Source organism: Streptomyces arenae, from assembly GCF_022343545.1.
Taxonomy (GTDB): Bacteria; Actinomycetota; Actinomycetes; order Streptomycetales; family Streptomycetaceae; genus Streptomyces; species Streptomyces humi.
This window is the reverse complement of the sequence record NZ_JAKQYH010000072.1, coordinates 114,654-229,996: the sequence shown is the minus strand read 5'-3', so window position 1 is coordinate 229,996 and position 115,343 is coordinate 114,654. Positions and strand designations below refer to the sequence as shown.

General features: G+C 72.4%; 93 protein-coding genes, 1 tRNA gene, 3 pseudogenes and 1 riboswitch (2 of these 98 cut by a window edge). Of the genes and pseudogenes, 57 read left to right on the top strand and 40 right to left on the bottom strand.

Going from position 1 to position 115,343, the window contains the following annotated elements; all coding sequences use genetic code 11:
* Nucleotides 1–1,068, top strand: partial view of a maleylacetate reductase gene (locus tag MB828_RS35200; protein ID WP_301651724.1) — the 3' portion only. Its footprint begins 51 nt before the window's first position; 1,068 of the gene's 1,119 nt are visible here — the last part of the coding sequence; its start codon lies off the left edge, out of view; its stop codon occupies nt 1,066–1,068.
* 22 nt (nt 1,069–1,090) lie between these two features.
* Here the strand turns inward: MB828_RS35200 and MB828_RS35195 are convergent, their stop codons facing one another.
* Nucleotides 1,091–1,669, bottom strand: a complete 579-nt coding sequence (locus MB828_RS35195) for a TetR/AcrR family transcriptional regulator (RefSeq protein WP_301651723.1) — start codon at nt 1,667–1,669, stop codon at nt 1,091–1,093.
* 205 nt (nt 1,670–1,874) lie between these two features.
* Between MB828_RS35195 and MB828_RS35190 the strand changes: the two genes are divergently transcribed.
* Nucleotides 1,875–3,302, top strand: a complete 1,428-nt coding sequence (locus MB828_RS35190; RefSeq protein ID WP_301651722.1) for an MFS transporter — start codon at nt 1,875–1,877, stop codon at nt 3,300–3,302.
* Between the two features lie 45 nt (nt 3,303–3,347).
* Nucleotides 3,348–3,421 (top strand) — tRNA-Pro (locus MB828_RS35185).
* Nucleotides 3,422–3,450: 29 nt separating this feature from the next.
* On the opposite strand, the gene MB828_RS35180 is transcribed toward MB828_RS35185, so the two are convergent.
* Both MB828_RS35180 and MB828_RS35175 read right to left on the bottom strand, forming a co-directional pair.
* The gene (locus MB828_RS35180; protein WP_301651721.1) at nt 3,451–4,506 is read right to left on the bottom strand and encodes a VOC family protein; all 1,056 of its coding nucleotides are present in this window, start codon (nt 4,504–4,506) and stop codon (nt 3,451–3,453) included.
* Nucleotides 4,503–4,922 (bottom strand): annotated as a pseudogene (locus tag MB828_RS35175) (alpha/beta fold hydrolase); the annotation flags it as partial. The pseudogene MB828_RS35175 and the gene MB828_RS35180, both read right to left, overlap by 4 nt.
* 288 nt (nt 4,923–5,210) lie before the next feature.
* On the opposite strand from MB828_RS35175, the gene MB828_RS35170 reads away from it, so the two are divergent.
* Nucleotides 5,211–5,711 carry a hypothetical protein gene (locus MB828_RS35170; protein WP_301651720.1) on the top strand — a complete coding sequence of 167 codons (501 nt, stop codon included), beginning with the start codon at nt 5,211–5,213 and terminating at the stop codon, nt 5,709–5,711.
* A 68-nt stretch (nt 5,712–5,779) separates the two neighbouring features.
* On the opposite strand, the gene MB828_RS35165 is transcribed toward MB828_RS35170, so the two are convergent.
* Complete coding sequence (locus MB828_RS35165) at nt 5,780–6,589, bottom strand: hypothetical protein (RefSeq protein WP_301651719.1); 810 nt, start codon at nt 6,587–6,589, stop codon at nt 5,780–5,782.
* Between the two features lie 271 nt (nt 6,590–6,860).
* Between MB828_RS35165 and MB828_RS35160 the strand changes: the two genes are divergently transcribed.
* The 11 genes from MB828_RS35160 (at nt 6,861) to MB828_RS35115 (ending at nt 17,310) form a co-directional block, all read left to right on the top strand.
* Nucleotides 6,861–7,007: a hypothetical protein gene (locus tag MB828_RS35160; RefSeq protein ID WP_165941422.1), complete on the top strand. Its 147-nt coding sequence runs from the start codon at nt 6,861–6,863 to the stop codon at nt 7,005–7,007.
* 189 nt (nt 7,008–7,196) lie between these two features.
* Nucleotides 7,197–8,060, top strand: coding sequence for a glutathione S-transferase C-terminal domain-containing protein (locus MB828_RS35155; protein WP_301651718.1), 864 nt, complete (start codon nt 7,197–7,199; stop codon nt 8,058–8,060).
* 77 nt (nt 8,061–8,137) lie between these two features.
* Nucleotides 8,138–8,249: riboswitch (SAM riboswitch) on the top strand.
* A gap of 384 nt (nt 8,250–8,633) precedes the next feature.
* Nucleotides 8,634–9,614, top strand: a complete 981-nt coding sequence (locus MB828_RS35150) for an amino acid ABC transporter permease (protein ID WP_301651717.1) — start codon at nt 8,634–8,636, stop codon at nt 9,612–9,614.
* Complete coding sequence (locus MB828_RS35145; RefSeq protein WP_133022485.1) at nt 9,611–10,399, top strand: amino acid ABC transporter ATP-binding protein; 789 nt, start codon at nt 9,611–9,613, stop codon at nt 10,397–10,399. The genes MB828_RS35150 and MB828_RS35145 overlap by 4 nt, the downstream gene beginning before the upstream one ends.
* Before the next feature lie 82 nt (nt 10,400–10,481).
* Entirely contained in the window at nt 10,482–11,507 is a 1,026-nt protein-coding gene (locus MB828_RS35140; protein WP_133022486.1) for an ABC transporter substrate-binding protein, read from the top strand.
* A 49-nt stretch (nt 11,508–11,556) separates the two neighbouring features.
* Nucleotides 11,557–12,303 (top strand): GNAT family N-acetyltransferase, encoded by a 747-nt coding sequence (locus MB828_RS35135; RefSeq protein WP_301651716.1) that lies wholly within the window; start codon nt 11,557–11,559, stop codon nt 12,301–12,303.
* A gap of 44 nt (nt 12,304–12,347) precedes the next feature.
* A complete protein-coding gene (locus tag MB828_RS46760; RefSeq protein ID WP_343236226.1) occupies nt 12,348–12,443 on the top strand; it encodes a putative leader peptide in 96 nt (31 codons plus the stop codon).
* A gap of 63 nt (nt 12,444–12,506) precedes the next feature.
* Nucleotides 12,507–13,715: an LLM class flavin-dependent oxidoreductase gene (locus MB828_RS35130; protein ID WP_301651715.1), complete on the top strand. Its 1,209-nt coding sequence runs from the start codon at nt 12,507–12,509 to the stop codon at nt 13,713–13,715.
* Nucleotides 13,716–13,737: 22 nt separating this feature from the next.
* Nucleotides 13,738–15,111 carry an NtaA/DmoA family FMN-dependent monooxygenase gene (locus tag MB828_RS35125; RefSeq protein ID WP_301651714.1) on the top strand — a complete coding sequence of 458 codons (1,374 nt, stop codon included), beginning with the start codon at nt 13,738–13,740 and terminating at the stop codon, nt 15,109–15,111.
* Nucleotides 15,108–16,190, top strand: a complete 1,083-nt coding sequence (locus MB828_RS35120) for an LLM class flavin-dependent oxidoreductase (protein WP_301651713.1) — start codon at nt 15,108–15,110, stop codon at nt 16,188–16,190. Before MB828_RS35125 ends, MB828_RS35120 begins: the two co-directional genes overlap by 4 nt.
* On the top strand, nt 16,183–17,310 hold the full coding sequence (locus MB828_RS35115) for an LLM class flavin-dependent oxidoreductase (protein WP_133022491.1): 1,128 nt from the start codon (nt 16,183–16,185) through the stop codon (nt 17,308–17,310). Before MB828_RS35120 ends, MB828_RS35115 begins: the two co-directional genes overlap by 8 nt.
* A 7-nt stretch (nt 17,311–17,317) precedes the next feature.
* Here MB828_RS35115 and MB828_RS35110 read toward each other — a convergent pair whose 3' ends face one another.
* The 5 genes from MB828_RS35110 to MB828_RS35090 all read right to left on the bottom strand — a co-directional run bounded on the left by MB828_RS35110 (nt 17,318) and on the right by MB828_RS35090 (nt 21,963).
* Nucleotides 17,318–18,388, bottom strand: coding sequence for a phosphotransferase enzyme family protein (locus tag MB828_RS35110; protein WP_301651712.1), 1,071 nt, complete (start codon nt 18,386–18,388; stop codon nt 17,318–17,320).
* Complete coding sequence (locus tag MB828_RS35105) at nt 18,385–19,140, bottom strand: ABC transporter ATP-binding protein (protein WP_301651711.1); 756 nt, start codon at nt 19,138–19,140, stop codon at nt 18,385–18,387. The genes MB828_RS35110 and MB828_RS35105 overlap by 4 nt, the downstream gene beginning before the upstream one ends.
* The gene (locus MB828_RS35100; protein ID WP_133022494.1) at nt 19,137–19,901 is read right to left on the bottom strand and encodes an ABC transporter permease; all 765 of its coding nucleotides are present in this window, start codon (nt 19,899–19,901) and stop codon (nt 19,137–19,139) included. The genes MB828_RS35105 and MB828_RS35100 overlap by 4 nt, the downstream gene beginning before the upstream one ends.
* Entirely contained in the window at nt 19,898–20,935 is a 1,038-nt protein-coding gene (locus MB828_RS35095) for an ABC transporter substrate-binding protein (RefSeq protein ID WP_301651710.1), read from the bottom strand. Before MB828_RS35095 ends, MB828_RS35100 begins: the two co-directional genes overlap by 4 nt.
* Before the next feature lie 107 nt (nt 20,936–21,042).
* Complete coding sequence (locus tag MB828_RS35090; RefSeq protein WP_301651709.1) at nt 21,043–21,963, bottom strand: ABC transporter substrate-binding protein; 921 nt, start codon at nt 21,961–21,963, stop codon at nt 21,043–21,045.
* A gap of 376 nt (nt 21,964–22,339) precedes the next feature.
* Here MB828_RS35090 and MB828_RS35085 point away from each other — a divergent pair, with 376 nt between their 5' ends.
* Nucleotides 22,340–23,212, top strand: coding sequence for a sulfurtransferase (locus tag MB828_RS35085; RefSeq protein WP_301651708.1), 873 nt, complete (start codon nt 22,340–22,342; stop codon nt 23,210–23,212).
* A 242-nt stretch (nt 23,213–23,454) separates the two neighbouring features.
* Here MB828_RS35085 and absR1 read toward each other — a convergent pair whose 3' ends face one another.
* Nucleotides 23,455–24,534, bottom strand: a complete 1,080-nt coding sequence (absR1, locus tag MB828_RS35080; protein ID WP_301651707.1) for a beta-glucuronidase AbsR1 — start codon at nt 24,532–24,534, stop codon at nt 23,455–23,457.
* Between the two features lie 94 nt (nt 24,535–24,628).
* Between absR1 and MB828_RS35075 the strand changes: the two genes are divergently transcribed.
* On the top strand, nt 24,629–26,356 hold the full coding sequence (locus MB828_RS35075) for a LuxR family transcriptional regulator AbsR2 (protein ID WP_301651706.1): 1,728 nt from the start codon (nt 24,629–24,631) through the stop codon (nt 26,354–26,356).
* A gap of 251 nt (nt 26,357–26,607) precedes the next feature.
* Here MB828_RS35075 and MB828_RS35070 read toward each other — a convergent pair whose 3' ends face one another.
* Nucleotides 26,608–29,172 (bottom strand): CHAT domain-containing protein, encoded by a 2,565-nt coding sequence (locus MB828_RS35070; RefSeq protein ID WP_301651705.1) that lies wholly within the window; start codon nt 29,170–29,172, stop codon nt 26,608–26,610.
* Between the two features lie 149 nt (nt 29,173–29,321).
* Here MB828_RS35070 and MB828_RS35065 point away from each other — a divergent pair, with 149 nt between their 5' ends.
* From MB828_RS35065 to MB828_RS35055, 3 genes are read left to right on the top strand one after another with little or no spacing between them, the layout of a single operon-like run.
* A complete protein-coding gene (locus tag MB828_RS35065) occupies nt 29,322–30,761 on the top strand; it encodes a S8/S53 family peptidase (RefSeq protein ID WP_301651704.1) in 1,440 nt (479 codons plus the stop codon).
* Nucleotides 30,762–30,796: 35 nt separating this feature from the next.
* On the top strand, nt 30,797–31,396 hold the full coding sequence (locus MB828_RS35060; protein WP_430381474.1) for an RNA polymerase sigma factor: 600 nt from the start codon (nt 30,797–30,799) through the stop codon (nt 31,394–31,396).
* Complete coding sequence (locus tag MB828_RS35055; RefSeq protein WP_301651703.1) at nt 31,393–31,941, top strand: hypothetical protein; 549 nt, start codon at nt 31,393–31,395, stop codon at nt 31,939–31,941. Before MB828_RS35060 ends, MB828_RS35055 begins: the two co-directional genes overlap by 4 nt.
* A gap of 57 nt (nt 31,942–31,998) precedes the next feature.
* Here the strand turns inward: MB828_RS35055 and MB828_RS35050 are convergent, their stop codons facing one another.
* From MB828_RS35050 to MB828_RS35030, 5 genes are all read right to left on the bottom strand, one after another.
* Nucleotides 31,999–33,339 carry a cytochrome P450 gene (locus MB828_RS35050; RefSeq protein WP_301651702.1) on the bottom strand — a complete coding sequence of 447 codons (1,341 nt, stop codon included), beginning with the start codon at nt 33,337–33,339 and terminating at the stop codon, nt 31,999–32,001.
* A 59-nt stretch (nt 33,340–33,398) separates the two neighbouring features.
* Nucleotides 33,399–34,205: an N-formylglutamate amidohydrolase gene (locus tag MB828_RS35045; protein WP_301651786.1), complete on the bottom strand. Its 807-nt coding sequence runs from the start codon at nt 34,203–34,205 to the stop codon at nt 33,399–33,401.
* A gap of 70 nt (nt 34,206–34,275) precedes the next feature.
* Nucleotides 34,276–35,421, bottom strand: a complete 1,146-nt coding sequence (metX, locus tag MB828_RS35040) for a homoserine O-acetyltransferase MetX (RefSeq protein WP_301651785.1) — start codon at nt 35,419–35,421, stop codon at nt 34,276–34,278.
* On the bottom strand, nt 35,418–36,782 hold the full coding sequence (locus tag MB828_RS35035; protein WP_301651701.1) for a bifunctional o-acetylhomoserine/o-acetylserine sulfhydrylase: 1,365 nt from the start codon (nt 36,780–36,782) through the stop codon (nt 35,418–35,420). Before MB828_RS35035 ends, metX begins: the two co-directional genes overlap by 4 nt.
* A 346-nt stretch (nt 36,783–37,128) precedes the next feature.
* Entirely contained in the window at nt 37,129–39,345 is a 2,217-nt protein-coding gene (locus MB828_RS35030; RefSeq protein ID WP_301651700.1) for an NADP-dependent isocitrate dehydrogenase, read from the bottom strand.
* Between the two features lie 218 nt (nt 39,346–39,563).
* On the opposite strand from MB828_RS35030, the gene MB828_RS35025 reads away from it, so the two are divergent.
* Nucleotides 39,564–41,147, top strand: a complete 1,584-nt coding sequence (locus MB828_RS35025; RefSeq protein ID WP_301651699.1) for a M1 family metallopeptidase — start codon at nt 39,564–39,566, stop codon at nt 41,145–41,147.
* Nucleotides 41,148–41,163: 16 nt separating this feature from the next.
* Here MB828_RS35025 and MB828_RS35020 read toward each other — a convergent pair whose 3' ends face one another.
* Complete coding sequence (locus tag MB828_RS35020) at nt 41,164–42,255, bottom strand: mechanosensitive ion channel family protein (RefSeq protein WP_133022508.1); 1,092 nt, start codon at nt 42,253–42,255, stop codon at nt 41,164–41,166.
* Between the two features lie 216 nt (nt 42,256–42,471).
* Here MB828_RS35020 and MB828_RS35015 point away from each other — a divergent pair, with 216 nt between their 5' ends.
* From MB828_RS35015 to MB828_RS35000, 4 genes are read left to right on the top strand one after another with little or no spacing between them, the layout of a single operon-like run.
* Nucleotides 42,472–44,061 (top strand): NAD(P)-binding domain-containing protein, encoded by a 1,590-nt coding sequence (locus MB828_RS35015; protein ID WP_301651698.1) that lies wholly within the window; start codon nt 42,472–42,474, stop codon nt 44,059–44,061.
* Nucleotides 44,061–45,164: an alpha-hydroxy acid oxidase gene (locus tag MB828_RS35010; RefSeq protein WP_301651697.1), complete on the top strand. Its 1,104-nt coding sequence runs from the start codon at nt 44,061–44,063 to the stop codon at nt 45,162–45,164. Before MB828_RS35015 ends, MB828_RS35010 begins: the two co-directional genes overlap by 1 nt.
* Entirely contained in the window at nt 45,161–46,564 is a 1,404-nt protein-coding gene (locus tag MB828_RS35005; protein ID WP_301651696.1) for a cytochrome P450, read from the top strand. The genes MB828_RS35010 and MB828_RS35005 overlap by 4 nt, the downstream gene beginning before the upstream one ends.
* 12 nt (nt 46,565–46,576) lie before the next feature.
* Nucleotides 46,577–47,851, top strand: coding sequence for a cation:proton antiporter (locus MB828_RS35000; RefSeq protein ID WP_301651695.1), 1,275 nt, complete (start codon nt 46,577–46,579; stop codon nt 47,849–47,851).
* On the opposite strand, the gene MB828_RS34995 is transcribed toward MB828_RS35000, so the two are convergent.
* Nucleotides 47,844–48,827, bottom strand: a complete 984-nt coding sequence (locus MB828_RS34995) for a lysylphosphatidylglycerol synthase transmembrane domain-containing protein (protein ID WP_301651694.1) — start codon at nt 48,825–48,827, stop codon at nt 47,844–47,846. The two genes, MB828_RS35000 and MB828_RS34995, sit on opposite strands and share 8 nt — an antisense overlap.
* A 156-nt stretch (nt 48,828–48,983) precedes the next feature.
* On the opposite strand from MB828_RS34995, the gene MB828_RS34990 reads away from it, so the two are divergent.
* From MB828_RS34990 to MB828_RS34965, 6 genes are all read left to right on the top strand, one after another.
* Nucleotides 48,984–50,849, top strand: a complete 1,866-nt coding sequence (locus MB828_RS34990) for an ABC transporter ATP-binding protein (RefSeq protein ID WP_301651784.1) — start codon at nt 48,984–48,986, stop codon at nt 50,847–50,849.
* Between the two features lie 193 nt (nt 50,850–51,042).
* The gene (locus MB828_RS34985) at nt 51,043–52,404 is read left to right on the top strand and encodes a ricin-type beta-trefoil lectin domain protein (protein WP_301651693.1); all 1,362 of its coding nucleotides are present in this window, start codon (nt 51,043–51,045) and stop codon (nt 52,402–52,404) included.
* Nucleotides 52,405–52,445: 41 nt separating this feature from the next.
* On the top strand, nt 52,446–54,632 hold the full coding sequence (locus MB828_RS34980) for an RICIN domain-containing protein (protein WP_301651692.1): 2,187 nt from the start codon (nt 52,446–52,448) through the stop codon (nt 54,630–54,632).
* 132 nt (nt 54,633–54,764) lie between these two features.
* Complete coding sequence (locus tag MB828_RS34975) at nt 54,765–55,295, top strand: (2Fe-2S)-binding protein (protein WP_133022512.1); 531 nt, start codon at nt 54,765–54,767, stop codon at nt 55,293–55,295.
* The gene (locus MB828_RS34970; RefSeq protein WP_301651691.1) at nt 55,292–56,287 is read left to right on the top strand and encodes an FAD binding domain-containing protein; all 996 of its coding nucleotides are present in this window, start codon (nt 55,292–55,294) and stop codon (nt 56,285–56,287) included. Before MB828_RS34975 ends, MB828_RS34970 begins: the two co-directional genes overlap by 4 nt.
* Nucleotides 56,288–56,297: 10 nt before the next feature.
* Nucleotides 56,298–58,388: a xanthine dehydrogenase family protein molybdopterin-binding subunit gene (locus tag MB828_RS34965; RefSeq protein ID WP_301651690.1), complete on the top strand. Its 2,091-nt coding sequence runs from the start codon at nt 56,298–56,300 to the stop codon at nt 58,386–58,388.
* Here MB828_RS34965 and MB828_RS34960 read toward each other — a convergent pair.
* The 3 genes from MB828_RS34960 to MB828_RS34950 form a co-directional block, all read right to left on the bottom strand.
* The gene (locus tag MB828_RS34960; RefSeq protein ID WP_430381476.1) at nt 58,366–60,003 is read right to left on the bottom strand and encodes an MFS transporter; all 1,638 of its coding nucleotides are present in this window, start codon (nt 60,001–60,003) and stop codon (nt 58,366–58,368) included. The genes MB828_RS34965 and MB828_RS34960 overlap by 23 nt on opposite strands.
* Nucleotides 60,004–60,155: 152 nt before the next feature.
* On the bottom strand, nt 60,156–60,626 hold the full coding sequence (locus MB828_RS34955) for a MarR family winged helix-turn-helix transcriptional regulator (RefSeq protein ID WP_301651689.1): 471 nt from the start codon (nt 60,624–60,626) through the stop codon (nt 60,156–60,158).
* Nucleotides 60,627–60,723: 97 nt separating this feature from the next.
* A complete protein-coding gene (locus MB828_RS34950; protein WP_301651688.1) occupies nt 60,724–61,788 on the bottom strand; it encodes a YihY/virulence factor BrkB family protein in 1,065 nt (354 codons plus the stop codon).
* 99 nt (nt 61,789–61,887) lie between these two features.
* On the opposite strand from MB828_RS34950, the gene MB828_RS34945 reads away from it, so the two are divergent.
* The 3 genes from MB828_RS34945 to MB828_RS34935 all read left to right on the top strand — a co-directional run bounded on the left by MB828_RS34945 (nt 61,888) and on the right by MB828_RS34935 (nt 65,696).
* Nucleotides 61,888–62,877 carry a magnesium and cobalt transport protein CorA gene (locus MB828_RS34945; protein ID WP_301651687.1) on the top strand — a complete coding sequence of 330 codons (990 nt, stop codon included), beginning with the start codon at nt 61,888–61,890 and terminating at the stop codon, nt 62,875–62,877.
* Nucleotides 62,878–62,966: 89 nt separating this feature from the next.
* Complete coding sequence (locus MB828_RS34940; protein WP_301651686.1) at nt 62,967–64,220, top strand: amidohydrolase; 1,254 nt, start codon at nt 62,967–62,969, stop codon at nt 64,218–64,220.
* Nucleotides 64,221–64,232: 12 nt separating this feature from the next.
* Nucleotides 64,233–65,696, top strand: coding sequence for an aminotransferase class I/II-fold pyridoxal phosphate-dependent enzyme (locus MB828_RS34935; RefSeq protein WP_301651685.1), 1,464 nt, complete (start codon nt 64,233–64,235; stop codon nt 65,694–65,696).
* Between the two features lie 55 nt (nt 65,697–65,751).
* On the opposite strand, the gene MB828_RS34930 is transcribed toward MB828_RS34935, so the two are convergent.
* Nucleotides 65,752–66,249 (bottom strand): DUF5709 domain-containing protein, encoded by a 498-nt coding sequence (locus MB828_RS34930; RefSeq protein WP_301651684.1) that lies wholly within the window; start codon nt 66,247–66,249, stop codon nt 65,752–65,754.
* Nucleotides 66,250–66,341: 92 nt separating this feature from the next.
* Between MB828_RS34930 and MB828_RS34925 the strand changes: the two genes are divergently transcribed.
* Nucleotides 66,342–66,731, top strand: a complete 390-nt coding sequence (locus MB828_RS34925; protein WP_133022519.1) for a VOC family protein — start codon at nt 66,342–66,344, stop codon at nt 66,729–66,731.
* A gap of 18 nt (nt 66,732–66,749) precedes the next feature.
* On the opposite strand, the gene MB828_RS34920 is transcribed toward MB828_RS34925, so the two are convergent.
* Together MB828_RS34920 and MB828_RS34915 are read right to left on the bottom strand one after the other, a co-directional pair.
* Complete coding sequence (locus MB828_RS34920) at nt 66,750–67,058, bottom strand: DUF5133 domain-containing protein (protein ID WP_301651683.1); 309 nt, start codon at nt 67,056–67,058, stop codon at nt 66,750–66,752.
* Nucleotides 67,059–67,123: 65 nt separating this feature from the next.
* Nucleotides 67,124–67,954 (bottom strand): SigB/SigF/SigG family RNA polymerase sigma factor, encoded by an 831-nt coding sequence (locus tag MB828_RS34915; protein ID WP_301651682.1) that lies wholly within the window; start codon nt 67,952–67,954, stop codon nt 67,124–67,126.
* Nucleotides 67,955–68,263: 309 nt separating this feature from the next.
* Between MB828_RS34915 and MB828_RS34910 the strand changes: the two genes are divergently transcribed.
* Together MB828_RS34910 and MB828_RS34905 are read left to right on the top strand one after the other, a co-directional pair.
* Nucleotides 68,264–68,491 carry a DUF2945 domain-containing protein gene (locus MB828_RS34910; protein WP_301651681.1) on the top strand — a complete coding sequence of 76 codons (228 nt, stop codon included), beginning with the start codon at nt 68,264–68,266 and terminating at the stop codon, nt 68,489–68,491.
* A gap of 205 nt (nt 68,492–68,696) precedes the next feature.
* Nucleotides 68,697–69,536 (top strand): GAF and ANTAR domain-containing protein, encoded by an 840-nt coding sequence (locus MB828_RS34905; protein WP_301651680.1) that lies wholly within the window; start codon nt 68,697–68,699, stop codon nt 69,534–69,536.
* Between the two features lie 27 nt (nt 69,537–69,563).
* On the opposite strand, the gene MB828_RS34900 is transcribed toward MB828_RS34905, so the two are convergent.
* The 4 genes from MB828_RS34900 to MB828_RS34885 form a co-directional block, all read right to left on the bottom strand.
* A complete protein-coding gene (locus MB828_RS34900) occupies nt 69,564–70,298 on the bottom strand; it encodes a GAF and ANTAR domain-containing protein (RefSeq protein ID WP_301651679.1) in 735 nt (244 codons plus the stop codon).
* Nucleotides 70,295–71,194 (bottom strand): GAF and ANTAR domain-containing protein, encoded by a 900-nt coding sequence (locus MB828_RS34895; protein WP_301651678.1) that lies wholly within the window; start codon nt 71,192–71,194, stop codon nt 70,295–70,297. The genes MB828_RS34900 and MB828_RS34895 overlap by 4 nt, the downstream gene beginning before the upstream one ends.
* 82 nt (nt 71,195–71,276) lie before the next feature.
* Nucleotides 71,277–71,804, bottom strand: a complete 528-nt coding sequence (locus MB828_RS34890; protein ID WP_301651677.1) for a hypothetical protein — start codon at nt 71,802–71,804, stop codon at nt 71,277–71,279.
* A gap of 100 nt (nt 71,805–71,904) precedes the next feature.
* A complete protein-coding gene (locus MB828_RS34885) occupies nt 71,905–74,184 on the bottom strand; it encodes a catalase (RefSeq protein WP_301651676.1) in 2,280 nt (759 codons plus the stop codon).
* A gap of 342 nt (nt 74,185–74,526) precedes the next feature.
* Between MB828_RS34885 and MB828_RS34880 the strand changes: the two genes are divergently transcribed.
* Genes MB828_RS34880 through MB828_RS34865 form a run of 4 tightly spaced genes read left to right on the top strand, consistent with a single transcriptional unit; the run spans nt 74,527 to nt 77,030 of the window.
* A complete protein-coding gene (locus MB828_RS34880) occupies nt 74,527–75,126 on the top strand; it encodes a flavodoxin family protein (protein ID WP_301651675.1) in 600 nt (199 codons plus the stop codon).
* A gap of 14 nt (nt 75,127–75,140) precedes the next feature.
* A complete protein-coding gene (locus tag MB828_RS34875) occupies nt 75,141–75,818 on the top strand; it encodes a HemK2/MTQ2 family protein methyltransferase (protein ID WP_301651674.1) in 678 nt (225 codons plus the stop codon).
* Nucleotides 75,802–76,014 carry a CDGSH iron-sulfur domain-containing protein gene (locus MB828_RS34870; protein ID WP_133022528.1) on the top strand — a complete coding sequence of 71 codons (213 nt, stop codon included), beginning with the start codon at nt 75,802–75,804 and terminating at the stop codon, nt 76,012–76,014. The genes MB828_RS34875 and MB828_RS34870 overlap by 17 nt, the downstream gene beginning before the upstream one ends.
* Complete coding sequence (locus MB828_RS34865) at nt 76,011–77,030, top strand: iron-containing redox enzyme family protein (RefSeq protein WP_301651673.1); 1,020 nt, start codon at nt 76,011–76,013, stop codon at nt 77,028–77,030. Before MB828_RS34870 ends, MB828_RS34865 begins: the two co-directional genes overlap by 4 nt.
* A gap of 78 nt (nt 77,031–77,108) precedes the next feature.
* On the opposite strand, the pseudogene MB828_RS34860 reads toward MB828_RS34865, so the two are convergent.
* The 4 genes and pseudogenes from MB828_RS34860 to MB828_RS34845 all read right to left on the bottom strand — a co-directional run.
* Nucleotides 77,109–77,738 (bottom strand): annotated as a pseudogene (locus MB828_RS34860) (MMPL family transporter); the annotation flags it as partial.
* 81 nt (nt 77,739–77,819) lie between these two features.
* Nucleotides 77,820–79,997: an FUSC family protein gene (locus MB828_RS34855; protein WP_301651672.1), complete on the bottom strand. Its 2,178-nt coding sequence runs from the start codon at nt 79,995–79,997 to the stop codon at nt 77,820–77,822.
* Between the two features lie 434 nt (nt 79,998–80,431).
* Nucleotides 80,432–81,607, bottom strand: coding sequence for a glutathione-independent formaldehyde dehydrogenase (locus tag MB828_RS34850; RefSeq protein ID WP_301651671.1), 1,176 nt, complete (start codon nt 81,605–81,607; stop codon nt 80,432–80,434).
* A gap of 297 nt (nt 81,608–81,904) precedes the next feature.
* On the bottom strand, nt 81,905–83,026 hold the full coding sequence (locus MB828_RS34845) for a hypothetical protein (RefSeq protein ID WP_301651670.1): 1,122 nt from the start codon (nt 83,024–83,026) through the stop codon (nt 81,905–81,907).
* 177 nt (nt 83,027–83,203) lie between these two features.
* Between MB828_RS34845 and uvrA the strand changes: the two genes are divergently transcribed.
* Nucleotides 83,204–85,675, top strand: coding sequence for an excinuclease ABC subunit UvrA (uvrA, locus tag MB828_RS34840; protein ID WP_301651669.1), 2,472 nt, complete (start codon nt 83,204–83,206; stop codon nt 85,673–85,675).
* Nucleotides 85,676–85,913: 238 nt separating this feature from the next.
* Here uvrA and MB828_RS34835 read toward each other — a convergent pair whose 3' ends face one another.
* Nucleotides 85,914–87,695: a helix-turn-helix domain-containing protein gene (locus MB828_RS34835; RefSeq protein ID WP_301651668.1), complete on the bottom strand. Its 1,782-nt coding sequence runs from the start codon at nt 87,693–87,695 to the stop codon at nt 85,914–85,916.
* Nucleotides 87,696–87,974: 279 nt separating this feature from the next.
* Here MB828_RS34835 and dnaK point away from each other — a divergent pair, with 279 nt between their 5' ends.
* The 8 genes from dnaK to MB828_RS34795 are packed head-to-tail and all read left to right on the top strand — an operon-like array spanning nt 87,975 to nt 97,010.
* Nucleotides 87,975–89,873, top strand: a complete 1,899-nt coding sequence (dnaK, locus tag MB828_RS34830) for a molecular chaperone DnaK (RefSeq protein WP_301651667.1) — start codon at nt 87,975–87,977, stop codon at nt 89,871–89,873.
* Nucleotides 89,874–89,881: 8 nt separating this feature from the next.
* Complete coding sequence (locus tag MB828_RS34825) at nt 89,882–90,490, top strand: nucleotide exchange factor GrpE (RefSeq protein WP_301651666.1); 609 nt, start codon at nt 89,882–89,884, stop codon at nt 90,488–90,490.
* Nucleotides 90,491–90,496: 6 nt separating this feature from the next.
* A complete protein-coding gene (locus MB828_RS34820; RefSeq protein ID WP_301651665.1) occupies nt 90,497–91,450 on the top strand; it encodes a J domain-containing protein in 954 nt (317 codons plus the stop codon).
* On the top strand, nt 91,447–91,854 hold the full coding sequence (locus MB828_RS34815; protein WP_301651664.1) for a chaperone modulator CbpM: 408 nt from the start codon (nt 91,447–91,449) through the stop codon (nt 91,852–91,854). Before MB828_RS34820 ends, MB828_RS34815 begins: the two co-directional genes overlap by 4 nt.
* Entirely contained in the window at nt 91,845–94,484 is a 2,640-nt protein-coding gene (gene clpB / locus MB828_RS34810) for an ATP-dependent chaperone ClpB (protein WP_301651663.1), read from the top strand. Before MB828_RS34815 ends, clpB begins: the two co-directional genes overlap by 10 nt.
* Nucleotides 94,481–94,927 carry a thioredoxin gene (gene trxA, locus MB828_RS34805; RefSeq protein WP_301651662.1) on the top strand — a complete coding sequence of 149 codons (447 nt, stop codon included), beginning with the start codon at nt 94,481–94,483 and terminating at the stop codon, nt 94,925–94,927. Before clpB ends, trxA begins: the two co-directional genes overlap by 4 nt.
* A 5-nt stretch (nt 94,928–94,932) precedes the next feature.
* Nucleotides 94,933–95,196, top strand: a complete 264-nt coding sequence (locus tag MB828_RS34800) for a UBP-type zinc finger domain-containing protein (RefSeq protein ID WP_301651661.1) — start codon at nt 94,933–94,935, stop codon at nt 95,194–95,196.
* The gene (locus MB828_RS34795) at nt 95,196–97,010 is read left to right on the top strand and encodes an FAD-dependent oxidoreductase (protein WP_301651660.1); all 1,815 of its coding nucleotides are present in this window, start codon (nt 95,196–95,198) and stop codon (nt 97,008–97,010) included. Before MB828_RS34800 ends, MB828_RS34795 begins: the two co-directional genes overlap by 1 nt.
* A 390-nt stretch (nt 97,011–97,400) precedes the next feature.
* Here MB828_RS34795 and MB828_RS34790 read toward each other — a convergent pair whose 3' ends face one another.
* Genes MB828_RS34790 through MB828_RS34770 form a run of 5 tightly spaced genes read right to left on the bottom strand, consistent with a single transcriptional unit; the run spans nt 97,401 to nt 103,038 of the window.
* Entirely contained in the window at nt 97,401–97,844 is a 444-nt protein-coding gene (locus MB828_RS34790; protein ID WP_301651659.1) for a hypothetical protein, read from the bottom strand.
* A gap of 44 nt (nt 97,845–97,888) precedes the next feature.
* A complete protein-coding gene (locus MB828_RS34785; RefSeq protein WP_301651658.1) occupies nt 97,889–98,965 on the bottom strand; it encodes a hypothetical protein in 1,077 nt (358 codons plus the stop codon).
* Nucleotides 98,962–100,977 (bottom strand): hypothetical protein, encoded by a 2,016-nt coding sequence (locus MB828_RS34780; protein ID WP_301651657.1) that lies wholly within the window; start codon nt 100,975–100,977, stop codon nt 98,962–98,964. Before MB828_RS34780 ends, MB828_RS34785 begins: the two co-directional genes overlap by 4 nt.
* Nucleotides 100,974–101,732 (bottom strand): toll/interleukin-1 receptor domain-containing protein, encoded by a 759-nt coding sequence (locus MB828_RS34775; RefSeq protein WP_301651656.1) that lies wholly within the window; start codon nt 101,730–101,732, stop codon nt 100,974–100,976. Before MB828_RS34775 ends, MB828_RS34780 begins: the two co-directional genes overlap by 4 nt.
* A 13-nt stretch (nt 101,733–101,745) precedes the next feature.
* A complete protein-coding gene (locus tag MB828_RS34770) occupies nt 101,746–103,038 on the bottom strand; it encodes a helix-turn-helix domain-containing protein (RefSeq protein WP_301651655.1) in 1,293 nt (430 codons plus the stop codon).
* A gap of 753 nt (nt 103,039–103,791) precedes the next feature.
* On the opposite strand from MB828_RS34770, the gene MB828_RS34760 reads away from it, so the two are divergent.
* The 5 genes from MB828_RS34760 to MB828_RS34740 all read left to right on the top strand — a co-directional run bounded on the left by MB828_RS34760 (nt 103,792) and on the right by MB828_RS34740 (nt 110,290).
* On the top strand, nt 103,792–104,154 hold the full coding sequence (locus MB828_RS34760; protein ID WP_301651654.1) for a hypothetical protein: 363 nt from the start codon (nt 103,792–103,794) through the stop codon (nt 104,152–104,154).
* A complete protein-coding gene (locus MB828_RS34755; protein WP_301651653.1) occupies nt 104,151–104,828 on the top strand; it encodes a nucleotidyl transferase AbiEii/AbiGii toxin family protein in 678 nt (225 codons plus the stop codon). The genes MB828_RS34760 and MB828_RS34755 overlap by 4 nt, the downstream gene beginning before the upstream one ends.
* A gap of 1,724 nt (nt 104,829–106,552) precedes the next feature.
* Complete coding sequence (gene panD / locus MB828_RS34750) at nt 106,553–106,972, top strand: aspartate 1-decarboxylase (protein ID WP_301651652.1); 420 nt, start codon at nt 106,553–106,555, stop codon at nt 106,970–106,972.
* A 21-nt stretch (nt 106,973–106,993) separates the two neighbouring features.
* Nucleotides 106,994–107,338, top strand: a complete 345-nt coding sequence (locus MB828_RS34745; RefSeq protein WP_301651651.1) for a GNAT family N-acetyltransferase — start codon at nt 106,994–106,996, stop codon at nt 107,336–107,338.
* A 579-nt stretch (nt 107,339–107,917) separates the two neighbouring features.
* Complete coding sequence (locus MB828_RS34740) at nt 107,918–110,290, top strand: hypothetical protein (protein ID WP_301651650.1); 2,373 nt, start codon at nt 107,918–107,920, stop codon at nt 110,288–110,290.
* 145 nt (nt 110,291–110,435) lie between these two features.
* Here MB828_RS34740 and gndA read toward each other — a convergent pair whose 3' ends face one another.
* A complete protein-coding gene (gene gndA, locus MB828_RS34735) occupies nt 110,436–111,875 on the bottom strand; it encodes an NADP-dependent phosphogluconate dehydrogenase (RefSeq protein WP_301651649.1) in 1,440 nt (479 codons plus the stop codon).
* A 353-nt stretch (nt 111,876–112,228) separates the two neighbouring features.
* Between gndA and MB828_RS34730 the strand changes: the two genes are divergently transcribed.
* Complete coding sequence (locus MB828_RS34730; RefSeq protein WP_301651648.1) at nt 112,229–113,494, top strand: transglycosylase family protein; 1,266 nt, start codon at nt 112,229–112,231, stop codon at nt 113,492–113,494.
* Between the two features lie 769 nt (nt 113,495–114,263).
* On the opposite strand, the pseudogene MB828_RS47010 reads toward MB828_RS34730, so the two are convergent.
* Nucleotides 114,264–115,085 (bottom strand): annotated as a pseudogene (locus MB828_RS47010) (DMT family transporter); the annotation flags it as partial.
* Nucleotides 115,086–115,313: 228 nt separating this feature from the next.
* On the opposite strand from MB828_RS47010, the gene MB828_RS34720 reads away from it, so the two are divergent.
* Nucleotides 115,314–115,343: the start of a (2Fe-2S)-binding protein gene (locus tag MB828_RS34720; protein WP_301651646.1), read on the top strand. The gene runs 738 nt beyond the window's last position; only the first 30 of its 768 coding nucleotides appear in the window; it begins with the start codon at nt 115,314–115,316; its stop codon lies beyond the right edge, outside the window.

Sequence of the window (115,343 nt, the reverse complement as noted above, 5' to 3'; positions counted from 1 at the left end):
TTCGTGTACGAGGCGCGGCCCGCCCGGGTCGTCTTCCGGCCCGGCGCCGCGCTCACCGCGACCGCCGAGGAGGCCCGGCACCTGGGCCTGCGGCGGCTGCTCGTGCTCAGCGGCGAGCGGGGCGCGGACACCGCGCGGGCCGTCGCCGACTCGCTCGGACCGGCCTGCGCGGGGCTGCACACCGGCGCCCGGATGCACGTCCCCGCGGAGGTGGCCGACCAGGGCGTGGCGGCCGCGCGGGCCGCGGGCGCCGACGGCTGCGTGGCGGTCGGCGGCGGATCGGCCATCGGTCTCGGCAAGGCCATCGCCCTGCGCACCGGCCTGCCGCTGATCGCCGTGCCCTCCACCTACGCGGGCTCCGAGATGACCCCGGTGTGGGGCCTGACGGAGCACGGCGTCAAACGCACCGGCCGCGACCCCGTCGTGCTGCCCCGCAGTGTCGTGTACGACCCCGAGCTCACCCTCACCCTGCCCGTCCCGCTCTCGGTGACCAGCGGGATCAACGCCCTCGCGCACGCGGTGGAGGCGCTGTACGCGCCGGACGGCTCGCCGCTGGTCGCGCTGATGGCCCAGGAGGGCGTACGGGCGATGGCGGACGCGCTGCCCGGCATCGCCGCCGCCCCGGACTCCGTACCGGCCCGCTCCCGCGCCCTGTACGGCGCCTGGCTCTGCGGGGCCTGCCTCGGGGCCACCACCATGGGCCTGCATCACAAGCTCTGCCATGTCCTCGGCGGCACCTTCGGGCTCCCGCACGCCGAGACCCACACGGTCGTGCTGCCGTACGTGCTCGCCTTCAACGCGCCGGCCGTACCGGAGGCGGCGGCCGCGGTGGGGCGGGCGCTGGGGGCCGTGGACGCGCCGGCCGCCCTCCAGGAGCTGGCCGGGGGCCTCGGTGCGCCGCGCTCACTTGCCGAACTGGGCCTGAAAGAGGCCGACTTGGCGGTGGCCGCGGCGCAGGTTGCCGGGCAGGCGTACGCGAATCCGCGGAGCGTCACGGCCGAGGACGCGTCGGGTGTGTTGCGGGCGGCGTACGAGGGCAGGTCCGTGCGCCACGGTGGGATCGGGTGAGGGGGCGCCCCTGACGGGGCGTTCAGCGCACCGCTCGTACTCCGTCCAGGGCGATGGACATGACGCGGTCGCGCTGGGCTTCGTCCTCGAAGGCCGTCGCCGTGATTCCGGAGACCATCCGCAGCAGGTCGCCGATCTCCATGTCGGTGCGGACCACGCCCGCCTTCTGGGCCCGTTCCAGCAGCGGGCCGCCCGCCGCGTACATCGAGTCCCGGCAGGCCGAGAAGATCTCCGACTCGTCGTTGAGCGCCTCGCGCACCGCCCGCTTGGTGACCACGTAGCCCGTGAAGCGGTCCAGCCAGGACGTCAGCGCCTCCCACGGTTCCTGCCCGGCCAGTTCCACGGCGGCCCGGCACAGCGCGTTGACCTCGTCCGCGTAGACGCTCTCGAAGAGGTCGCGGCGGGTGGGGAAGTTCCGGTACAGGGTGCCGATCCCGACCCCCGCGCGGCGCGCCACGTCCTCCAGGGAGACGTCCGCGCCGTGCTCGGCGAACGCCTCCCGGGCGGCCGCGATCAGCGCGTCGTAGTTGCGGGCCGCGTCCTTCCGGTGAGGTCTGCGGGACGCGACGATCTCACTGACGGGGAACGGGCTGTCCGTCATTGCTTGCCTCCCGCGTGACAGGGATGAACCGGAGGGGTTCCTCGACTTCGGTTGAAGCGGAGGGTTACCTCCGCTAGAGTGGAGGAGTACCTCCACTTTAGCAGTGCGGAGTGGCAGGGCCATGGTCGGACGCGACCTGTGCCCGCCCTCGCGCACGCTCATCGACATCTCTCCCGTCTCCTTCCGATTTCGGAGAGGCTCCTTCATGCCCCGGAAGTCCACCCGCCTCACCTTCGCGGTCCTCGCGACCGGTGCGGGCGTGTTCTCCATGCTCCAGTCGCTGGTCGCGCCGGCCCTGCCGACCGTCCAGCACGCGATGCACACCTCGCAGTCCACCGCGACCTGGGTGATGACGGCGTACCTGCTGTCCGCCTCGGTCTTCACCCCCATACTCGGCCGGGTCGGCGACCTGACCGGCAAGAAGCGCAGCCTGGTCGCCGTCCTGGTCGCCGTCCTGGCGGGCTGTCTGCTCGCCGCCCTCGCCCCGAACATCGGTGTGCTGATCATCGCCCGGGTCGTCCAGGGCGTCGGCGGCGCCCTGTTCCCGCTCTCCTTCGGCATCATCCGGGACGAGTTCAGCCCGGCCGAGGTCAGCGGCAGCATCAGCAACCTCTCCGCGGTGATCGCGGCCGGCGGTGGCGTCGGCATCGTGGCCGCCGGTCCGATCGTCTCGGCGCTGGACTACCGGTGGCTGTTCTGGATCCCGGTCGCCGTCGTCGCCGTGACCGTCCTGATCGCCGCCCGCTATGTCCCCGAGTCGCCCAAGAAGGCCGAGGGCAGCGTCAGTTGGCTCGGCGCCGGGCTGCTCTCCGCCTGGCTGGTGGCGCTGCTGCTGCCGCTCAGCCAGGCCGGCCAGTGGGGCTGGGGCTCGGCCAGGGTGCTCGGCCTGTTCGGCACGGCCGTGGTGCTGTTCGCGGTCTGGCTGCTGACCGAGTCCCGGTCCGCGACCCCGCTCATCGACCTGCGTGTGATGCGGCTGCCGGCCGTCCGGACCACCAACGCGGCGGCCCTGCTGTTCGGCGCGGGCATGTACGCGATCTGGTCCTTCCTGCCCGGCTTCGTCCAGACCCCGGGCACGGCCGGCTACGGCTTCGGTGCCACCGTCACCGAGTCCGGTCTGCTCCTGCTGCCGATGCTGATCGCCATGTTCCTCTCCGGCGTCGTCGGCGGCCGTCTCGAACCCCGCGTCGGCGCCAAGGCGCAGCTCACCACGGGTGCCGCGCTGGGCGCGCTGGCCTGCGGGTTCCTCACCCTCTGGCATGACGAGCGGTGGCAGATCGGTGTCGTCGCGGGGCTCTTCGGCCTCGGTATCGGGCTGGCCTTCGCCTCCATGGCCAACCTCATCGTCGGCAGCGTCCCGCCCGAGCAGACCGGCGCCGCGACCGGCATGAACGCCAACATCCGCACCATCGGCGGCTCCATCGGCGCCGCGCTCACCAGCGTCCTGGTCACCGGCCGGCTCCAGTCCTCCGGACTGCCGTACGCCTCCGGGTACACCCACGCCTGGGCCCTGCTGACCCTGTTCTGCCTGACGGCGGCCGGAGCCGCACTCCTCGTCCCGGTCCGCCGCACCGGCCGGATCACCGGCCCGGTCCCGGAACGGACGGCGGCAGCACCCGTACGTGTGCGGTAGTGTTGACCTGCGTGATCACGCGGAACCTCCCGCGTGACTCCGCAGCGGGACGTGGCGCAGCTTGGTAGCGCACTTGACTGGGGGTCAAGGGGTCGCAGGTTCAAATCCTGTCGTCCCGACTGGAGACAGTCGCAGGCCGAGGGCCGGTTCAGGAGACATCCTGAACCGGCCCTCGGCCGTTTTGGCCGTCGGCGATGCCGGCGCCGCCGAGGGCGGGCACGGTGTTCTCCGGGCGGGTCAGGGAGCGGGCGCCGAGGCGGAACTGGGCGAGCTTGTCCACGATGGTCCGGCCGACCGGGAGGTGCCCCCAGACGCTGATGCCCTGGTGGGTGCTGGGCTCCCAGGTGGTCTCGTCGATGACGAGGGGGTTCCAGCCGACCTCCCATTCGAAGCCGGAGGGGGTGCGGGCGTAGTACGACAGTTCGCGGTCGTTGGTGTGCCGGCCGACGGACAGCGCCATGTCGAAGCCGAGTTCGTGGACGCGCTGGTAGCTGCGGGCGACGTCGTCGAGGGTGGCGGCCTGGACGTTGAGGTGCTGGACGCGGGTGCGGACCGGGTCGACCGGCAGGCCGCGGACGTTGGCCACCGCGATGGAGTGGTGGCGTTCGTTGACGCGCAGGAAGCGGATCCTGAGCCGGACGCCGCTGATGGTCTCCTCGATGACGTCGGTCAGGCGGGCGTCGAGGAGCGTGTCGAAGTACCCCCGGATCCGCGACGGCCCGGTGGAGGTCAGGGCGATGTGGCCCAGGCCGGCAGCTCCGGTGACGAAACCGGAGGCGAGCATGCGCAGCGGCTCGGCGGACCTCGTCGGGGTGGTGCAGAGCTCCTGCGTGATGCCTTTGGGCCCGGGGAACCGCACCAGGCGTTCGACGCCGCGCAGGGCCGCCTCCTCCTCGGTACCGGTGACCAGGGGCACACCGTGGGCGCGGACGCGGGCCTCGATGCGCTCGAAGGCGGTGTGGTCGTCGACGTGCCAGCCGGTGGCCACGACGTCTTCGGCCGGACCGCGCCGCAGCAGGAAACGGCACTCCCGGTCGTCGAGGCGGAAGCGCATCAGGTCGCGGGAGAGCGCGTCGTGGTGCATGCCGATGGCGTCGGTGCCGAAGCGCCGCCAGTCGGCGAGGCGGTCGGTCTCGATGACGAGGTGGCCGAGGTGGACGGCGCCGAAGACGGACCGGGCGGCCTGCCCGTCGTCCCCGGTCATCGGCGGCCCGCCAGGAAGTCCGCGCAGAGGCGGTTGAACAGGCCGGCCCGTTCGAACTGCACCCAGTGCCCGGTGTTCGCCACCAGGTAGAGGTCGCAGTCGGGCATGCGGTCGGCCAACAGGCGTGCGCCGGACGGGCGGTTGACCCGGTCCTCGGCGCCCCACAGCACGAGGGTGGGCACGGGCAGCCGCCGCAGCCGCGGGTCGCGGGTGAAGTCGGTCCGCCACAGGGCGCGCAGTGCGCCCGGTCCGGCCGGACGCCTCAGGGGCGGAGCGGCGACCACCTCGGGGTCGATGCTGGCCCGGTAGCGCTCGTCGATGACCGACTCCGGGACGCCGGCGGCGTTGAAGACCAGGTGGTGGCGGATGAACCTCTCCAACTTCAGCCGTGACGGGCCGTCGCCTGAGTAGTAGTCCTGGACACCCCCGACCGGGTCGACCGCACGGTCGGGCAGCGGTACATCGTGGCGGCCACCGAGGACGGCACCATTCCCGTGTGCGGCGCGAACTGGGCCCCGGACGACACCTGGCAGGAGTTCCGACAGGCTTTCGGGGGCGCGGGCCCGTGGCGGCGCACCGCGGCCTGGCGCGCACGCCATGCCGTGCGCCCGGGCGCGGTGGCCGCCGCCTGTCCGGGCCGTCGGGGGAAGAGGATGCTTACCCGGGTCGGCCCTCGGCAACGGGCCGGAAGCCAAGGGGGGAATGTGCCATACCTTCGCCGTGTCATCACGTTCACCGCGGTGTTCGCCGCCGCACTGGGCTCGTCCTTACTTCCCGCCGCAGCAGCCGCGCAGGCCACAGCAGCGCGGGCCGGCGGCGCGACGGCCGTCCACCGCCTCGAACCGTCCGCGGCCACCCAGTACCGGGGCCGGCTGCTGCCCGGCGGGCGCCTCAACCCGGGGGACCGGCTCGTCAGTCCGAACGGGCTCAACGTCCTCGTGATGCAGCAGGACGGCAACCTGGTCGAGACCATCCCGCGCGGCCGCGTCGTCTGGCAGAGCGGCACCCACGACCCGTACTCCGTGCTGTTCATGCAGAACGACGGCAACCTGGTGGTGGTCGCGCCCGGCAACCGCCCGGTCTGGGCGTCCGGCACCGCCCGCCGTCCGGGCTCGGACCTGGAACTCCAGGACGACCGGAACCTGGTCGTCTACGCGCCCGGCCATGTCGCCGTCTGGGCGAACAACACCGCCGGCCAGCCCTGAGCGGCCGAACGGTGAGCCCTCGACCGGCGGCTCTGGACCGGCGGTCCTGAGGCCGGCGGCGCTGGGCGCTAGTCGAACTGGCTCGGCATCGGGGCCGGGGTCTTGCCGGCGAGCACGTCCTTGAGGCGCTGGGCGCCGTTCTGTACCGCCAGCGTGGTGCTGTCGTGGTCGACGGCGTCCAGGGCGCCGTTGGTGACGGCCGCCCCGGACGCGCCGATCCGCAGCACCGCGACATCGGTGACGTAGGTGACGGGCTGCCCCTCGCTGGTGCCCTGCACGGTCACCGTCAGGGCCGCCCGGCCGTCGCCCACGTCCGGGACCTGCGCCGAGACGACCTGGATCGTGCGCTTGTCGCCGTTCTTGCCGGTGGCCGTGAACTGGTTGCACTTCTCCGGCAGACTCTTCAGCCAGGTCAGCGTGGAGTTGAGGCTGTCCGAACCGTAGTCGCCGACCTGGTACAGCATCCGGGCGGTGTCCGAGGTGAAGCCGCGCAGCGCGGAGGCGCCCGAGGCGCGGCCGAGCAGACTGTCGGAGTACAGGCCGTCGAGCAGCCGCTGGCAGTCGGCCGCGTCGGCCTTGGCGGTGAGGAACGCGGCCACGTCGACCTTGCCGACCAGCATGGTGTTGCGCCAGGTCGCGGCGTCCGTGGCCAGCTGCCAGTTGTCCTCGACGTCGGCCGGCGTGATCAGCGCCGCCTGCGCGCCCGCCCCGGTGAGGGCGGGGGTCGGCGACGGGGACGCGGGGGAGCGCTCGGCGGCGGGCGAGACGGCCGCGGCTCCGGAGCCGTCGCTCCCGCCCGAACAGGCGGCGGTGGCGAGCAGGGCCCCCGCCGCCAGGGCCGCGGCGACCACACGCGCGGGTCGGGACGGACGGGTCATGGCGGCTGCCTCCTCGGGAACGCGGTACGTCCCTCCACGGAAGGCGCCGCTGCGCCCTCGCGGGGAACGCGGGTACGTCCTTCCACGCCACCATCCGTTCCGGCCGCCGACCACCCGCGCGTGCCGTTCGGGTGAGCGCCGGGGACGCGGGGGAGCCGTGCACCACCGCCGGCGGGGCGAAGCCGGTGTCCCAGGCGTGGACGCCCTCTTGACGCCGGGCGGAGCCGGATCGACACTCCAGTTGGGAATCCTATAGAAAAGGTAGGGAAAGATGGATCGGCTGCGCGCGGTCACCGGCACGGAGCGCCGAGAGTGCCGTACGCCCTGGCCGGCTTCCCTGTTCAGGTCCCCGCTGCTCACCTCCCGGCTGCACATCGACCTGCTGCGGGTGTGCAGCGCCATCAGCCGTACGGGTTGACCGCCCGCGCCTCGCCGCCCGGTACGACCGCCCGCGCCCCGCCGCCCGGTACGACCGCCCGCGCCCCGCCGCCGGGCACGACCGCCCGCGCTTCGCCGCCGCCCGCGCACCGTCGCCCGGGCCGGCGCCCGCCCACCGACGAACGCTTCCGCCGCGCGTACGTCCACGCGCCCGTACCCGGGGAGACGCATGTCCATCACTCCACTCGCCGCCCTTCCGTCCGTCCGCACCGCGCCCGCCTTCCGCGGCCGCATCGGACGGGACGCGCGCAGCGGTCACTACGCCGTGCCGGGCCGCTACCGGCTCCACCTCGCCACGGCCTGTCCCGACGGCCTCCGCATCGCCGTCGGCCACAGCCTGCTCGCCCTCGACGACTGTTGTCCGGTGACCTTCCTGCCCGCCGTCCCGGACCACCCCGACGGCAGCCACACGGCACTGCGCCCGCTGTACGAGGCCAGCGCCCACCGCTACTCGGGACCGGCCCTCGCACCGGTGCTCAGCGACGACTGGTCGGGCCGGATCGTCTCCACTCACGGCCGGGACATCCTGCGCGACCTCGACCGGCACTTCGGCGACGGCGTCACGCGCCTGTACCCGTGCGGTGCCGAGGCCGAGATCGAGGCGGTCGAGCGACTGTGCGCCGAGGACATCGAACAGGCCGCGCAGCGTGCCGGCCGGGAGGGCGGCGACCCACGGGCGCTGGAGACCCTGCTCGCCGCGCTGGGCGAACTGGAGCACCGGCTCACCGGCGTCGAGTTCCTGGTCGACGGTCGACTGACCGCTGCCGACGTCGAGTTGTGGGTGACCCTGGTGCAACTCGACACCGTGCACCGCAACCACCTGGACGCCTCCGCCGTGCACCGCGTCGCCGACCACCCGGTGCTGTGGGCCTACGCCCGGCGGCTTGCCGCGCACCCGGCCTTCGGCATCCACCTCGACCTCGACGGCATCGCCCGCCGCCACCACGGCCGTTGCCAGGGCCTGGAAGCCGCCGGCGCGGCCGTCCAGATCCTGGACTGGGCCGGACATGCCGCGGACGCTTCCCGCAGGTGAGAGCCGATTCAACTGTTCCGCCAACTGGACAGGCGTTGACATTTCTTCGGGCGGCTGCCTAACTTACGGACCAGAACGGTCAAGAGCGTCAGCATCAAGCCCTGGCTTGCTGACCGGCAACCCTCGCACCGCGGTGGGGTGCCCCAGGTGACGACCCGACCGAATGACGACGTTCGGTAAGCGCGCGGCCCAGCGGGCCACCAAGTGACAGGTGACGGACATGTACGCAGCTTCCAGCACGGCCCCGCGCCGCGCCGCGGGCTGCGTACAGCCGTACCCGAGTCCGCTCGTCGCCGACCGTGCCGTCGACCTGCTCCGTGTCAACAGCGCCCTGTGTAGCGCGTGTACCGCACCGGGCTGTGCCCGCTGTCGGGTCTGACCAGGCTTTCCCGCCCCGCACCCGCAGCATCGCGCCTCAGCGTTCCTGACGAAAGCACCGGCCGTCCGGTGTGACGCCGCCCGCCCAGCCTCCGTGTCCCCCGCGCCCCCGCGCCCCGTGCCGTGCCCGAACACGGCACGGTGCCGCGTGCCCGGCCGCGGGACCCGAGGTGTCCGACTCCGCCGGAGCCCGCCATGAGTGAACCCCCAGGCGCCACCCTCGCCCCCGAGGCGCCGTCCGCCGCCGACGAACCCCCAAAGCCCCTCGCCGCCCAGCGCGTTCAGCCGCTGCGCAGGCCAGGGCGCTGGATAGCCACCGCCGTAGTCCTGGTCCTGGTCGCCCAGTTCGCGCACGGACTGGTGACCAACCCCTTCTACCAGTGGGACCGCTGGGGCTACTGGTTCCTGCGGCCGACCATCCTCGACGGGCTGGTCATCACCCTCGAAGTCACCGCCTACAGCGCGGTGTTGGGACTCATAGGCGGCGTCCTGCTCGCGCTGGCCCGGCTCTCGAAGAGCCCGGTGCTGCGTGCGGTCAGCTGGACCTACGTCTGGGCGCTGCGCTCCATACCGCTCATCGTCGTCCTGCTCTTCCTCTACAACTTCAGCGCCCTGTACAAGACGTTGAGCGTCGGCGTCCCCTTCGGGCCGGCCTTCTTCTCCTTCGACGAGTCGAAGCTCGCCACCGACATGGTGATCGCCGTCGTCGGCCTGAGCCTCAACGAGGCGGCCTACGCGGCCGAGGTGGTCCGCGGCGGCATCCTCTCCGTGGACCAGGGCCAGCACGAGGCGGCCGCCGCGCTCGGACTGCCCAAGGGCTACCAGTTCCGGAGGATCGTCTTCCCGCAGGCGCTCAGGTCGATCATCCCGAACTACGTCAACCAGCTCATCGGTCTCATCAAGAGCACCTCGCTGGTCTTCTACGTCTCGCTGCTCGACCTCTTCGGCACCGCGCAGAGCATGGGCTCCACCTACCCCGGCGACATCGTGCCGCTGCTGCTGGTGGTCACCGTCTGGTACCTGATCCTCACCAGCGTCGTCTCCGTGATCCAGTTCTACGTCGAGCGGTACTACGCCCGGGGCGCCACCCGCTCGCTGCCGCCGACCCCCTGGCAGAAACTGCGGGCCGGCCTCACCGACCTGCGCGCCCGCGTCCGCCGGGAGGCCGCCGTATGAGCATCACCGACACCCTGGAGACGGCACCCGCCGCCCTGGAGATCCACGACGTCCACAAGTGGTACGGCGCCCACCGGGTCCTCGACGGCGTCGACCTGACCATCCGCCCCGGCGAGGTCACCGTCATCCTCGGCCCGTCCGGCTCCGGCAAGTCCACGCTCCTCAGGGTCATCAACCACCTGGAGAAGCCCGAGATCGGTTACGTCAGCGTCAACGACGAACTGATCGGCGTGAAACGGCAGGGCGAGAGACTCAAGGAGCTGAGCGAACGCGCCATCCTGGCCCAGCGCAGCCGGATCGGCTTCGTCTTCCAGAACTTCAACCTCTTCCCGCACCTGACCGTGCTGGACAACGTGGCCGCCGCCCCCGTCGCCACCGGCAAACTGACCAAGCCCGAGGCCCAGGCACTGGCCAAGGAGCTCCTCGAACGCGTCGGCCTCGGCGAACGCGTCGGCGCCTACCCGCGGCAGCTCTCCGGCGGACAGCAGCAGCGCGTCGCCATCGCCCGCGCCCTCGCCCTGCGCCCCGGCGTCATCCTCTTCGACGAGCCCACCTCCGCGCTCGACCCCGAACTCGTCGGGGAGGTCCTCTCCGTCATCAAGGACCTGGCCACCAGCGGCACCACGCTCGTCATCGTCACCCACGAGATCGGCTTCGCCCGCGAGATCGCCGACCGGGTCGTCTTCATCGACGACGGCAGGATCGTCGAGCAGGGGCCGCCCTCCGAGGTCCTCGACAAGCCGCGGCACGAGCGGACCAGGGACTTCCTCAGCAAGGTCCTCTGAACCGCCGCACCCCAGACCTCCCCGCACCCAAGACCTCCCCCCACGCCCTCACCCTCATCACCGGCACCGACAAGGAACCGCCATGTCTACCCACTTCACCCGACGCAGCCTGATCAGAGGCATCACCGCGGCCACCGCCGTCGCCTCCCTCGCCACCGGGCTCGCCGCCTGCGGGGGCGACAGCGACGCGGCCACCACCACCGACAGCGCCAAGTCCGGGGAGGTCGTCGTCGGACGGGTCTCCAACGGCGCCGCCACCCAGACCACCATCAAGGTCTCCGAGGTCAAGTCCATCAGCGCGGAACTGCCCGCGGCCGTCCGCAAGAGCGGCAAGCTGGTGATCGGTGAGGGCGCCCTGCCCGCCGGCTTCCCGCCGCTGGCATACGTCGGCAGCGACCAGAAGACCCTCACCGGCTCCGAACCCGACCTCGGCCGCCTGGTCGCCGCGGTCTTCGGACTCCAGCCGGAGATCAAGAACTTCACCTGGGAGAACATGTTCGTCGGCATCGACAGCGGCAAGGTCGACGTGGCGCTCTCCAACATCACCGACACCGAGGAGCGCAAGAAGAAGTACGAGTTCGCCTCCTACCGGCAGGACAACCTCGCCTTCATCGTGCCGAAGAAGAGCACCTGGAACTTCGACGGCAACTACGAGAATCTCGCGGGCAAGACGGTCGCCGTCGGCTCCGGCACCAACCAGGAGAAGATCCTCCTGGAGTGGCAGTCGAAGCTCGCCAAGGAGGGCAAGAAGCTCACCGTCAAGTACTTCCAGGACAGCACCAGCACCTTCCTGGCCCTGAACAGCGGGAAGATCGACGCCTCGTTCGGCCCCAACCCCGGCTTCGCCTACCACAACAAGCAGACGGCGAACACGCCCAACGCCACCCGCACCGCGGGCACCTACTCCGGCGCCGGCGCCAGCCTCCAGGGCCTGATCGCGGCCACCGCCAAGAAGGACAGCGGCCTCGCCAAGCCCCTTGCCGACGCCATCAACTACCTGATCAAGAACGGTCAGTACGCCCAGTGGCTCAAGGCCTACAACCTCTCCAACGAGGCCGTCGCCAAGTCCGAGGTCAACCCGCCCGGACTGCCGCTCGACAACTCGTGACCGCCCGCACCAGCACGCCCGGCGGCTTACCAGGAAGGACTTCGCCTCCGTGACCGTCCAGACCGACTTCCGCGGAGGCGGAGCCCCCCTCACCCCCGACACCACACCGCTCGACAACGCCGTCTGGGCCGCCCTCACCGGCCCGCACGCCCACCTCGCGGAGAGGTTCGGCAGGGCCGCCCGCTACCCCGACGACGTCTACGCCTACGCGGCCCTCGCCGACGCCGCCGACCCGGCCGCCTGGGCCGATCTGCACACTCTCGTCGGCCCCGGGACGACCGTGAAGATCAAGCCCGTCGAGCAGGCACCGCCCGGCTGGGAGGTGGTCGGCGGCGGGCGGGGCGTCCAGTTCGTGGACACCGCGCTGCGGGCCGAGCCCGACCCGGAGGCGGTACGGCTCGGACCGCACGACGTGCCCGAGATGCTGGACCTGGTCGCTCGCACCGAGCCCGGCCCGTTCCGTACCCGGACCATCCAGATGGGCCGCTACCTCGGCATCCGGCACCGGGGCCGGCTGATCGCCATGGCGGGAGAGCGGCTGCGGCCACCCGGCTGGACCGAGATCAGCGCCGTCTGCACCGACCCGGACCATCGCGGCCGGGGCCTGGCCACCCGCCTGGTCCGCGCGGTCGCCGCCGGCATCCGGGAGCGCGGGGAGACCCCGTTCCTGCACGCGGCCCCGGACAACGCGACAGCCATCCGGCTCTACGAGTCGATCGGCTTCACCGAGCGCCTGCGCGGCCGCACCCTGCTGGTGCGCAGCCCGGGAACATCCGCGGACGCCCGGTTGTTGTGACTCAGGACGAGATGTACGCGAAGCAGGCCGAGGAGGTGCGGGACATGACACATGCGATCAGTCCCAGCCGCCGTACCGTCCTGCACACCCGGCCGCACATCGACCTGCTGCGCGTGGCCGGCGCGCTCTGTTGTTCCTGACTTTCCTCCGCCGCGTCCCTTGCACCAGGCGCGCCCTCGTACGGACCTCAGGAAGGCACCACTGTGTCCTCATCTCCCACTTCCCACCTGCACCTCGCCGTCGCCCTCGACGGCACCGGATGGCACCCCGCCTCCTGGCGCGAGCCGGTCGCCCGCCCCCGTGAGCTGCTCACCGCCGGCTACTGGGCCGACCAGGTCGCCGAGGCCGAGCGCGGCCTGATCGACTTCGTCACCATCGAGGACGGCCTCGGCCTCCAGTCCTCCCTCTACGGCGAGCCGGACGGCCGTACCGACCAGGTCCGCGGCCGCCTCGACGCCGTGCTCGTCGCGGCCCGGATCGCACCGCTCAGCCGGCACATCGGCCTGGTGCCGACGGTGATCACCACCCACACCGAGCCGTTCCACATCTCCAAGGCGATCGCCACCCTGGACTACGTCAGCACCGGCCGCGCCGGCGTGCGGGTGCAGATCTCCGCCCGCCCGAACGAGGCGGACCACTTCGGCCGCCGTGCCTTCCCGCCGTTCGATCTGGCGGAACTGGCCACCCCGGCCGGTCAGGAGCGGCTCGCCGAACACTTCGACGAGGCCGCCGACTACATCGAGGTCGTACGCCGGCTCTGGGACAGCTGGGAGGACGACGCCGAGATCCGGGACGCCGCCACCGGCCGCTTCATCGACCGGGACAAGCTGCACTACATCGACTTCGAGGGCGGCAGGTTCAGCGTCAAGGGACCCTCCATCACCCCGCGTCCGCCGCAGGGACAGCCGCTCGTCACCTCCCTCGGGCACCAGACGATCCCCTACCGGCTGATCGCACGGGGGACCGACGTCGGCTACGTCACCCCGCAGGACGCCGCCGAGGCCCGCGCGATCGTCGCCGAGATCCGCGCCGAGCAGGAGGCCGCCGGCCGGGCCGGCGACACCGTGCACGTCTTCGCCGACCTCGTGGTCCTGCTGGACGACGACCGGGCCGCGGCCGAGGCCCGCAAGGACCGCCTCGACGCCCTCGACGGGGGCGCGTACACCAGCGACGCCCGGATCTTCGCCGGTACGGCCGCACAACTCGCGGACCTCCTTGAGGAGTTCGCGGCCGAGGGGCTGACCGGCTTCCGGCTGCGGCCCGCGGTCCTCGGCCACGACCTGCCCCGCATCAGCCGGGACCTGGTCCCCGAACTCCAGCGCCGCGACCGCTTCCGGACCGCCTACCAGGCAGACACCCTGCGCGGCCACCTCGGCCTCGCCCGCCCCACCAACCGCTACGCCGCTGCCTGAGCCCGGAAGGACCCGCCCCGTCATGAGCAAGCCGCTGAAGCAGATCCACCTGGCCGCCCACTTCCCAGGCGTCAACAACACCACCGTGTGGAGCGACCCGGCCGCCGGCAGCCACATCGAGTTCAGCTCCTTCACGCACTTCGCGAAGACCGCCGAACGCGCCAAGTTCGACTTCCTGTTCCTCGCCGAGGGCCTCAGGCTGCGCGAACAGGGCGGCAAGATCTACGACCTGGACGTCGTCGGCCGCCCCGACACCTTCACGATCCTCGCCGCCCTCGCCGCCGTCACCGAACACCTCGGCCTGACCGGCACCATCAACTCCACCTTCAACGAGCCCTACGAGGTGGCCCGCCAGTTCGCCAGCCTCGACCACCTCTCCGGCGGCCGGGCCGCCTGGAACGTCGTCACCTCCTGGGACGCCTTCACCGGCGAGAACTTCCGGCGCGGCGGCTTCCTGCCGCAGGAGGAGCGCTACTCCCGCGCCAAGGAGTTCCTCGCCACCGCGAACGAGCTCTTCGACTCCTGGCGCGGCGACGAGATCCTCGCCGACCAGGCCACCGGCACCTTCCTCAGCGACGCCAAGGCGGGTTCCTTCGTCCACCAGGGCCCGCAGTTCGACATCCACGGCCAGTTCAACGTGCCGCGCTCCCCGCAGGGCCGCCCGGTCATCTTCCAGGCCGGCGAGTCCGACGAGGGCCGCGAGTTCGCCGCGTCCGCCGCCGACGCGATCTTCAGCCGGTACGCCACCCTCGAAGCCGGGCAGGCCTTCTACACCGACGTGAAGTCCCGCCTCGCCAAGTACGGCCGGGCCCCCGGTGACCTGCTGATCCTGCCCGCCGCCAGCTTCGTCATCGGCGACACCGACGAGGAGGCGGAGGAGATCGCCCACCAGGTGCGCCGCCAGCAGGTCAGCGGGGCGACGGCCCTCAAGCACCTGGAGTTCGTCTGGAACCGGGACCTGTCGTCGTACGACCCGGAGGGGCCGCTGCCGGAGGTCGACCCGCTGGTGAGCGAGGAGCACATCTCCCGGGGCCGCGCGCAGGTCCGGATGTACCGCGACCCGATCGCCATCGCCCGTGAGTGGCGGGAACTGGCCGAGGCCAACAAGTGGTCCATCCGCGACCTCGTGATCAACACCGGCAACCGGCAGTCCTTCGTCGGCTCCCCGGCCACGGTCGCCCGGACCATCAACGAGTTCGTGCAGGCGGACGTCTCCGACGGCTTCATCCTGGTCCCGCACATCACCCCGGGCGGACTGGACGTCTTCGCCGACACGGTCGTCCCGCTGCTCCAGGAACAGGGCGTGTACCGCACCGAGTACGAGGGCACCACCCTGCGCGACCACCTCGGTCTCGCCCACCCCGACCAGCGGCGCGCCGAGCGGGCCGCGTCGTGAAGTTCCTCGCGATCACCCTGATCGTGCACCGCCCGGACCCGGTCACCGGCATCCTGAAGCCGACCCACGACCGGTTCCGGGAGGTCCTGGACAACGCCGTGCTCGCCGAGGAACTCGGCTTCGACGGGTTCGGGGTGGGGGAGCGGCACGAGCGGCCGTTCATCTCCTCCTCGCCGACCGTCGTGCTCAGCCACATCGCCGCGCTCACCCGCCGGATCCGGCTCTTCACGGCCGTCACCACGCTCAGCCTGCTCGACCCGGTCCGGGCGTACGAGGACTACGCCACCCTCGACCACCTCTCCGAGGGCCGCCTGGACCTGATCATCGGCAAGGGCAACGGCGCCGCCCAGCGCGAGCTGTTCCACGTCACCCCCGAGGACCAGTGGGACCGCAACGCCGAGAGCTACGAGGTGTTCCGGCGGATCTGGCGCGAGGACAAGGTGACGGCCCGGACCCGGTTCCGGCCGGAGCTGACCGACGCCGAGGTCTGGCCGCGCCCGTACCAGCGGCCGGTGCGGGTCTGGCACGGCAGCGCGACCAGCAGGGAGTCCGTCGACCTCGCCGCCCGCTACGGCGACCCGCTCTTCTCCGCCAACGTCACCAACCCCATCGAGCCGTACGCCGAGCTGATCCGGTACTACCGCGAACGCTGGGAGCACCACGGCCACGACCCGGCGGACATCGCCGTCGGCGCGGGCAGTGCCGGCCTGTACGTGGCGCCCACCTCCCAGCAGGCGGTGGAGGTGTACCGGCCCCTCTTCGAGAGCAACCTCGCGTTCCAGAGGAAGGCCGGGCTGCCCGTGGTCTTCGAGACCGTGGAGGACTTCGTCGACCGCAGCTCGGCCCTGATCGGCAGCCCCCAGCAGGTCATCGACAAGGTCCACCGCTACCACGAGCAGTTCGGGCACACCGTCCTGCACCTGCACGCCGACGCGAGCGGACTGACGGACACCCGGCACCGGGACTCGCTGGAGCTGTTCCAGTCGGCGGTGGCTCCCGTGCTCCGCAGGGACATCCCCGACCCGCCGTTCGACTGGGCGCCCGTACTGCCGGCCACCGAGGAGCCCGCGCATGTCTGACATCCCCCTCGGCATCCTCGACCTGGTGCCGATACCGAGCGGCGCCACCGCCGCCGACGCCCTCCGCAACTCCATCGAACTCGCCCAGCGGGCAGAGGAGTTCGGCTACACCCGGTACTGGTTCGCCGAACACCACCTCAACCCGGGCGTCGCCGGCACGTCCCCGGCGGTCGTCCTCGCACTGACCGCCTCCGCGACCTCCACCATCAGGCTGGGCTCCGGCGCCGTACAACTCGGCCACCGCACCGCGCTGTCCACGGTCGAGGAGTTCGGCCTGGTCGACGCCCTGCACCCGGGCCGCCTCGACCTGGGCCTGGGCCGCTCCGGCGGCCGCCCGCCCGCGGCGAACGCGGCCCCGTCGGCGACCGCGACCCCCGTGGTCGACGGCCGGGCCCCGAACGGACTGCTGATCCCGCCCCGCTTCTCCTTCGCGAACCTGCTCGGCTCCCCGCGCGTGGCGCTCCAGCGCAAGCTGCTCCTGCTCCCGAACGCCGAGTCCCAGGAGTACGCCGAGCAGGTCGACGACGTCCTCGCGCTGCTCGCCGGCACCTACCGCACCGAGGACGGCGTCGAGGCTCATGTCGTGCCCGGGGAGGGGGCCGACATCAAGGTGTGGATCCTCGGCAGCAGCGGCGGCGAGAGCGCCGAGGTCGCCGGCGCCCGGGGGCTGCCCTTCGCCGCCAACTACCACGTCAGCCCGGCCACGGTGCTGGAGGCAGTGGACGGCTACCGGTCCTTCTTCCAGCCCTCCGACCACCTCGACAAGCCGTACGTCAGCGTCTCCGCGGACGTCGTGGTCGCCGAGGACGACAGCACCGCCCGCGAACTCGCCACCGGGTACGGCACCTGGGTCCGCAGCATCCGTACGGCCGAGGGCGCCATCCCCTTCCCCACCCCGGAGGAGGCGCGGGCCCACGTCTGGACCGACGAGGACCGCGCGCTGGTGCAGGACCGCCTCGACACCCAGTTCGTCGGCAGTCCGCAGCGGGTCGCCGACCGGCTGGAACAGCTGCGGGAGGCCACCGGGGCCGACGAACTGCTCATCACGACGATCACCCACGGCCAACGGGACCGCGTGCGTTCGTACGAACTCCTCGCGGCGGAGTGGGCCCGACGCTGACCTCCGGTCACACCTCCGCCGCGACCAGGTCGAGGAGTCGGCGGCCGGCCGGTCCGGTGAACCACTCGGCGTGGCCGACGTAGTACTCGTACGCGAGGCGGGTGTTGCCCGGTGACCGGGTGACACCGTGGAAGTAGTCCAGTTCGGAGAGGGCGAACTCGGCGTGCACCAGCGGGAGCAGGGCCGGCAGCGCGGCCGACTCGGCCGGTGAGAGCGGGCGGACGGCCTGGTAGCCGCGCAGCAGCGCGACCGCGTCCCGCTCCCGCACCGGCCGGTCCGGGCTCAGCCACTGCACGGTGTTGCGCTCCAGGGCCGTCGCCAGGTCGTGCACGGCGGTGGTGCGGTCGCTCATGCCGAAGTCCAGGACCGTGGAGACCGCACCGTCCTCGCCCCACAGGAGATTGGAGGCGTGCCAGTCGTTGTGGGTCCACAGAGGCTCCAGTCCCGGCAGGTGGGGAGCCAGCCGCTCGTACAGCGGAAGCAGGACGCGCTCGGTGTCCGCACGCCAGGGGAAGCGCGGCAACGCCCGCGACAGCCCCGGGCGTTCGCCGACGTAGGCCGCCAGCGCCGCACGGGGGTCCGGGGCGGCGAACACGGTGAAGGAGGCGATCAGCGGGCGTGGCGCACGGCGGGGGGCGGTGAACCCCTCCGCCGCCAGATGCAGCCGGGCCAGCGCCGCACCCGCCGCCCGGGCATGGGCCGTACTCGCGAAGGGCGACCAGGACAGGGCGTCCCGGTACAGGTCCGTGCCGACACCGGCCGAGTGCACCTCGTACGTCCACTCGCCGCGCGCCACCGCGTCCAGCACGGTCACCACCGGTGCCCCGCGCTCGCGCAGGTGGCGCAGGAAGGCGTGCTCCTCGGCGAGGCCGGGCAGGGAGCGGACGGAGACGTGGTGCCGTTTCACGAACAGGCGCCGTCCGTCGCGCTCCACGACGGCGGCCGCGGACAACGGGCGCGGGCTGCGCCAGCGGACCCGGGCCGCACCGACCACGTCCGTGACCTCCGCGTCGGTCAGCGGCGGCCAGTCCGGCTCGACCAGGTCGGTGCCCAGGCCGTGGGCGAGATGCGTGCTCATGGCGCCGGCACCGCCGTCGTACCGCGCAGGGCGCCCAGGACCCGGCGCTCCACCGCCGTGAACTCCGGTGCGGTGACGTCGCGTTCGCCGTGCGGCAGCGGGACCGGCACCCGGTCGACCACGGTCGCCGGGCGCGCGGACAGCACGTGCACGGTGTCGGCGAGCAGCACCGCCTCCCGGATGTCGTGGGTCACCAGGACGACCGTCCAGCGGTGCTGCTGCCACATCCCGGCCAGCCACAGCTGCATCTCGGTACGGGTCAGCGAGTCCAGCGCGCCGAACGGTTCGTCCAGGAGCAGCACCGGCCGCTCCAGGACCACCGTGCGCAGCAGCGCGGCCCGTTGCCGCATTCCGCCGCTGAGCTCGGAGGGGTACGCCTTCTGGAAGCCGTCCAGTCCGAAGTCGGCGAACAGTGCCCCGGCCCGGGCCCGCGCGGTCTTCTTCCGTACGCCCTGTGCCTCCAGGCCGAGCGCCGTGTTGTCCAGCACGGTCCGCCACGGGAACAGCAGGTCCTTCTGTGGCATGTAGGCGACCTTGCCGGACGCTACCCCGGCCGGCTCGTCCTCCACCAGGACCTGTCCGGAGTCCGGCCGGTCCAGCCCGGAGACCAGGTTGAACAGGGTGCTCTTGCCGCTCCCGCTGGGACCGATCACGGCCGCGAACTCACCCGGCTCCACGGCCAGTTCCAGTTCGCGGAGCACATCGAGCGCCCCGAACGACTTGCTGACCCGCTGCACACGCAGACCGCTCACGACCGGCGCTCCTTCCGCTGCCACGGCAGCACCAGCCGCTCCACCAGATACGTCGCCGCGAACAGCGCGACGCTCAGCGCGGCGGTCACCGCGACCGCCGCGAACACCAGGTCGGTGCGGAACGCGCTCTTCTGCGCCTGCATGTAGATCCCGAGCCCCGACTCGGCGCCCGCGTACTCGGCGAAGACCGCGCCGACCACGGCGTAGGTGATGCTCACCCGCAGCCCGGCGAAGAAGTACGGCATCGCGCCCGGCACCCTTACCAGCCGGAACGCCCGCCACCGGCCCGCGCCCAGGGAGCGCAGCAGCCGCATGGCCTCCCGGTCGGTCGCCGCGAACCCGGCGGCCAGGTTGGCGGCCAGCGGGAAGAACGTGGTCAGGGTCACCACCAGCATCTTCGGCAGCAGCCCGAAGCCGAACCAGATGATCAGCAGGGGTGCCACGGCGACGATCGGGACGGTCTGCGAGGCGACCAGCAGCGGATAAAGGCCCCGGCGGGCGGCGGCCGAGAAGTCCAGCAGCGTCGCCACCAGCCAGGCCGCCGCGAACGACAGCGCGAAGCCGAGCAGCGTCTCCTGGAGGGTGGGCAGGGTCTGCGACCAGAGGTCGGCGCGGTTCGCCCAGCCCTGCTCCAGGACCCGGGCGGGGGAGGGCAGCGTGGTCGGATCGACGCCGGCCGTCGTGACGTACAGCTGCCAGCCGCCGACCAGTACGGCGAGCACCAGCACGGGCGGCCACAACGACCGCAGCAGGGGCCTCACTTGGCGTCCGGGAGGTAGGCGTCGGTGAAGAACGCGGTGGTGTCCGGCGCCTTCGTCAGCTTCTTGCCGTTCGCGTCGACGAGCAGCCCGGCACCGTACTCGAAGTCGGCGAAGGCCTTCCAGCGGGCGGCGCTCTGGGTGCCGGTGGAGCCGTCCGCGCTCCGGTAGTACTCCTTGGCCAGCAGCCGTGAACTCTCCTTCACCAGCTCGGTGTTGGTCAGGACGCTCTTGTTGGCGGCGATGAGCAGACCGGCGGCCTGATCGGGGTGGTCGGCCGCGTAGCGGTACCCCTTGTCGACAGCCGCGAGGAACTTCCTCGCCACCGCCGGGTTCTTCTTCAGGTACTGGTCGGAGGACGCGATCAGCGTCGAGTAGATCGCCGGGAAGCCGTAGTCGGAGAGCTGGAAGTCCTTGAGCGGCTTCCCGCTGAGCTTCGCCTCCAGGCCCTCCCAGGTCGGCATCGGCATCGCGAAGTCCGCCTTGCCCGCGTAGAGCGCCGCGTACGCCGAGGTGTTGAGGGTGACCTGCCTGAAGTCGCCCTTGCCGCCCGCGTTCCGGATCACCTTCCGGAGCAGCGGCTTCTCGTAGGCCGCGCCGAATCCGGCGTACGTTCTGCCGTCCAGGTCCTTGGGCGAGGTGATGTCGGTGCGGTCGGCGCGCACGGAGACGGTCACATCGGTCTTCTGGGTGACCGCGTACACGGAGGTGATGTCCTGGCCGGCGGCGCGGGCGGTGGTGACGCCCTCCTGGTAGGAGATGCCGAAGTCGGCCTTGTGGGCGGCGATCAGGGTCTCGGGCGCGGTCGAACCGTAGGGGACGATCTTCAGGTCGATGCCGGCGTCCTTGAACCAGCCCTTGGCCTGGGCGACGTAGATGCCGGTGTGGTTGGTGTTCGGGGTCCAGTCCAGGGCCAGGGTGACGGTGGTGGTGCCGTCCTTGGCGGCGGCCGTGGACTCGGCCCCGGCCGAGCAGCCGGTGGTGACGGCGAGGAGGGTGGTGGCGGCCAGGGCCGACAGCGCGGTGCGGCGGAGCATGCGGAGGTCCTTCGTACGGAGGGGAGTCGGGCTGCGGGGCGGTCAGGCCCGACACAGCGCGCTCGCGACCCGTTTGAAGTCCACGGCGAGACGCCGGGTGAGCAGGGTCATGCCGGCACGTCCAGCAGGCCGTTGGTGAAGGACCGGTCCCAGTCGTGGCCGTGCGCGATGGCGCCGTGCTCGGCGAGCCAGTGCGCGTAGGGTCCCATCCGGTCCGCGTCGATCACGCCCCAGCGGCCCTGGTCGTCCGTCCAGGTGGGGGCCACCAGGGAGAGCGAGCGGGCGATGAGCGGCCGCGGGAAGTACGGGATGACCCGCTCCAGCAGCTCCAGTGCCCTCTCGGGCTCCTCGGCGGCGGAACGGTAGCCGCGGGCGGTGGCGGTCAGGAAGTCCCGCACCAGGGAGGGGTGTTCGTCCAGCAGCCGCTCACTCGTGCCGAGCAGGTAGCTGTGGTAGCGGGGGGCGCCGATCTCGTCCACCGGCCAGGTCACCCGCTGGTCCTCCGGCAGGTCGCCCCGCAGGGCGTCCCAGGACCAGTAGTTGCCGAAGGTCGCGTCCGCCTCGCCCGCCTCGATGTCGTCCACGGTGAGTTCCCGGGCGCCGGCGTCGACGGTGATCACCGCGTCCGGATCACCGCCGTCGGCCGCGACCAGGTGACGGACCATGGCCCGCCCGCGTGGGGTCGGGTTGTAGGCGAGCCGCCGGCCGGTGAGGTCACGCGGCCTCGTGATGCCCGTGGACCTCGTGGTCTGCACCGCCTCGAGCCCCCGGTGGTTGACCGCGGCGACGGCGATCAGCGGCTGGCCGTGCAGCGCCCGCCGGGCGAGCAGCCGGTTCGGCGGGAAGATCCCGAAGTCCACCTCGCCCCGGGCCAGGTACTCCAGCGTGTCGCCCCGCCCCGGATCCTGCACCACCAGCTCGACGTCGAGTCCGGCCGCGTCGAACCACCCACGGGCACGAGAGAGATACAGACCGGCTGAATTCGGCCAGGGATGGAAATAGTCGAGCATGACCCGTATGTGTGGCATGGGGGTACTCCGTGAGCGGCGCACGAGGGTGCGAGGGAGGCGGAAGGGGGGAGGCCGTGTCAGTGCGGGAGGCGACGACAACAGGAGCGGGCAGCTCGGCTGGACACCGGGGACTGCGGCTCGACTGCTGCGGACACGTGAACTCCTACGCGGGGCGCAAAGCGCTGCTGGTGCGGTCGGCGTCCCCATGGGGACCGCGTCCGCGACGTGCGGACGGATCCCAGACGCCCTCTCAGCCCGGTCGGGGAGGGGCTCCCGCGTAGATGGCCGAAACCATAACCGCAGCTCCCCGATGCTGTGCAAGCCGCGTCCGGAATATGGGACGAGGCTGACCGGGAAGTGAGACGCGCAGGTCACGGGCGTACGATCGGGCGCCATGACCTCCCTGCTGCCCGGCCCTCTGGTCGACGACGTCTGGCTCGCCGCCCACCTGGACGACCCCCGGCTGGTCGTCCTCGACGCCACCGCGCTGCTGCCCTCGCCCCGCCACGACGGCGACCACCGCTCGGCGAGCGGCCGTGCCGGCTGGGCCGAGCGCCATGTCCCCGGCTCGCACCACGCCGACCTGACCGGGGACCTCTCCGACCCCGGCGCGCCCTACCACTTCGCCGTTCCGGCCCCGCGGGCGCTGGCCGCCGGGCTGGCCCGGCTGGGCGTGGGGGAGGGCCGCGAGGTCGTCGTCTACGACACCGGGGGCGGTATCTGGGCGGCCCGGCTCTGGTGGATGCTGCGGGCGATCTCCGTCCCGGCGGCGGTGCTGGACGGAGGGCTGGCGGTGTGGGAGGCGGCGGGCCGGCCGCTGGCCACGGGTGACACCGAGGCGGAGCCCGCCGCGGTACCGGTGACGCCGGTGCCCCGGCCCGAGCTCTGGACGGGCATCGAGGAGGTGGCGGCGATCGTCCGGGGCGAGCGGCCCGGGGTGCTGGTGTGCGCGCTGCCGACGGGCGGCTACGACGGCTCCGTGCCGACGCGGTACAGCCGTCGGGGGCACATACCGGGGAGCGTCAGCGTGCCGGGCCGGGGGTTGCTGGACGACACGGGGCGAGTGCGGCCGAAGAGTGAACTCGCCGACCGGGTAAGGGCGCTGGCGGGTGCCTCACCGGTTGTTCTCTACTGCGGCGGGGGGATCTCGGCGGCGGGGGCGGCACTCGCGCTGACCGTGCTCGGCCGGACGGACGTCTCGGTGTACGACGGGTCGCTGGAGGAGTGGTCCAAGGACCCGGAGCGGCCGCTGGAGTCGGGCGGGTGAGGGGTGGGGTGGGGCGGCGCGTCACCGGCTGCGGCCGAGGGCAGGGCAGGGGTGGGGCGGCGCGTCACAGGTGCGGGTGCGCGCGGGGGCCGGTCGCGCGGTTCCTCGCGCCCCCCGGCCGACTGCGCTCCCGGCGGTGACCGGTCGAGGCACGTATCCTCCCCCGAAGGCTACGTGCCTCGACTGCTTCCCCCCGGCGCCGGACCGTGGTGCGGGCTCCGTGTCGCCGCCCGGTGCCGGTGTCACCAGCACATGGCGGCTGTCTCCCCCGACCCCCACGTGGAATGGAGACGGACACGGACGGCGTAGCGCCGGCCCTTGACGAGCCGGACCCTGATCCTGGCGTTGCCCGGGGTGCCCCCGTCGTCGTGGCCGGCGAGGTAGCGCGGTTCCCCGTCACGCTCCTCGAACACCACGACCACGGAGTCGCTCTCCCCGAAGGTGCCCACGGTGTAGACGCGGGTCTCCGGCGGCTCCACGGCGAAGTCGGCCTGTTCGCCGGGACCGAGACCCAGGGGTGCCGAGCGGAACGGCACCAGCGGGGCCGGGGCCGCCGCGGGCGGGTACCAGCGGAGCGCGAACTCCTTGTCCGCCGGGGAAAGCGAGCCGGGCGGGTACAGCCCGCCGTGGTACTGCTCCGGCTCCAGGATCAGCCCCGGGCCGAAGGGGTACTGCATCACGGACTGCGGATCCCACACCGAGCCGTTCGCCTCGGCCGCGTCCAGCCTGCGCAGGATGTTGGCGTCCGTGCGGTCCCGGCTCCAGTGGTTCGGCGGTCCGGCGAGGCCGGCGTAGACCGCCTCGTCGTCCCAGTGGACGCCCGCGAACGGGCTCTGGTGCTCGTGCCGCATCCCGAGCGCGTGCCCGATCGTGTGCAGGGCCGTCCAGTGGCCGTCCGGCTCCGTCAGGTCCCAGCCCAGGTTCATGGTGCGCTCGCCCAGTCCGACCGACAGCGCGTCCCGGCCGATCGCCGACCAGGAGCCGTCACCGAGCTGGAAGCCGATCCGCAGCTCCGCCTCGCACCGGTCCCGGACCTCGGCGAACGTCACCCCGATCCCGAGGCCCTGCCACTGCCGGAAGCACTCGCGCACCACGTCCCGCTGGTCCTCGGCACCGGCCCAGGGCACCCGGCGGGTTTCCCCGGTCCCGGGGACCGGGATCACCGAGGCGTCGGTGTCCGCGTCGAAGAAGTAGTAGTGCAGAACCGTGCCGTTGACCCACATCGGCCGCCCGCCGACGAGCGCGCCGAGCCGTTCGGCGGCCAGTCCCGGGGCGAACGCCGGGGCCGGCTGCCGCGGTAGCGAGCAGTAGCGTCGGGTCATGCGCCCAGAGTGCCGTCCCGTCCCGCCGGACGCCTGAGTCGGCAGCTACTCAAGTCTCCCTGTATCAGAGCTGAGTAACGCGACTCATACTCGTGTGACGACTTACGAACAGGGCGCGCGCACCCTCGAACTGCCCTGGCCGTTCACCGGCCGGGAAGGTGAACTGGAGCTGGTCAGGCGGCCGTCGCCGGCCGGCCGGCAGGGTGTCGTGGTGACCGGTCCGGCCGGCGTCGGCAAGACCCGGCTGATCACCGAGGCGGTACGGGGCACCGACTGCACCCGGGTGACCGGCACCCCCGAGACCAGCGCCCTCCCGTTCGCCGCGTTCGCGCACCTGCTCCCCGACCGGGTCTCGCTGCCGGGCGCGGTGCGCCGGCTGAACGGGGTGCGGCTGCTCGTCGTCGACGACGCCCACCTCCTCGACGAGGCCTCGGCCGCCCTGGTGCACCAGCTCGCCGTGCACGGCCGTACCCGGCTGCTGGTGGCCGCCGCCGACCCGGCTCCGGTCCGCGACGCGGTCTCCCGGCTGTGGACCGGGGAACTCCTCACCCACGTCGTCCTGGAACCGCTGCCGTACGACGAGACCGCCCAACTGCTCGCCGGGAGCGGTCTGGAGCCGCTCACCGTGCGCCGGCTGCACCGGGTGTGCCGGGGCGATCTGCGGCTGCTGCGCGAACTGCTGGGCGCGCTGCGCGAGTCCGGGCCGCTGACCCCGGTGCCGGACACCGGTGAGCTGGCCTGGCGCGGCCCGCTGCCGCTCACCGCCACCGTCCGGGAGCGGATCAGGCCCCTGCTGGAGCGGCGCGGCCCCGGCGAACGCGACACCCTGGAACGCCTCGCGTTCGCCGAGCCCCTGCCGTCGCACCTCGACGAGGGTCTCGACCTCACGATCCTCGAACACCTGGAGACCGACGGCCTGGTCGAGGTCGACGAGCGGGGCGCGATCCGTCTCGCCCATCCGCTGTACGGTCCCGCGCTGCGCGCTGCGGCGGGCCGGCTGCGGGCCCGGCGGCTGGCCCGTACCGCCGGGCCTGGCGGACCCGCCCTCAAGGCCGAACAGCACCGACTGGAGGAACGCATCGAGCAGTTGGACGTACGGGAGGTGCCGGCCCCGGTGGGGGAGTGGCCGGCGTCGGGAGACCGGCCCGTACCGGCCGGGTACGCGGCGGTGCGTGCCCGGTACTCGTGGCTTCGGGGGGAGCTGCGAGAGGCGGCGGCGTGGGCGAGGGAGGGACTGCGCGGGGCGCCGGGCGACGCCTCCTGCCGTACCGAACTCGCCCGCGCCGCAGCCGAGTCGGGAGAAGCTGCCGTAGTGCGCGGGGACGGGGGTCTCGCGCACTACGGCGCCGTACGGCTGGGGGAACCCGAGCGGGTCGCGGGGCGGCCGGCGGGCGTGCTCGGGCGGCACGCCGACGCCCTCGCCCGTGGTGACGGACCCGGCCTCGACCGGGCCGCCGTGGCGCTGGCCGAGCGCGGCCTGCTGCTGTTCGCCGCGGAGGCGCACGCGCAGGCCGTCCGCGCCCACCGCGAACCGCGCGCCGCGCGGACGTCCCGCGCCCGCGCGGTCGCCCTCGCCCGCCGCTGCCAGGGCGCCCGCACCCCGGCCCTGTCCGGCCTGTTCCTCGGCGAACTCACCGCCCGCCAGCGGCAGATCGTCACGCTCGCCGCCACCGGTCTCAGCAACCGGCAGATCGCCGAGCAACTGACCCTGTCCGTACGGACGGTGGGCAACCACCTGTACAGCGCGTACACCCGCCTCGGCGCGACCGACCGGGCAGACCTGCCGTACCTGCTGGAGCAGCCGGACGCCCAGTCGGCGTGAGCGGACCGCAGGCGCCGGCGGCCCGCCGTGGCCGCCGGACGGTGACCCGCCCGGGATCGCCGGGCCGTTTCGGGCGCCCGAGGCCATGCGGCGGGCCGTTCCCGCGGGCCTCGGCCGGGCCGGTCCCGCTCAGGCCGCCCCGAATGCCGCGAAGGCCCAGCCCGTCGCCTGGTGGACCGCGTCGGACGGCAGGGCCGCCCGGGCGTCCCGCAGTGCCTCCGCCAGCGACAGGCCGGCGCCCAGGCCCTTGCTCAGGCCGCCCCGAATGCCGCGAAGGCCCAGCCCGTCGCCTGGTGGACCGCGTCGGACGGCAGGGCCGCCCGGGCGTCCCGCAGTGCCTCCGCCAGCGACAGGCCGGCGCCCAGGCCCTTGTGCAGGGCCAGCATCAGGGGCACCACCGCCGCGTCGTTGACGGGCGCGCTGCTCGCCACCACCCCGGCCGTGCCCAGCGGCAGCAACGCCGTTACCAGGCCGAGGAGTTCGTCGGCGCCGACCGAGGCGAGCCGGGCCGTGTCACAGCTGGAGAGGATGATCCGGTAGGGGCTGCGGTCGAGCCGCTCGAAGTCGTGCACGATCAGCGGACCGTCGGCCATCAGCAGCGACGAGAACAGCGGGCTGTCCGCCCGGAAGGTGCCGTGCGCCGCGATGTGCGCGAGCGTGGCCCCGTCCAACTCCGCGAGGACCCGCGGCACCTGGGCGTCATCGTGCTCCAGGACCGTCGCCGTCGGGTACCGGCCCGCCACCTCGGGCACCTCCGCGCCCCCGGTCGCCAGCTCGGGCCCGCGCACCAGCACATGCCGGCCACCCGGCGGCGGCTCGGTCTCCCGGGCCCGCAGCCAGCTCCCCGCCGACGGCGACACACTGAGCACCCGTTCCCGCAGGGCGGGCAGCAGCGCCCACGGCACCCGGTGCAGGGCGCCCGGCGGGACGACCACCACGGGACCGGAGCCGAGCTGGTCCGCCGCCGCGCCCAGCAGCAGCTCCTGAAGACGCCGACCGGACGCCTCGACCACCGCCAGCCGCCCCTCCGCCCCCGGATGCGCCAGCCGTCGCAGCCCCGCCTGGACGTGCTCCGCCTCGGCGACCGCCTCCGCCAGCAGACCCCCCGCGAAGCGCCGTACCCGGCCGCGGCCGCACAGCAGCACCTGCACCCGGCCGTCCAGGACGGCGAGTTCGACCAGCCGGGCGTCGCCGAGCCGGTCGAGCAGCCGGGCCGGATCGAACCGGGCGCCCTCGCCGGGTGCCGCACCGCGGATGTGGTGGGTGCGGGAGCGGATCTCCCGTTCCAGGCGCCGCTGTTCACGCTCCAGGGCGGGCACCGGACGGCGGTCCCGGCGGGCCCGCTCGGCACGGGAGGCGATCTCCCGGAACGCGGTGAGCGAGGAGAGCAGCGCCGGGTCGGCGGGCGGCCGGGTCGGGGGAGCGGACAGGACCGTGGCCCGCCAGCGCTCGCTCCACTCCAGCAGCCGGCGCGGACCGCCGTGCGCGAGGCTCGCCTGCTGCGCCAGCGCGGCCAGTTCGGCGCCCTGCGCGGTGGCCCGGGCCCGCAGCTCCGAGGCGCCCAGGGTCATCCGGTGGTCGTCGAGGACATCGAGGCCGCGCCGGCACGCCTCCAGCACGCCCCGCCGGGAACCCGCGGCGCGCGCGCTCAGCGCCTGGGCCGCCCAGCCGGTCATCCGGGCCAGCGGCGGGCCGCCGTGCCTGCTGCGCGCGGCCACCGCGAGATGCCGCTCCGCGTCCGCCGTCCACCCCAGCTCCAGCGCGATCCGCCCCGCGAGCAGCGAGGCCTCCGGCGCCGCCGGGGCACCGAAGGACGCCAGCCGGTCCGCGACCCCGGCCGCCTCCTGCACCAGCCGCCCCGAGGCGGCCCCGCCCGCCACCCGGGCCTCGATCAGCTCCAGCCGGGCGTGCGTCTCCCACCAGCTCCGCCGCTGCCCCGAGAACAGCCGCACCGCGACGGCCGCACGGGCGGTCGCGGTCCCCGCGTCCCCCGCCGAGCGGGCGGCCCGGGCGGCGGCCAGCAGCAGCTCGGCCTTGCGGGTGGACTGCCCGCCGAGCCGGTCCAGGGTCGCGATCGCCGCGTCCGCCTCGGCCAGCGCCTCGGGCGCAAGACCGGCCGCCATCAGCACCTCGCAGCGCGCGATGTACAGCATGAACGGCGGAGTGCCGAGTTCGGTGTACCGCTGCTCGGCCTCGGCGAGCAGCCGCAGCGCGGCCGGGACGTCCCCGGAGCGGAACGCGGCCAGGCCCCGGCTCTCCACGGCGACCGCCTTGTCGTGCTCCTGGCCCGTCGTCTCCCACAGCCGCTCGGCCGCCGTGAAGTCCGCGTCCGCCCGGTCCACCGCCCCCAGGGCCAGATGCACCGTGGCCCGCACGCTCAGCGCCCGCGCGGTCCAGATGACGTCGTCGGCCTGCCGCAGCGCCGGTATCGCCCTCCGAATGTCCTCCAGGGCCTCCTTGTGCCGGCCGAGCACCCAGCAGGCGTACGCCCGCCGGTACAGCACCCGCGCCCGGGTGTGCCCGTTGCTCCGGGCCACCCCGCGCTCGATCGCGGCCAGCCCCTGCCGAGTGCGCCCCGCGTGCACCAACGCGACCCCGAGGGTGCCGAGGACGTCCGCCTCCCGCTCCGCCGAGTCCGCGCGGGCCGCGAAGTCCCGGGCGCGCCGCAGATGGTCGAGGGCCACGCCCAGGTCCCCGAAGTCCCGTTGCCAGATGCCGATGACCTGGTGCGCGACGGACGCGTCGAACGGCGGCGGACCGGACCGGAGCACGTGTTCGGCCCGCGCCAGGGCCTCGCCCGGGGCGGCGAACACCATGGGCAGCAATTCCGTAACCGAATCGCTTCGCGCAGTCACCTCTCGGATGGTAGTGGCCTGGGCAGACATGCCCCACAGGTTTGACGCTGTATCAAGCGGCGGCACGGCGACTCTGACTGGAGAACGCCGTTTCCGGGGGAGGACAGGCCATGGCACCTCAGCGATTCCAGGAGCAGTTCGATCACATCCAGCGCTCCATGCCCGACGTTCCACTGGCGATGGGGCCGGACGACTCAGCCGAGTTCCTGTACGAGAGGGGCGTCGTGCTCGCCCGCGACGGGGAGGAGGCCCGGGTCGTCGAGGACACCGTGCGCGCCCACTTCACCGCGACCGCCGGACTGTTGCCCGACCACGTCCGCAGGACGGGCCCCGAGAGCAACCGCACCGGGGTCACCCGCATCCGGGTCGGGGACCCGGCCCACGGCGACCACACCCGGGACCACGCGGTCGGCCACGCGCTGCGCGCCCTGCGGGAGGCGGAGGGCCGCACCGGACGCCGGCTGGTCAGCCGCAACCACGTGGTCGCCACCACGAACGCCAACTCCTGCAACCCCTGCGAGCCGCTGCCGGCCCTGCTCGCGCAGACGCCCAACCCGGGGGCCGCACAGGGCGGTCACGACCCCGACACCGCGGTCCGCGTCATGGTGATCGACACCGGCCTGGTGCACGACTACCGCTCCTACCCGCTGCTCGCCCATACCCAGGGCGACCCGCAGATCGCCGAGACGGACGCGGCGGGAGTGCTCCAGCAGTACGTCGGCCACGGCACGTTCATCGCCGGCCTCATCGCCGCGCTCGCCCCCAACACGGACATCACCGTCACCAACACCATGAACGACGTGGGTGCCATCCTGGAGTCCGAGTTCGGCGGCAAGCTCTTCGAAGCGGTCGACCAGCACGGCTGGCCGGACATCATCAGCCTCTCCGCCGGCACGTCGAACGGCAGCGCCGACGGACTGCTCGGTGTCGAGGCCTTCATGCAGGCCCTGCGCGACCGGGCCACCCTGCTCGTCGCCGCCGCGGGCAACAACGGCAGCGCCACCTCCTTCTGGCCCGCCGCCTGCGCCGACGTCTCCGGCTACGAGGACACCGTCCTCTCGGTGGGCGCGCTGCGCAGCGACGGCGAGTACGGCGCCTGCTTCACCAACCACGGCGGCTGGGTCAAGGTCTACGCCCCCGGCGAGCAGCTCACCGGCCCGCTGGCCGGCTTCGACGCCCCCGTGCCGTACGTCTACCAGCACACCACCTACGACGCCTGCCGGTTCGGCTTCACCTACGCCTGCACCTGCCAGTACCCGCGCCACACCGGCGTGCTGACCGACACCGGGGCGCCCGGCCCCGGCAAACCCGACCAAGTGATGTTCGAAGGATTCGCACAGTGGAGTGGAACATCGTTCGCCACCCCCATCGTCGCCGGCCTCGTCGCCGACTGGATGACCACCCACCAGGAGCCCGACCCGCGCGCCGCGCGGACCCGGCTGCTGGCGAGCGGCACGGAGTACGCCGAGGTGCGGGGGACACCCGTCCCGGCGCTCCGCCCGGCCACCTGGCAGCCGGTTCCGGTCGTCCAACTGGCCGGCACGGCCTGAGTTCCGGAACACTCCCCTCCACGGCGTACGATGACTTGCCGTACACGAGGGGTGGGACCGTGGACCGAGCAGAGGTCGGCGCGCTGGTCCAGTCCGCCGTCGACGGCGACGCGGCGGCCTGGAAGGCGCTCGTGGAAGGGCTGAGCCCGCTGGTGTGGTCCGTGGTGCGCGCGCACCGGCTCTCCGACGCCGACGGGCACGAGGTGTACCAGACGGTGTGGTTCCGGTTCGCCCAGCACCTGGGCCGCATCCGGGAACCCGACAAGGCCGGTTCCTGGCTGGCCAGTACGGCCCGCAACGAATGTCTCAAGGTGATCAGGGGGCTCACCCGGCTGCTGCCGACCGACGACCCGCAGGTCCTGGACCGGGTCAGCGAGGACCGCACGCCCGAGCAGTTCCTGATCGACGCCGAGGAGCAGGCGGCCGAGGCCGAGCGGATCCGCCTGCTCTGGCAGGAGCTGGAGGAACTCGGCGACCGGTGCAGGCAGTTGCTGCGGGTCCTGATGGCCTCACCGCCGCCCAGCTATGTCGAGGTGTCGGTGGCGCTGGGCATCGCGGTGGGCAGCATCGGCCCGCTGCGCCAGCGCTGCCTGCGCCGGCTGCGGGCCCGGCTCGACGCGAGGGGTGCGGCATGAGCGAGGACGGGTTCCCGACGGCGCGGGACGGCTTCGACGCCACCGGGTCCGACACAGGGCCCGACGACACAGGGTCCGACGCCGACACCGGCGCCGAGGCCGTGGTGGACGCGGACGCCCTGGACGCCCTGGAGGAGGAGCTGCGCCAGACGGCCGCCGTCCTCGACCCGCTCCCGGCCGGGCTGCTCCAACTGGCCATGGACGCCTACGCGCTGCACGACCTGGACGCCCGGATCGCCGAGCTGACCTTCGACTCGCTCGTCGACGCAGTCCCGGTCAGGGGAGTCGACGATCCGCCCCGGATGCTGACCTTCCAGGCGGGCGGGCTCACCGTGGACGTCGAGGTGAACGGCGACGGACTGCTCGGCCAGGTGCTGCCCGCACAGCCCGCGCACATCGAGGTGCTCGGCGGTCCGGGGGCGGTACGCCCGCTCACCGCCGACGGCATGGGCCGCTTCGCCGGTGACACCCCGCCCGCCGGTCCGTTCGCGCTGCGGCTGCGGACCGGCGGCGAGGTGATCGTCACGGAGTGGCTGCGGGCCTGAACCCCGCGGGCGGCGCTGTGTCACGTGCCTCCCCAAGCGTGCGGTGACACTGCGCTGTCACCATGCCACCGGCAGCGCCAGCGGCCCGCGGATCATCGTCCGGCGGCGCCACGGCACGTCCTCGGCCGGCACCGCGAGCCGCAGCCCCGGCAGCCGGTCGAGCAGGGTGTCGACCAGCAGCTCGGTCTGGAGCCGGGCGAGGACCGCGCCCGTGCAGTAGTGCGGGCCGTGGCCGAAGGCGAGGTGCGGGTTGGGCTCGCGGTCCGGCACGATGCGGTCCGGGTCGGGGAAGACGGCCGGGTCGCGGTTGGCGGCCAGATAGGAGACGTACACCGGGTCGCCGGCCGCGATCCGGGTGCCGTCGCCCAGCTCGACGTCCTCCAGGGCGATCCGGGCGAGCCCGACCGTGCTGCGGTGCGGGATCCAGCGCAGCAGCTCGTCCAGGACCGGCCCGCGCTCCGCGGGCCGCTCCCGCAGCCGTGCCATCAGCTCCGGCCGGGTGAGCATCAGGAAGAGCATCTGGCCGCAGTTGTGGGTGACCGCCTCGCCGCCGATCTGCAGCGGACCGGCCAGTCCCACGGCCTCCTCCTCGCCGATCTCACCCCCGGCCACGGCTGCCCCGAGCAGCGAGTACACGTCGTCGCCGGAGCTGCCGGCCCGGGCGCGCACCGTCTCCGTGATCCACCCGTACAGCCCCTGTTTGGCCGCGTCCGCGGCCTCGGCGCCGCCCGAGGTGGAGATGATCCGCCGGGTCCAGGCGTGCACCCGCTCCCGGTCCGCCTCCGGCACCCCCATCACCTCGCTGACCACGGTGATCGGAAACGGCTCCAGCACCCGCTCGACCAGATCGGCGGGCGGCCCGTCCCGGACCACCCCGTCGACCAGTTCGTCGAGGATCTTCCGCGCCCGCGGCCGCAGCCGCTTCATCGCGCCGACCGTGAAGGCCCCGGCGACCGGCCTGCGCAGCCGGTTGTGCTCGGGCTGGTCGGCCCAGGCCAGCGAGCCCGGTCGGGGCTTGAAGTGCGGGGCGAGCCGGGTCACCTGCCGCCGGGTCACCTCGGCGCGGCCGAACCGCGGGTCGTTGGTCACGGTCCTGACGTCCTCGTACCGGGTGGCGAGCCACGCCCAGCCCTCGCCGAACGGCAGCCGGATCCGGGTGACCGGGCCCTCCGCCATCAGGCCGGCGAGGACCGGGTCGAACTCCGTCCCCGCCAGGTCCAGCGCGGGCCACTCCCGCACGGGCGGCTCGGCCCCACGGCCGGACCCGGCCGCCGCGGGACAGCCGGGGCCGTCCCGCTCCGTGCCGAGGGGCGCGACCGGTTCGACGCGGACGGGCGGGGCCGGTTCCGGGGGCGCGGTCGTCTCCGTGGGGGTGGGCGCGGTCGTCTCCGTGGTCATGCCTCCACGGTCGTACGGCCCTCACCCGGTGTCCTGCGGGAGTGCTCCAGCCGGATGGGTCAACGGTCCGGGCCGGGACGGCCGGCGGAGTCCACCAGCGCGGCGAGCGCGGCGGCGAGCCGTTCCAGACCCGCGCCGGCCGGACCGCCCGGCTCGGTCATGTACAGGTCCCGCCGGATCTCCACCATCAGCGCACCGACCCGCGCGTCCTTCCCGTAGTACTCCAGCGGTACGTATGTGCCGCTGAACGGGCTGTCCAGTGCCGTCTCCCCGCATCCCGCGAACGCCCCGCGCGCCGCCCGCGTCAGCTCTTCCGGCGTGTGGAAGCGGTCCGTCCCCAGGCACACCGGTGGCCGCGGCCCGGCCCCGTGCAGTTCGTAGGGGAGCGCCCGGCTCGGATAGGAGTGCACGTCGATCACCACGGCCCGCCCGGTCGCGGCGAGCCGCCCGGCCACCGCCCGGGTCATCGCCTCGGCGTAGGGCCGGAAGTACCGGGCGACCAGCGGCCCGGGGTCGAACCCCTCGGCCCGCAGCGCCTCCCGGTGGGTGGTCCGCGTGTACACCGCTCCCATCCCGACGGCGAGCATCTCCTCCCGTTCGTCCGGGAACCGCTCCGGGTCGACGACCAGCCGCGACAGCCGGTTGACGAACCGCCAGGGCGTCACCCCCGCCAACCGGGCGGCCGCCGCCGCGAGTTCGGCGGTGTGCGCGTCCGTGATGTGGTCCAGCTCCCGTGCCAGCGAGGCGTCGTCGAGCTCGATGCCCGCCCTGACACCGGCCGGGATCGTCCGCGCCGAGTGCGGCACATGCAGGAGTACGGGCGACTCGTCGGCGCCGGGCAGGAGTTCGTAGGACGGCTGGGACACGGGCGGCTCCGGGGCATCGGTGCGGGCGGTGTGTCCGATCACGGTGCCACACCCACGGCGATGCGGCCGCTCAGCCCAGCAACTCCCGTACCAGCGCGCCCACCTGCCCGGTCTCGATCAGGAAGCCGTCGTGCCCGTACGGTGACGCGATCAGCCGGAGCCGGTCGGCGGACGGGATCAGCGCGGCCAGTTCCGCCTGCTGGGCCGGGGGATAGAGCCGGTCGGAGTCGACGCCCGCGACCAGCGTGGCCGCCGTGACCCGGCCGAGGGCGGCGCGCACCCCGCCCCGGCCGCGGCCGACGTCATGGGCGTTCACCGCCTGCGACAGCACCACGTAGCTGCCCGCGTCGAAACGCCGTACCAGCTTGGCCGCGTGGTGGTCGAGGTACGACTCGACCTGGTAGCGGCCGCCGGCCAGGGGGTCCTCGCCGTCCTGCGGTGTCCGGCCGAAGCGGGCCGCGAGCTCGGCCTCGCTGCGGTAGGTGACATGGGCGATCCGCCGGGCCAGGCCCAGTCCGGCGTGCGGGGCCCGGCCGGTGCCGTGGTAGTCCCCGCCCTGCCAGTCGGGATCGGCGCGCACCGCGCCGAGCTGCGCGTTCGTCCACGCGATCTGCTCAGCGGCGGCCGCCGCCGTGGTGGCGAGCAGCAGCAGCGCGCCGACCCGCTCCGGGTACGACACCGCCCACTCCACGGCCCGCATCCCGCCCATGGAGCCGCCGACGACCAGCGCCCACCGCCCGATGCCGAGCGCGTCGGCGAGCCCGGCCTCGGCCGCGACCTGGTCGCGCTGGGTCAGGAAGGGGAAGGCGCCGCCCCAGGCGCCGTGGCCCCCGAACCGTGGGGAGGCCGGTCCCGTACTGCCCTGACAGCCGCCCAGCACGTTGGGGGCGACGACGAACCAGCGGTCGGTGTCCAGGGCCAGGCCCGGCCCGACCAGCCCGTCCCACCAGCCCGGCGTCGGATGCCCCGGTCCGGCGGGCCCGGCGACATGGCTGTCACCGGTGAGCGCGTGCAGCACCAGCACGGCGTTGGAGGCGTCGGGGGCGAGCCGGCCCCAGGTCTCGAACGCCAGCCGGGCACCCGGCAGTTCACCGCCGGTCTCCAGCGGAAGCGGGTGCCGGGCGGCATACCACTGGCGCCGGCCCGGCGGATCGCCCTCCCGCCAGCCCCCGTGGGCCGGCGGGAGGGGGACCTCGGCACGGGGTACGGCGTTCAGGACGCGGCGCCCTTGGCCGCGCGGAAACCGGCCTCCAGGTCGGCCTTGAGGTCGGCGAGGTTCTCGATGCCGACCGACAGCCGCACCAGACCCGGCGCGGTACCGGTCGCCGTCAGCTGCTCCTCGTCCAGCTGGCTGTGGGTGGTGGACGCCGGGTGGATGATCAGGCTGCGGACGTCACCGATGTTGGCGAGGTGGCTGAACAGCTCGACCGCGTCGACGAACCGCTTGCCCGCCTCGATGCCGTCCCGCAGTTCGAAGGAGACGATCGCGCCGGCCCCGTTCGGCAGGTACCTCCGCCCCGCCTCGTACCAGGGGCTGGACGGCAGGCCCGGATAGTGGACGGCGGCGACCTCGTCGCGCTGCTCCAGCCACTCGGCCAGCGCCTGGGCGTTGGCCGAGTGCCGCTCCAGGCGCAGGCTCAGCGTCTCCACGCCCTGGAGCAGCAGGAACGCCGAGTGCGGGGAGAGCGCGGGACCCAGGTCGCGCAGCAGCTGCACCCGCAGCTTGACCGCGAACGCGCCGGGGCCGAGCGCCGGCCAGTACGGCAGACCGTGGTAGCTGGGGTCGGGCTCGGTGAAGTCCGGGAAGCGGTCGGAGTGGGCGCCGAAGTCGAAGGTGCCGCCGTCGACGACCACCCCCGCGATCGCCGTGCCGTGTCCGCCGAGGAACTTGGTCGCCGAGTGCACCACGATGTCCGCGCCGTGCTCCAGGGGCCGCAGCAGGTACGGCGTCGGGACCGTGTTGTCCACGATCAGCGGCACGCCCGCCGCGTGCGCCACGTCCGCGACCGCCCGCACGTCGAGGACGTTGCCGCGCGGGTTGCCCAGCGTCTCCGCGAACAGCGCCTTGGTGTTGGGCCGGATCGCCGCCCGCCAGGCCTCGGCGTCGTCCGGGTCGTCCACGAAGGACACCTCGACGCCGAGCCGCGGCAGCGTGTGCCGGAACAGGTTGTACGTGCCGCCGTACAGCGACGTGCTGGACACGATGTGGTCGCCCGCGCCCGCCAGCGTCAGGATCGCCAGGGTCTCCGCGGCCTGCCCGGACGCCAGCGCCACCGCCGCGACCCCGCCCTCCAGCGCCGCGATCCGCTGCTCGAAGACGTCCTGGGTGGGGTTGTGGATCCGGGTGTAGATGTTGCCGGGCTCGGCGAGGGCGAAGAGGTCCGCGGCGTGCTGGGTGTCGCGGAAGACGAACGACGTCGTCTGGTAGATCGGCGTCGCGCGGGCGCCGGTCGTCGGGTCGGGCGCGGCGCCGGCGTGGACCTGCCGGGTCTCGAACGACCAGGCCGAGGTGTCGGGCCCGGCCGGCTGCTCCTCGGGCGTGTGACCGGCGGTGACGGAGTCGATGGGCTGGCTCATGGTGCTGCTCCTCGTGCGGGAAGGCATGACGGCGTGCGCGTACGGGCACGCGTCGGCAGAACGGAGGGATCGGGGCGGGCCGGAGCATCAGCTCACGGCGGTACACCCCATGGTGGTGACACGCACGAAGTCCACGTGGCGTCGGCTCACAAGCACCGTCATGCGCTGAGCGAACCACAGCGGATCAGGACGGACCAGACACCGGGCTCGCGTGACATGCAGACTTCACGAACGGGATACACACCGCCGGCCACGGCGGCGCGCGCCGGGCCGGACAGGGCTCCGCCCCGGCAGGCGGGGTGCCTGCCGGGGCGGAGTCTTCAGGACGTCAGGAGGCGGCTTCGGCTCAGAGGGCCGCGAGCGCCGCGTTCCAGGTCGCCGACGGGCGCATGACCGCGTCCGCCTTGGCCTTCTCGGGCTGGTAGTAGCCGCCGATGTCGGCGGGGGAGCCCTGGACGGCGTTCAGCTCGCCGACGATCTTCTGCTCGTTGGCGGTGAGCGTCTCGGCCAGCGACGCGAACGCCTTGGCGAGCTCGGCGTCGTCGGTCTGGGCGGCCAGCTCCTGCGCCCAGTACAGGGACAGGTAGAAGTGGCTGCCGCGGTTGTCGATGCCGCCGACGCGACGGGTCGGGGACTTGTCCTCGTTGAGGAAGGTCGCCGTGGCCCGGTCCAGGGTGTCGGCCAGCACCTTGGCGCGGGCGTTGCCGGTGAAGTCGGCGTACTGCTCGAAGGACGGCACCAGGGCGAAGAACTCGCCGAGGGAGTCCCAGCGCAGGTAGTTCTCCTTGACCAGCTGCTGGACGTGCTTCGGCGCCGAGCCGCCCGCCCCCGTCTCGAACAGGCCGCCGCCCGCCATCAGCGGGACGACCGACAGCATCTTGGCGCTGGTGCCCAGCTCCAGGATCGGGAAGAGGTCGGTCAGGTAGTCACGGAGCACGTTGCCGGTGACGGAGATGGTGTTCTCGCCGCGCCGGATGCGCTCCACGGACAGCTTGGTGGCCTCGACGGGGGACAGGACGCGGATGTCCAGGCCCTCGGTGTCGTGCTCCGTCAGGTACTGCTCGACCTTCGCGATCAGGTTGGCGTCGTGGGCACGGCCCTCGTCCAGCCAGAAGACGGCCGGGTCGCCGGTGGCGCGGGCACGGGTGACGGCCAGCTTCACCCAGTCCTTGATCGGCGCGTCCTTGGTCTGGCAGGCGCGGAAGATGTCACCGGCGGCGACCGGCTGCTCGATCAGCGCGTTGCCCGCGGCGTCGACCAGGCGGACCGTGCCGGCCGTGGCGATCTCGAAGGTCTTGTCGTGGGAGCCGTACTCCTCGGCCTTCTGCGCCATCAGGCCCACGTTCGGGACCGAGCCCATGGTCGACGGGTCGAAGGCGCCGTTGGCCCGGCAGTCCTCGATCACGGCCTGGTAGACACCGGCGTACGAGGAGTCCGGGATCACCGCGAGGGTGTCGGCCTCCTGGCCGTCCGGGCCCCACATGTGGCCGGAGGTGCGGATCATGGCCGGCATCGAGGCGTCGATGATGACGTCCGACGGGACGTGCAGGTTGGTGATGCCCTTGTCCGAGTCGACCATCGCGAGGGCCGGGCCGTCGGCGATCTCGGCGTCGAAGGAGGCCTTGATCTCGGCGCCCTCCGGCAGGTTCTCCAGGCCCTTGTAGATGCCGCCCAGACCGTCGTTCGGGGACAGGCCGGCCGCCTTCAGGGTCTGGCCGTACTTCGCGAACGTCTTCGGGAAGAAGGCGCGCACCACGTGACCGAAGATGATCGGGTCGGAGACCTTCATCATCGTGGCCTTCAGGTGCACGGAGAACAGCACACCCTCCTGCTTGGCGCGGGCGATCCCCGCGGCCAGGAAGTCGTTGAGCTGGGCGACGTGCAGCACGGAGGCGTCGACGACCTCGCCCTCGAGGACCGGTACGGAGTCCTTGAGGACGGTGGTGGTGCCGTCCTCGGCGACCAGCTCGATCCTCAGCCGGCCGGCCTCGGAGATCACCACGGACTTCTCGGTGGAGCGGAAGTCGTTCTCGCCCATGGTGGTGACGTTGGTCTTCGACTCGCCGGACCAGGCGCCCATGCGGTGCGGGTGGGTCTTGGCGTAGTTCTTGACCGAGGCGGGGGCGCGGCGGTCCGAGTTGCCCTCACGCAGGACCGGGTTCACGGCGGAACCCTTGACCTTGTCGTAGCGGGCGCGGATCTCGCGCTCCTCGTCGGTCTTCGGGTCGTCCGGGTAGTCCGGCAGCGCGTAGCCCTTGCCCTGGAGCTCGGCGACGGCGGCCTTCAGCTGCGGGATCGACGCCGAGATGTTCGGCAGCTTGACGATGTTGGCCTCGGGGGTCTTGGCCAGGTCGCCCAGCTCGGCCAGCGCGTCGGGGATGCGCTGGTCCTCGTTCAGGTACTCCGGGAAGTGCGCGATGATGCGCCCGGCCAGCGAGATGTCGCGGGTGTCCACGGCGACACCGGCCTGCGAGGCGTACGCCTGGACCACCGGCAGGAACGAATGCGTCGCCAGGGCCGGGGCCTCGTCTGTGTAGGTGTAGATGATGGTCGAGTCAGTCACCGGGTGCTCCGCTCCACGTCTGCAACATTGCTCGACATCAAGATATCTCGTGACCGACCCGCGCTCGACAGGGGTCCGCGACTCGGTTGGATCCGTTTGTCATACGACAGGCAACCGGATCGGTCAAAAGGGTGGTCAGGACAGACGAGCCACCACCATCGGCCGGCGGACGGACCGACCACCCGTCCGCCCGAGCGAAACCCGAGTGAAAGCGGACCATGAGATATCGCACCAGAGTGACGGCCCCGGCGGCCGCCCTGTTCGGCACCGCGACCGTCCTGGCCACGGGGGCCCCGGCCCTCGCGCGTCCCTTCTCCGCGGGGGAGAAAAGCGGCGCCGCGAGGGCCGGGGGCGAGGCACCGGCACCGGGCGCCGAGACCCTCGGCGACCCCGTGTACCCGGCCCTCGGCAACGACGGCTACCGCGTCCACGCCTACCACCTCGACCTCTCCTACGACGCCACGACCCGCCTCGTCACCGGCACCGCGACGCTGCGCATCCGTACCACCGACGACCTGTCCCGCTTCTCCCTGGACGCCCTCGGCCTGGACATATCCGCCGTGTGCGTCGACAACCGGGACGCCGCCTTCGAGCAGGCGGACGAGAAGCTGCGGATCACCCCGGCCAGGCCGCTGCGCGAGCGTGACGACGTCACCGTCCGCGTGACCTACTCGGCCGACCCGCGCCGCACCCTGCCGCACACCGCCTGGGTGCCCACCCCCGACGGCTTCGCGGTCTGCCCGCAGCCGGACTCCGCGCACACCGTCTTCCCGTGCAACGACCACCCCTCGGACAAGGCGGACTTCACCTTCCGCATCACCGTCCCGAACGGCGTGCGCGGTGTCGCGAACGGCCTGCTCACCTGCGTCGAGGACGTCCCGGGCGACCGGACGGCGTACTCGTACCGCTCCCGGTCCCCGATCGCCACCGAACTCGTCCAGATCACCGTCGGCGACTACGTCGTCAAGGACCGGCAGGGCCCGCACGGGCTGCCGCTGCGGGACGTGGTGCCCACCGCCCGGGCCGCCGCCCTGGAGCCGGCGCTCGCGCTCACCCCGGGCCAGGTGGCCTGGCTGGAGGACCGGCTCGGCATCGCCTTCCCGTTCGAGACCTACGGTCTGCTGCCCTGCAACTCCGACGACCCGAACGCCTTCGACTTCACCGGCCTGGAGACCCAGACCCTCACCCTCTACAAGCCGAACTTCCTGCTCCAGCAGGAGCCGAAGATCGGCTCGCACATGATGCACGAGCTGGTGCACTCCTACTTCGGCAACCTGGTCTCCCCGGCCACCTGGGCCGACCTCTGGCTGAACGAGGGCCACGCCGACTTCTACGGGCTGCTCTACCGCTACGAGCGCGGCTGGCCGGACTCCCTGGGCCTCACCACCATGGAGGCCCGGATGAAGGACACCTACGCCCGCGGCGACCAGTGGCGCCACGACTCGGGTCCGGTGGCCGCCCCGAACGCGGTCGACCTCTTCGACAGCCAGCGCTACCTGGGCGGCGTGCTGACCCTGTACGCCTTCCGCCAACTGGTCGGCGAGGACGTCTTCCACGCCGTCGAACGCACCTTCCTGGACCGCTTCCGCCACCGCTCGGCGTCGACGGCGGACTACATCGTGGTGGCCTCCGAGGTCTCCGGCCAGGACCAGTCCGGGTTCCTCCGCGACTGGCTCTACGGCACGACGACCCCGCGGATGCCCGGCCACCCGGACTGGACGGTCACGCCGGTGACCCCGGCTCCGGCCACCCCGCACAGCCTGCGCGGCGGCCACCACCACGACAACTCGGCCACCCTGTAGGCGAGCCGGCAGGGGGCTAGGCGGTGCCCGGCAGGCCGGACGGCACCTCGTCCGTGACCCGCTGCTGCGGGATCACCACGGCCCCCTGCTGGAGCGCCACCGTGCGCGCCGGCGCCGGGATGCGGATGCCCTCCTCGCGGTAGCGGCGGTGCAGGCGCTTGATGAACTCGTGCTTGATCCGGAACTGGTCGCTGAACTCGCCGACCCCCAGGATCACCGTGAACCCGATCCGTGAGTCGCCGAACGTGTGGAAGCGGATGGCCGGTTCGTGCTCCGGGACCGCGCCGGTGATCTCGGTCATGGTCTCGGCGATGACCTCGTGCGTGATCCGCTCCACGTGGTCCAGGTCGCTGTCGTAGCTCACGCCCACCTGCACCAGGATCGTCAACCGCTGCTCGGGACGCGTGTAGTTGGTCATGTTGGTCTTCGCGAGCTGGCCGTTGGGGATGACCACCAGGTTGTTGGAGAGCTGGCGGACGGTCGTCTGACGCCAGTTGATGTCCACGACGTACCCCTCCTCACCGCTGCTCAGCTGGATGTAGTCACCCGGCTGGACGGTCTTGGAGGCGAGGATGTGGATGCCCGCGAAGAGGTTCGCCAGGGTGTCCTGGAGGGCCAGCGCGACCGCGAGACCGCCCACGCCCAGAGCGGTGAGCAGAGGCGCTATCGAGATGCCCAGGGTCTGGAGCATCACCAGGAAACCGATGGCCAGCACCAGCACCCGGGTGATGTTCACGAAGATCGTGGCCGAACCGGCGACCCCGGAGCGGGACTGGGTGACCGACTGCACCAGACCGGCGACCACCCGCGCCGCCGACACCGTCACCGCGAAGATGAGCAGCACCTGAAGGCACTGGTTGGTGTGGTGCTGGACCGTCCTGGTCAGCGGCAGCACGGCCGCCGCGGAGGCCGCGCCGCCCGCGAGCGCCGCCCACGGCACCACCGTGCGCAGCGCGTCCACCACGACGTCGTCACCGCTCCAGCGGGTCCGCTTGGCGTGCTTGGCCAGCCAGCGCAGCAGCCCGCGCGACAGGAACGCCAGCAACAGACCCGCCGCCAGCGCGATTCCGGCCAGGACCAGGTCATCGACGGTGAGCGCTCGGTTCACCGGTTACCTCCATTTCGGATGTGCAACCGCTCATCCTGCCGTATCCGCACAGGGGTTCGTACCGCGCGCCCATCCGGCGGGCTTGTGATCCACCTGTCAACTTGCTGTCGATGTACGGCGGTTGGCTTCCGCTGAGCCCTCCGGCGGACTTGGCTCGCCTCCGGCTCACCGCACGTCTGCTCCGGCCCCCCACCCCCCCATCGGAAGGCAGGCACTGTGCACCAGGAACCCCTCGACCACCTCGTCATCGGCGCCGGTCCCGCCGGACTCCAGCTCGGACGGCTGCTCCAGGCAGCGGGTCACGACTACCGCGTCCTGGAGAGCGGCGGCGCCCCGGGCACCTTCTTCCGGACGTTCCCCCGCCACCGGCGGCTGATCTCCGTCAACAAGGTCCACAACGGCACCGACGACCCCGAACTCAACCTCAGGATGGACTGGAACTCCCTCCTGTCCGACGATCCCGACCTGCTGTTCACGCGCTACACCAGGCGCTACTTCCCGGCCGCCGACGACTTCGTCCGCTACCTCGCCGATTTCGCCGAGGCCTTCAAACTGGACATCGCCTACGACACCCGGGCCGTCCGCATCTCCCGCGACGACGACGGGTTCACCGTCACCGACCAGCGCGGCGCCGAACACCGCGCCCGCCGCCTGGTGATGGCCACCGGGGTGTCCCGGCCCTTCATCCCCGACATCCCCGGCATCGAGACGGCGGAGCCGTACCCGGACGTCCCCGTGGACCCCGACGGCTTCACCGGCGAACGGGTGCTGATCCTCGGCAAGGGCAACTCCGCCCTGGAGACCGCTGACAACCTTGTCGAGACCGCAGCCGTCATCCACGTGGCCGGACCGCACTCGGTCAGACTGGCCTGGAACACGCACTTCGTCGGCCACCTGCGGGCGGTCAACAACAACTTCCTCGACACCTACCAGCTCAAGTCGCTCAACGCCCTGCTGGACGGGGACGTGCGGTCCATCGAGAAGGACGCCGACGGCTACCGGGTGCGTTTCGCCTTCTCCCGGGCCGACGAGGTCGTGAAGGAACTGCGCTACGACCGGGTGATCGTCTGCACGGGTTTCCGCTTCGACGCCTCGCCGTTCGACGAGCGGTGCCGCCCCGAACTCGTCATCAAGGACCGCTTCGCCGCGCTGACCCCGGCCTACGAGTCCGTCAACGTGCCTGGCCTGTACTTCGCGGGAACGCTGATGCAGCAGCGCGACTTCAAGAAGGGCACCAGCGGCTTCGTCCACGGATTCCGTTACAGCGTGCGGGCGTTGAGCCGCATCCTCGACGAACGGCACCATGGCCGGCCCTGGCCGCACCGCTCGCTCGGCGCGGACCCGGTCGCCCTCGCCGACGCGGTGGTGGCGCGGGTCAACCGGAGCTCCGCGCTGTGGCAGCAGTTCGCCGTGCTCGGCGACCTGATCGTCACGGACACCGGCGGGACGGCCCGCTATCACGAGGAAGTCCCCGTCGACTACGCGCACATCAGCGAACTCACCCGCGACCGCGACTACTTCACCGTCACTCTGGAGTACGGCCCCGACCACGACAAGGTCGACCCCTTCGACATCACCGTGCGGCGCACCGCCCAGAACTCGGTCGACGGCGCCTTCGACGCGTCGTACCTCCACCCCGTGGTCCGTCACTTCCGCGCCGGCGCCCTCCTCGGCACCCACCACCTGGCCGAGAACCTGGAGAACCACTGGGACGACCCGGACGTCCACCACGCCCCGCTCGCCGCCTACTTCACCCGCGAGCTGCCGGCCGGCACGGACACCGGGACGGCGGTGGAACGGCCGTGATGCTCTGCGCGAAGGACTTCGAGACCGCCGCCCGCGACCGGCTCGACCCCGTCCACGCCGACTTCGTCGCCGGCGGGGCCCGCGACGAGATCACCGTACGGGCCAACGAGGAGGCGTACGCCCGGCTGCGGTTGCTGCCCCGGGTGCTGCGCGGCCGCGCCGTACCCGGCCTGGACGTCGCCCTCCCCGGCGGCCGGGCCCGCACGCCGGTGCTGCTCTCACCGACCGCCTTCCACAAACTGGTCGACCCGGAAGGCGAGTTGGCGACGGCCCGGGCGGCGGCCGCCGCCGGCGCCATCATGATCGTGAGCATGGCGTCGACCGTCGCCGTCGCCGAGGTCGCCGACGCGGCCCGTGCCGCCGCCCCGCCCGGTGAGACGGTTCCGCTCTGGTTCCAGCTCTACCTCCAGCCCGACGACGGCATCACCGAGGCCCTCGTCCGCCGGGCCACCGACGCGGGCTGCGCCGCCCTGGTCGTGACCGTCGACTCCCCGGTGCTCGGCGCGAGCGAACGCAACCGGCGCAACGGCTTCCACGACCTGCCTCCGGGGCTGCGCTGCGAGAACCTGGTCGACCTCCGGGACGGCGAACGCGGTCACGTCCGCCAGATCGCCATGTCACCGGAGTTCTCCTGGGACCACATCACGTGGCTGCGTTCGGTCACCGACCTGCCGATCCTCCTCAAGGGCGTCCTGCACGCCGAGGACGCCCGGCTCGCCGTCCGGCACGGGGTCGCGGGCCTGCTGGTGTCCAATCACGGAGGCCGCCAACTCGACACCGTCCCGGCCACCTTGGAGGCGCTGCCCGAGATCGTCACCGCCGTGGCCGGCCGGATCCCGGTGCTCATGGACGGCGGGATCCGGCGGGGCACCGACGCCGTCAAGGCCCTGGCGCTGGGCGCGCGGGCGGTGGGCATCGGCCGTCCGGTGATGTGGGCGCTGGCCGCCGACGGGGAGAAGGGCGTACGCCTGCTGCTGCAACTGCTGCGCGAGGAGATCGAGGACGCCCTCGCCCTGTGCGGTGCGGCCGGGCTCGACGAACTCGGCCCCGGCCTCGTCCGCCCGGCCTGGTCGGCCGGCCCCTTCGGCGGAGCGGCCTCGTGACCGCCGCCGGATGGCCGGCCGCGCCGACGGCCTCCCTCGGCGTACTCGTCCTCGTCGGCTGCGTCCTCGTGCTGAGCCTGCCGTACTGGCTGCCCAGGACCGTCGTCGCCCTCCGGGTGCGCATCTTCGCCCGGGTCAACGGCGAGGAGGGCATCGCCGCCCCCGGCCGCGAGATACCGGCCGAGGAGTTCAAACAGGTCTACGGCCACCCGGCGGCGGCCGGCCGCAGCCGCGGCGCCGCCCTGTCCGACCTGTTCTGGTACTGGCTCTCGCCCGGCCCGGAGGTGCACCAGGAGCACCTGGAACCCGGCCCCCGCTACGACGACGTGGCCCGCACCACACGGCGGATCCTCGCCGGACCGTCCCGCGCCGAGTGGACCGAACTGGTCGGCCGCTGCACCCGGCACGTCCTGGACGAACACGAACCCGCCACCCACCAGGTGCGGTTGCGGGACCTGATGATGCCGGTGTGGGCCGAGGTCTACTACGAGGTCGTCTTCCGCGCCCCCTGCCCGCGCGAGGTCCGCGACCTGATCACCGGCAACGCCGAGGACGTGGTCGGCGCGCTGAAGTGCACCCGGCTGCGGCACCTGGACCGCCGCGCCCGGCTCACCGACCACCTGCGGGAACGGCTCGCCCACGACCCGCCGCCGGTGCCGTTGCCCGCACTGCTCACCGAACAGGAGCGGGCGTACTACCTCCAGGGCACCTTCTTCAACACGGCCGTCGTGCAGATGTCCGAGGCCATGGCCCACCTGCTGCTCGCCCTCGCCACCCACCCGGAGGTGCAGCGGCGCCTGACCACGACCGCCGACCCCGCCTACCTCGACCACGTCATCGACGAGACCCTCCAGCACTACCCGCTGTTCGGCGTGGCCCACCGGATCACCACGGACGAGATCCCGCGCGCGGGCCGCCCCGCCATCCCGCCGGGCTCCGTCCTGCTCTTCAACTACCCCGAGTACCAGCGGTCGGACACGGCACAGGGACGCTTCGACCCCGACCGGTGGTCGTCGAAGGAGACCCGGCCCACCGCCTCCATCCCGTTCGGGGTCACCGCCAACCGGCCCTGTCCGGCCCGCGGTTTCGCCGTACTGACCATGCGGGTCGCCGCCGAGGAGGTGTTACGGCGCTTCCGGCTGGCGTCCACCGCCGAGCACACCCGCTCGCTGCCCAGCCGCGGCCCCTGTCTGCTGGTCCCGCGCGAGGACGGCGGAGCGCACCGGGCGCGGCTCGCGGCGCTGCGGCTCGCCGACCACTGGGCGAACGTCCCGCGCAGTCTCACCCAGCTGGTCCTCGGCAGCTACATGGTGTGGGACGCCCGCCGCCAGGGTCTGTGCCGCAACCACTTCGCCGGTTCGCCCGGTGGTCCGTCCCCGTCCGTCGTCGGCAGCCGGTGAAGGAGAACCGCCGTGACCCCCGTCGAACTCGCGCCCGCCTTCTTCGCCGCCGTCGTCGTCATCCTGCTGGTCTGCCGGGCGGTCGTCGCCGTGTGCGGCCGCCTCGGGCAGCCGCCGGTCGTCGGCGAGATGATCGCCGGGGTGCTGCTCGGCCCTTCGCTGTTCGGGCTGATCGCGCCCACCGCCTCCGACGCCGTCTTCCCGGCCGAGCTGAAACCGGTGCTCTACGTGGCCGGGCAGCTTGGCCTGGTGGCGCTGATGTTCCACGCCGGATACGAGTTCCGGGCCCACGCGGGCCGCGGCCTCGTCGGCACCGCCCTGGCCGTGTCGGTGGCCGGCGCCACGGTCCCGCTGGTCCTCGGCGTCGGTCTGGCCCTCGCGGCCCGCGGCCGGGCGGACCTCTTCGTCGACGGCGTCCCGGTCCCGGTGACCGCCGCGTTCGTCGGTGTCACCCTGGCCATCACCGCCTTCCCGATGCTGGCCCGCATCATCACCGAACGCGGACTCGCCGGCACCCGGTACGGCTCCCTGTCCCTGGCCTCGGGGGCCACCGACGACGCGGTGGCCTGGATCCTGCTGGCCGGGGTGCTCAGCGCGGCCTCGGGCCGGCCCGGTCAGGTGCTGACCACCGTCGGCGGTTCACTGTTCTTCGCGGTGGTGCTGTACCTGGCCGGCCGGCCCCTGCTGGCCTGGATCGTCGACCGGCCCGGACTCCGCGACGACACCCGGCTGCTCGGCACCGTCGCGGTGCTGTTCTGCGCGGCCTGGTTCACCGACCGCATCCAGCTGTACGCCGTGTTCGGGGCGTTCTGCGTGGGCATGGCCATGCCCCGGACGGAGGCGGCCGAGCGCGTCGTGCGGGCCACGCAGTCGGTGACCCAGGTGGTCTTCGTCCCGATGTTCTTCGTCTACTCCGGCCTCAACACCCGCTTCTCGGTGTTCGCCGACCCCAGGGTGCTCGTCTTCGGCGCGGCGGCCGTCCTCCTCGCGGTGGCCGGCAAGTTCGGCGGCTGCTGGGCCGCGGCCCGGCTGCGCGGCGAGCCGCCGCACGTGGCCGTCCGGGTCGGCGCCCTGATGAACGCCCGCGGGCTCATGCAACTGGTCGCGCTGAACATCGGCCTGGCGGCCGGGATCGTCAACCAGTCGCTGTTCTCGGTCCTGGTGCTGGTGGCCCTGGTGACCACGGTGATGACCTCGCCCGTCCTGTCCTGGCTGGACCGCCGGGACAGGACCCGGTCCGAGCCGGGCCCGGAACCACGCCCCGCCCCGCAGACGGCCGTCAGATGACCTTCAGCCGCACCAGCGCTCCCAGTGTCAGCGCTCCGGGCAGCAACGGCACCCACACGGTGATGATCCGGTACGCCAGCACGACGGCCGTGGCCACCGCCACCGGACCGCCCGCCGCCACCAGCGCCACGATCAGCGCCGCCTCCACCGAACCCAGTCCGCCGGGCGTGGGGATCAGCGCGACGGCCACCGTGGCCGCCAGGTACGCCAGCGCCATGTGCGCGGGCGGCACCTGGAGACCCAGCGCCTGCCCCACCGCCACCAGACCGACCGCCTGGAGCGCGGGGAACGCCAGCGAGCCGCCCCACAGCGCCAGCGCCCGGGACGGACGCGTGTGCACCGACCGGGCCTCGCCCAGCGCGGCGCGCAGGAACCGGAACACCGGCTCGCGCACCCGGCGTACGAGAAGCAGCACACCCAGGGCCACGGCCGCCAGCGCCCCGGCGACGGCCAGCACCGGGCCGACGTCACCGCCGGGGAGCAGGCCGTCGAGACGCAGCGCGTCGGGGAAGGCGACGAACAGCACGGCCATCAGGCCCACCCGGGCCACCGACTCGGCCAGCAGGTACAGGGCGAGCGCGGCCGAGGAGGTGGCGAGCGGCACCCCGCACACGGTCATGAACCGCAGGTTGACCGTGCCCGAGCCGAGCCCCGTCGGCAGCAGGTGGTTGGCCGAACCGGCCGCGAGCTGGGTCGCCAGCAGCCGCCAGCGGGGCAGCGGCTGGACCACCGCACCCTGCCGGGTGAAGGCGGCGGCCACCCAGGTCAGACAGGTGGCGCCGCCCGCCGCCAGCAGCCAGGGCCAGGACGCGGAACGCAGGTGGGCGAAGCCCTCGACCAGGACCGGCCAGTGCTGCACCGCGATGACCGCGACCAGGACGAGCGGGACCAGAGTGAGGACGTGCCGCACGGGGATGCGGCGGACGAGCCGGGGCGCACGGCCCGCACGGAAGCCGGGGATTCTTACCGCTGTCACACCCGGAGAGGTTTTCCGCGCCGCCCCAACGCCGGGTGGCGGAAGAGGAGACTCCGGATGACGGCCGGGATGCGGCTGAGGGTCCCTCGTTCGGGGAACCGGTGAGCGGGCATTGACCTCAACGAACCTTGAGGTTCTACGTTCTTCCTCATGAGTATGGAGACCACCGCCTGGACGCAGTTGCACAGCGTCATGACCGCCCAGCAGGAGCGGCGCCCGTTCGACCCGGCCACGCTGCGCCGCATCGCCGCGTTCGCCCGTCCGCACCGGGCGGGCATCGTCCGGTTCGTCCTGCTCGGGGTGGTGACCGCCCTGCTCGCCGTCGCCACCCCGGTGCTGGCCGGGCACGTCGTCGACGCGATCGTGTCGGGGCACGACGCCGGCACGGTCGTACGGCTGTCGCTGCTGATCGCGCTCGCCGCGGTCGCGGAGGCGGCGCTCGGGGTGCTGGGGCGGCGGCTCTCGGCGACGCTCGGGGAGGGACTCATCCTCGACCTGCGCACGGCTGTGTTCGATCATGTGCAGCGCATGCCCGTCGCGTTCTTCACACGTACTCGTACGGGAGCGCTGGTCAGTCGTCTCAACAACGACGTGATCGGCGCCCAGCGCGCCTTCGCCAACACCCTGTCCGGCGTGGTCAGCAACCTGGTCACGCTGCTGCTCACGCTCGCCGTGATGCTCACCCTGTCGTGGCAGATCACCCTGCTCGCGCTGGTGCTGCTGCCGCTGTTCGTGGTGCCCGCCCGCCGGATGGGCGGCCGGATGGCCCGCATGCAGCGTGAGGCCGCCGCCCTCAACGCGGCGATGGGCACCCGGATGACCGAGCGCTTCTCCGCGCCCGGCGCCACCCTGATCAAGCTCTTCGGCCGGCCCGAGGAGGAGTCCGCGGAGTTCACGGCGCGGGCCGCCCGGGTCCGGGACATCGGCGTGCGCACCGCCACCGCCCAGTCCGTCTTCATGACCGCGCTGACCCTGGTCTCCTCGCTCGCCCTCGCCCTGGTGTACGGCCTCGGCGGCTGGTTCGCGCTGCGCGGCACCCTGGAAGCGGGCGCCGTCGTCTCCCTCGCCCTGCTGCTGACCCGGCTGTACGCGCCGCTCACCTCGCTCGCGGGCGCCCGAGTCGAGGTGATGAGCGCGCTGGTCAGCTTCGAGCGGGTCTTCGAAATCCTCGACCTCAAGCCCCTGATCGAGGAGAAACCCGACGCCCGCGAGGTTCCCGAGGGGCCGGTGGCCGTCGAGTTCGAGAACGTCCGGTTCGGCTACCCGGCCGCCGACCAGGTCTCCCTCGCGTCGCTCGAGGAGGTCGCCGTCCTCGACGCACGCGGTGGCGCGGAGGTCCTGCACGGCATCTCCTTCCGGGCCGAACCCGGCCAGACCGTCGCCCTCGTGGGTTCATCCGGCGCCGGCAAGTCCACCATCGCCCAGCTGCTGCCGCGCCTGTACGACGTCGACGAGGGCGCCGTCCGGCTCGGCGGCGTCGACGTCCGCGACCTGACCGCGGGTTCGCTGCGCGGCACCCTCGGCATGGTCACCCAGGACGGTCACCTCTTCCACGACACGGTCCGCGCCAACCTGCTGCTCGCCCGCCCTTCCGCCACCGACGACGAGTTGTGGGAGGCCCTCGGCCGCGCCCGGCTGGACGAGGTCGTACGGTCGCTGCCCGACGGTCTGGACACGGTGGTCGGCGAACGCGGTTACCGGCTCTCCGGCGGTGAGCGCCAGCGGATGACCATCGCCCGGCTGCTGCTGGCCCGGCAGCGGGTGGTGATCCTCGACGAGGCCACCGCACACCTCGACAACACCTCGGAGGCGGCCGTCCAGGAGGCCCTCACCGAGGCCCTGGAGGGCCGTACGGCCGTCGTCATCGCGCACCGGCTGTCGACGGTGCGGTCCGCCGACCAGATCCTGGTGGTGGAGGCCGGGCGGATCGTGGAGCGCGGCACCCACGAGCAACTCCTGGCGGCGAACGGCCGGTACGCCGAACTGCACCGCACCCAGTTCGCGACGATCCCGGCGCCCTGACGGGGGCGTTAACACTGCCGTCACATTTTCCTGTGATTCCTGAAGGGGAGCGCTCCCCCACTTGACGCCGGTGGTCCGGACCTTTAGCTTCACGCCTTAAACAAAGCCTCACGGAGTGCTCAACGCACAGTGTCAACACGGGCGTTGAGCACATACCGTGCGGTATCCCCCCGCGTGAAAGGCCACCCCCCAAATGGCCAGACCTCTGCCCACGGCTGTCGCCATAGCCGCCCTGACCGTATCGGCCGGCTTGCTCACCGCCGTTCCCGCGCAGGCCGCCACCGGCACCATCACCGGCCTCGCCGGGAAGTGTCTCGACGTCGCCGGCGCCAACTCCGCCGACGGCACGGCCGTCCAGCTCTACGACTGCAACGGCACCGCCGCCCAGCAGTGGACCGTCGGCAGCGACGGCACCGTCCGCGCCCTCGGCAAGTGCCTGGACGTGACCGGCAACTCGACCGCCGACGGCGCCCAGGCCCAGCTGTGGACCTGTACCGGCGGCGCCAACCAGAAGTGGACGGTCACGGCCGCCCACGACATCGTCAACCCGCAGGCGAACAAGTGCCTGGACGCGACCGGCAATTCGTCGGCCAACGGCACCCGCGCCCAGATCTGGACCTGCTCCGGCGGCGCCAACCAGAAGTGGACCGCGCCCGCCTCCGGCGACGGCGGCACGCCCTCCTCGCCGATGGCCGTGGCGCCGTACCTGTACAACGGCTGGGGCGACCCGCCGAGCCCGACCACCATCACCAACGCGACCGGCGTGAAGTACTACACGCTCGCGTTCGTGCTCAGCAACGGCTACTGCAACCCGCAGTGGGACGGCAGCCGGGCGCTGACCGGCGGGGTCGACCAGAGCACCATCACCACCGTGCGTGCCAACGGTGGTGACGTCATACCGTCGTTCGGCGGCTACAGCGGCAACAAGCTGGAGAGCTCCTGCTCCAGCGCGAGCGAGCTGGCGGCGGCGTACCAGAAGGTCATCAACGCCTATGGCGGGCTCAGAGCCATAGACATCGACCTGGAGGCCGACGCCTACAGCAACGGGACCGTGCAGCAGCGGGTCGTGGACGCGCTCAAGACGGTGAAGGCCAACAACTCCGGTCTGAAGGTCTACATCACCATCGGCACCGGGCAGAGCGGCCCCGACACCAGCCTGATCAACCGGGCCGCGTCCTCCGGGCTGACCGTCGACGCCTGGGCCATCATGCCGTTCGACTTCGGCGGCGCCGGCCAGAACATGGGCAACCTCACCACCCAGGCGGCCGAGGGCCTCAAGAACGCGCTGAAGAACGCGTACGGCTACAGCGACGACACGGCCTACCGGGACATGGGCATCTCGTCCATGAACGGCATCACCGACAACAACGAGACGGTGACCGTGAACGACTTCCGGACCATCCTCGCCTACGCCCAGCAGCACCACCTGGCCCGGCTCACCTTCTGGTCCGCCAACCGCGACCGGCCCTGCACCGGCGGCTCCGCCGACAGCTGCTCCGGCGTGAGCCAGTCCAACTGGGACTACACGAAGGTCTTCGCCGGATACACCGGCTGACCCCCGCGTACCTCTCGCACCTTCCCGAACTAGGAGAACCCGTGTCTCGCCTTCCCCGGCGGCGCAGAGCAACGGCCGCCGCCGCGGTGGCCGTTGTCGCCGCCTCCCTGCTCACCGCGGCGGGCGCCACCGCGCCCGCGTCCGCCGCCACGCTGCCCACCGGCAACGTCACGCTCCTCAACGCGGCGAGCGGCAAGTGCGTCGACGCCAAGGCCGCCGCCACCGCCGACGGCACCGTCGTCCAGCAGTACGCCTGCAACAACACCACCGCCCAGCAGTGGAGTCTCACCGCCACCAGCGACGGCTACGTCCGGATCAACAACGGCAACAACACCAACGAGGCCCTGGACGTCACCGGTGTCTCCACCGCCGACAGCGCGGCCGTCCAGCTGTGGACCTACGGCGGCGGCAGCAACCAGCAGTGGCTGCCCGTCGACGACGGCGGCGGCGCCTACCACTTCGTCAACCGCAACAGCGGCAAGTGCCTGGACGATCCCGGCGCCTCGACCGCCGACAGCGTGCAGTTCGTGCAGTACACGTGCAACGGCACCGCCGCGCAGCGCTTCCAGGTCGTGCCCGTGGCCCAGACGGGCAACCCCGACCTCGGCTCCAACGTGGTGGTCTTCGACCCGTCGATGTCCGCCGCCACCATCCAGAGCAAGCTGGACTCGATCTTCCAGCAGCAGCAGACCAACCAGTTCGGCTCCCAGCGCTACGCCGTGCTGTTCAAGCCCGGCGCCTACAGCGCGGACGTCAACGTCGGCTTCTACACGCAGGTGCTGGGCCTGGGCCTGACGCCGGACGCGGTCTCGATCAACGGCGCGGTGCACGCGGAGGCCGACTGGTTCCAGGGCAACGCCACCCAGAACTTCTGGCGCGGCGCCGAGAACCTGTCCGTCAACCCGACCGGCGGCAGCGACCGCTGGGCGGTCTCGCAGGCGGCGGCCTACCGCCGGATGCACCTGCGCGGCAACCTCGCCCTCGACGACGGCGGCTGGTCCAGCGGCGGTCTCATCGCCGACAGCCAGGTCAACGGGCAGGTGAACTCCGGCAGCCAGCAGCAGTGGCTGACCCGCAACTCGCAGCTCGGCAGCTGGACCGGCTCCAACTGGAACATGGTCTTCGTCGGCAGCACGGGCGTCCCGTCCAACAGCTTCCCCAGCCCGCCGGACACCACGGTCGCGCAGAGCCCGGTGACCCGTGAGAAGCCGTTCCTCTACGTCGACGGCTCCGGCAACTACCAGGTGTTCGTGCCGTCGGCGCGCTCCAACACCTCCGGCACCAGCTGGAGTTCCGGCTCCGCCGCGGGCAGCTCCCTGTCCCTGGACAGCTTCTACGTCGTGAAGCCGGGCGCCACCGCCTCCCAGATCAACGCGGCCCTGACGGCGGGCAAGAACCTCCTGGTCACCCCCGGTGTCTACCACCTCGATCAGACCCTGCAGATCAACCGTGCCGACACCGTGGTCCTGGGCCTCGGTCTCGCCACCTTCGTCCCGGACAACGGCATCACCGCCCTGAAGGTCGCCGACGTCGACGGCGTCCAGATCGCCGGCCTGCTCTTCGACGCCGGCACCACGAACTCCGCCACCCTGGTCGAGGTCGGCCCCGGCAACTCCTCGGCGTCCCACGCTGCCGACCCGACGGCGCTGCACGACGTGTACTTCCGCGTCGGCGGCGCGGGCGTCGGCAAGGCCACCACCAGCCTGGTCGTCAACAGCGACAACGTGATCGGCGACCACATGTGGATCTGGCGCGCCGACCACGGCAGCGGGGTCGGCTGGACCAGCAACACCGCCGACACCGGCCTGGTCGTCAACGGCGACAACGTGACCATGTACGGCCTGTTCGTCGAGCACTTCCAGAAGTACCAGACGATCTGGAACGGCAACGGCGGCCGGACGTACTTCTACCAGAACGAGATGCCGTACGACCCGCCCAACCAGGCGGCCTGGATGAACGGCTCGACGCAGGGCTACGCGGCCTACAAGGTCGCCGACTCGGTCACCAGCCACCAGGCGTTCGGCCTCGGCAGCTACTGCTACTTCAACGTCAACCCGAGCGTGGTCGCGGCGCACGCCATCGAGGCACCCAATAACTCGAACGTGCGCTTCACCGACATGGTGACGGTCTCCCTCGGCGGCACCGGCACCATCAGCCACGTCGTCAACAACACCGGAGGCCCGTCGAACTCCTCGAACAACGTGGCGAACCTCGTCTCGTACCCCTGACCGGCGCGCGGGTGACCCGTCGGACACACCGGGTCACCCGCGCCCACCCGGGGGTGCCGGTACGTGTGGGACGGCGTGACCTGGATACCCGGCCTGGACGGCAGTACGGACCGTCCGGAAGTCAGGCACGTCATGGACAGTGAGATCCAGCGCTCCGCAGCCACCCTCCGGGTCAACGGCAAACCCCACACCCTGCTCCTCGACCACCGGCGCGTCCTGCTGGACGTGCTGCGCGAGGACCTCGACCTGACCGGCGCCAAGAAGGGCTGCGACCACGGCCAGTGCGGTGCCTGCACCGTGCTGGCCGACGGGCGCCGGGTGAACAGCTGCCTGCTGCTCGCCGTGTCCCTCGACGGCAGTGACATCACCACCGTCGAGGGCCTGTCCGCCGACGGCGAGGGCCCGCACCCGCTACAACGGGCCTTCCAGGACCGTGACGCCTTCCAGTGCGGCTACTGCACCCCCGGTCAGCTCTGCTCGGCGCTCGGCGCGCTCGCCGAGGCCGCCGCCGGACACCCCTCGCACGTCACCGATCCCGCGCTGCCCTCCGGCCGGCCCGTCCCGCTGGACCGGACCGAGATCCGCGAGCGACTGAGCGGCAACCTGTGCCGCTGCGGTGCCTACCCCCGCATCGTCGAGGCGGTGGAGGACGTGATCCCGTGAGGTCCTTCGACTACGTCCGCGCCCGCACCGCCGAAGAGGCCGTCGAGGCCTTCACCGCCCACCCCGGTGCCCGCTACCTGGCGGGCGGCACCAACCTCGTCGACCTGATGAAACTGGGCGTCGAACGGCCCACCGCGCTGATCGACGTCAGCCGCCTCCCACTGGACCGGCTCCAGGAACTGCCCGACGGCACCCTGCGCGTCGGCGCCACCGTCCGCAACAGCGACCTCGCCGCCCACCCCCTGGTCCGCGACCGCTACCCGGTGCTGTCCCAGGCCCTCCTCGCCGGCGCCTCCGGCCAGCTGCGCAACGTCGCCACGACCGGCGGCAACCTCCTCCAGCGCACCCGCTGCACCTACTTCCAGGACCCCGGCAAACCGTGCAACAAACGCGAGCCCGGCAGCGGCTGCGGGGCCCTGGCCGGCGTCCACCGCGACCACGCCGTCCTCGGCACCTCCCCGCACTGCATCGCCACCCACCCCTCGGACATGGCCGTCGCGCTCGCCGCCCTCGACGCCCGGGTCGAGCTGTACGGCCCCGAGGGCACCCGCACCGTCGACGTGTGCGACTTCCACCGGCTGCCCGAGGACCGGCCCGAACGGGACACCGAGATCCGCCCCGGCGAGCTGATCACCGGGGTGCTGCTGCCCGCCGCCGCGGCCGGCGCGCCCTCGGCCTACCGCAAGGCCCGCGACCGGGCGTCGTACGCCTTCGCGCTCGCCTCCGTCGCCGTCGTGATCCGGGTCGCCGACGGCCTGGTCAGCCAAGTGGGCCTGGCCTTCGGCGGGCTCGCCCACCGCCCCTGGCGGGCCCGGGTCGCGGAGGCGGCGCTGCTGGGCGAGCCGGCCACCGCCGGGGTCTTCGCCAGCGCCGTCGACCTGGAACTCGCCGCCGCCCGGCCGCTGCCGGACAACGCCTACAAGGTGCCCCTCGCCCACAACCTCGCCCTCGACGTGCTCACCCGGCTCGCGCCGGCGCCCGCCCCGCTCTGACCCCGGAGGTATGTCCATGGCCCGCACCGCCCTCGGTGCCCCGGCCGAGCGCCGGGAGGGGCTCGCCAAGGTCACCGGCGCCGCGCGCTACGCCGCCGAGCACCCCCTGCCCGGCCTGGCACACGCCCGCGCCGTGCCCGCCGACGTGATCCGCGGCCGGATCACCGGCATCGACACCGGCCCGGCCCGCGCCGTCCCCGGCGTCCTCACCGTCCTCACCCACGAGAACGCCCCGCGCCTGGCCGAACCGGACGACACCACCCTCGCCCTGCTCCAGAACCCCGACGTACCGCACCGCGGCTGGTGCGTCGCCCTGGTCGTCGCCGAGACCCCCGAGGCGGCCCGCGCCGGAGCCGACGCCGTGCGGGTCTCCTACGACACCGCGGAGCACGACGTCGTCCTCACCCCCGGCCACCCCGGCGCCCACGAACCCGAGGAGGCCAACGGCGGCCAGCCCGCCCGGCACCGGCACGGCGACCCGGAGTCCGCCTTCGCCCAGGCCGCCGTCCGGGTGGACGTCACCTACCGCACCCCGCCCCTGCACAACCACCCGATGGAACCCCATGCCAGCACCGCCGCCTGGGACCGCGGCCGGCTGACCGTGTACACCTCCAGCCAGGGCACCAGTGACGTCCGCAGCGTGCTGGCCGGGCTGTTCGCGGTGCCCGTGGACCGGATCACCGTACGCGCCGAGCACGTCGGCGGCGGCTTCGGCTCCAAGGGCTCCGCGCGTCCGGACGTCGTCCTCGCCGCCCTGGCCGCCCGCCACACCGGGCGGCCCGTCAGGGTGGTCTGGCCGCGCCGCCGCATGCCCACCGCCGTGGGCCACCGCGCCCCCACCCTCAGCCGGCTGCGGCTCGGCGCCACCTCGGACGGCCGGCTCACCGCCCTGCTGCACGACGTGACCACCCACACCTCGCCGGTCAGGTCGTTCGTGGAACTGGCGGGCACCACCTCCGGGGTCATGTACGCCACCCCGAACCTGGACATCGTCCACCACGTGGTCCCGCTGGACGTGCCCAGCCCGTCCTGGATGCGCGCGCCCGGCGAGGCGACGGGGATGTACGCCCTGGAATCGGCGATCGACGAACTCGCCGACGAACTCGGCATGGACCCGGTCGAACTGCGGATCCGCAACGAACCCGACCGCGAGCCCGCCGGCGGCCTGCCGTTCAGCAGCAGGCACCTCGTGGAGTGCCTGCGCGAGGGCGCCCGCCGCTTCGACTGGCACCACCACGTCCGGCACGCCGAGGGCCCGGTACTGACCGGCACCGGCGTGGCCGCCGCCACCTACCCGGTCATGGTCTCCCCGTGCGCCGCCACCGCCGCGGCCCTGCCGGACGGCACCTTCGAGATCCGGGTGAACGCCTCCGACATCGGCACCGGCGCCCGGACCGTCCTCGCCCAGATCGCCGCCGACGCCCTCGCCGTACCCCTCGACCGGGTCCGCACCGAGATCGGCGACAGCGACCTGCCCCAGGCGCCGGTGGCCGGCGGCTCCTCCGGAACCGCCTCCTGGGGCTCGGCCGTGCACGAGGCCTGCGCCCGGCTGCTGACCCGGCTCGCCGACCACACCGGCCCGCTCCCCGAGCGCGGGATCGGCGTCCGCGCGGACACCTCCGGGCGGGCCGACGCCGACTGCCCCTACGCCCGCCACGCGTTCGGCGCGCACTTCGCCGAGGTCGCCGTCGACACCGTCACCGGCGAGGTCCGGGTGCGCCGGCTCCTCGGCGTCTACGCGGCCGGCCGCATCCTCAACGCCCGCACCGCGCGCTCCCAGTTCGTCGGCGCCATGACGATGGGCCTGGGCATGGCCCTGACCGAGGGCAGCACCCTGGACCCGGCGTACGGCGACTTCGCGGAGGCCGACCTCGCCTCGTACCACGTCCCCGCGCACGCCGACGTCCCCGACATCGAGGCGCACTGGATCGACGAGGACGACCCGCACCTCAACCCCATGGGCAGCAAGGGCATCGGCGAGATCGGCATCGTCGGCACCCCGGCCGCCATCGGCAACGCCGTCCACCACGCCACCGGCAGCCGCCTGCGCACCCTGCCGCTGACCCCGGACCGGGTCCTCACCGCTCTGAACGCGCGGTGACCCGCGCGGCGGGGGAGTGGCGGTCCTCGGCACCGCGGTGACCGCCGCGCAGCGCGGAGGCGACGGCGGAGACCAGGGCCATGCCCGCGGCCACACCGAAGACGATGCCCAGGCCGTGGTGGAAGGGGCCGGACACCAGCCGCGGGAAGAAGGTGTGGCCGGTCAGCACCGACCGCTGGGCGGCGGACAGCCGGCCGAGGACGCCCTCGGAGGACAGCAGGTGCTGGACCGGGTTGTCGCCGAGGAACGTCGCGAACAGCGTGCTCACCGGTGGCAGCGACGCGGCGTGCGCGGCGGAGCCGGCCGGCACGCCGTGCGCCGTGAGCCCGTTCCGCAGCGTGTCCGGCAGCGAGGACGCGAGGCCGGACACCATCAGTGAGAAGAACACCCCGATGGACAGGGCCGTACCGGAGTTCTGGAAGGTGGAGCGCATCCCCGAGGCGACGCCCCGGTACTCGGCCGGCACGCTGCCCATGATCGAGGACGTGTTGGGCGCCGAGAACATGCCCTGGCCGAGCCCGTTGAGCAGCAGCAGCGCCGCGAACAGCCCGTAGTCGAAGTCCACGGGCAGCGCCAGCAGACCCAGGAAGGACAGGGCGACGACCACCAGTCCGGCGGTGGAGAACAGCCGGGCGCCGAACCGGTCCGACAGGTACCCGGAGACCGGACCCGCGACCAGGAAGCCGAGGGTGAGCGGCAGCATGAAGATGCCGGCCCACAGCGGGGTGTCCTCGAAGTCGTAACCGTGCAGCGGCAGCCAGATGCCCTGGAGCCAGATGATCAGCATGAACTGGAGCCCGCCGCGCGCGATCGCGGTCAGCAGGGCGGCCAGGTTGCCCGCGGCGAACGCCCGCACCCGGAACAGGGCCAGGTCGAACATCGGCTCGGCGACCCGGGTCTCGATGACGCAGAAGGCCAGCAGCAGGACGACACCGCCGACCAGGCCGCCGAGCACCCACGGGTTGCCCCAGCCGGTGGCGCTGCCGCCGTAGGGCTGGATGCCGTAGGTGATGCCGGCCAGCAGGATGCCGGCGCCCACCGCGAAGGTGAGGTTGCCGAGCCAGTCGATCCGGCCGGGACGGCCCGTCGAGGTCTCCCGGAGACTCAGGTACGACCAGACCGTGCCCGTGATGCTGACCGGGACGCTCACCCAGAACACGGCGCGCCAGTCGACGACGGCCAGCAGGCCGCCCGCGAGCAGTCCGAGGAACTGCCCGGCCAGCGCGGTGATCTGGTTGATGCCGAGGGCCGTGCCGCGCTGCCGGGCCGGGAACGCGTCGGTGAGGATGGCGGCCGAGTTGGCGGTGAGCATGGACCCGCCGAACGCCTGCACGATCCGCCACAGGATCAGCCACAGGGCGCCGGCCCCCGCCCGGAACGGGTCGAGCGACAGCGCGACCGAGGCGCACGCGAAGATCAGGAAGCCGAGGTTGTAGATCCGCACCCGCCCGAACATGTCGCCGAGCCGCCCGAGTACGACGACCAGCACGGCGGAGACCAGCAGGTACCCCAGGATCATCCAGAGCAGGTAGCCGATGTTGCCGGGCGCGAGCGGGTCGAGGCCGATCCCGCGGAAGATCGCCGGCAGCGAGATGATCACGATCGACGCGTCCATGGTCGCGATCAGCACGCCGAGCGTGGTGTTGGACAGCGCGACCCACTTGTAGCCGGGCCCCGGGGGAGTGTCCCTGTGCCGGGCCGAGCGCAGCGCGCCGGCCCATGATCCGAAGCGCGGGCCGCCGGGTGCGCCGGGCGGCGGGGGCGCGGTCACAGCCGTTCCGCCAGCCGGCCGAGCAGCGGCAGGGCCGCCGCGAGGGTCGCCCGTTCCGCCGCGGAGAACTCGTCGAGCACCGCCGCGAGCCGCCGGACGGACTCCGAACGCCGCTCGGCGAGCACGGACCGCCCCTCCGCGGTGACGGCCACGATGCTGCGCCGCCCGTCCGCGGCATCGGGGGTGCGGCCCACCAGACCGCGCTGTTCGAGCTGGGCGAGGGTGCTCGCCATGGCCTGCGGCCGTACCCGTTCCAGCTCGGCGAGCGAGGTCGGCGAGTCGGATCCGTCGGCGGCGAGCCGCGCGAGCACGGACACCCCGGAGAGCGAGATGTCCCCGACGGCGTGGGCCTGCCGCAGGCGACGGGTCACCCGTCCCACCGCGAGCCGGAGTTCGGCGGCGAGCCGGGAGGGGTCGTCGTCCGGGCCGGGTGCGCCGCCCTCACCGGCGGCCGTGTCGGTCCTCACATGTACTAACGTTAGGTTTATCAGTCTGGACTGTTCAACCAATCTTCAGTAAATCCGGTCGACGGTGCGGTGAGCGACGGCCCGGGCGGCCCGGACGTCACGTCTCGTCCAGCCGGCGTACGTCCTCCTCGTCCCACGTCCGGGTGTCGCGAGGCTCGGTGTAGGGCTCGGTCTCGGGCGGCAGTCCGCCCGCCACGGCCCGCTGGCGCGCGGTCTCGGCGTCGAACTCCAGGCCCAGCAGGACGGCCAGGTTCGTGATCCACAGCCAGACCAGGAACACGACGACGCCGGCCATGGTGCCGTAGGTCTTGTTGTAGGAGGCGAAGCCCGCCACGTAGAACGCGAAACCCGCGGAGGCGACCAGCCAGATCAGCAGGGCGACGAAACTGCCCGGCGTGATCCACCGGAACCCTTTGACCTTCGCGTTCGGACTGGCCCAGTACAGGACGGCGATCATCAGCGTGACCAGGAGGACGAGCACCGGCCACTTGGCGACCGACCACACCGTCAGCGCGCTGTCCCCGATCCCCAGGGCGGCGCCGGCCTGCCGGGCGATGCCGCCGGTGAAGACCACGATCAGCGCGCTGAGGACCGCCATCACCATCAGCGTGAAGGTGAGCACCACCCGCAGGGGGAGGATCTTCCACAGCGGGCGGCCCTCCGGGATGTCGTACACCGTGTTCGCGGCCCGGATGAACGCCGCGACGTAGCCGGAGGCGGACCACAGCGCCAGCACCAGGCCGACGACCGCCATGACGGACCCGGCACCCGCCTTGCCCTGCAATTGCTCCACGGCCCGGGTGATGATGTCCCGGGCGGCCCCCGGCGCGAGTTTCCGGATGTTGCGCAGCACCGCGTCGATGGCCGAGCCGCCCGCGACGCCCAGCAGGGAGACCAGCACCAGCAGGGCGGGGAACAGCGACAGCACGCCGTAGTACGTCAGGGCCGCCGCACGGTCGGTCAGCTCGTCGTCCTTGAACTCGTGCAGGGCGCCTCTGAGGACGGCGCCCCAGGCCCGCTTCGGGAGTTTCGTCGGCGCGTCCGGCGCCCGCCGTTCGACCTCCGGCCCCGGTCCCGCCTCCTCGGGCGCCGGCACCTCGCGTTCCGGGCCCGCGTCGTCGTCCCGGGATGTCTTCCGCCAGGGGATGTGAAGTCTCTGCATGCGCACCGGGTAACCCCCCGACGCCGCTCCTACGCCGCTCCTGCGCCGCCGAACGGCCCGACAGGCATGGAACGCGCTCACGGAAGCACCCGGGAGGGCATGGAATGCGAGATCTACCAGACCCGGACGGGTGCGTGCGAGCGGATCGACTGCGGCCAGGAGGACGCGGGGTGCGGGGCGACCCTGGACCGCCTGGGCGCCCTGGCGCCGGGCGAGTTCGCCTGGATCAGGGTGAGCGACCCCTCCCAGGAGGAACTCGAGCGGCTGGGCAAACACCTCGACCTGCATCCCCTGGCCGTCGAGGACGCGGTCCAGGCCCACCAGCGGCCGAAGCAGGAGCGCTACGGGGAGGTGCTGGCGGTGGCCGTGAAGACGCTCTGGTTCGTCGAGCGGACCGCCGACGTGGAGACCGGCGAGGTCATGATCTTCCTCGGTCCGTCCTTCGCGCTGACCGTGCGCCACGGGGCGAGCGACCCGGCCGCGGAGGCGGCGCGCCGGCTCGCCGCGCAGCCGGCCATGGCGCGGCTCGGACCGCCCGGCGTCCTGCACGCGGTGACGGACGTCGTCGTCGACGCCTACGCCGAGGCGGCCGCCCAGGTGCGCACGGACCTCACCGAGCTGGAGCGGTGCGTGTTCTCACCGGTCCGCCAGGACCTGACCGAGCAGATCTACTCGCTCAAGCGTGAGGTGGTGGAGTTCCGCGACGCGGTCCAGCCCCTGGTCCCCGTCATGCAGTCGCTGACCGGGCCGGGGACCGACTGGCCGCGCGAACTCGTGCCGTACTTCCGTGACGTCGTCGACCACGTCACCCGCACCGGCACCGAGGTGACCGCCCTGGACGACCTGCTGGGCTCCGTCCTCGACGCGCACCTCGCGACCGTGGGCACCTGGCAGAACGACGACATGCGCCGTATCAGCGCCTGGGCGGCCATCTTCGCCGTCCCCACCCTGATCGCGGGCATCTACGGCATGAACTTCGCCCACATGCCCGAGCTGGACTGGCGCTACGGCTACCCGGGCGCGCTGGCCGTGATGGCCCTCGGCGCGGGATGGCTGTACCGGTCCTTCCGCCGCAACGGCTGGCTGTGAGGCCGGAGTGTCGACCGCGCGTACGGCGGAACCCGGGTGGCCGAGGGCGCCGGGCCGGGCGGTCCCGCCCCGCGGACCCGGGAGGACACATGCCCCAGACAGCCGACGCCGTGTACCGGCGCATCCACGCGGAGGTCACGGACCGGGCCGAGGACCTGTGGCGGGTGGCGACGACGCTGCACGCCGATCCGGAACTCGCCTTCGCCGAACGGCGCGCCGCCGCACTGCTGAGCGGTGAACTGCACCGCGCGGGTTTCCGGGTGCGGCCGGGCACGGCGGGCCTGCCCACCGCGTTCGTGGCCCGCGCGGGGGAGGGCCGCCCGGCGGTCGCCCTGCTGCTGGAGTACGACGCCCTGCCCGGCCTGGGGCACGCCTGCGGCCACAACCTGATCGCCGCCGCCGGCCTGGGAGCGGCGCTCGCCGCCCGCGCCGCCCTGCCCGTCGACGCCGGTTCGGTGCTGGCCGTGGGCACCCCGGCCGAGGAAGGCGGCGGCGGGAAGGCCCTGATGGCCGAGGCCGGAGTGTTCGACGACGTCGACGCCGCGCTCATGTTCCACCCGGGCGTCCACGACTGGGCACGCGCGCCCCTGACGGCGCAGGAGCAGTACCGGGTCGGCTTCCACGGGCGGGCCGCCCACCCCACCGGCAACCCCACGGAGGGCATCGACGCCCTCGCGTCCCTCGTCGAGTTGTTCAACGTGCTGTCCGCGCTGGGACGCCGGCTGCCGGAGGCCTCCCACATCCAGGGCATCGTCACGCAGGGCGGTACCGCCACGAACCTGGTCCCCGCCTACGCGGAGGGCCTGTTCGGGCTCCGCGCCGCCACCACCACGGCATTGGACGAGCTGGCCGGGCGGCTGGCCACCTGCGCCGACGGCGTGGCCCGGGCCACCGGCACGACCGTCACCGTCGAACGTGCCACGGTCCGTTACGAGCACTTCCGCGACAGCCGGCCGCTCTCCGACGGCTTCGCGGCGCACCTGGCACGGACGGGCATCGCCCTGACACCGCCCGCGGCGGGCGTGTACCTGGGCTCCTCCGACATCGGCAACGTCAGCGGGCGGGTCCCGGCCATCCACCCCTTCGTGGCGATCATGGACGAGGACGGGTCCGACCACACCCCCGAGTTCGCCGCCGCGGCGGCGTCCGAGCGGGCCCGTGAGGTCCTTCTCGCGACCACGGAGGCGCTGGCCCGCACGGCCGCCGACATCCTCGGCGACGCGGCGCTGCGGGAGTCGGCACGGCAGGCACACGAGCCGGCCGCCGGACCGGCGCGGCCGGTTGCCGCACCGGTGCCAGGGGTACCCGGCGGGCCCGTGGCCCTCCGCCCGGGCCGACCCTGACGAGGAGGACGGATGGACCACTCCCGAGCCCCCGTACTGGAGGCGCTGGCGGAGTTCCGGCGCCGCGGTGACGTCGTCTTCGGGCCACCCGGCCACAGACAGGGCCGCGGAGTGGACCCGCGGGTGGCCGAGATCCTCGGCATCGACGTGTTCCGGTCCGACGTGCTGACCCTCAACGGGCTGGACGACCGGCGCCAGTCCCAGGACGTGCTCGGCCAGGCCCAGGAACTGATGGCGGACGCGGTCGGCGCCGAGCAGGCGTTCTTCTCCACCTGCGGCAGCTCCCTGTCGGTGAAGACGGCCATGCTCGCCGTCGCCGGCCCCGGCGAGAAGCTGCTGCTCTCCCGCAACGCCCACAAGTCCGTGATCGCCGGAGTCATCGTCAACGGCGTCGAGCCGGTCTGGGTCCACCCCCGCTTCGACACCGAACGGCACCTCGCCCACCCGCCCGAGCCCGGCGACGTACGCGACCGGCTGCGCGCGCATCCGGACGCCAAGGGGATGCTGCTGATCACCCCCACCGAGTGGGGGACGTGCGCCGACATCCGCGGGGTGGCCCAGGTGTGCCACGAGGCCGGTGTCCCGCTGATCGTCGACGAGGCGTGGGGCGCCCATCTGCCGTTCCACCCCGACCTGCCGCCCTGGGGCATGGACGCCGAGGCCGATCTGGTCGTCACCAGCGTCCACAAGATGGGCAGTGCCGTCGAGCAGAGTTCGGTCTTCCACCTCCAGTACGACCGGGTGGCGCCCGAGGTCCTCAAGCAGCGCGAGGACCTGCTCGGCACGACCAGCGCCTCCTCGCTGGTGTACGCCTCCCTCGACGGCTGGCGCCGGCAGATGGCCGAACAGGGGCACGCCCTGCTGGAGGCCGCGCTGCGGCGCGCCGGCCGGATCCGGGAGACGGTCGCCGGCCTCCCCGGGCTGCGGCCGATGGGGCAGGAGGTCGTCGAGGAAGGCCTCGCCGCGTCCTTCGACCCGCTGAAACTCGTCATCGACGTACGGGACCTGGACATCAGCGGTATGCAGGCCGCCGAGTGGCTGCGGGCCGAGCGGCATGTCGACGTCGGGGGTTCCGACACCTGCCGTATCAGCGCCTCCGTCACCCACGCCGACGACGACGAGACCGAGCGGGTCTTGCTCGACGCCCTGCGCGCGCTCGTGGACGCGGCCGGCTCCTTCGAACGGCGGCCGCCGGTGCACCTGCCCCCTCCCGGGGCGCTCGAACTGGAGCAGGCCATGCTGCCGCGCGAGGCGTTCTTCGCACCGGTCGACCATGTCCCGGCGGAACGGGCCGCGGGACGGGTCGCCGCCGAGACGATCAGCCCCTACCCGCCGGGAGTGCCCGCGGTCGCCCCCGGCGAGGTGATCACCGAGAAGGTCATCGACTACCTGCGCACGGGAGCGGACCACGGCGTCCTGATCCCGGACGCGTCGGACCCGTCGGTGCGGGTCCTGCGGGTGGTGGCGCGCCCCTGAGAGCCGGCTGGGACGCGCCCCTGAGAGCCGGCCGGGGACGGGGCGCGCACCGGGATCACCCGGGCCCGCGCTCCCCGGGGCCGGCCGGCGGCAGCGCCTCGTCCGGTACGACGTGCACCGCGGCCTCCTCCGCGCCCGCGGCGCCGCCGTCCACGCCCTTGTCCTCGGCGACCGCCTCCCCGGTGGTGTCCGGGTGCGCTCCCTCGTCCGGCGCCACCAGCCGTCCGGCGCGGCGGTCCCCGGTCTCCGGGTCGCGCGGCTCGCCGTCGCCCCCGGGCAGATCCCCGATGCCGTCGCCCTCGGGCGGCGCCACGTCGGGGACCTCCTGGCGCAACCGCTCGTCGAGGGACTCGCCCTCGCGCTGCTCCGCCGCCGTCGTCCCCGCCCGGGTCACGCCCAGGGGCTTCTCGGGCGGTGACCAGCCCTCGTCGAGGATGTCGTCGTAGGTGCGTTCGTCGACCGCGTCCTGGAGATCCAGCGGAGCCGCGTCCTCCTGCTCCTCGTTGCCGCCGACGGGCTGGTAGGCGTCGTCCGCCCTGTTCTCTTCACTCATTTCCGAACCTCCTCCGGTGGCCGGTGGATCCTCTCTGCGAAGTACCGAGGACAGCCCGGACCATGCCTTGCGCGGCCTGAGAGGATCGGTGCATGGTGCATTCCTCTTTGCGGATCAACGCCCTGATCGTCGACGCCGAGGACCCGGAGCGGCTTGCCGCGTTCTGGTCCGAACTGCTCGGCAGGCCGATCGTGGGCCGTACCGGCCCGTACGTGTGGCTGCGGCGGGAGAACGACCTGGGGATGGGTTTCCAGCGGTCCGCGCGGCCCACGGCGGGCAAGAACCGGATGCACTTCGACGTCAGCACGCCCGATCCCGCCGCCGAACAGCGGCGGGTCGAGGCGCTGGGCGGCCGTCGGCTGGAGCAGTACGCCGACGGCGGGTTCCTGGTGATGGCCGACCCCGAGGGCAACGAGTTCTGTGTCATCCCGGAGGGCCCCTTCGAACTCGACGACGAGGGCCGCGCGGACTATCTCGGCTGACCTGCCGGTCGCCGCTCGTCAGCCGCCCTGCGGCAGGGCCGCGCGGCTCGTCGGACGGGCGGCCTGACCCGGGCTGAGGATGGTCCGCCGGCCCGTACCGGGGGTGGCACCCGCGCCGTCGGCGCTGTCGACGGCGCTGTCGAGGTAGTCGTGTGCCACCCGCAGCGCCTGCGAGATCTCCCGGGTTCCGGTGGACACACAGAGGGTGTAGGTCAGGTCCTGCAGCCGGGTGTCGACGGACACGTCGTCGGCGAGCGCCTCGGTCGCGAGGAGCGTCTCGTACTCCTTGACGAGTCTCCGCAGGGTCGCGGGGTGGGGCATCAGCATGGGACGGGCTCCTCGGATCCGGTGGGCGGGAACGGCTGTGCCGCGGGTGGAGGACGGGCGACGGGTCATCGGCCGAGTGCTTCGGCGCGGACGCGGGCGCAGCTGCGGCTGATGAGGCGGGAGACGTGCATCTGGGAGATGCCGAGCTGGTCGGCGATGCGGCTTTGCGTCATGTCCTCGAAGAAGCGCATGTAGAGGATGGCGCGTTCGCGTTCGGGCAGCCGGCGCAGGCCTTCCTTGGCGGCTTCCCGGTCGAGGACCACGTCGTAGGAGCCGTCGCTCTCGCCGAGGGTGTCGGCGAGGCTGTAGCCGTCCTCGCCGGCGGAGAGCTCGGCGTCCAGGGACAGGGTGCTGAAGCTCTCCAGCGCCTCCAGTCCCGCGCTGACCTCGTCCTCGGTCAGGCCGGTGTGGGCGGCCAGGTCGGCGACGCTGGGTTCGGGGGCGCCGGGGTTCTCGGTCAGGACGCGGCGGGCCACCCGGACGCGGTTGCGCAGTTCCTGGACGCGGCGGGGAACCCGCAGGGCCCACATGCGGTCCCGGAAGTGGCGCTTGACCTCGCCGGTGATGGTGGGCACGGCGTAGCTCTCGAAGGCGCCGCGGGAGGGGTCGTAGCGGTCGACGGCCTTGACCAGGCCGAGGGCGGCGACCTGGCGCAGGTCCTCGACGGTTTCGCCGCGGTCGCGGAAGCGGCCGGCGATGCGGTGGGCCATGGGCAGCCAGGCGGCGACCAGTTCGTCGCGCAGGGCGTCCCGCTCGGGCCCGTCCTCCAGGGCGGCGAGACGGGCGAACAGGGCCGCGGTGTCAGGGGCGTCGTCGTGGGTGCGGCGGGCCGTGCCCGGGGCGGTGCGGTCGGTGGCGGGCGTGCCGGGACGGCTGTTCGGCAGGTCGGTGAGCATGCGGTATCGCTCCTGAACGGTCTTTCCAGAAGTCCGGACGCGGGGTCCGGACATGTCCTGAAGGGGGTGTCAGGGGTGCCGCAGCGGAGAGCTGGACGGGCCCCGGAGGGTGCCGTCAGCTGGGGTCTCTCCCGCTGGGCAGGTGCCTCCGGTCCGAAGCACGAGACTCCGCCTGCCCCTGCCCGCGAGCGGTAAACCACGACTGCCCGCGAGCGGTGAACCACGACTGCGCGCGCAGCGGCTGCGCCGGGGACGCGGAGCCCGCACCCTGGAGGAGAAGGGGGCTGCCGTCCGCGAAGGAGTGCCGACATGGCGAGGAGCCAGGGCGAGGGCAAGCGCCTGAAGAAGGGCGACAAGGTGGCCTGGAAGAGCCACGGAGGCCAGGCCGAGGGCAAGGTGGAGAAGGAGATCACCGAACGGACCCGGGCGGCGGGCCGCACGGTGGACGCGTCGCCGGACGATCCGCAGTACCAGGTGCGCAGTGACAAGTCCGGCCGGTCCGCGGTGCACAAGCCGTCGGCGCTGAAGAAGAAGTGACCGGGAGCGGCCGACCCGCGGAGGCCGCCCGCCCGGCGCGCCGCAGGCTCAATCCCCTTGGGCCGTCTGGCGGTTGGGCCGGGGTACGTGCGTACAGTGGAAGGAGAGGGTGCTTCGGCCAGCAGGCACCGCAGTGTGCCGCCGCGCGTGCGCGAGCCCGACTGCGGGACGCCACGCGGGTGCTGACAGTTCAGGAGGCCCGTCAGTGACCGAGTACCCGCACCCGTCCGACAGGGCGGGGACGGCCGACCGCGTCCCCAGCGCCGCCTCGCCGGATGCCGTCGACGAGCGCAACCGGCGGCTGGCCAGGGCCGGTGTGGCCCGTGCCGAGGAACTTCTGATGACGCGCTACCGGGTCGGCTCGCAGGGCGAGGCCTTCGACCTGCTGCGCCGTACCTCGCAGAGGTTCAACGTCAAACTCCACACCCTCGCCGACGTCGCCGTCCGGCTGCCGGCCCCGGCGGCCGGGGCCGCCGACTGGGTGCCCAACCGCCCGCGCGGCGCACCGCCCCCGCTGCCCGCCCTGCACACGGGCCAGGCGCGGCCCAGCGGCCACGGAGCCGTCCTCAAAGCCGCCCTGCGCCGCACCATGCATGTCGCTCACACCCATATGGGCCATGTGCAGCTGGTGGAGAACGGGATGCTGCGGATGGCGCAACATGCCGGGCTGGCACGGCAGTTCACCGACTACTTCGCCTTCGTCGGGGACGCGGGGTCGCCCTGCGCGCGGGCCGCCGAGGACCGCCGGCAGATCACCGTCAAGGATGTCGCCTCCTCCGACACGTTCGACGAGGCGTCCCGGCAGGCCGTCCTGCGGACCGGGAGCCGGGCCTGCCACAGTGTGCCGCTGGTCGGACAGCGGGGCGGGGTGATGGGCGTGATCTCCACGCATCACGACGGCCCCGTGGGCGACTTCAGCACCGCCCAGCTGACGGCACTGGACCACCTCGGCGCGCAGGTCGGCCGCTGGCTGCTGTGGCATCGCCACACCGTCGTCCTCCCCGCCCTCAATCACCTGCACGCCAGTGCCGCGCACCGCGACTGAACGCCGAGCGGACAGGGCAGGCACTCCTCACGAGGAGGTGGTGAGGACGGTGTCGGGGGGCAGGGTCCGCTGGACCAGGGCGTGGGCGACGTGGGTGAGGCGTTCGCGAGAGCGCACGGCGTAGGCGCGCAGGACGTGCTGGGCCTGGGTCACGCTCAGACCGCCGTACTCGGCGATCATCCCGCCGGCGATCTCGACGGTCGCCTTCGCGGCGATCGCGGCCTGCACCCGGCTGCTGATGTCGTCCGCCCGCACCGGATACGGACTCCAGCTGACCAGCGCGACCGCGGTGACGTCCGCGAGGGCCTGCGCCAGACTCAGCTCCGGCTCCGGCAGCCCACCCGCCTGCGCGACCAGCAGATTCACCGCACCGATCGTCTGCTGGTGCACCCGCAGCGGCAGCGCGTGCGCCGACCCGAACCCCGCCGCCCGCGCCAGCGGCCCCACCACCGCCCACCGCCCGCCCCCCGCACCCGCCAGATCCAGCGCGTCCACCCGCTCACCCTGCCGATAGCAGTCCACACACGGACCCTCGTCCGCCTGCAACTGGAAGAACTCCAGCAGCGCCGCCCGGTCGTCCGTGACCGCCATCGTCCGCAGCCCGCCCCGCAACGGCGCCATCATCACCCCCACCGCCTCCGCACCCGTCAGCTCCGCACAGTTCGCCGCCAGCCGGTCCAAAAGCACCACCGGATCCACATCATCGGCAAAGGAATCGGCCAGCGAGACCAGCGCCTCGGTCAGCTGCTGCTCACGGTTCATGACGGTTCACCGTCCACTCCGTCCGCGCCATCCGCATCGCCAGCACCGCCGGCGCCGCCCGCGCCGTCCGCCTCGTCTGTCTCCATGGCGAAACGCACCGTGCGGGCGACCACCTCACGCGCCACCTCGGTGACCGTCCGCCCCTCGACGAAAGCCCGCGCCCGCATCCGGTCCAACGCCTCCTCCGGACCCGCGTCGAGCTGCACCATCACGATCCCGATCGCCTGGTAGACCTCACTGTGCTCGGCCTCCGAGGCCTCCACCCACGACGCTACCCCCTCCCCGCCCCCCGGCCCCCCGCCACCGGCACGCGCATGCAGATTCATCACCGCGAACGTCACCGCGTCCCGCGCCCACAACGCCACCCCCAGCTCCCGCCGCGACAACCCCCCCGGCCGGTCCCGGTACAGATCCAGCGTCCCGATCGCCGAACCCCCCACCCCCAACGGCAACGAGAACACCGCCCGCACCCCCAACTCCACCGCCTGCCGCGCGAACATAGGCCACCGCCGCCCGTCCGCACCCACCGCCAGATCCGCCGCCAGCACCGGCGCCGCCCCCTCCAGCGCCGCCTGACACGGACCGTCCCCCAACGTGTACTGCACCTCCGCCAACCGCGCCGCCACCTCATCACTGGCACACCACGTCGCCCGCACCGTCGCACCCCCCGAGATCGACACCGACGCCCCCGACACCGCCAGCAACCCCACACACGCCCGGCACAACGCCTCCGGCACCCCCAACGGCTCCACCCCCCGAGCCGCCGCCGACAACGCCTCCACCACCCGCAACCGCTCCCGCGCCCCCGACAACCCGCCCGCACCCGCGGAGGACTCACCCGCGGAGGACCCACCGGACACGGCCATCACCTCCACGACGCCGAACACGGACACCACACGTGATTCACCAGGGCGGCGGCCACCTGCCGGGTACCCAGCGAGCGGACCGGCAACGTCAGCCGCCGCCGGACCGGCAACGTCAGCCGCCGCGCAGCACGTCCCGGACCGCCGTGACGCGCAGCTCCTCCAGTGTGCTCAGTTGCCGTTGGGCCCGTGCCTCCAGCCGGTCGAGTTCCTGCCCGTCGAGGCGGTCGTCCGCCTCGGCCAGGGTGCGCAGCGTGCGCCAGCCGAGCTGCTTGCCCGTGACCCCCAGCCGGAGGAACTCGAGTTCGATCACGAGGGTCAGCGGCGACGGGCGGAAGAGGCGCCCGTTGCTCTTGAGACGCCCCAGCCGCTCGGCGGTGGCGGCTGCCGCGACCTTGTAGCCGCGCCGCGGCACGCCGAGGCTCCGCATGATGCGCAGCAGGCTCTCGCGGTCCTCGGCGATCTCGTCCGCGAGGTCCCGCAGGGGCCGTGCGTAGGGAGGGTCGTGGTGCGACCCGGCCATGAACCGGGCCCGTCGGGTGCCGGTCGTGGCACCCGCGAGATGGTCGTTGAGGTAGATCCCGAGCAGGCCGGTGCGGACCTGCCGGGTCCCCGGGCGGGTGCCCGCTGTCGGTGTCGCCATGGTTCTCGCCCTCACTTTCGTCCGCCGTCCGGCGCGCTGCGGCGCCGGACGAGTACCCGTACGGTGGGGGCCGCCACGCGGCCCCCGCCGTGGCCGGTCGTCACACCTGCGCGGGAAACCGTTCCCAGACGCGGTGCGCGCCCAGCAGACTGATGATCTCGGCCAGCGTCCCGGTACCGCTGTCGCCCACGACCACGCCGGGCGCGTCGGCGGGGACGCCGGCCGCTTCCAGGGCGGCCTCGGCGCCCTTCCAGCCGCCGATCGCCTTGCCGTGCCGGAAGGCCTCGTTCAGCAGCAGGGCCACCCGCGGGTCGGGCCCGGACCCGTAGCCGTTGCCGGAGCCGGCCTTGGCGTCCCGCGCGCCGTACGCGTCCCCGCCCAGTCCCGGCGCCCCGGCGAGCAGGACGGCGTCGAACTCCACGGACCGGGCGGTGGCGTAGGTGCGGTGCACCGGCAGCTCGCCGTCACCGTCACCGAGGACCCCGCCGGCCGGGGCCACCACCAGCGGCACCATGCCGGCCTCGTCGACGGCCTCGCGTACGGCGCGTACGCCGTCGAGGTCGCCGTCCGGACCCGTGACTATGCCGATGATCCGCCCGTCGGCGGGCCAGGTGTGCCCGACCTGGGAGAGCGCGGGGCTGGGCGCGACGTCGGCGAGGGGCACGGTGGCCTCGGGCGCGGGCAGTCCCAGACCCGAGGCGACCTGGGCGCACAGTTCCGGGTCGATGTTGGCGAGCACCTGGAGCGCGCGTTCCCTGATGGCCGGTTCGTAGCATTTGCCGAGTTCGAAGGTGTAGGCCCCGATGATGTGCTCGCGTTCCACCGGGCTCATGCTCAGCCAGAACCGGCGCGGCTGGCTGAAGTGGTCCGCGAACGACTCCGGTGCCTCCCTGACCTTCGTCGAGGCGGGCACGGCCACGGGGGCCTCGACGTACGCGCCGAGGTCCGCTCCCGGGGCGAACGGGCAGCCGCCGTCCAGGGAGTTGGGCCGGTAGGGGGCGACGCCCCGGTGCACGGCCGTCTGGTGCATGCCGTCGCGCAGCATGTCGTTGACGGGCGCGTGCGTCCGGTTGATCGGCAGCTGCGCGAAGTTGGGGCCGCCGAGGCGGGTGATCTGGGTGTCCAGGTAGGAGAAAAGCCGGCCGGCGAGCAGCGGGTCGTCGGTGACGTCGATACCGGGCACCAGATGGCCGACGTGGAAGGCGACCTGCTCGGTCTCGGCGAAGAAGTTCGACGGGTTGCGGTTGAGGGTCAGCAGGCCGATCGGCTGCACCGGCGCCAGTTCCTCGGGGACGAGGTTGGTCGGGTCGAGCAGGTCGATGCCCTCGAAGGTCTGGTCCTCGGTGTCGGGGAAGGTCTGGATGCCGAACTCCCACTGGGGGTAGGCGCCCGCCTCGATGGCGTCGGCGAGGTCCCGGCGGTGGAAGTCGGGATCGACGCCGTTGACGATCTGCGCCTCCTCCCACACCAGGGAGTGCACCCCGAGCTTCGGCTTCCAGTGGAACTTCACGAGGGTGGTGCCACCCTCGGCGTCGACCAGGCGGAAGGTGTGCACACCGAAGCCCTCCATGGTGCGGTACGACCGCGGGATGCCCCGGTCGGACATGTTCCACAGGGTGTGGTGGGTGGCCTCGGTGTGCAGGGTGACGAAGTCCCAGAACGTGTCGTGGGCGCTCTGCGCCTGCGGGATCTCACGGTCCGGATGCGGTTTGGCGGCGTGGACGACGTCGGGGAACTTGATGGCGTCCTGGATGAAGAAGACCGGGATGTTGTTGCCGACCAGGTCGAAGACGCCCTCTTCGGTGTAGAACTTGGTGGCGAAACCGCGGGTGTCCCGGACCGTGTCGGACGATCCCCGGGACCCCAGCACGGTCGAGAACCGGACGAAGACCGGGGTCTCGACTTCCTTCGCGAGGAACGCGGCCCTGGTCACCGACGCCGCCGTCCCGTAGCTCTGGAAGACGCCGTGCGCACCGGCACCCCGTGCGTGCACCACCCGCTCGGGGATGCGCTCGTGGTCGAAGTGCATGATCTTCTCGCGCAGGTGGTGGTCCTGCAACAGGACCGGGCCGCGCGGGCCCGCCTTGAGCGAGTGGTCGGTGTCGGGGCGCCGGTGGCCCTGTGCGTCCGTGAGGTGGCTGCCGCCCTGCGCCACCGTGTCCTGGCCGGCGCCGGTCGGCTGCCCGGTCGGCGAGTACGTGTCAGGACCGCTCTGGTCCGGCTTGGGCGGCAGCGGCCCACGGGGCTCGGTCGGTTCCGCGACCGGCGGCGACTCGGGCCCCGGCTTCCCGGGCACGTCGCCGACGGGGCCCGTGTGATCGCCACGCAGTGCGTCGGAGACCTTCTCGGCCGCGCGCTTCAGGGGGTTGCTCTCGCCCATGAGTACCAGTCCTTCGCCGTGTCGAGAGTCCGTACCGCTGCGCGGCACAGCGCCGGGGCGGGGCCCCTGGGGTCGCTGCGCTCCTGGCCGTTTCACCGGGCACGACGCCTGCGGACGGGGGTGGGACACCCGCGGGCGAAGGCTGTGCACCGCCCTGCGCTCCGGAGGCGTCCGTGGTCCCGACCCGCGTACCCGGACAGCGGCGGTCGACTCACGGGTACGGCAGCCGCTCCTGACCGAGGGTGGACGAATTCCAGCCGCGTCTTCCGTTACGGCCGCTGCCCAGGGGTACCCGAGTGACCCGGCCGGCGCGCCGGTCCCCCCACCCCGTGGAGCAGCCCCGTGAAAGCCCTTGTCATCAACTGCACGCTCAAGAAGTCCCCCGAGCCGTCCAACACCGAGGCCCTGGCCTCGGAGGTCGCCGCCCGCCTGGCCAAGCTCGGCGTGCGGACGGAGTCCGTGCGCGCCGTCGACCTGCCCATCGCGCCAGGGGTCGTCACGGACGCGGGCGACGGCGACGCGTGGCCGGACGTCCACGAGCGGCTGCTGGACTCCGAGATCCTGGTCATCGCCTCCCCGACTTGGTTGGGACGCCCGTCCTCGGTGGCGCAGCGGGTGCTGGAGCGGATGGACGCCATGATGTCCGAGACGGACCAGGACGACCGTCCGGTCGCCTACGACCGGGTGGCCGGCGTGGTGGTCACCGGTAACGAGGACGGCGCCCACCACGTCATCAGCGAGATCTCCGGGGCACTCGCGGACATCGGGTACACGATCCCGGGCCAGGCGTGGACGTACTGGCACCTCGGACCCGGCCCGGGCCCCGACTACCTGGACGACGAACGCGGCCGCGACTGGGCCCACAGCACGGGCCGCACGATGGCCGACAACCTGCACCGGGTCGCGACCGCCCTCGCCGGGCCGTCGCCGGTGACCGGCTGACCGGGGAGCCGACGATGACGGTCGAGTCACTCACCTCTCCCTCCCGGCTCCGCTGCTGGGCCCCGCCCGGGGTCTACCGCCCACAGACCGACACCGCCCTGCTCGGCCGGGCCCTGCGCCGGGAGCGGATCACCCGCCGCACCGAGATCCTGGACCTCGGTACCGGCAGCGGCGCGCTCGCGGTGGAGGCGGCCCGGCTCGGCGGCCGGGTGACAGCCGTGGACATCTCCTGGCGGGCGCTCGCCACGGCCTGGTGCAACGCCCGGCTGAACGGACAGGTGGTCCGCCTGCGCCACGGCGACCTGGGGTCCGCTGTCCCGGGCCGCCGCTTCGACCTGGTGGTCACCAACCCGCCCTACGTGCCCGCCCCCGGCGACGGCCCGCCCCGGGGCTCCGCCCGGGCGTGGGACGCGGGCGCGGACGGCCGGCTGCTGATCGACCGTATCTGCGCGGCGGCGCCCACCGTGCTGCGCCCGGCGGGGCGGCTGCTGATGGTGCACTCGCACCTGAGCGGCGTCGAGGAGACGCTGGCCCGGCTGCGGGAGGCCGGGTTGCGTGCGGAGATCGTGGACCGTACCCGGCTGCCCTTCGGCCGGGTCCTGCTCTCCCGGCTCGGCTGGCTGCGCGAACGCGGGCTGGTCGCCGACCGCACGAGTGAGGAACTGGTGGTGATCCGTGCCGAACACGCCTGAACGCCCCCGCCGTGTCCGCGTGCAGCGCGACGGCCCGCTCCTGGTGGAGGGGCCGGTCGAGATCGTGGACGAGGACGGCACCGTGCACATGTCGCGGCGCTTCCAGGTCGCCGTCTGCACCTGCCGCCGTACCCGGACCCCGCCCTGGTGCGACACCAGCCACCGCCGCCGTACGAAACCGGACGGAACCACATGACCGACGCTCCGCTGCCCCAGCCCCGCGGCCCGCTCTCCGCCGCGCTCGTCGCCGCGCTCCGCGGGGCGGACACCGGCCGGCCACGGCTGCCCGCCGACGCCGGCGGCTACGACGACGACCTCCAGCTCGCCCTGTACCTCCTCTACGAACTCCACTACCTCGGCTTCGACGGGGTACCCGACGACCTCGAGTGGGACCCCGGACTCCTGGCCCTGCGGGCCGAGTTGGAGAACCGCTTCCTGGAGTCGCTGCGCGCGGACGTGCCCGTCGAGGCGTCCGACACCGTCATGGAGGCGCTGGACGGGCTCCAGCTGGAACCGGTCGGCGAGGTCGAGGGCAGCCTCTCCCACTTCCTGCGCGACCACGGCACCCTGGACCACTTCCGCGAGTACGCGGCGCTGCGCTCGCTGTACCACCTCAAGGAGGCCGACCCGCACGCCTGGGTGATCCCACGGCTGCGCGGCCGGGCCAAGGCCGCCATGGTCGCCGTCGAGTTCGACGAGTTCGGCGCCGGCCGTGCCGACGAGATCCACGCCCGGCTGTTCGCCGACCTCATGGCGGACCTGGGCCTGGACCCGACGTACGGGCACTACCTGGACGCCGCGCCGGCCGAGGCGCTGGCCACCGTCAACCTGATGTCCCTGTTCGGCCTGCACCGGGCCCTGCGCGGGGCGCTCGTCGGCCACTTCGCCACCGTCGAGATCACCTCCTCGCCGGCCTCCCGCCGCCTGGCCGAGGCGCTGCGCCGGCTGGGGGCGGGTCCGGCGGCCGTCCGCTTCTACACCGAACACGTCGAGGCGGACGCGGTGCACGAACAGGTCGTACGGCACGAGGTCGTCGCCGGCCTGCTGGCGGACGAGCCACGGCTGGAGGCCGACATGGTGTTCGGCATCCGCGCGACCGGCTACCTGGAGGACCGCCTGGCCGACCGCCTGCTGTCCCTGTGGCGGCAGGACCGGACCGCCCTGCGCGGGAACCGGCTCACCCCGCGCGGCGAGCCGTCACCGGTGGGGTGAGAGGCGGTTCCTCGGGTGTTCCTGGCGCCCGCACGGCGATGCGCCCGCACACGGGTGCGGGCGCATCGGTCCGGCTGGTCAGCGGATGCTGGTGACCCCGGTTTCCGTCACATCGGGTTCGCGGGCCGCGGGGGAGGTGCGGCCGAGTTTCTCGCCCTCGATGTCGACGTGGGGCAGCCGGCGGTCGAGCCAGGCGGGCAGGGACCACGCGCGGTGGCCGAGCAGGGCCAGGACCGCGGGGACGATCGTCATGCGGACCACGAACGCGTCGAAGACGACCGCCGCGGCCAGGCCAAGACCCAGCGACTTGATCAACGCCTCGTCGCCGGCGATGAAGCCGCTGAAGACCGCCGTCATGATGAGGGCGGCGGCCGTGACCACCTTCCCGCTGTACCGGAAGCCCTCGGTGATCGCCTCGCGCGGCTCGGCCCCGTGGACGTACGCCTCGCGGATCCGGGTGACGAGGAAGACCTGGTAGTCCATCGCGAGGCCGAAGACGATGCCCACGGCGAGGATCGGGACGAGGCTCTGGATCGGACCGGTCGTCTCCAGCCCGAACAGGCCCTTCAACCAGCCCCACTGGAAGACCGCGACCATCGCGCCGAAGGCGGCGAGGACGGAGAGCAGGAAACCGAGCGCCGCCTTGAGCGGCACCAGGAGGGAGCGGAAGACGAGGATGAGGACGAGAAAGGCCAGGCCGACGACCAGCAGCCCTTGACCTGCACTGGCCTGCACCCACGGCGCCCTGACCGGAAGGCTTGGAGGCGCGGCGCTCTCTGTCGGCGGGCGTCAGCCTTTCCGGTGCGCGAGCCCTGATCCCTTGCCTTCCTCGGCCAGGGTCGCCCGCACCCGCTGCTCCTCGCGAGCGGAGCCGACGTCCCGTTCCAGGGGCGTCCGGCTCACGGCGGTCGCGAGGTCTTCCAGGGCCCGTTTCTGCAGTTCCGCCTCGCGCCGTACGACCGGGGCCCCGTTGCCTGCGGCGGTGTCCTCCCACGCGTGGAGCGCCTCCGCCACGCGTCCCCAGTCCGGATTCCTGTGCTCGCGCACGGCGACCGCCGCCTTCGCGGTGTCCGTCTCCAGGGCCTCGGCGAACCGCTCCGCCTCGGGGACGAAACGGCCGTCGGCCCGCGGGACGTGGCTCTCCATGAGCATCGCCGCCCGGCCGAACCCCTTGATCGCCTCTTGCGCCTCCCGCGCCTCGCGCGACGTCAGACCCCTGGGGCGGACCGGTTCCTGCCTTGCCCGGTCGTACGCCTCCTGCCAGGCGGAACGTGCCTCCCTGCTCTCCAGCAGCGCCCTGCGCATGTCGGCGTGATGCTCCCGGGTCGGTTCGGCGTAGTCGCGCAGCACGGCGGCCGCGTAGCGGCCGTTGGCCGCGAGCCAGTCCGCGAGCCGGCCCGGCAGCCGGGGAGTCTCCCAGGCGGGGAACACCATGTACGCCAGCATCGCCAGGGCCCCGCCGAGCAGGGTGAGCACCAGCCGCTCCGGGACCGTCTGCTCCCATGTCTGGCCGCCCATGCCGAGCAGGAAGACGACGTACGCGGCGGTGAAGCACTGGGAGTAGGCGTAGCCGGTACGGTTCAGCGTGTACGACAGGCCCGCCGAGACCACCGCCAGCGCGCCGGACACATGCGCGTCCGGGCTCAGGGCCCGCACCACGCCGGTGGCGAGCGCGACCCCCGCCAGGGTCCCGGCGAGACGCGCCACCGCACGCGCGTACGTCCGGTGGAAGTCCGGCCGCATCACCATCACCGAGGCGAGGGGCGCCCAGTAGCCGTGGCCCAGTGGGAGCCGCGCGGCGATCAGGTAGCCGAGGGTGGCCACCGCCGCCAGGCGGACGGCGTGCCGGAACACGGGCGAGTCCCGGCGGAGCTCACGGCGGACCGCCCGGACAACGACCGGGACCAGCCGCAGCATGGTCGGGCGCACCAGGAACTCGGCGTCGGCGGGGCCGGGCGGCGTGGGCGTCCTCCCGGGCGCGCAGCCGCACCCGGCGATCTCCAACGCCTCGCCGAGCAGTTCCACGAGCCGCTCGGCGGCCTGCCGCGCGGGGCCCTCCAGCACCTCGTGCTCCTCGTCGACACGCAGGGCGTCCATGCTCTCGGGCCGCACCTCGGCGGGAGTCCCGCGTCGGATCGAACGGGCGGCCGCATCCAGCACGTCGGCGGCCGCGTCGAGCAACTCCCGCGCGCGGTCCCGCCCGGGTCCCTCCGCCGGGGCGCCTACGTCCGGGTCGGCGAGCGCCGCGACCACCGGCCGAATGCGCTCGGCGAGTCCCCGGGGGCCGTGCAGGACGGGGGGACGGGTACGGGCCTGTGACGGCGTCACGGCAGCCGCGTCCCGGGCCGTCATCAACGGCTCCGGGTCGAACGGGGCGGTCGGGTCGTGCCGCAACCGGCGGGCGTAGTCCGCCACGGCGGCCAGGGCGTCGGCGAGCGCGTCCCGGTGCGCTCCCCAACGCCGGATCGGGAACAACAGGATCAGCACGGCCTGCGTCACGCCTCCGAGTGCGATGACCCCGGCGTGTTCCAGGGCGCGCCCGAGGCTCGTGGGCAGGGTGATGGTCACCAGCATGCTGCCCACGGTCGTCGCCGCGACGATCCCGGCGGTCGATCCGACGGCCCACGCCATTCCCGCGGCAAACGCCCAGACGGCCAGCAGCGGCAGGAACGTCACGAGTCGGCCAGCCGCCAGGTAGCCCACGAAGGTACTGAGCGCCAGACCCGCGCCCGCGCCGAGCGCGACCACCTTGCGCGGACGCCAGCTGCGCTGGAAGGTGGCCCCACCCGCCGAGTAGGCGCCGAGGGCGGCGGACGCCGCATACGCAGGGGAGACCAGCCACAACGTCGGCCCGATGACGATCGCCACCCCGGCGGCCGCGCGCAGCGCGAGCAGGGGCTCCAGCCGCGTCTCCTCGATCGTGAGCCCGGATCGCAGGACCTCCCCGAAGGCCCGCAGCCACGTCACGGGAGTCCGCCTGACCGGAACGCCCTGCCGCGTCGCGTCGGCCTGGTCGAGGTGCGGAAACCGTCGGGCAAGGAAGCCTCCCACGCGACCCGTCGGCGGGTCGCAGCCGCTGGAGGGGGGTGCCGCCACTGCGGACACTGCTGAACGTCCGCCGTCCGTCCTCCAGGCCGGAGCGCGGGCAGTCGTCGGTCATTCAGGTCCGGCCGGAGCGCGGCGACCCCTCAGCCCCGGCCGGGGGCCGGGCAGATCACCAGTCGCCGTGGCCAGGGGACGGGCAGGTCGCCAGCCGCCGCGGCGGGGGACGGGCAGATCACCAGTCGCCGCGGCGGGGGACGGTCAGTTCGCCATCCGTCCCGGCCTGGGGGACGGGCAGGTCGTCGCCCGTCCCCCGGACCGGTCCCGGGGAAACCGGGGGCACGGCGGCCCCGGGTCTCCTACCGCTTGTGGCCGTTGCCGTGTCCGTTCGGGTGCAGGACGACCTTGGTCCAGCCGTCGTCACGGGCGTCGAAGTGCTCGTAGGCGGTGGGGGCCTCGTCCAGGCTGAGCTCGTGGGAGACGACGAAGCTCGGCTTCGCCTTCCCGCCGGCGATCAGGTCCCGCAGGGCCCGGTTGTACCTCTTCACCGGCGCCTGCCCGGTCCCCATGCGCTGGCCCTTGAACCACATCATGCCGAAGTCGATCGGAACCTTGCCCTGCGCCTCCAGCTCGCCCTGGGCCTCCGCGCCGCCGGGATCCTGGGGGAGGAACACGCCCACCACGCCGATGTCGCCGGTGAACCTGACCGAGTCGATCAGGCCGTTGAGCGTGAGGCTGGCGTCCTCGTGTCCCTGGGGGTCGTGCGCCTGGTAGCCGACGCACTCGCAGCCGTTGTCGGCGCCCAGACCGAGGGTGGCCTCCTTGACGACCTCCGCCGGGTTCTGCTCGGCGGTGTTGATGGGGATGGCCCCGATCTCCTCCGCCTTGCGCAGCCGGTCGGGCTGGTGGTCGGCCGTCCAGACGCGGCCGGCGCCCTTGAGGAGGGCGGAATAGGTGGCCATCAGCCCGACGGGACCGGCCCCGAAGACGATCGTCTGGTCGCCCGGCTTGACGTGGGCCATCTCGGTGGCGTGATAGCCGGTGGGGAAGATGTCGGCGAGCATCACGTAGTCGGTCTGCCGCTCGGCGGCGTCCTCGCCCAGACGCAGCGCGTTGAAGTCACCGTAGGGCACGCGCAGCAGCTCCGCCTGGCCGCCCTGGTAGGGGCCCATGTCGGCGAACCCGTAGGCGGCTCCCGCGAGGGCGGGTTCCGGCTGCATGGTCAGGCAGTAGTTGGTCAGGCCCTGCTCACACTGCTTGCAGAAGCCGCAGGCGATGTTGAAGGGCAGGACCACGTACTCGCCGACCTGGACCTTGCGGACGGCCGAGCCGACCTCCACCACCTGGCCCAGGTTCTCGTGTCCCAGGGTGCGGCCGGACTCGAACGAGGTGCGGCCCTCGTACATGTGCAGGTCCGAACCGCAGATGTTGGTGGTGGTGATCTTGACGATGATGTCGCAGGGGTGTTCGATCTTCGCGTCCGGTACGTCCTTCACTGTGACCGTTCGCGGTCCTTCGTATACCGCTGCTTTCATGATGACTTCCCTAGGTGTCGCGGCATGGTGGTGACGGAGAGGGCACGAAGAGCCTGACTCTCGGAAGTGCTGCGACGGATCCGTGGCTCCGGCACGCCTCTGGGGGCCGTCCACCTGAATCAGGTCGGAACGGCGGTTCCGCCGCCCGCCCGCTGGGGGGAGCTTGGGCGCTTCGGCGACGTGCCGTGCGGGTCCCCGTCGGCCGTCGAGCCGAAACACCTACGCGCCGACCGATCAGCGGAATCTCCGGAACCGGACGACCACCGGCCGACGGCCCGTCTCGGCTGAGGTCCCCCGTCAGTCACCGTGGTCGACCCGCAGCGCGGTGCGACGCTCCTGTTCGCGCTTGGAGTAGGCGGCCGCCCGGATCGCCTCGTCGCTCTCCAGACCCGATCCCAGCGCACCGCCCACCGTGGCGACCGAAGCGACGAACCAGGACAAGATCCAGTACTCCGCGGCGTGCAGCGGGGTTCGAGTCGTGGAAGCGAACACCCGGCCGTTGAGGATGAAGAGCGCCCACACCAGGTTGATGACCACCAGACCCACGTAGCAGACGACCACCCCGATACCCACGGTCACGACCGTTGAGGCGTTGTAGAGAACCGCCCTCTTCCTCGCCTCCGGTGAGACCTCATCCGTTCGATGCCACAGGTCCGCGTCCACGATCAGCCAGCCGATCATGAGAGCGAGGGACCCGACCGTGGCGATCACCAGGCGAGGCGTGCTCAGGGAGGTGGCCAGGTTCCAGATGGTGGAGTTCACGGTGGCGACCGCTCCCGTGGCGAGTGCGGCCGCCAGGGCTTTCGACAAGCCCGGCACCAGGCGCCACGGCCGGTTGGCGCGCACCATACCGCCGAGCACCCTCAGATAACCGCGCGGCCCACTGACGACGTACCGCAGGTCGGCGATCTCCTCCTCACCGACCTGGCCCCGATGGACAGGCGCGAGACGACGGATGAAGGGCCCCCGCAGCGGCTGACTTCCCGAAGGCTCCTCAGCCTCAGGGGCCTCGGGGCCCGCCAAGCTGAGCACGGCTTCTTCCACGGCCCGCTGGGCCCTCTGCTGCAACCGGAAGCCCCCCAGCGTGGGAAGAGAGAGCAGCGCCAGGCCGTGTTCGTGACTCAGGTCCACCACGAGCTTGTGCCCATGTGTGTGCAGCGGAAGGTCGGTGAGGGCCACGACGATGTCCCAGTTCCCCTCACGCCGGCGGTCCATGATCCGGCGCGTCAGTGTGGACAGGTCCTCGGTCCCTGCCGTGAAGGGCTCACTGACCACCTCGACGTCGAACCGTCGCCCCTGGCCCGACCTGTCGGCGAGCCGATCAGGAAGCGTCTGGGCCATGCGCCGCGCGATCTCCGTCGGCGCGTCCGGATCCGCCAGCAGAGCCACGCCCGTGACGTCCTGCGACGACTCCCGCATGACCGGCCCCTTCCAGTCGGCTGACCCGGCGCTCACCAGTGCCCAGAATCTCCCCCTTGTAACGCCGACACCGCGTGACACGCTGGCGCTGTCGACACCATCGGGCCTTGCCTGGGGGCGAGGCCCGGTGGCGGCGCCTGTCGCGCGGTTCCCGGCGCGATCAGGTAATCAGGAACGGTGGACAACGAGGACGTGACCGACTCCTTCGTGCGTGTAAGGGGCGCCGGTGAGAACAACCTGCGCAACATCGATGTCGACGTTCCGCGGGACGCGATGGTCGCCTTCACCGGCGTCTCCGGTTCGGGCAAGTCCTCGCTCGCGTTCGGCACGCTCTACGCGGAGGCCCAGCGGCGCTACTTCGAGTCCGTGGCACCGTACGCCCGACGGCTGTTGCAACAGGTCGGCGCACCGCACGTGCAGGAGATCACCGGACTGCCGCCGGCCGTGGCCCTGCAGCAGCGACGCGGGTCGCCCAGCTCGCGGTCGACGGTCGGCACCCTCACCACGCTGTCCAATCTGCTGCGCATGCTGTACTCCCGTGCCGGCACCTATCCGCCCGGGGCCGGGCGCCTGGAAGCCGAGTCGTTCTCGCCCAACACCGCGGCCGGCGCCTGCCCGGAGTGCCACGGACTGGGTGTCGTGCACGACGTCGCCGAGGACCTGCTCGTCCCGGATCCCTCGCTGAGCATCCGCGAGGGGGCGATCGCCGCCTGGCCCGGCGCCTGGCAGGGCGCCAACCTGCGCAGCGTCGTGAGCAACCTGGGGATCGACATCGACCGGCCGTGGCGCAGGCTCAGGAAGAAGGACCGGGACTGGCTGCTGTACACGGACGAGCAGCCCTCCGTGTACATCGAGCCGGAGGAGGACCGGATCGACTACGGCTACCAGGGCAAGTTCTGGAGCGCCCGCAAGCACGTCATGCACGTCCTCGCCGACTCCAAGAGCGAGAAGATGCGCGAACGGGCGCTCCGGTTCGTCAGAAGCGTGCCCTGCCCCGCGTGCCACGGCAGCGGACTGCGGCCCGAGGCGCTCGCCGTGACCTTCGCCGGACGCTCCATCGCCGAGGTCAACGCGATGCCGCTCACCGAGGTCGTGGCGCTGCTGCGGCCCGTGGCGGGGCGGTCCGAGGCCGGCGCCACCACGCCGACCGCCCGGTCCGGGGAGACGACCGAGGTCGCGGTCCGGATCTGCGGCGATGTGGTCGCGCGGATCGACGTACTGCTCGACCTGGGACTCGGATACCTCAGCCTCGGGCGCCGCTCGACGACGCTGTCGCCGGGCGAGGCGCAGCGCCTGCGGATCGCCACCCAGCTGCGCTCGGGTCTGTTCGGCGTCGTCTACGTCCTCGACGAGCCCTCCGCGGGCCTGCACCCGGCCGACGCGGAACCGCTGATGGACGTGCTGGACCGCCTCAAGGCGGCGGGCAACTCCCTGTTCGTCGTGGAGCACGACATGGACGTCGTACGGCGGGCGGACTGGGTGGTCGACATCGGCCCCGGTGCGGGCGAGGGCGGCGGACGCGTGCTGTACAGCGGCCCGGTCGCCGGTCTCGAGCGGATCGGGGAGTCGGCCACGGGCCGGTACCTGTTCGGGCGCGCCCAGCCGCCCGATCACCGCCCGCGCACCCCGCACGGCTGGCTGCGCCTGCGCGGCGTCTCCCGCCACAATCTGCGGGACGTGTCCGTCGACGTACCGCTCTGCGTACTGACGGCGGTGACGGGTGTCTCCGGTTCCGGGAAGTCGACGCTGGTGACGCAGGTGCTCGCCGAGGTCGTCCGCGGCCACCTCGGACTCGTGCCCGAGGAGCCCGACGAGGCGCGGCTGGAGGTCGACGTCCAGGACGCTTCGGGGGTCGAGTCGTTCGACCGGCTGGTCCGGGTCGACCAACGGCCCATCGGCCGAACCCCTCGGTCCAACCTGGCCACGTACACCGGGATGTTCGACGCGGTGCGCAAGCTGTACGCGGCGACGGACGAGGCCAGGGCGCGCGGCTACTCGGCCGGGCGGTTCTCCTTCAACGTGCCCGAGGGACGGTGCGAGACCTGTCAGGGCGAAGGGTTCGTCGCGGTGGAGCTGCTGTTCCTGCCCGGCACCTACGCCCCCTGCCCGGCCTGCGAAGGCGCCCGGTACAACGCCGAGACGCTGGAAGTCACCTATCGCGGCAGGAACATCGCGGAAGTACTGGCGCTGTCCGTCGACGCGGCCGCCGAGTTCCTGTCCGCCGTCCCGGCCGCCTCCCGCAGCCTGGAGACGTTGCGGGAGGTGGGGCTGGGGTACCTGCGGCTGGGCCAGCCCGCGACGGAACTCAGCGGCGGTGAGGCGCAACGCATCAAACTGGCGACCGAACTGCAGCGAGCCCGCCGCGGGCACGCGCTCTACCTGCTCGACGAGCCGACGGCGGGGCTGCACCCCGCGGACATCGCCCTGCTGCTGCGACAGCTGCACCGGCTCGTCGACGCCGGCAACACGGTCGTCCTCGTCGAGCACGACCTGGACACGGTCGCCACCGCCGACTGGGTCATCGACCTCGGTCCGGGCGGCGGCGACGCGGGCGGGCAGGTGGTCGCGGCGGGCCCGCCGGCCAAGGTGGCGAGAGCCCGCCGCAGCGCCACCGCGCCCTACCTCGCAGCCCGGCTCGCACGCGCCTGACGACGAGCCCGAAGGGCTGACGGCAGCCGTACGGAGGCGACCGCCAGGCTGACCGGCCCGTGGGGTGGAGAGCGGCCCGGGCCGATTCCGCAGACATCTCGGGCCTCCCGTCCGCCGCAGATCCGCGTCACGCGCGCCCGCACCGGGTGCCCAGGTCCGGCCTCCCAGACAGCAACGCTGTAGCGGGGCAGCTCGCCCGACTGCCACTGGCACCGCTCGCGAGAATTCCAGTGAGGCCTCAGCCGGGTCCGCCCAGCACGATCTTCCACACTCGGGTCGCCACCTGGAGGTTCAGCCGGTCCTCGACGTTCGCGAGGTCGTGGCCGCTGATGTCGCGGATGCGCTGGAGCCGATAGCGCAGCGTGCTGCGGTGGATCGCGAGGGAGTCGGCGGTCTCGTCGTAGTTGCCGCCGCAGTCGAAGTACCGGGACAGGGTCTCCACCATGGTCGCGTGGTGCCGGGAGTCGTAGTCGATGAGCCGCCCGAGCCACTCCTGGACGAACTTCTCCAGTTCCCGGTGACCGCTGCCGGGGCCCAGGATGCGGTAGAGACCGAGCTCGTCGAAGAACGACGTGCCGTAGCGCTCGCGGGAGTGGCGGCGCGCGTCCAGGGCGCGCCGCGCCTCCTGGTAGTGGTGGGGGATGTCGTCCACGGAGTCGCAGGGGGCGCTCACCCCGATCGTCCCGGACCGTGTCCCGTTCTCTCGGGCGAGCGCTTCGTACAACGCGCGAGCGTGCGGTCTGCCGCCAGCGATGAGGACGACGTGGTCGGAGCGGCGGGTCAGCAGCGAGCGCATGCCCACCGCAGCGGCCGCCCGACCCACGGTCCGCGCGAAGGAATCGTCCGCGGTCCGGTTCGACCACTGCACCACGACGATGTAGTGGCTGCCGTGCAGGTCGTGTCCGACTGCCTCGGACCGGGCGTAGGCGCTCGGCTCGTCCGTCCCCGCCAGCAGGTCGTCGGCCAGCTCGCGGTGCAGCCTCAGCTCCACTTCGGCCAGATTGCGCAGGTGCGTCAGCTCCAGGGCGAGCGACGTGGCGGCGTGTGCGAGCGCGAGGACGGTGTGCTCGTCGGCCTCGTCCCGGGTGTCGACCAGCGCCAGCACGCCCAGGATCTCGCCGTGCGGGCGGACGAGGGTGAGCAGCCGGTCCCTTACCCGCACCGGCCCGGCCTCTCTGGCGACGGCGTGCAGCATGTCCTCCTGGCGCACGGGGTCCGGTTCGGGATAGGGGACGGGGCGGCCGGGGCCGGTCCAGGACCTCAGCCGGCCGAAGCGGTCCTCGACCAGCGCGGGAAGTCCTGTGAGCCCGTGCAGCGCGCGGGTGACGGCCTCCTCGCCGCCACCCGAGGCAGCGACGTCGGCCATGAGAGCGTGCACGGCTCGCTCGTAGCCCAGCTCAGCCACCACAGAGATCAGCTTCCGCTGGAGGGCCGTGCGTTCCTCCCTCAGCCGGTGCAGCTCCAGCGCGTCCTCGCGCCGGCGGCGGTGTGCCAAGGAGACTGACAGCGCGGCAGCGGTGTGCCGGACGAGCATGGTGAGCAGGGATCGCTCGGCCTTGGTGGGCCGGGAGCGGGACGTGACCACGAGGTAGCCGTGGAGGACCCCGGGTCCGCGTAGCCCCAGGGCCCGGCCCCAGGGCCTGCCGGCCACGGTCACGTTGCCGTCCTGCCCGGCCAGCTCCCGCACCCTCCGGCCCACGGCCACGGCATGCGTTCGCCCGTTCCACGGGCTGGGCACCAGGTCGCCGCCCACCTTGAGATATCCGGCCTCGGCGCTGTACGGCCCCGCGGCGACTATGTGATCCATGGCCAGGCGCAGGATCTCGCCTTCGTCCGGAGCGTCGAACTGGGCGCGGGAGAGCGCGATCAGTTCGAGGAGGGCATGGGCGGCTGGGGCGCGAGCGGGCAGACGGGGCCGTCTGGACGCGGCCGTGGGGCGCCGCCCGGCACTGCCTCGCGGAAGGCTGCCCTTCCGGTCGGAGTAGCGGTGGTACGGGCTGTACGCCCGGCTGCCGACCATGGTCGATCACTCCGTCCTTCGGAGGTGAGCGGCTTTCGCGTACCCGGTCCCGGGCCGGCTACCCGACACGTGTGGGTTCTTTCTCTCGTACTCGTGGGGCGACCGGACCCGTGCATTCCTGACTCCCCAGGCGCAGGCGTGGAGCCACCCGGTTCGTCACCCTGGGGAGTGCTCGAGACCCTCCGTGCACACCGACGGGAAACCGGCGGAGGCCCACCTCTGTCCGAACGAACGTGATCCGGAGAGTCGACGCAGGCGCCGCACCGGGAGGAGTTCCTCATGGCCAAGGCAGTGGGCATCGACCTGGGCACCACCAACTCGGTGATCGCCGTGTGGGAGGGCGGCGAGCCGTCCGTCGTGCCCAACAGCGAGGGCAACCGCACGACACCGTCCGTGGTGGCCTTCACCGACACCGGGGAACGTCTGGTGGGCCAGCTGGCCCGGCGCCAGGCGATCCTCAACCCCAAGGGCACCATCTACTCGGCCAAGCGGTTCATCGGCCGGCACTTCGACGAGGTCTCCGACGAGGCCAGGGCGGTGGCGTACGACGTCGTCGAGGGCGACGGCGGGGCGGCCCGCTTCAAGGTGCGCGACAAGCTGTACGCGCCTGAGGAGATCAGCGCACAGGTGCTGCGCAAACTCGCCGACGACGCGTCCAAGCAGCTGGGGGAGCGGGTCACGGAGGCGGTCATCACGGTGCCCGCCTACTTCAACGACGCCCAGCGCACCGCCACCAAGGACGCCGGACGGATCGCCGGTCTTGAGGTGCTGCGGATCATCAACGAGCCGACGGCGGCCGCCCTCGCGTACGGCATGGACAAGAAGGAGCACGAGACCGTCCTCGTCTTCGACCTGGGCGGCGGCACCTTCGACGTGAGCATCCTCGACGTCGGCGACGGCGTGGTGGAGGTGCGCTCCACCGCCGGTGACAGCCACCTGGGCGGCGACGACTTCGACCGGCGTCTGGTGGACCACCTCGCGGACGACTTCCAGAAGGAGAACGGCATCGACCTGCGCAAGGACCCGCAGGCACTGCAACGGTTGTTCGAGGCGGCGGAGAAGGCCAAGACCGAGCTCAGTTCGGTGACGCAGACGCAGGTCAGCCTGCCGTTCATCACCGCCGACGCCTCGGGCCCCAAGCACCTCACCGACTCGATCATGCGGTCCACCTTCGAGCAGATCACCGGCGACCTGGTGGAGCGCTGCCTGGGACCGGTGGAGCAGGCGATGGCCGACGCGAAGGTCGGCGAGAGCGACATCGACGAGGTCATCCTCGTCGGCGGTTCCACCCGCATCCCCGCCGTCCAGGCTCTGGTCCGCCGGCTCACCGGCGGCAAGGAACCCAACATGAGCGTCAACCCCGACGAGGTCGTGGCCCTGGGCGCCGCGATCCAGGCCGGGGTGCTCAAGGGCGAGGTCAAGGACGTCCTGCTGCTCGACGTCACACCCCTTTCGCTGGGCGTGGAGACACGCGGCGGAGTGATGACGAAGATCATCGAGCGGAACACCACCATCCCGGTGCGCCGCAGCGAGACCTTCTCCACCGCCGAGGACAACCAGCCGGCTGTCGACGTGGTGGTCCTCCAGGGCGAGCGCGAGCGGGCCGCCGACAACCGGGTGCTGGGCCGGTTCCAGCTCACCGACATCCGGCCGGCGCCGCGGGGCGAACCACAGGTCGAGGTCACCTTCGACATCGACGCCAACGGCATCCTCGACGTCAAGGCCCGCGACCGGGACACCGGCAAGGAACAGGGCATCACCATCAGCGAGAGCTCCAACCTCGACCGCAGTGAGGTCGAACGCATGGTCCAGGAGGCCGAGCGCAACCAGGGCCAGGACCAGGCACTCCGCGAGGCCGTCGACGCCCGCAACGAACTCGACGCCGTCGCGTACCAGGTCGAGAAGCGTCTCGCCGAACTGGGCGACGCGGCGCCCGCGCACGAGAAGGCACGCGCCGAGATGCTCGTCTCCGACGCCCGGGCGGCGGTCAAGGAAGAGGCGGGCGCGGAGCGCGTGCGGCCGCTGACCTCCGAACTCCAGCAGGTGCTCGCCGGACTGGCGGCACATCAGGGCGCCGCCACCGGCCGTGGTCCCGGCCAGGACGCCGCCAACGGCGGTCCCACGAGCGACGGTGGCGGTGACGATGATGTCATCGACGCCGAGTTCGACAAGGGTTGAGGCGCGCCATGCCCACCCATCCCCAGGAACCCGGCCGGGCCGCTTCGGATCCGGGCGCACAGGTCCCCGAAGGCGCCGGACCCGGTACTCGCGGGGATCTGCCTCAACCGGTGCCGCCCCGCCCGGAAGCGGCGAACGGCGAACCGGGACCCGATGCCGCCGGCCCCGCGCCAGCCGAGGACGAGTACACGACCGCGATCAAGGAACTGGAGGACCGCTGGCGGCGCGCGCTCGCCGACCTCGACAACCTTCGCAAGCGTCACGCCAGGGAACTGGAGCGCGAACGGGCGGCAGAGCGGTCCCGCACGGCGGCCGCCTTCCTGCCCGTCCTCGACAACCTCGAACTCGCCCTGACCCATGCCGGCGCCGATCCGAACGCGATCGTGGAGGGCGTCCGGGCCGTACGCGACCAGGCGGTGAACGTCCTGGAACTGCTCGGCTACCCGCGGCACGCGGAGAGCGGTGTCGCCTTCGACCCGGCCCGGCACGAGGTGGTCGGTGTCGTCCAGGACCCCGACGCCCCGCCGGGCACCGTCGTCGAGGTTCTGCGCCCCGGCTACGGGGACGGCGAACGGCAGCTCAGGCCCGCCGCCGTGACGGTCGCGAAGCGGGAGTGACCGGTCATGGCACGGGACTTCTACGAGGTGCTGGGCGTGTCGCGGACCGCGAGCCAGGACGAGATCCAGCAGGCATATCGCAAACTCGCCCGCAGGCACCACCCGGACGTCAACAAGGACCCCGGGGCGGAGGAGCGTTTCAAGGACCTCAACGAGGCGTACAGCGTCCTGTCGGACCCGAAGACCCGGGCCCGTTACGACCGCTTCGGCGAGGACTTCCGCAAGATCCCCGAGGACTTCGACGAACGGGTCGCGGCCGGAGCCGGCGGCGGCTTCCGCGGTCGGAGGACCGCGGGCGCGGGCGGCCCTGGCGTCCGCTACACCACCGGCTTCGGTGACGGCTTCGGCGCGGAGGGCATCGACATCGAGGACCTGCTCGGCTCCATGTTCGGAGGCGGCGCCGCCCGAGGCGGCGTCCCCGGAGCGGACCAGGAGGCCGAACTGCCGCTCACCGTCGAAGAGGCCTACCGAGGCGGCCGTCGCACGGTCACACTCGCGGGCCCCAGCGGGCAGCCGCGGCGGTACGAGGTCGACGTGCCGCCGGGCGTCACCGACGGGCAGCGCATCCGGCTGGCGGGTGAGGGGGGCCAGGGCAGTGGTGACGCGGCCGCGGGCGACCTGTACCTGCGGGTACGTGTCCAGCCCCACCCCCGGTTCCGGCTGGACGGCCGTGACGTGCACGTCCAGGTCCCGGTCGCCCCGTGGGAGGCGGCCCTGGGCGCGACCGTGCCGGTGCCCACGCCCGGCGGCGGCACGGCGAAGGTCACGGTGCCAGCGGGCTCGTCCAGCGGCCGGCGGCTGCGGCTGCGCGGTGAGGGCATGCCGAACCCGCGGGGCGCGAACGGCGACCTGTACGCCGAACTGCGCGTCATGGTGCCTCCCGCCCTCGACGACCGGGAGCGTGAACTGTTCGAGGAGCTCGCCGCCACTTCCTCGTTCGACCCCAGGAGGACGCGATGAACGACCGACCCGCGGGAGCGGGAGGCATCGGCCGGGCCGACGTGGGCGGCCGCCCGGTACGAACGGGCGCCGACGTCACCGCCTCGACAGCTGTCCGGTACGCGCTCGTGCCCGTCCCCAGGCTCTCCCTGGCCGCCGTGGCCCGTCGCTCGGGCCTCCACCCCGACCTGATCCGCCGGTTCGTCGCCCTCGGCCTGGTCGACGCCGAACGCGACTCCGCGGGGCGACTGGCGTTCGACCCCACGGCCCCGGCGGTTCTCGCACGTATCCAGCGGCTGCGCGCCGGACTCTGCCTCAACTACGCATCCATCGGCCTCGTGCTCGACCTGCTCGACCGCATCAGCATGCTCGAAACCGCCCTGCGCCGCACCGGTACGAGGAGTGAAACACCCCCATGGACATGAACCGTCTCACCCAGAAGTCGCAGGAAGCCCTCCAGGAGGCCCAGAGCGCGGCCGTCGGCATGGGGCACACCGAGGTCGACGGGGAACACCTGCTGCTCGCGCTCCTCGATCAGGAGGACGGTCTGATCCCACGGCTGCTGCAACAGGCCGGCACCGAGCCGAAGGAGCTGCGCGCGGCCGTACGCGAGGAACTCTCCCGCCGCCCGAAGGTCACCGGCCCCGGCGCGGCACCCGGCCAGGTCTTCGTCACCCAGCGCCTGTCCCGCCTGCTCGATGCCGCCGAGCGGGAGGCCAAACGCCTCAAGGACGAGTACGTGTCCGTGGAGCACCTCCTGCTCGCCCTGGCCGAGGAGGGCTCGGCGACCGCCGCCGGACGCCTGCTCAAGGAGCACGGCGTGACCCGGGATTCGTTCCTGGGCGCGCTCACCCAGGTCCGCGGCAACCAGCGCGTCACCTCCGCCAACCCCGAGGTCGCCTACGAGGCTCTGGAGAAGTACGGCCGCGACCTGGTCCTGGAGGCCCGGACCGGGCGGCTGGACCCGGTCATCGGCCGTGACGCGGAGATCCGCCGCGTCACCCAGATCCTCAGCCGCAAGACCAAGAACAACCCCATCCTCATCGGCGATCCCGGCGTCGGCAAGACCGCCATCGTCGAGGGCCTGGCCCAGCGCATCGTGCGCGGCGACGTCCCCGAGGGCCTGCGCGACAAGACGGTGTTCGCTCTCGACATGGGCTCCCTGGTCGCCGGCGCCAAGTACCGCGGTGAGTTCGAGGAACGCCTCAAGGCCGTGCTGTCCGAGGTGAAGGCCGCCCAGGGGCGCATCCTGCTCTTCGTCGACGAACTCCACACCGTCGTCGGTGCGGGCGCCGCCGAAGGGGCCATGGACGCGGGCAACATGCTCAAGCCGATGCTCGCCCGCGGCGAACTCCACATGATCGGCGCCACCACCCTCGACGAGTTCCGCAAGCACATCGAGAAGGACGCCGCCCTCGAACGCCGCTTCCAGCAGGTGCTGGTCGACGAGCCGAGCGTGGAGGACACCATCTCCATTTTGCGCGGACTGCGTGAGCGCCTGGAGGTCTTCCACGGCGTGAAGATCCAGGACACCGCACTGGTCTCCGCGGCCACCCTCAGCCACCGCTACATCACCGACCGGTTCCTGCCCGACAAGGCCATCGACCTCGTCGACGAGGCCTGCGCCCGGCTGCGTACCGAGATCGACTCGATGCCCGCCGAACTCGACGAGATCACCCGCCGCGTCACCCGCCTGGAGATCGAGGAGGCGGCCCTGTCCAAGGAGACCGACGCCGCAAGCAAGGCACGTCTGGAGGAACTGCGCAGGGAACTGGCCGACCTGCGCGGCGAGGCAGACGCCAAACGCGCCCAGTGGGAGGCCGAACGGCAGGCCATCCGCCGCGTGCAGGAGCTGCGCCAGGAACTGGAGCAGGTCCGCATCGAGGCGGAGGAGGCCGAACGCGCCTACGACCTCAACCGCGCCGCCGAACTCCGCTACGGCCGCCTCCAGGACCTGGAGCGTCGGCTGAAGGCCGAGGAGGAGCAACTGGCCGCCAAACAGGGGCAGAACCGGCTGCTGCGCGAGGTCGTCACCGAGGAGGAGATCGCGGAGATCGTCGCCGCCTGGACCGGCATCCCCGTCGCCCGTCTCCAGGAGGGCGAACGCGAGAAGCTGCTGCGCCTCGACGAGATCCTGCGCGAGCGCGTCATCGGCCAGGACGAGGCCGTCAAACTCGTCGCCGACGCCATCATCCGCGCCCGCTCCGGCATCCGCGACCCGCGCCGCCCCATCGGCTCGTTCATCTTCCTCGGCCCCACCGGCGTCGGGAAGACCGAGCTGGCCAAGACCCTCGCGGCGGCCCTGTTCGACTCCGAGGAGAACATGGTCCGCCTCGACATGAGCGAGTACCAGGAGCGGCACACCGTCAGCCGGCTCATGGGCGCACCGCCCGGATACGTCGGCTACGAGGAAGGCGGCCAGCTCACCGAGGCCGTACGCCGCAAGCCCTACTCGGTCGTGCTGTTCGACGAGATCGAGAAGGCGCACACCGATGTCTTCAACACCCTGCTGCAGGTCCTCGACGACGGCCGCATCACCGACTCCCAGGGCCGCACCGTCGACTTCCGCAACACCGTGATCATCATGACGTCCAACATCGGCTCCGAGCACCTCCTCGACGGCGCCACCGCCGAGGGCGAGATCAAGCCGGACGCGCGCGCCCTGGTGATGGGCGAGCTGCGCGGGCACTTCCGCCCTGAGTTCCTCAACCGCGTCGACGACATCGTGCTGTTCAAGCCGCTCGGCGAGCGGCAGATCGAGCACATCGTGGAGCTGCAGTTCGACGAACTGCGCCGCCGGCTCGCCGAACGCCGCATCACCGTCGAACTCACCGATGCCGCACGCGAGGTGATCGCCCACCAGGGCTACGACCCGGTGTACGGGGCCCGGCCGCTGCGGCGTTACATCTCCCACGAGGTCGAGACGATGGTCGGGCGCGCCCTGCTGCGCGGTGACGTCCAGGACGGCGCGACGGTCCGCGTCGACGCCGAACACGGAGAGCTGGTGGTCACCTACGACCCGCCCGAGGACGTGAAGGGAGCGCGGGCGGCATGAGCACGATGCAGGCGACGACCGTCAGTTGTCCCCACTGCGGGCGCACCAACCGGGTGCCCGTGGCCGCGGAGGGCCGCCCCAGGTGCGGCCACTGCAAGCAGCCCCTGCCGTGGATGGTGGACGCGGGCGACGACGACTTCACCGAGGTCGCCGAGCGGGCCGGCATCCCCGTCGTGGTCGACCTGTGGGCCACCTGGTGCGGCCCCTGCCGCATGGTCAGCCCCGCACTGGAGAAGGTCGCCACCGATCTCGCCGGCCGCATCAAACTCGTCAAGGTCGACGTCGACAAGAACCCGCGGCTGTCGCGGCGTTTTCAGGTCCAGGCCGTACCGACACTGCTGATCCTCGACCGGGGCGAGACGGTCGCCCGGCAGGCGGGGGCGGCACCCGCCCCCGCTCTGCGCCGGTGGGTGGAACAGTCGATCACCGCCCGGAAAGGGTGATCCGGATGACCCTGCACGCAGACCCCCACCTCGCGCTCGTCCGGCCGGTCCAGCCGCTGACCCCAGAAGGGTGTCAGGAGTGTCTGACGCTCGGCTCCCCGTGGGTCCACCTGAGGCTCTGCCTGACCTGCGGGCACGTCGGCTGCTGCGACTCCTCGCCGAACAAGCACGCGCGCAAGCACGCGGCTGCCGTCGCCCATCCGATCGTGCGGTCCTTCCAGCCCGGCGAGGACTGGCGCTGGTGCTTCGTCCACGAGGCGTTCGTCTGATGTCCGGCGACCAGTCGCTGCCGGGCGATGTACCGGTGCCGGAGGAAGCGGACGAGGCCGCCTCCTGGGAGACCCCGGACGTCTACGGCGCGTACCCGCGCCTCACGGAGGACCAGACAGCACGTCTGGCGGAGCACGGGCAACGCCGGACCACGGCTCCGAACGACGTGCTGATCCGGGAGGGGGAGCGCTGCGAGACGTTCTTCGTCGTCCTCAGCGGCACCGTCGCCGTCGTCGAGGACCACGGCACTCCCGAGGAGCACGTGCTGCGCGTGCACGGCCCCGGTCGCTTCATCGGCGAACTCGGCCTGCTGTACGGACAGGTGGCCTTCTACACCGCCGTCGTCAGGGAGCCCGGCGAGGTCCTCGTCGTCTCCTTGGACCAGTTGCGCCACCTGGTGTCCCAGGACCCCGCCATCGGGGACGTCGTGCTGCGCGCCTGTCTGTGCCGTCGCGCGCTGCTCGTCGGACAGGGCGCCGGCTTCCGCATCATCGGCTCGCGCTACTCGCCCGACACCAGACGGCTGCGCGAGTTCGCCGTCCGCAACCGGCTGCCGCACCGCTGGATCGACCTGGAGACCGACGAGGAGGCCGAGGAGTTGCTGCGCCGCTTCGGCGTCGGCCCGGCGGAGACACCACTCGTCATCTGGCGGGACACCACCCTGTTGCGCAACCCCAGCAACGCGGAACTGGCCCGGCTCATCGGCCTGCCCTCAATGCCCGCCGGAAACCGTCATGGCGACGTCCTCATCGTGGGCTCCGGACCCGCAGGCCTCGCTGCCGCGGTGTACGCCGCCTCCGAGGGTCTGAGCACCACGGTGGTGGAGGCGATGGCCACCGGCGGCCAGGCCGGCACGTCGTCCCGCATCGAGAACCTGCTCGGCTTCCCCTCCGGCATCTCCGGCGCCGAACTCACCGAACGCGCCGTGCTCCAGGCCGAGAAGTTCGGCGCCGGGATCAGCCTTCCCCTGGAGGCGACCGGTCTCCATCGCAAGGACGACGACCACTATGTCGTGGCGTTCGCCGACGGCAGCGAGATCGCCGCCCGCGCCGTCGTCCTGGCCATGGGTGCCCGCTACCGCCGGCTCCAGGTGCCCGGCATCGAACGCCTGGAGGGAACGAGCGTGCACTACTCGGCGACCGTCTACGAGGCCCAGCAGTGCGGCACCGACCCGGTGGCCGTCGTCGGCGGAGGCAACTCGGCGGGCCAGGCGGTGCTGTTCCTCGCCGGGTACGCGCCGAAGGTGCACCTGCTGGTCCGAGGAGCCGCCCTTGAGGCCAGCATGTCCCGCTACCTGGTCGACCAGGTCGAGCGCCATCCGCGGGTGGAGGTCATGCTGCACACCGAGGTCACCGAGGTCATCGGACAGGAAGTGCTGGAGGAGCTCGACGTGGTCGACAACCGCACGGGCGGACACCGCCGGCTCGCGGTACGGAGCCTGTTCGTCTTCACCGGCGCCGAACCCCACACCGAGTGGCTCGCCGGCACCATCGCCCTCGACTCCCGCGGCTTCGTCCTCACCGGGCCGGAGGCCCAGGAAGCCTGCGCCCACCCCGAGGTGTGGCACGGCCGTGGGCGCTCGTGCATGACCCTGGAGGCCGGCCTGCCCGGGGTCTTCGCGGTCGGGGACGTCCGTAGCGGCTCGGTGAAGCGGGTGGCCTCCGCGGCCGGTGAGGGCGCGATGGCCATCCACTTCGTGCACCGGCATCTGGGGCACTCGGCCGTACCCGGCACCACGGGCACACCAGCTGTCGCGGGCCACTCGGACGTCTCCCCACGCCTACGTCACAAGGAGTCCGCATGGCTCGCATGACGCATGACGGACGGTGAGAAGTGCCGCAGCACCCGCCGCGTCGGAGCCTTCGAGAACCGTTCAAGGAGTGCGGTTGTTCCAGGGCGACCCGTTGCCCGCACCCGTACACGATTCGGTTCCGGGACGCTCTCGGCAAGCAGCGTGAAGAGGCCCGGCTACGACACGCAGGACGACGCTATCGAGCGTCTCACGGAGATCTACGCGGAGAAGAAGACAACGGCGCCATCCGTTGCCGAGGTGCGCCGCGAACTCGGTCAGCAGACCGTCGCGGAATACGCGAAGCAGTGGCGGCCTCGCCAGCACAAGATGACGGAGCCCTCGACGGGATGGCACGTGGACAGCTCCATCGAGCCCGGCGTCGACAGGACACCCGCGGTCCGGTCTTCAGCCCTATTCCCGGCGCGGAGACGGATCCGGCGGGAAGGCCAGGCCGGTGACGGTGCCGGCCTGGACGATCGGGCCGTGCTGGGTGCCGCCGGAGACGGTGTTGTGCACCGGTGCTGGGCGGCCCGCTGCGGCGGCCGCCAGTCGGCGCAGCGACGCCCCGAGAGCACTCAGTTCCTCGCCGGTGAGCGCCCCGGCTTCCACCAGCCCGCAGAGACGAGTCTGCCACTCGGCCGCGATGCCGGACGCGGCGCGCTCGTCCACCGCGGTGCCCGTGAGGAGCAGCCGCGCACGCGCGTCGTCCAGGTCGGTGATCGCGACGGTGTCCGCGCCCGCACGTGCCAGGAACCGGCCCATCAGTGCGCGGGCGTGAGTCCAGGAATCGGTGACCATGAGGGAGACCAGGGTGGTGGCCCCCGATGCCGCCATTGCGGCCAGTTCCGCGTCCATCGCGTCCTCCTGGATGCGCAGGGATGAAATGTCTTGGTCGACGGTCAGGCCGTGTCGGCCGGCGGCCCGGGGGCGGGCGCCGGTTCCGCTCCGGTCTCGGGAGCGGGAGGTCTCGGCGGATCGAATCGACGCAGGAGATCCTCCGCTGTCTCGTGGCGGTTGTGCTGCTCGACGAGCTGCGAGAACTGTCGGGCCAGCATCGCCCGCCGGTCGTCGTCCTCCGTGAAGCCCATGGCTTCGAAGAACCCCGACAGGTGGTCTGCAGCCGAGGGCTCACGGGCTGGGAGATCGGCAGACTCCGTGCCGATGTCCGGCGTCCAGGGTCCTCCTGGCCGGTTCGGCAGCATCTCGAGCAGGCGCTCGGGGATGTCGGTGTCGTTGGCAGCGGAGGTCAGCTGCGCCAGCAAGGGGAGGTCGGCCACGGTCTTCGCCACATGCTCGTCGTTCCTGGTGAGCCACCACACGACGGCGCTGCCGGTGTCCTTGAGGGCGTCCTCGCCCAGATACCGGCGCTTGCTCTGCTCGTACTTGCGCTGGTGCTCCCAGACCGCCTCGTCCTTGCGCACGCCGGCGAGCCGATCCAGACGCTCCTGATCCTCGTCGGGCAGCGTGAGGTTGATGTCCTCCGCCATCGCCCGGAGGTGGCCTGTGGAATCCGGGCACATGCGGCTGAGGGCGCCGCCGAGTTCGTGCTGAAGGAGCGAGGCGTGGCCGGGTTCCCGCTTCTCGGCAATCGCGCGGGCCCGGCTGAGGACCGCGTCGACGGCGAGGCCGGCCGGGTTGACGACCGTGCCGCGCCCCTGACCGTCGGCGAAGCACCACCGTACGGTCGCCGAGAAGACGAATTGGTAGTCGTCCCAGAGGCTCGGGAGCGCGACTCGGTTGACGCGGTACTCGGTTCGCTCCACCGGGGCAGCCGTGAGCTGCTCCTCGAAGCTGACCGGCACCGGGCCGCGGAGCTGCGAGGCCACCCGGAAGGTGACCGCGGGCAGCACGAGAAGAAGCGCGGCCAGCGCCGGCCAGGTCCAGCCGGGCCATCGCTGCACCAGGCCGACGATGGTCAGCAGCAGGCCGCACATAACAGTGAGGAACACGGTCGTCGTCTTGCGTGCGGTCGTCATGATCGCCCCCTTCTGGCCGATGCCGACGGGGCGGCAGGACCGAGGTTCTGTGCCACACCGATTTTGTGGAGCAACAGGTCGGTCGTCTCGGTGGAGTGGGCGCCGGCGCCCGGAGAAGCGAACTCCGCCTGGCGTGCGGACGCGTACAACGCGGCGAACGCCGCACCCCGGTCCTCCCCGCATCGGTCGGCGGCAGCGACCAGCAGGTCGAGGAGGACCTCCCCCCGGTCACCGGCGCCCTCGGCCGCCCAGTGCAGCCAGCTCTGTATCTCTGCCCGTGGTGCCACGCGTCGGCCTTCCGGGCGCGACACCGCGTGGGTCAGCACGGCACGCCAGCACGTGATCAGCGAGCGTCGTACCCCGTCCTCGTCGACCAGGGCGCGAGTGGTGACGGAGCGGTCCGTGAGCGGCTCCGGATCGCTGACGCGCAGAAAGATGGCCAAGTCGGTCGGTGCGAGGTCGCCGCGCGCCAGCCGGTCGAGCAGCCTTCGGCGTAGCCGTCTGCTGCCGGCCACCAGGTCACACACAGCCTGCAGCGCATGGGCCGTGCCGCGCTCACGCCGGGCGAGATGGTGCAGCCGGATCAGGGCGTGATCCGGATGGTCCAGCGCGAGTACGTCGGCGCAGACCTGGACCAGCACCTGGGCGAACTCACCGGTCAGCCGGCGGTACGCGCACCACTGGTAGATCCGCTCGCGGAAGTCCCTGCCATGTGCGGGGTCCGCGAGACCGCAGGTGAGCGCCTGGACCGCGGCTTCCGACCGGGCTCTGCCCGCTCCCTGTGCGCTCCACCGTTCGGCGAGCGCGGCGAGCGCGTCGGGCCGCCCGGTTCGCAGATACTCACCCGCCAGCCGGGCCACCAGTCCGTCGCGGACGTCCGGCACGAGATGCGGGTCGCTCGACTCGACGACCCGCGCGGCCCACGAGCCGAGGTGCGGCCGCAGGTCGGGCATGTGGTCCCAGAAGTGGGCGCGGACGGCGGAGTCGTAGTCCAGCTCGGTGAACCGCACGCGACCGTCCGGCCCCGGGCGGGCCGAGATCTCCGACAGCCGCTGGGCGAGGTCCTTGCGCTGGAGGAGCGGAGTCTCCTCCTCGGGGGCCCCGACCGTGCTCAGCAGCAATGCGACCGCCCGGTGGACGACGTCGGCGTGCGCGCCGTGGAGCATGGACACGGTGACCATCAGGGCGCGTTGGGAGGCGTCGGGCAGACCAGCGACGCGGTCGGCGACTTCGGCGCGGCGCCCGGCGCGCGCGCGTTTCGCGGCCGCGCACCACTCGGGGAATCCCTCGCCGGGCCCGGTCGTTTCGCGGGCACGGCGTATGCGGTCGGCGAAGTCGGCGATATCCCGCATGGGTTTGCGTTCGCTCAGGAACTCGTCAACAGTGACGTCGTTCCGGAGAAACTGCTCGCACGGCACGCCGTGGGCGCGCAGGTGTCGTCTGAGAACCTCCATGGTGAAAGCTGGCGGTCCGATCTCGACACGGAAGTGCTGCAGGTCTGGATCGAGGGCCCCTTCGTGCGGCATGACGACGACGAGATGGGCCCGCCGCTCGCGCACCGTCTGGCGCAGGGCGGGAAGCCCGCCCCGGGCCGCATGCCACAGACCGGTCTCCGCGGAGGACAGGTCGAGCAGCAGCCGGTCGCCCGGGTCGACGAAAGCCGGGTCGTACAGCGGCAACTCGTCCCGCTCGGCGGGCAGGAGTTCGCGGAAAGCACCGCCGGGACGGTGGTGTTCGCGCAACAGAACGCGAGCCGTGGCCGAGCGGCCGCTGCCGGGAGCACCGTCGAGGATGACGGTGCCCGTCTCCTCGAGCGTGTTGCGTGCCCTTCCCATGTTGACCGGAGCGACTAACACCCTTCGGATCCAGCGCAGTTGATCATCGGGAAGCTGCCGGAAGACCGGCTTTCGGGGTTCGTGGGCAGCGGAGCCGAGGTTGACGTAGATGTGGCCGTCGCCCGTGTGCGTGACGCCCCGTGTGCTCTCGACCCGGGTGGTGTGTTCTGTGCTCACCGTCGGTCGTCCTGTGGCCGCTCCGGCTCCCCGAACCGCTGGTGGACGTCCCCGTGGTGGTCGCCCTCGGTGTACGTCGTCCCGGTGCCCGAGATGTAGCGGACGCCCGACACATGGCGTGAGTTGTTGTAGATGCTGCCGCTGCCCGTGTGGACCGTGCCGTGGGAGTTCTTCACGATCGTGCCGCCGACGTCACCGCTGAAGTCGCCCGCTTGGACGGACGTTCCACTCACGTCCCCGATCGAGTTGTGCACGCTGGTCGACGTCGGCGACGGCTCGCCGGGCTCGATCAGGTCTCGCAGCTCGGGCACCAGCTCGGCGATCAGATCGCCGATACGCCGGATGCCGGCCTCGGTGTCGTGGGTGCTGTCGAACGGTACCGACTGCAGATCGGCGAGCCGCGCCAGCTCGGGGGGCATGGCCGCTTTGTTCAGCCGGTCGGTCTTGCGGCCGTCCAGCACGGGAACGACGATGAGCCCGCACTCGAACGCGGCCTCGATCTCCTTGCGCACCCAGTCCTCGGGATCTTGCAACCGACTGCGGAAGTTCGTCCAGTCCGGTCCTACGATGGCCAGCAGCACGCTGCTGTGGCGTAACGCGGTCAGGAGAACGTTGGGGTAGGCCTCCCCTGGGGTGATGGACCTGGACGCGCGGAAGACGCGGTCCTGGCCGAAGCGACGTGACAGCTCCTGGTCGAGGAGGGCCGCGGTCCGCTCGCCGTCGCCGGTGCGGTAGTTGATGAACACGTGGGGCATGCCAGTGACTCCTTCAGATGGTGGAGGGACGCGACAACGTGCCGAGTCGCGGTCCCAGCCGGCGTACGGAGGAATGGTTCGCGTGGCGCGCCAGGGCGCGGGCGAGCCGTCTCAGGTCGGTCGTGACCGTGGCGGAACCCACGGCCTCCACTCCGTCGAGCAGGGGCGCCGCCAGGTCGCAGGCGTGGTCGATCTCGCCGGCCGACGCGTAGGCGAGTGCGCGGCGGACGCCGTACCTGACCTGGGTGCGAACCGCGTTCCCGCCGACCAGGGCGAGTTGTCGGTCCAGTTCCTCGCTCGCCTCCCGCGGCTGCCCGAGATCGACCAGGCACCAGCCGGTGACCATGCCGACCGGATCGGGAAGGTGCATGGTGCCGATCACCGGCTCGTCGGTCCCTTCGTCCTGGAGAGAAAGAAGCGCACGCGCGCGGTCCAGCGCGTCCAGACAGGCCCGGCGGTCACCCGCCAGGGCGTGGCCCTGGGCTTCGCGCTGTGCAGCGAGCCCGCGTATCCGCGGGGGCAGGACCCTGCTCTGCGCGCGACGGGCCAGAGCGACTGTCTGCTCGGCGTCGTCCCGGTACAGCGTGATCAGGGCCCGGCGGACCAGCGCGTAACCCGCCAGTGCCCGGTCGCCGCCGGCGGCCGCCAGATCGACCGCGCGCTGCGTCCACCACAGAGCCGCCCGCTCGTCTCCGGTCTCCTGCACCAGCCAGCCGACGTATTCGGCGTACCGGGAGCCAAGGGCCAGCAGACGGTGACGGGTGCCGCTGTCACAGTGGGCGGACAGTTCTCGCAGGGTGTGGGTCTGTGCGATCAGGACGGGCAGGAGTAGACCGGGCGCCACCGTCTGGCCGAGTCTGCGGTAGTGGGTGAACAGCGAGCGGGAAGCTTGCACCATTTCCGCGCCCGCGGCCGGCGAGGCCGGGTTCGCGCTGTCCGACCGCCACGCCATCAGCGAAGCGGCACCGGCGCCTAGGGCATCCCGTCGACTCAAGGGCTGGAAGGTGTTCGGGCCGTCCGGCGACAACTGCATGATCCAGTCCTCCTCGTGGACAAAGCCCGGCGCCGGATCGACGGGCGGGTCGGTGGTCTCTGGTGCGAGCAGGGACAGCAGGGCCCCGCCGGCCCCGAGGGCGGCGTCACACAGGCGGGCGAGGTCACGGCTGGGGGCCTTCAGGCCCCGCTCCACCTTGCTCAATTGCGCCTTGCTGTAGTGCACGGAGCCGGACAGGGCAGTGAGGCTGAGCCCTGCTTCCAGACGCCGCTTCCTCAACTCCTCGCCGAACCCGGTGGACGGCTGTGGCACGGAAACCTCCAACCCCTCCCGCCATCGGCCGAGTCGGCGCTGCACGTAGCGTGCGGCAGTCTGGCCGGGGCGGACAAGACGATCGATGCTGTTTCCCGTTTCCTTCTCCGACATGTGAACGCGACATGCGCGGCAGGGAGGACCGGAGAAAACGGACTGTCTGGAAGTCGTGCCCACCGGAAGACGTCCAGGCCACTGCCGTGGTCCTCGCCCCGCTCGGCGATCACCGGTGTGATGCCGAGAGCCCGCACAAGACGGCGGTACTTGTCATGGTCGTAGCCGAGGCCCGCGAGCAGGGCATCAGGCCGTCGGCGCGAGCCGGCCGACCGGTCCCGCTACCCGCGGGATCTTGTCGAGCAGAGTTGGCAACCGGGTGACGTCGCCCACGGTTACCGCCGGTCAGCGACACCGCGAGCGGGATACCCTGACCGTCGCCCGCCGGGTGCCCTCTCGTCCTCTGCGCCGGCGCCATGGGCCTCCTCGGGACCGTCGTCATTCCCGAAACGGAGACGGAAGCCGCAGCCGACTCCATCGCGGCGGTCCTCCGCGTGACCTGCTGTGCCACGATTCCCCGCGCCCGCGAGCGGGGCTGGTCCTAGGCCGGCAGGGCAGCCGGTTGCTACGCCACCTGGGGCTGTACGGGTAGGCCATGATGAGCGTCCGGGGGAGGGCCGGGCGGCGCCCGACCCGTACGTACGACAGAAGAGCCCCGTATCCGCCATGCCGCCGCCTCCCAGCAGCGATACTGGATGCATGGACCCGACGATCACCGCTCCCCGCGCCGAGGTGCTGCGGGACCGCTACCGCAGCCGACTGCCCGAGCGTTTGCAGGAGCTGGCCGGCCCCGTCGAGGGCAACGTGGACCTGCCGCTCCACATCGTCTGGTCCGGGCGGACGAGCTACACCCTGGACCGTCCGAAGTCCCGCATGACGCTCTACCGGACAGTCCTTGCCGAAGGGCTGAGTGAGGACTTGGTGGCCCTCCTGCACCACCGGCTGCTCGCCGAGCAGTGGCCCGTGCTGCGGCGCTTGATCAGTCCCTACATCCGCGAGGTCTGGGAGGACGCATTTCCCGGGCTGCTCCGCAACGCTCCCGCCGACACGACCGCCGCGTGAAGCTCACTCCGCTCCACGAGCGTCTCCTCGCCGACATCCTCGACCTCGGCTCCCCCTACCCTCTGGTCCTCACCGGCGGATACGCCGTGCAGGCCCACGGACTGGTTGAGCGCTTCAGTCGTGACCTCGACGTCGCCACCGAGAACCCCGCTCCGATGCGGGAGATCGTCGCGTCACTCACAGCGGGTCTCAGCGAGCGCGGATGGCGGACGACGCACGTCCAGACTGATCCGCTCAGCGGCCGTTTCCTCGTCACCGATCCGGACACCGGCGAGGAGTGCGAGGTCGACGTCCTCAAGGAGGCGTTCTGGGCTCCGCCCGCTCAGACCCCCTACGGCCCCGTTCTTTCCCTCGACGACGTGATCGGCACCAAGGTCCGTGCCCTCGCCGACCGCGGCACCGTCCGTGACCTCATCGACGTCCAGGCCGCCTCCCGCCACCGCTCCACTGCCGACCTCGAATCCCTGGGCCGCCGTCGCGCCCACGACGAGTTCAGCCTTGAAGACCTTAGGGACCGGCTTATCGGCGCGGACTGGTATGAGGATGAGGACTACACCGCGTACGGGCTCACCTCCCGGCAGATCCAAGAACTCAAGGCGTGGGCGCTGGAGTGGGCGGAGGATCTGGGTGCGCGGATCCATGAACAGGCCGGAAATGCCGACAAGGCCGGGTGATCCGCGCGTTGCCATGAACGGTCCCGCCCTGCTGTAGGGGAGAGTCAGCTCGCCTGGCGCGGTGTCCTACAGATTGTCGTCGGTGTCTGTGTGGAGGCTTCCGATCCAGGTGGTGTGCCGGTCGCAGGTGTGGTGCCGTCCCTGGAGCAGCTCCCGCACCGGGTCCGGCCTCGTCGGAGGTTGGTCAAGGTCACCGTGGCTTCGACCCCGCACGCACAGCGGCAGCGCCACCGGCCTGACGGACCTCGGCAGCAGCCTTCGCCGGATCGGTTCGACCGCTGGCCCGCGGGCACTTCTTACACCCCGCCGTCGCTGACCGGACGAAGGACAAACGCGTCATGACCTTGTTCCCGCAGGAGCAGCGGCAGTGCCATGGGGCCGTGGCCCGGCCCGGGTAGGGCTCCAACGGCTGGAACCCGGCCGCGCGCATCTCGGCCTCGGCTTGCTCGGCGTTCGATGACTTAGAGGAGCAGAAACGGCAGCGACTCCCTCCGTTGTTGACGTTGGAGTAGGTGGGGGTACTCTCGCGGCCGCATGTGGTGCAGCGGCAGTGCCAGGGGGGTCTGACTGGTGCGGTAGGGCTCCAGCGGCTCGTACCCTGGCTCGCGCATCATGGCCTCCGTTTTTCGGCGTTGGCCTCGCGCTGCCGCCGGCCGCGGACCCTGCGATTGCACGTGGCGCAGCCCGACGCCGTCCCCTCCTTGATCAGGTTCCGGACTGCTGACAGTCGGGGTGTGCCGACGGCCCCGCACGCGGTACAGCGACACCGCCACGGTGTCTGGCTGTTGAGGTACGGGTCCAGACCGACCGACCGCATGTCCGCCTCGGCCCGCTCGGCCCCGCCGGCGCGCTCCTGTAAATCGTCCGGCGGCTTTCTTTCGCGTACTCCGTGCACCCAACCCTGCCGGCGCTGAGGTACGCCGGTCGCGGGGAGACGATGCACCCGCACGCCAGGTGCCGGGACCGCCACGGTTGCCCGCTCCCGGGATAGGGCTCCAGCGGCTCGTATCCGGCTGCCTGCATTCCGGCGGTGTGCTTGGCCTCAGCTGCTTGACTGCGCAGGCGCTCTGCATCCTCTCGGTCGGAGACAGAGTTGCGGAAGAACGAGCGAACCATGCGACGATTCTCGCGCTTCAGCGCGAGCAACGAGCCCTGGTTCGTGGTCTTCTTCGAGAGTTGGCTTGCAGGGCGTCAGCTGTCGTCCAGTTCCAGGATGACCACGCCGGGGGAGATCCTGCTGCTCTGCGCCATCGCGTCGCGCACTGGCCGCATGCTGGTGGGTCCTGCGGATCATGGAATAGACGTTCGCATCCCAGGCTCTCAGTCCTTCTCCCTTGCAGCAACGTCGGCACCGGGCCCGTACACGCTAGCGGTCGAGCGTCGACCGGCTGATGGCCAAACGGGCCGTGTTCCGTGAACCGGAGCGATGTCGTTGCCCGACAGTTTGGTGGTGCGTGGGCAGACATCGTCTGTGTGCAGAGAGGTTTCCCGCATATCTGATAGATCGTCAGATGAGTCAGCATCCTGTCGGTATGAGGTCCCGCGCGTTTTGGGGGTGATCGTCCCCAACAGGCGCCTGAGCGAAGGGAAAGCCCAGGTAGGAAGCCGTCTCGCCTGGCCGGAGCGATGTTCCTCACAGACATCTCACGGGGGTGTCGGTGTAAAGTCGAGACCGCCCTTGACCTGCACAAAGCGGGCAGGGAGCCGTCTTTCAGGAGTCCGACATGCTGCGCACCATGTTCAAGTCCAAGATCCACCGCGCCACCGTCACCCAGGCCGACCTGCACTACGTGGGATCCGTGACCATCGACGCCGATCTGCTCGACGCCGCCGACCTGCTGCCCGGTGAGCTGGTCCACATCGTCGACATCACCAACGGCGCCCGGCTGGAGACGTACGTCATCGAGGGTGAGCGGGGTTCGGGGGTGGTCGGGATCAACGGGGCCGCCGCCCACCTGGTGCACCCCGGCGACCTGGTGATCATCATCAGCTACGCTCAGGTCACCGACGCCGAGGCGCGTACGCTTCGGCCGCGGGTCGTGCACGTGGACCACGGCAACCGGGTCGTGGCGCTCGGCGCCGACCCGTCCGAGCCGGTACCGGGCTCGGACCAGGAGCGCAGCCCGCAGGCCGCACAGGTCTGACCGGCGGACCAGGAGGGCGACATGAGCGACATCGAGATCCGCGACGACCGGCAGGCCGGGCGTCTGGAGGCGGTCGCCGGCGGCGAAGTCGTCGGCCACATCGAGTACTTCGTGCTGGAGTCGCCCTCCCGGGCCTTCGTGCCCGTGCACACCATCGTGGAGCCGGAGCACGAGGGGAAGGGCATCGCGGGCTCCCTCGCCCGCGAGCTGTACACGATCTCCGAGCGCGAGGACACCCCGGTGGCCCCGCTCTGCCCGTACGTCGTCAGGTGGGCCGAACGCCACCCCGACGTGGCCCCGGCGCCCGACCCCGAGCTGCTGCGCGCGGCGAAGGAGTGGCTGGTGGCCCACCCGGGCCGCTTCTGAGCGTGGCCCACCCCGGCCGCTTCTGACCGGCGGCGGACGCACCGGAACCCCGGCGCACCGGAACCCCGGACGCACCGGACCCCCGCACGCACCGGAACCCCGGACGCACCGGAACCCCGGCCCGCTGTCCGGGTGAGTGGGGGCGCGGGGGCCGGGTACGCGGGGCAGTAGACCAGAGGTGACGTCGACCCACTGGCCGGAGGACGCCATGACGAACCCGCAGCCCCCTGACCCCTACCCGAGCCCGGTCCCCACCCCCCAGCCACCCCCGGGGCCCGAGCCGACACCCACCCCGCCACCCCCGGGACCGGGCCCCGTCCCGACCCCGCAGCCCCCCGATCCCGCGCCGCCGTCCCCGGTCCCGCCGGGCCCGGAGCCGACCCCGGCCCCGGAACCGGGCCCGCCCCTCACCTGACGGCGGCGTTCACCTGACGGCACCGTACGGCTCCGAACGAGTGACGGGTCCTCGAACCCTCTACTGAGGGTGAGATTTTCTGGTACCGCAACTCCGTTGTGTGACGGCTCGATCCCTGTCAGCGTTTTCGCAGGGGATGTGTCTTCGGGGGACGGGGGTGCGCGATGGACGACGTCGCGTCCGTGGAGGTCGTGGAGCTACAGGTGCCCGGGCTCGGGCCGGTCGACCGGGACAGGCTGCTGACCAGGGCCACCGAGGTCCGCAGGGAGAGCGGCGACGACAAGGCCGGGCTCTACCGCACCCGGCTCGTCGACCTGGACAAACGCCTCGGGACGCACCACGAGGTGTACGACTGGACGCGGCTGACCATCGGTGGCGCGTCCCGTGCCCTGTGGCTGTTCCTGATGCCGTTCCTGCTGGTCAACATGGTCGACTGGATGCAGCCGTACCGTCCGGTCCGCAGCGACGGGCGGCTGCGCCGGGTGGCCGGCGGGCTGTACGAGTTCGGGGCGCGGCTGCTGGCCCTGTCGTTCACCGTGCTGGTCGTCGGCGCCTTCGGGGAGCTCGCGTTGGACCAGTTCGCCTGGCAGTGCGCGCCGGCGGCCCGAGGGGTCTGCGACCCCGGCAACCCGGCGGTACGGCTGCTGCGCGGCTGGGACGAGTCCGGTGCGGGGGTCGGGCTGGTGGTGGCCGCGGTCGTGCCGTTCCTGGTGGTGTTCGTCCTGCTGTTCATGGCGCGGGACACCAAGCAGGAGTACCTGCCGGTGCTCAAGACCGTCAGCGAGGAGACCGCCAACCGGGCGGTCCGGGAGCAGCACCTCAGCCACAAGGAGAACCTGGAACTCGAAGGGTTCTGGGAGTACAACCGGCGTGATCCCGGAATGGCCGCCCAGCACGTGTGGGCGGGGCTGCTCACCACGGCCGGCCTGCTCACCTGGACCCCGCTGGCCCAGGACCTGCGCGGCAACGGCGGTCCCACCCGCGCGGGGGTGCTGCTGTTCGCGGTGATCGTGGTGATGGCCCTGCTCACGGTCGCCTCGGTGCCACGCCTGTACCGGGTGGAACTCTCCCGTCCGGCCGTCCTGTTGAGCCGCTGGGCGCGCCGCCCGCTGCCGTGGCTCAGCCGCCGGGCGGCGGCGTCGAAGCCGCTCCCGCTGTGGCCCACCCGCTATCCGAAACTCGCCCTGACCGGCTGTGTCGCCGTGAACGTGGCAGCCGTCCTGTACTGCCTGGTGCCGGACCGCCGGTGGTCGACCGGCGCCGAACTGCCCGGCATCCAGGTGCAGTCGACGGTCGTCCTGCTGGTGCAGGCGCTCTGCGTGTTCATCCTGGCCGCGGCCTCCGCCGTGCTGCCGAGGCGCGGGACCCGGCGCCACATGGCGCTGTACGGGGCGGCCGGACCGGCGATGGCGGTCGTCGCCTGCTTCGTGGCCTGGCTCTACACCACCGGCTTCGCCCTGTGGACCGGCGCCTGGCTGGCCCGCGACGGCCAGCGCCCCGACGTGCCGAAGCCGGTCGACGTGATGGGGATGGCGCTGCCTCCGGTGCTGCTGCTCGGCACCCTCTGCTGGGCGGTGACCCGGGCCGGCCTCTGGTTCACCTTCCTGGCCCGCGGTGAACGCTCCGCGAGGCCGCTCTCCCGGCGCGGACCGGTGCGGCTGGCGCGGGACTTCCTCGCCGCCGTCCGGGACCGGGAGGAGCAGACCGACGACCGGCGGTACGTGGGCGAACTGCGTGCCGCCCGCCGCCGGCACGAGTACCTGCTGCGTGAACTGGACTGGAACCTGGGCGCCCTGGCGGTGCTGATCGCGCTGACCGCCGGATCGTTCTACGTGCGGCCGGTGCACGCCTCCGGGCTGCGCGACGCCTGGGACCTGACGGCGCGCCTCCTCGAGACCGTGAGCCTGCCGCTGTTCGCCGGCCTCGCCGGGCTGATGCTGCTGACCTTCCGCACCCTGGCGATCCGCTCCGAGATGCGCCAGAACGCCGGTCTGGCCTGGGCGTTCGGGGCGTTCTGGCCACGGGCGGTGCATCCGTTCGCACCGCCGTCCTGGACGGTGCGCGCGGTGCCCGAACTGGTGCACCGGCTGCGAGTGCTGCTGGACCGGGACGACAGACGGGTGCTGATCCGGGCCGCGTCGATGGGCAGTGTCCTGGCGCTCGCCGCGATCTGGCAGCTGGAACCCGAACGGCGGGCCCGCATCGCCCTGCTGACCACCGGCTGCCCGGCCGTCTACTTCTCGCGCACCTACCCGGCGTTCGTCTGCCGCAGGTCCCTGGCGGACCTGGCGCCGGGCGGCCCGGCGGGGCTGGCCGCCTGGACCAACGTGTGGCGGGACACCGACCCGCTGGCCGGGCCCGTGCAGGTGCCGGGCGTCGACCTGTGCTGGAGCGAGCGGAACGTCATCCCGCCGACCCCGTTACGGACCCCGGGGCAGCCGGTGTTCCCGCCGATAGAGGGCCACCGCGGCTACACCTCCGACGACAGGCTCCTCGCCCTGCGCGACACCCTCCTGCGCGCACTGCGGACGCCGTAGGCCGGGGACCCGCGGGGCGTGGCTGGCCGCAACGGCCGTTCGTCAGGGACCCGCGGGGTGTGGCCGGGCAGCACCGCCCGCCCGCCGGGGACCCGCGGGGTGTGGCCGGGCCGTACCGCCCGCCCACGCCCCGCGACGGCCGGTCCTAAGCGGTGACCTCGCTGCGGTCGCCGCCCCACAGCGTGTGGAACGAGCCGTCCCGGTCCACCCTGCGGTACGTGTGCGCACCGAAGAAGTCCCGCTGCCCCTGGGTGAGCGCCGCGGGCAGCCGCTCCGCGCGCAGCGCGTCGTAGTACGCCAGCGCCGCCGAGAAGCCGGGCACCGCGACCCCCTGCCGGGTCGCCGCGATGATCACCTCACGCCAGTCGTCCTGAGCCTCGGCGATCTCCCGCGCGAACGTCTCGTCGGACAGCAGGCTCGGCAGGTCGGCACGGGCGTCGTAGGCCGCGCGGATCCGGTCCAGGAACGCCGCCCGGATGATGCACCCGCCTCGCCAGATCGCCGAGACCGCGCCGAGGTCGATGTTCCAGTCGTACTCGTCGCTGCCGGCCTGGATCTCGTGGAAGCCCTGCGTGTACGACACGATCTTCGACGCGTACAGCGCCTGCTCCACCCGGTCGGCGAACGCCCCGGCCTCCGCCTCGGACAGCGGCGCGAGCTTCGGGCCGGCCAGGTCGCGGGAGGCGGCACGCAGGCCGGCGTGGCCGGACAGGGAGCGCGCGAAGACCGCCTCGGCGATGCCCGACACCGGCACCCCCAGGTCGAGGGCGATCTGCACGGTCCAGCGGCCGGTGCCCTTCTGCTCGGCCTGGTCCACGACCACGTCCACGAACGGCTTGCCGGTCGCCGCGTCGACGTGGGCCAGTACCTCGGCCGTGATCTCGATCAGGTACGAGTCGAGCCGGCCCGTGTTCCAGGTCCGGAAGATGTCGGCGATCTGCGCGGGGGAGTACCCGGCGACGTCACGCAGCAGCTGGTACGCCTCGCCGATCAGCTGCATGTCGGCGTACTCGATGCCGTTGTGCACCATCTTCACGAAGTGCCCGGCGCCGTCGGGGCCGCAGTGCGTCACACAGGGCGCGCCGTCCGCCGCCTTCGCCGAGATCTTCTCCAGCATCGGGCCCAGCGAGTCGTACGACTCCTTCGGGCCGCCCGGCATGATGCTCGGCCCGTGCAGCGCGCCCTCCTCGCCGCCGGACACGCCCATGCCGACGAAGTGGATGCCCTGCTCGCGCAGCGCCTTCTCGCGCCGCCTGGTGTCCGCGAAGTGCGCGTTGCCACCGTCGATGATCATGTCGCCGGGCTCCAGGAGCGGGGCGAACTCCTCGATCACCGCGTCCGTCGGATCGCCCGCCTTGACCATGATGACCAGCCGACGCGGCCGTTCCAGCGCCTCGACGAACTCCTTCGCCGTCTCGGCCGCGATGAAGTCGCCCTCGTCCCCGAAGTTCTCCACCAGCTCCTGTGTCTTCGACACCGTGCGGTTGTGCAACGCCACCGTGTAGCCGTTGCGCGCGAAGTTCCGGGCGAGGTTGCGGCCCATGACCGCGAGACCCGTGACGCCGATCTGCGCCGAAGTGCTCATACCGCCTGCTCCTCAAAGATCAAGTCGATCCCGTAGCACGTGCAAGGGATGCTGCTGCCGCTCCTGCCCGGCCAGTATTGCCCAAAGGCCATCCTGACCCGCCGTTCGACCGGCCGCACTTGCAGATACGGACGACATGGGGTCGACGCCTCAGCCACCTCGCGAAACACTCCGGGACGGTCCTGCCGGCCCGTGCCGCTGACGTCACGTCAAGTCCGTTTCCGGCCGGTTCCCTTCACCGGGTGACGGCCGTGCCCCCAGAGGCGAGAGGCGGCTGATTGCTGTCTTGTCATGGCCTGTTCGGGGCGCTTACTTTTGGCCTTCCTGATGCGCGTGGCGAGGGGGCTCCAGACATGGCCGAACGCGGCCGGCACCGCCGGTACCAGCCGAACAGGATCAACCGCGCCTCGCTCACCGTCACCGCGGGCGGCGCCGGGCTGGCGATCCCGCTGGCCGCCGCCGGGAGCGCCGAGGCGGCCTCCGTGTCGACCTGGGAGAAGGTCGCCGCCTGCGAGTCCAGCGGCGACTGGCACATCAACACAGGCAACGGCTACTACGGCGGGCTCCAGTTCACCCAGTCCACGTGGGAGGCCTACGGCGGCACCAGGTACGCGCCGCGGGCCGACCTCGCCACCAGGGACCAGCAGATAGCCGTCGCGGAGAAGGTCCTCGACGGCCAGGGGCCGGGCGCCTGGCCGGTCTGCTCGGTGCGGGGCGGACTCACCCGCGGCGGCGGCAGCCCCGACGTGCACACGGGGAGCGCGCACACCGGGAGCACGCACACCGGGAGCACGCACACGGACGGCGCCCGGACGCGGCCCGCCAAGAGCTCTGTACGGGACGTACAGCCGCACACCACGCCGCAGTCGCGGGCCGGCAAGGCCGAGATGTACACCGTGGTGCGCGGCGACACGCTCTCCGGGATCGCCGACGAACACGACGTCACCGGGGGCTGGCACCGGCTGTACGCCGCGAACCGCGCGACGGTCGGCGCCGATCCCGACCTGATCCTGCCGGGTCAGCGGCTGAGCCTGACGGGCCGGGCGGCCAGGACGGAGCCTGCGGCCGGGAAGACCGAGGCGAAGCGGAAGACCAAGGCGAAGCCCGAGACGAAGCCCGAGACGAAGAGCCGGACCCGGACCGGTACCGAAGCCGGGTCGAAGGCGGGGTCGAAGGCCGGCACGAAGAAGGCCTCCACCCACACCGGGCACGCGCACTCCCTCGTGGCCCCGGTCGACGCCCCGATCGGCACGGCGTACCACGCGTCCGGCTCGCACTGGTCGAAGGGCTACCACACCGGCGTCGACTTCCTCGCGCCCACCGGTTCCTCCGTCAAGGCGGTCGAGGCCGGGCAGGTCGTCACGGCGGGCTGGGGTGGCTCGTACGGCTACCAGGTGGTGATCCGGCACGCCGACGGCCGCTACACGCAGTACGGCCATCTGTCGGCGATCTCGGTGCGGGCCGGGCAGAGCGTGTCCACGGGCCAGCGGATCGGCCGTTCGGGCGCCACCGGGAACGTCACGGGCCCGCATCTGCACTTCGAGGTGCGTACGGGGCCCGGTTTCGGCTCGGACATCGACCCGCTCGCCTATCTCCGGGCCGGCGGCGTCAGGATCTGACCCGCGTACGGTGCCGGTCCAGCACGAAGTCGGCGGCGGGCAGCAGGACGTCGACCACGTCCGCCGCGGACGCCGTGCGCTGCTGCGGCATCGCGACCGCCGCGGTGCCCGCCCCGCCGGCGCCGGCGCCGTGGAACGCGCCGGCCGGCGGCGGCCCCTCGCCCGCCCCGGCGGCCTCCGCCACCGGTGGGCCACCCACGAGTCCGGCCTCCGCGGCCGGCCAGGCACCGGTGAGGTCGCCCTCGGCCGACCGCACTCCCGTGAGACCGGCCGAAGCCGGCTCACCGCCGGGCACCGGAATCCCCACGAGGCCGCCGTCGGTGAACCGGACACCCGCCGAACCGGTCCGCACCGGCTTGCCCGCGGCTCCCGCCGGGGCCGCCGCCACTCGGCCCACGTCCGCCAGGCCGGCGTCCGCCATGTCCGCGTCCGCCAAGCCGGCATCCGTCATGTCCGGGTTCGCCAGGCCGGCGTCCGCCATGTCCGCGTCCGCCAAGCCGGCGTCCGTCATGTCCGGGTTCGCCAAGCCGGCGTCCGCCAAGTCCGCGTCCGCGAGGCCGGCGTCCGCCAGGCCGGCGCCCGCCGGGTCGGCGCCCGCCGGGTCGGCGCCCGCCGGGTCGGCGCCCGCCGGGTCCGCGTCCGCCGGAACCGCGGGAGCCGGAACCGCCTGCGGCAGGACCGTCTCCGCCAGTTCCACCAGGGTCTCGACCAGGGGCTCCGGCGAGACCGTGGCCGGGGCTGTGTCCGGGGCCGGGTGCGGGGTGCCCTCGATGCGTTCCGTCGTCAGCAGGATCAGGCCGCCCGCCGCCACCACCGCGCAGCCCAGTGCCAGCAGCGTGCCGGTCGCGCCGTAGCGGAACGCCTCGCCGAACATCGTGATGCCGACCGCCGCGGCCAGCACGGGGTTGACCACCGTCAGCGTGGCCAGCGGCGCGGCGAGGCCGGCGCCGCGGTAGGAGGCCTGGGAGATCATGACGCCCGCCACGGCGTAGGCGCCGATCACGCTGAGCCAGATCAGGTCGGCCGGCGCGATCCCGCCGTCCCAGTCGATCGCCACGACCTTGGTGAACACCGAGGACATGCCGAAGGCTATGCCGGACGCGGTGGCGAGCAGCACGCTGCGCACCGCGGGGTGCCGGTGCGCGGCCCGCCCCGCGATCATCAGTCCGACGACCGCACCGCCGGTGACCAGCGCGACCGCGATCCGCCCGGCGGAGTCGAGGGCGTGCGAGTCGGAGGAGCCGACCAGGGAGAGCAGCCCGGCCAGACCCACGGTGGCCATGATCGCGCCCCGCCAGGCGGTGGCACCCGCCCTGCGGCCGACGAACAGGGCCGCCATGGGCAGCGCGAACACGATGGTGAGCGCTCCCAGCGGCTGGACCAGGCTCAGCGGGCCGCAGGCCAGTGCGACGACGTGCAGCAGGCCGCCGAGGCCGTTGAGCGCCATCGCGCCCCACCAGCCCGGGCGGCGCAGCGGCGCGTACTGCTCGCCGGGGGAGGAGACCGCCACCTGCTCCTGCACGATCGCTCCGCCCGCGTAGGCGACGGCGGAGACGAAGGAAAGCAACACGGACAACGCGAGGGCGCTCATCCACGGCTCCTCTGCGTCGGGCGCGGTCTCTCGGTCCCGCGCGGTGATCGGTCGGCTTCCATGAGCAACACTCTGCCCGCCCGGCTGCTTCCCGTCGTCGTACCTGAGCACCCAATGCGTCGTACTGCCGATGGAGTACGAAAGGGGCCCGATCATCCCCAGGGTGGGTGACGCGGGGTGGAGGGCCGGGCGGCCGGAGCGCCAGAAGGCCTGGTACTACTGCTGTTCGTGGACCTGGACCCCGATCTCGCCGCGCTC

What these genes read in the sequence shown, in the direction of transcription:
- dnaK (WP_301651667.1), top strand. Translation starts at nt 87,975, where the DNA reads ATGGCCAAGGCAGTGGGCATCGACCTGGGCACCACCAACTCGGTGATC.
- MB828_RS35055 (WP_301651703.1), top strand. Translation starts at nt 31,393, where the DNA reads ATGAGCGAGGACGGGTTCCCGACGGCGCGGGACGGCTTCGACGCCACC.
- MB828_RS34960 (WP_430381476.1), bottom strand. Translation starts at nt 60,003, where the DNA reads ATGGACGCGTCGATCGTGATCATCTCGCTGCCGGCGATCTTCCGCGGG.
- MB828_RS35165 (WP_301651719.1), bottom strand. Translation starts at nt 6,589, where the DNA reads ATGACCCGTCCGTCCCGACCCGCGCGTGTGGTCGCCGCGGCCCTGGCG.
- MB828_RS34920 (WP_301651683.1), bottom strand. Translation starts at nt 67,058, where the DNA reads ATGCTGATGCCCCACCCCGCGACCCTGCGGAGACTCGTCAAGGAGTAC.
- MB828_RS34775 (WP_301651656.1), bottom strand. Translation starts at nt 101,732, where the DNA reads ATGCCCCACGTGTTCATCAACTACCGCACCGGCGACGGCGAGCGGACC.
- MB828_RS34900 (WP_301651679.1), bottom strand. Translation starts at nt 70,298, where the DNA reads ATGAACCGTGAGCAGCAGCTGACCGAGGCGCTGGTCTCGCTGGCCGAT.
- MB828_RS34785 (WP_301651658.1), bottom strand. Translation starts at nt 98,965, where the DNA reads ATGACGACCGCACGCAAGACGACGACCGTGTTCCTCACTGTTATGTGC.
- MB828_RS35155 (WP_301651718.1), top strand. Translation starts at nt 7,197, where the DNA reads ATGTCCATCACTCCACTCGCCGCCCTTCCGTCCGTCCGCACCGCGCCC.
- MB828_RS34910 (WP_301651681.1), top strand. Translation starts at nt 68,264, where the DNA reads ATGGCGAGGAGCCAGGGCGAGGGCAAGCGCCTGAAGAAGGGCGACAAG.
- MB828_RS35115 (WP_133022491.1), top strand. Translation starts at nt 16,183, where the DNA reads ATGTCTGACATCCCCCTCGGCATCCTCGACCTGGTGCCGATACCGAGC.
- MB828_RS46760 (WP_343236226.1), top strand. Translation starts at nt 12,348, where the DNA reads ATGACACATGCGATCAGTCCCAGCCGCCGTACCGTCCTGCACACCCGG.
- MB828_RS34850 (WP_301651671.1), bottom strand. Translation starts at nt 81,607, where the DNA reads ATGAAAGCAGCGGTATACGAAGGACCGCGAACGGTCACAGTGAAGGAC.
- MB828_RS35150 (WP_301651717.1), top strand. Translation starts at nt 8,634, where the DNA reads ATGAGTGAACCCCCAGGCGCCACCCTCGCCCCCGAGGCGCCGTCCGCC.
- MB828_RS34760 (WP_301651654.1), top strand. Translation starts at nt 103,792, where the DNA reads ATGGACCCGACGATCACCGCTCCCCGCGCCGAGGTGCTGCGGGACCGC.
- MB828_RS35095 (WP_301651710.1), bottom strand. Translation starts at nt 20,935, where the DNA reads ATGCTCCGCCGCACCGCGCTGTCGGCCCTGGCCGCCACCACCCTCCTC.
- MB828_RS34925 (WP_133022519.1), top strand. Translation starts at nt 66,342, where the DNA reads ATGGTGCATTCCTCTTTGCGGATCAACGCCCTGATCGTCGACGCCGAG.
- gndA (WP_301651649.1), bottom strand. Translation starts at nt 111,875, where the DNA reads ATGAGCACTTCGGCGCAGATCGGCGTCACGGGTCTCGCGGTCATGGGC.
- MB828_RS35190 (WP_301651722.1), top strand. Translation starts at nt 1,875, where the DNA reads ATGCCCCGGAAGTCCACCCGCCTCACCTTCGCGGTCCTCGCGACCGGT.
- MB828_RS34945 (WP_301651687.1), top strand. Translation starts at nt 61,888, where the DNA reads ATGGAATGCGAGATCTACCAGACCCGGACGGGTGCGTGCGAGCGGATC.
- MB828_RS35085 (WP_301651708.1), top strand. Translation starts at nt 22,340, where the DNA reads ATGACCTCCCTGCTGCCCGGCCCTCTGGTCGACGACGTCTGGCTCGCC.
- MB828_RS35025 (WP_301651699.1), top strand. Translation starts at nt 39,564, where the DNA reads ATGAGATATCGCACCAGAGTGACGGCCCCGGCGGCCGCCCTGTTCGGC.
- MB828_RS34825 (WP_301651666.1), top strand. Translation starts at nt 89,882, where the DNA reads ATGCCCACCCATCCCCAGGAACCCGGCCGGGCCGCTTCGGATCCGGGC.
- MB828_RS34950 (WP_301651688.1), bottom strand. Translation starts at nt 61,788, where the DNA reads ATGCAGAGACTTCACATCCCCTGGCGGAAGACATCCCGGGACGACGAC.
- absR1 (WP_301651707.1), bottom strand. Translation starts at nt 24,534, where the DNA reads ATGACCCGACGCTACTGCTCGCTACCGCGGCAGCCGGCCCCGGCGTTC.
- MB828_RS34795 (WP_301651660.1), top strand. Translation starts at nt 95,196, where the DNA reads ATGTCCGGCGACCAGTCGCTGCCGGGCGATGTACCGGTGCCGGAGGAA.
- MB828_RS34975 (WP_133022512.1), top strand. Translation starts at nt 54,765, where the DNA reads ATGGACAGTGAGATCCAGCGCTCCGCAGCCACCCTCCGGGTCAACGGC.
- MB828_RS35050 (WP_301651702.1), bottom strand. Translation starts at nt 33,339, where the DNA reads ATGACCACGGAGACGACCGCGCCCACCCCCACGGAGACGACCGCGCCC.
- clpB (WP_301651663.1), top strand. Translation starts at nt 91,845, where the DNA reads ATGGACATGAACCGTCTCACCCAGAAGTCGCAGGAAGCCCTCCAGGAG.
- MB828_RS35090 (WP_301651709.1), bottom strand. Translation starts at nt 21,963, where the DNA reads ATGCCACACATACGGGTCATGCTCGACTATTTCCATCCCTGGCCGAAT.
- MB828_RS35065 (WP_301651704.1), top strand. Translation starts at nt 29,322, where the DNA reads ATGGCACCTCAGCGATTCCAGGAGCAGTTCGATCACATCCAGCGCTCC.
- MB828_RS34915 (WP_301651682.1), bottom strand. Translation starts at nt 67,954, where the DNA reads ATGCTCACCGACCTGCCGAACAGCCGTCCCGGCACGCCCGCCACCGAC.
- MB828_RS35160 (WP_165941422.1), top strand. Translation starts at nt 6,861, where the DNA reads ATGGATCGGCTGCGCGCGGTCACCGGCACGGAGCGCCGAGAGTGCCGT.
- MB828_RS35140 (WP_133022486.1), top strand. Translation starts at nt 10,482, where the DNA reads ATGTCTACCCACTTCACCCGACGCAGCCTGATCAGAGGCATCACCGCG.
- MB828_RS34990 (WP_301651784.1), top strand. Translation starts at nt 48,984, where the DNA reads ATGGAGACCACCGCCTGGACGCAGTTGCACAGCGTCATGACCGCCCAG.
- trxA (WP_301651662.1), top strand. Translation starts at nt 94,481, where the DNA reads ATGAGCACGATGCAGGCGACGACCGTCAGTTGTCCCCACTGCGGGCGC.
- MB828_RS34875 (WP_301651674.1), top strand. Translation starts at nt 75,141, where the DNA reads ATGACGGTCGAGTCACTCACCTCTCCCTCCCGGCTCCGCTGCTGGGCC.
- MB828_RS35180 (WP_301651721.1), bottom strand. Translation starts at nt 4,506, where the DNA reads ATGACCGGGGACGACGGGCAGGCCGCCCGGTCCGTCTTCGGCGCCGTC.
- MB828_RS34885 (WP_301651676.1), bottom strand. Translation starts at nt 74,184, where the DNA reads ATGGGCGAGAGCAACCCCCTGAAGCGCGCGGCCGAGAAGGTCTCCGAC.
- MB828_RS34940 (WP_301651686.1), top strand. Translation starts at nt 62,967, where the DNA reads ATGCCCCAGACAGCCGACGCCGTGTACCGGCGCATCCACGCGGAGGTC.
- MB828_RS34800 (WP_301651661.1), top strand. Translation starts at nt 94,933, where the DNA reads ATGACCCTGCACGCAGACCCCCACCTCGCGCTCGTCCGGCCGGTCCAG.
- MB828_RS34815 (WP_301651664.1), top strand. Translation starts at nt 91,447, where the DNA reads ATGAACGACCGACCCGCGGGAGCGGGAGGCATCGGCCGGGCCGACGTG.
- MB828_RS35145 (WP_133022485.1), top strand. Translation starts at nt 9,611, where the DNA reads ATGAGCATCACCGACACCCTGGAGACGGCACCCGCCGCCCTGGAGATC.
- MB828_RS35010 (WP_301651697.1), top strand. Translation starts at nt 44,061, where the DNA reads ATGCTCTGCGCGAAGGACTTCGAGACCGCCGCCCGCGACCGGCTCGAC.
- MB828_RS34890 (WP_301651677.1), bottom strand. Translation starts at nt 71,804, where the DNA reads ATGGCGACACCGACAGCGGGCACCCGCCCGGGGACCCGGCAGGTCCGC.
- MB828_RS34730 (WP_301651648.1), top strand. Translation starts at nt 112,229, where the DNA reads ATGGCCGAACGCGGCCGGCACCGCCGGTACCAGCCGAACAGGATCAAC.
- MB828_RS34790 (WP_301651659.1), bottom strand. Translation starts at nt 97,844, where the DNA reads ATGGACGCGGAACTGGCCGCAATGGCGGCATCGGGGGCCACCACCCTG.
- MB828_RS34935 (WP_301651685.1), top strand. Translation starts at nt 64,233, where the DNA reads ATGGACCACTCCCGAGCCCCCGTACTGGAGGCGCTGGCGGAGTTCCGG.
- MB828_RS35110 (WP_301651712.1), bottom strand. Translation starts at nt 18,388, where the DNA reads ATGAGCACGCATCTCGCCCACGGCCTGGGCACCGACCTGGTCGAGCCG.
- MB828_RS35195 (WP_301651723.1), bottom strand. Translation starts at nt 1,669, where the DNA reads ATGACGGACAGCCCGTTCCCCGTCAGTGAGATCGTCGCGTCCCGCAGA.
- MB828_RS34740 (WP_301651650.1), top strand. Translation starts at nt 107,918, where the DNA reads ATGGACGACGTCGCGTCCGTGGAGGTCGTGGAGCTACAGGTGCCCGGG.
- MB828_RS34965 (WP_301651690.1), top strand. Translation starts at nt 56,298, where the DNA reads ATGTCCATGGCCCGCACCGCCCTCGGTGCCCCGGCCGAGCGCCGGGAG.
- MB828_RS34845 (WP_301651670.1), bottom strand. Translation starts at nt 83,026, where the DNA reads ATGCGGGAGTCGTCGCAGGACGTCACGGGCGTGGCTCTGCTGGCGGAT.
- MB828_RS34745 (WP_301651651.1), top strand. Translation starts at nt 106,994, where the DNA reads ATGAGCGACATCGAGATCCGCGACGACCGGCAGGCCGGGCGTCTGGAG.
- MB828_RS34835 (WP_301651668.1), bottom strand. Translation starts at nt 87,695, where the DNA reads ATGGTCGGCAGCCGGGCGTACAGCCCGTACCACCGCTACTCCGACCGG.
- MB828_RS34865 (WP_301651673.1), top strand. Translation starts at nt 76,011, where the DNA reads ATGACCGACGCTCCGCTGCCCCAGCCCCGCGGCCCGCTCTCCGCCGCG.
- panD (WP_301651652.1), top strand. Translation starts at nt 106,553, where the DNA reads ATGCTGCGCACCATGTTCAAGTCCAAGATCCACCGCGCCACCGTCACC.
- MB828_RS35070 (WP_301651705.1), bottom strand. Translation starts at nt 29,172, where the DNA reads ATGGTGTTCGCCGCCCCGGGCGAGGCCCTGGCGCGGGCCGAACACGTG.
- MB828_RS35125 (WP_301651714.1), top strand. Translation starts at nt 13,738, where the DNA reads ATGAGCAAGCCGCTGAAGCAGATCCACCTGGCCGCCCACTTCCCAGGC.
- MB828_RS34930 (WP_301651684.1), bottom strand. Translation starts at nt 66,249, where the DNA reads ATGAGTGAAGAGAACAGGGCGGACGACGCCTACCAGCCCGTCGGCGGC.
- MB828_RS34820 (WP_301651665.1), top strand. Translation starts at nt 90,497, where the DNA reads ATGGCACGGGACTTCTACGAGGTGCTGGGCGTGTCGCGGACCGCGAGC.
- MB828_RS35035 (WP_301651701.1), bottom strand. Translation starts at nt 36,782, where the DNA reads ATGAGCCAGCCCATCGACTCCGTCACCGCCGGTCACACGCCCGAGGAG.
- MB828_RS34985 (WP_301651693.1), top strand. Translation starts at nt 51,043, where the DNA reads ATGGCCAGACCTCTGCCCACGGCTGTCGCCATAGCCGCCCTGACCGTA.